This is a genomic window from Nocardia cyriacigeorgica, from assembly GCF_010868145.1.
In the GTDB taxonomy this organism is placed as follows: Bacteria; Actinomycetota; Actinomycetes; order Mycobacteriales; family Mycobacteriaceae; genus Nocardia; species Nocardia cyriacigeorgica_D.
The window spans coordinates 113,801-208,080 of the sequence record NZ_JAAGUY010000009.1 but is presented as its reverse complement, the minus strand read 5'-3'; the positions used below and the strand labels follow the sequence as shown (position 1 = coordinate 208,080).

Annotated in this window: 76 protein-coding genes and 1 pseudogene (1 of these 77 cut by a window edge); 22 read left to right on the top strand and 55 right to left on the bottom strand. The window is 67.0% G+C overall.

Annotation, left to right across the window (positions count from 1 at the left end):
- The first annotated feature begins 222 nt into the window (after positions 1 to 222).
- A complete protein-coding gene (locus GV792_RS13995) occupies positions 223 to 876 on the top strand; it encodes a Uma2 family endonuclease (protein WP_163824515.1) in 654 nt (217 codons plus the stop codon).
- 8 nt (positions 877 to 884) lie between these two features.
- Here GV792_RS13995 and proB read toward each other — a convergent pair whose 3' ends face one another.
- From proB to GV792_RS13950, 9 genes are all read right to left on the bottom strand, one after another.
- Positions 885 to 2,018, bottom strand: coding sequence for a glutamate 5-kinase (proB, locus tag GV792_RS13990; protein ID WP_309138462.1), 1,134 nt, complete (start codon positions 2,016 to 2,018; stop codon positions 885 to 887).
- A gap of 50 nt (positions 2,019 to 2,068) precedes the next feature.
- The gene (obgE, locus tag GV792_RS13985) at positions 2,069 to 3,529 is read right to left on the bottom strand and encodes a GTPase ObgE (RefSeq protein WP_163824514.1); all 1,461 of its coding nucleotides are present in this window, start codon (positions 3,527 to 3,529) and stop codon (positions 2,069 to 2,071) included.
- Between the two features lie 132 nt (positions 3,530 to 3,661).
- Positions 3,662 to 3,928: a 50S ribosomal protein L27 gene (gene rpmA / locus GV792_RS13980; protein ID WP_130919232.1), complete on the bottom strand. Its 267-nt coding sequence runs from the start codon at positions 3,926 to 3,928 to the stop codon at positions 3,662 to 3,664.
- A gap of 44 nt (positions 3,929 to 3,972) precedes the next feature.
- Positions 3,973 to 4,284: a 50S ribosomal protein L21 gene (gene rplU / locus GV792_RS13975; RefSeq protein WP_014349679.1), complete on the bottom strand. Its 312-nt coding sequence runs from the start codon at positions 4,282 to 4,284 to the stop codon at positions 3,973 to 3,975.
- Between the two features lie 298 nt (positions 4,285 to 4,582).
- Complete coding sequence (locus GV792_RS13970; protein ID WP_163824513.1) at positions 4,583 to 7,918, bottom strand: translation initiation factor IF-2 N-terminal domain-containing protein; 3,336 nt, start codon at positions 7,916 to 7,918, stop codon at positions 4,583 to 4,585.
- A gap of 390 nt (positions 7,919 to 8,308) precedes the next feature.
- The gene (gene ndk / locus GV792_RS13965) at positions 8,309 to 8,725 is read right to left on the bottom strand and encodes a nucleoside-diphosphate kinase (protein WP_163824512.1); all 417 of its coding nucleotides are present in this window, start codon (positions 8,723 to 8,725) and stop codon (positions 8,309 to 8,311) included.
- Between the two features lie 162 nt (positions 8,726 to 8,887).
- Positions 8,888 to 9,340 carry a DUF4233 domain-containing protein gene (locus GV792_RS13960; RefSeq protein ID WP_163824511.1) on the bottom strand — a complete coding sequence of 151 codons (453 nt, stop codon included), beginning with the start codon at positions 9,338 to 9,340 and terminating at the stop codon, positions 8,888 to 8,890.
- A 91-nt stretch (positions 9,341 to 9,431) separates the two neighbouring features.
- A complete protein-coding gene (folC, locus tag GV792_RS13955; RefSeq protein WP_440137365.1) occupies positions 9,432 to 10,928 on the bottom strand; it encodes a bifunctional tetrahydrofolate synthase/dihydrofolate synthase in 1,497 nt (498 codons plus the stop codon).
- Positions 10,925 to 13,603 (bottom strand): valine--tRNA ligase, encoded by a 2,679-nt coding sequence (locus GV792_RS13950; protein WP_163824510.1) that lies wholly within the window; start codon positions 13,601 to 13,603, stop codon positions 10,925 to 10,927. Before GV792_RS13950 ends, folC begins: the two co-directional genes overlap by 4 nt.
- Before the next feature lie 375 nt (positions 13,604 to 13,978).
- Here GV792_RS13950 and GV792_RS13945 point away from each other — a divergent pair, with 375 nt between their 5' ends.
- Positions 13,979 to 14,560 (top strand): AAA family ATPase, encoded by a 582-nt coding sequence (locus GV792_RS13945; RefSeq protein ID WP_163824509.1) that lies wholly within the window; start codon positions 13,979 to 13,981, stop codon positions 14,558 to 14,560.
- 6 nt (positions 14,561 to 14,566) lie between these two features.
- Here the strand turns inward: GV792_RS13945 and GV792_RS13940 are convergent, their stop codons facing one another.
- Both GV792_RS13940 and GV792_RS13935 read right to left on the bottom strand, forming a co-directional pair.
- Complete coding sequence (locus tag GV792_RS13940; protein WP_163824508.1) at positions 14,567 to 15,508, bottom strand: diacylglycerol kinase; 942 nt, start codon at positions 15,506 to 15,508, stop codon at positions 14,567 to 14,569.
- Positions 15,505 to 17,082 carry an FAD-binding oxidoreductase gene (locus tag GV792_RS13935; RefSeq protein WP_163824539.1) on the bottom strand — a complete coding sequence of 526 codons (1,578 nt, stop codon included), beginning with the start codon at positions 17,080 to 17,082 and terminating at the stop codon, positions 15,505 to 15,507. The genes GV792_RS13940 and GV792_RS13935 overlap by 4 nt, the downstream gene beginning before the upstream one ends.
- A gap of 179 nt (positions 17,083 to 17,261) precedes the next feature.
- Between GV792_RS13935 and GV792_RS13930 the strand changes: the two genes are divergently transcribed.
- Both GV792_RS13930 and GV792_RS13925 read left to right on the top strand, forming a co-directional pair.
- Entirely contained in the window at positions 17,262 to 17,912 is a 651-nt protein-coding gene (locus tag GV792_RS13930) for a TetR/AcrR family transcriptional regulator (protein WP_163824538.1), read from the top strand.
- A 118-nt stretch (positions 17,913 to 18,030) separates the two neighbouring features.
- Positions 18,031 to 19,587 carry a glycerol-3-phosphate dehydrogenase/oxidase gene (locus GV792_RS13925; protein WP_163824507.1) on the top strand — a complete coding sequence of 519 codons (1,557 nt, stop codon included), beginning with the start codon at positions 18,031 to 18,033 and terminating at the stop codon, positions 19,585 to 19,587.
- 53 nt (positions 19,588 to 19,640) lie between these two features.
- Here GV792_RS13925 and GV792_RS13920 read toward each other — a convergent pair whose 3' ends face one another.
- Positions 19,641 to 20,162 carry a GNAT family N-acetyltransferase gene (locus tag GV792_RS13920; RefSeq protein WP_175582931.1) on the bottom strand — a complete coding sequence of 174 codons (522 nt, stop codon included), beginning with the start codon at positions 20,160 to 20,162 and terminating at the stop codon, positions 19,641 to 19,643.
- A gap of 239 nt (positions 20,163 to 20,401) precedes the next feature.
- Between GV792_RS13920 and GV792_RS13915 the strand changes: the two genes are divergently transcribed.
- The 5 genes from GV792_RS13915 (at position 20,402) to GV792_RS13895 (ending at position 25,885) form a co-directional block, all read left to right on the top strand.
- Entirely contained in the window at positions 20,402 to 21,586 is a 1,185-nt protein-coding gene (locus tag GV792_RS13915) for an FHA domain-containing protein (protein ID WP_163824506.1), read from the top strand.
- Between the two features lie 100 nt (positions 21,587 to 21,686).
- A complete protein-coding gene (locus tag GV792_RS13910) occupies positions 21,687 to 23,981 on the top strand; it encodes an FdhF/YdeP family oxidoreductase (protein WP_163824505.1) in 2,295 nt (764 codons plus the stop codon).
- Positions 23,978 to 24,817: a formate dehydrogenase accessory sulfurtransferase FdhD gene (gene fdhD, locus GV792_RS13905; RefSeq protein WP_163824504.1), complete on the top strand. Its 840-nt coding sequence runs from the start codon at positions 23,978 to 23,980 to the stop codon at positions 24,815 to 24,817. Before GV792_RS13910 ends, fdhD begins: the two co-directional genes overlap by 4 nt.
- Positions 24,818 to 24,926: 109 nt before the next feature.
- The gene (locus GV792_RS13900) at positions 24,927 to 25,397 is read left to right on the top strand and encodes a nuclear transport factor 2 family protein (RefSeq protein ID WP_218581198.1); all 471 of its coding nucleotides are present in this window, start codon (positions 24,927 to 24,929) and stop codon (positions 25,395 to 25,397) included.
- Entirely contained in the window at positions 25,394 to 25,885 is a 492-nt protein-coding gene (locus tag GV792_RS13895) for a DUF3237 domain-containing protein (RefSeq protein WP_163824503.1), read from the top strand. The genes GV792_RS13900 and GV792_RS13895 overlap by 4 nt, the downstream gene beginning before the upstream one ends.
- Positions 25,886 to 25,900: 15 nt before the next feature.
- Here the strand turns inward: GV792_RS13895 and GV792_RS13890 are convergent, their stop codons facing one another.
- Both GV792_RS13890 and mihF read right to left on the bottom strand, forming a co-directional pair.
- Entirely contained in the window at positions 25,901 to 26,566 is a 666-nt protein-coding gene (locus GV792_RS13890; protein ID WP_163824502.1) for a TetR/AcrR family transcriptional regulator, read from the bottom strand.
- 89 nt (positions 26,567 to 26,655) lie between these two features.
- Entirely contained in the window at positions 26,656 to 26,970 is a 315-nt protein-coding gene (mihF, locus tag GV792_RS13885) for an integration host factor, actinobacterial type (RefSeq protein WP_163824501.1), read from the bottom strand.
- A gap of 191 nt (positions 26,971 to 27,161) precedes the next feature.
- Between mihF and GV792_RS13880 the strand changes: the two genes are divergently transcribed.
- Genes GV792_RS13880 through GV792_RS13870 form a run of 3 tightly spaced genes read left to right on the top strand, consistent with a single transcriptional unit; the run spans position 27,162 to position 28,397 of the window.
- A complete protein-coding gene (locus GV792_RS13880; RefSeq protein ID WP_163824500.1) occupies positions 27,162 to 27,773 on the top strand; it encodes a dihydrofolate reductase family protein in 612 nt (203 codons plus the stop codon).
- On the top strand, positions 27,766 to 27,975 hold the full coding sequence (locus GV792_RS13875; RefSeq protein ID WP_163824499.1) for a hypothetical protein: 210 nt from the start codon (positions 27,766 to 27,768) through the stop codon (positions 27,973 to 27,975). The genes GV792_RS13880 and GV792_RS13875 overlap by 8 nt, the downstream gene beginning before the upstream one ends.
- Before the next feature lie 44 nt (positions 27,976 to 28,019).
- A complete protein-coding gene (locus GV792_RS13870; protein WP_163824498.1) occupies positions 28,020 to 28,397 on the top strand; it encodes a nuclear transport factor 2 family protein in 378 nt (125 codons plus the stop codon).
- 108 nt (positions 28,398 to 28,505) lie between these two features.
- On the opposite strand, the gene GV792_RS13865 is transcribed toward GV792_RS13870, so the two are convergent.
- The 6 genes from GV792_RS13865 to GV792_RS13840 form a co-directional block, all read right to left on the bottom strand.
- A complete protein-coding gene (locus GV792_RS13865; RefSeq protein WP_163824497.1) occupies positions 28,506 to 28,916 on the bottom strand; it encodes an Ig-like domain repeat protein in 411 nt (136 codons plus the stop codon).
- A gap of 140 nt (positions 28,917 to 29,056) precedes the next feature.
- On the bottom strand, positions 29,057 to 30,337 hold the full coding sequence (clpX, locus tag GV792_RS13860) for an ATP-dependent Clp protease ATP-binding subunit ClpX (protein ID WP_163824496.1): 1,281 nt from the start codon (positions 30,335 to 30,337) through the stop codon (positions 29,057 to 29,059).
- 514 nt (positions 30,338 to 30,851) lie between these two features.
- A complete protein-coding gene (locus GV792_RS13855; RefSeq protein ID WP_163824495.1) occupies positions 30,852 to 31,520 on the bottom strand; it encodes an ATP-dependent Clp protease proteolytic subunit in 669 nt (222 codons plus the stop codon).
- A gap of 32 nt (positions 31,521 to 31,552) precedes the next feature.
- On the bottom strand, positions 31,553 to 32,140 hold the full coding sequence (locus GV792_RS13850; RefSeq protein WP_163824494.1) for an ATP-dependent Clp protease proteolytic subunit: 588 nt from the start codon (positions 32,138 to 32,140) through the stop codon (positions 31,553 to 31,555).
- Between the two features lie 183 nt (positions 32,141 to 32,323).
- Positions 32,324 to 33,715 carry a trigger factor gene (gene tig / locus GV792_RS13845; protein ID WP_163824493.1) on the bottom strand — a complete coding sequence of 464 codons (1,392 nt, stop codon included), beginning with the start codon at positions 33,713 to 33,715 and terminating at the stop codon, positions 32,324 to 32,326.
- Positions 33,716 to 33,966: 251 nt separating this feature from the next.
- Positions 33,967 to 34,551, bottom strand: a complete 585-nt coding sequence (locus GV792_RS13840; protein ID WP_163824492.1) for an FKBP-type peptidyl-prolyl cis-trans isomerase — start codon at positions 34,549 to 34,551, stop codon at positions 33,967 to 33,969.
- 195 nt (positions 34,552 to 34,746) lie between these two features.
- On the opposite strand from GV792_RS13840, the gene GV792_RS13835 reads away from it, so the two are divergent.
- The 3 genes and pseudogenes from GV792_RS13835 to GV792_RS13825 all read left to right on the top strand — a co-directional run bounded on the left by GV792_RS13835 (position 34,747) and on the right by GV792_RS13825 (position 39,467).
- Positions 34,747 to 37,224, top strand: a complete 2,478-nt coding sequence (locus GV792_RS13835) for a phosphoketolase family protein (RefSeq protein ID WP_163824491.1) — start codon at positions 34,747 to 34,749, stop codon at positions 37,222 to 37,224.
- A 106-nt stretch (positions 37,225 to 37,330) separates the two neighbouring features.
- A pseudogene (locus GV792_RS13830) lies at positions 37,331 to 38,092 on the top strand (metallophosphoesterase); the annotation flags it as partial.
- 127 nt (positions 38,093 to 38,219) lie between these two features.
- Positions 38,220 to 39,467, top strand: a complete 1,248-nt coding sequence (locus tag GV792_RS13825; RefSeq protein WP_163824490.1) for a serine hydrolase domain-containing protein — start codon at positions 38,220 to 38,222, stop codon at positions 39,465 to 39,467.
- Here the strand turns inward: GV792_RS13825 and GV792_RS13820 are convergent.
- Complete coding sequence (locus GV792_RS13820; RefSeq protein WP_163824489.1) at positions 39,464 to 39,745, bottom strand: hypothetical protein; 282 nt, start codon at positions 39,743 to 39,745, stop codon at positions 39,464 to 39,466. The genes GV792_RS13825 and GV792_RS13820 overlap by 4 nt on opposite strands.
- Before the next feature lie 264 nt (positions 39,746 to 40,009).
- On the opposite strand from GV792_RS13820, the gene GV792_RS13815 reads away from it, so the two are divergent.
- Positions 40,010 to 40,390: a hypothetical protein gene (locus GV792_RS13815; protein WP_163824488.1), complete on the top strand. Its 381-nt coding sequence runs from the start codon at positions 40,010 to 40,012 to the stop codon at positions 40,388 to 40,390.
- A 30-nt stretch (positions 40,391 to 40,420) separates the two neighbouring features.
- Here the strand turns inward: GV792_RS13815 and GV792_RS13810 are convergent, their stop codons facing one another.
- The 5 genes from GV792_RS13810 to GV792_RS13790 form a co-directional block, all read right to left on the bottom strand.
- Positions 40,421 to 42,877: an ATP-binding protein gene (locus tag GV792_RS13810; RefSeq protein ID WP_163824487.1), complete on the bottom strand. Its 2,457-nt coding sequence runs from the start codon at positions 42,875 to 42,877 to the stop codon at positions 40,421 to 40,423.
- Positions 42,878 to 42,966: 89 nt separating this feature from the next.
- Positions 42,967 to 43,542, bottom strand: coding sequence for a dihydrofolate reductase family protein (locus tag GV792_RS13805; RefSeq protein WP_256668177.1), 576 nt, complete (start codon positions 43,540 to 43,542; stop codon positions 42,967 to 42,969).
- A gap of 158 nt (positions 43,543 to 43,700) precedes the next feature.
- The gene (locus tag GV792_RS29060; RefSeq protein ID WP_175582932.1) at positions 43,701 to 44,477 is read right to left on the bottom strand and encodes a hypothetical protein; all 777 of its coding nucleotides are present in this window, start codon (positions 44,475 to 44,477) and stop codon (positions 43,701 to 43,703) included.
- A 137-nt stretch (positions 44,478 to 44,614) separates the two neighbouring features.
- On the bottom strand, positions 44,615 to 45,352 hold the full coding sequence (locus GV792_RS13795; RefSeq protein ID WP_163824486.1) for a MerR family transcriptional regulator: 738 nt from the start codon (positions 45,350 to 45,352) through the stop codon (positions 44,615 to 44,617).
- 72 nt (positions 45,353 to 45,424) lie between these two features.
- A complete protein-coding gene (locus tag GV792_RS13790) occupies positions 45,425 to 45,721 on the bottom strand; it encodes a WhiB family transcriptional regulator (protein WP_163824485.1) in 297 nt (98 codons plus the stop codon).
- Positions 45,722 to 45,873: 152 nt separating this feature from the next.
- On the opposite strand from GV792_RS13790, the gene GV792_RS13785 reads away from it, so the two are divergent.
- Positions 45,874 to 46,254, top strand: coding sequence for a DUF1707 SHOCT-like domain-containing protein (locus tag GV792_RS13785; protein WP_163824484.1), 381 nt, complete (start codon positions 45,874 to 45,876; stop codon positions 46,252 to 46,254).
- A 5-nt stretch (positions 46,255 to 46,259) separates the two neighbouring features.
- Here the strand turns inward: GV792_RS13785 and GV792_RS13780 are convergent, their stop codons facing one another.
- Positions 46,260 to 48,500: a serine/threonine-protein kinase gene (locus GV792_RS13780; protein WP_256668178.1), complete on the bottom strand. Its 2,241-nt coding sequence runs from the start codon at positions 48,498 to 48,500 to the stop codon at positions 46,260 to 46,262.
- A gap of 295 nt (positions 48,501 to 48,795) precedes the next feature.
- Positions 48,796 to 50,361 (bottom strand): amino acid permease, encoded by a 1,566-nt coding sequence (locus GV792_RS13775; RefSeq protein WP_256668179.1) that lies wholly within the window; start codon positions 50,359 to 50,361, stop codon positions 48,796 to 48,798.
- Positions 50,362 to 50,574: 213 nt separating this feature from the next.
- On the opposite strand from GV792_RS13775, the gene GV792_RS13770 reads away from it, so the two are divergent.
- Positions 50,575 to 51,678, top strand: coding sequence for an SPFH domain-containing protein (locus GV792_RS13770; protein ID WP_163824482.1), 1,104 nt, complete (start codon positions 50,575 to 50,577; stop codon positions 51,676 to 51,678).
- Between the two features lie 70 nt (positions 51,679 to 51,748).
- On the opposite strand, the gene GV792_RS13765 is transcribed toward GV792_RS13770, so the two are convergent.
- The 8 genes from GV792_RS13765 to GV792_RS13730 form a co-directional block, all read right to left on the bottom strand.
- A complete protein-coding gene (locus GV792_RS13765) occupies positions 51,749 to 56,656 on the bottom strand; it encodes an NAD-glutamate dehydrogenase (protein WP_163824533.1) in 4,908 nt (1,635 codons plus the stop codon).
- A gap of 143 nt (positions 56,657 to 56,799) precedes the next feature.
- Positions 56,800 to 57,543, bottom strand: coding sequence for a hypothetical protein (locus GV792_RS13760; protein ID WP_163824481.1), 744 nt, complete (start codon positions 57,541 to 57,543; stop codon positions 56,800 to 56,802).
- 10 nt (positions 57,544 to 57,553) lie between these two features.
- Positions 57,554 to 58,621, bottom strand: a complete 1,068-nt coding sequence (locus tag GV792_RS13755) for a discoidin domain-containing protein (protein ID WP_163824480.1) — start codon at positions 58,619 to 58,621, stop codon at positions 57,554 to 57,556.
- Positions 58,622 to 58,699: 78 nt separating this feature from the next.
- The gene (locus GV792_RS30230; RefSeq protein ID WP_309138464.1) at positions 58,700 to 59,035 is read right to left on the bottom strand and encodes a helix-turn-helix domain-containing protein; all 336 of its coding nucleotides are present in this window, start codon (positions 59,033 to 59,035) and stop codon (positions 58,700 to 58,702) included.
- 27 nt (positions 59,036 to 59,062) lie between these two features.
- Positions 59,063 to 60,766: a type VII secretion protein EccE gene (gene eccE, locus GV792_RS13745; RefSeq protein ID WP_163824479.1), complete on the bottom strand. Its 1,704-nt coding sequence runs from the start codon at positions 60,764 to 60,766 to the stop codon at positions 59,063 to 59,065.
- On the bottom strand, positions 60,763 to 62,124 hold the full coding sequence (gene mycP, locus GV792_RS13740; protein ID WP_163824478.1) for a type VII secretion-associated serine protease mycosin: 1,362 nt from the start codon (positions 62,122 to 62,124) through the stop codon (positions 60,763 to 60,765). Before mycP ends, eccE begins: the two co-directional genes overlap by 4 nt.
- Complete coding sequence (gene eccD / locus GV792_RS13735; RefSeq protein ID WP_163824477.1) at positions 62,124 to 63,662, bottom strand: type VII secretion integral membrane protein EccD; 1,539 nt, start codon at positions 63,660 to 63,662, stop codon at positions 62,124 to 62,126. Before eccD ends, mycP begins: the two co-directional genes overlap by 1 nt.
- A complete protein-coding gene (locus GV792_RS13730; RefSeq protein ID WP_256668180.1) occupies positions 63,659 to 64,714 on the bottom strand; it encodes a MinD/ParA family ATP-binding protein in 1,056 nt (351 codons plus the stop codon). Before GV792_RS13730 ends, eccD begins: the two co-directional genes overlap by 4 nt.
- A 40-nt stretch (positions 64,715 to 64,754) precedes the next feature.
- On the opposite strand from GV792_RS13730, the gene GV792_RS13725 reads away from it, so the two are divergent.
- Positions 64,755 to 65,108: a hypothetical protein gene (locus GV792_RS13725; RefSeq protein WP_163824475.1), complete on the top strand. Its 354-nt coding sequence runs from the start codon at positions 64,755 to 64,757 to the stop codon at positions 65,106 to 65,108.
- A 102-nt stretch (positions 65,109 to 65,210) separates the two neighbouring features.
- Here GV792_RS13725 and GV792_RS13720 read toward each other — a convergent pair whose 3' ends face one another.
- The 9 genes from GV792_RS13720 to GV792_RS13680 form a co-directional block, all read right to left on the bottom strand.
- Positions 65,211 to 66,089 (bottom strand): ESX secretion-associated protein EspG, encoded by an 879-nt coding sequence (locus tag GV792_RS13720; RefSeq protein ID WP_163824474.1) that lies wholly within the window; start codon positions 66,087 to 66,089, stop codon positions 65,211 to 65,213.
- Between the two features lie 17 nt (positions 66,090 to 66,106).
- Positions 66,107 to 66,409 carry a hypothetical protein gene (locus tag GV792_RS13715; RefSeq protein WP_163824473.1) on the bottom strand — a complete coding sequence of 101 codons (303 nt, stop codon included), beginning with the start codon at positions 66,407 to 66,409 and terminating at the stop codon, positions 66,107 to 66,109.
- Between the two features lie 40 nt (positions 66,410 to 66,449).
- A complete protein-coding gene (locus GV792_RS13710; RefSeq protein ID WP_163824472.1) occupies positions 66,450 to 66,761 on the bottom strand; it encodes a hypothetical protein in 312 nt (103 codons plus the stop codon).
- A 28-nt stretch (positions 66,762 to 66,789) separates the two neighbouring features.
- Positions 66,790 to 68,118 (bottom strand): PPE family protein, encoded by a 1,329-nt coding sequence (locus tag GV792_RS13705; protein ID WP_163824471.1) that lies wholly within the window; start codon positions 68,116 to 68,118, stop codon positions 66,790 to 66,792.
- A 30-nt stretch (positions 68,119 to 68,148) separates the two neighbouring features.
- Entirely contained in the window at positions 68,149 to 68,472 is a 324-nt protein-coding gene (locus tag GV792_RS13700) for a PE domain-containing protein (RefSeq protein ID WP_163824470.1), read from the bottom strand.
- 94 nt (positions 68,473 to 68,566) lie between these two features.
- Complete coding sequence (gene eccCa / locus GV792_RS13695) at positions 68,567 to 72,580, bottom strand: type VII secretion protein EccCa (protein WP_163824469.1); 4,014 nt, start codon at positions 72,578 to 72,580, stop codon at positions 68,567 to 68,569.
- Positions 72,577 to 74,133: a type VII secretion protein EccB gene (gene eccB, locus GV792_RS13690; protein ID WP_163824468.1), complete on the bottom strand. Its 1,557-nt coding sequence runs from the start codon at positions 74,131 to 74,133 to the stop codon at positions 72,577 to 72,579. The genes eccCa and eccB overlap by 4 nt, the downstream gene beginning before the upstream one ends.
- Before the next feature lie 4 nt (positions 74,134 to 74,137).
- Entirely contained in the window at positions 74,138 to 75,892 is a 1,755-nt protein-coding gene (gene eccA / locus GV792_RS13685; RefSeq protein WP_163824467.1) for a type VII secretion AAA-ATPase EccA, read from the bottom strand.
- Between the two features lie 103 nt (positions 75,893 to 75,995).
- Positions 75,996 to 77,186: a C40 family peptidase gene (locus tag GV792_RS13680; RefSeq protein ID WP_256673815.1), complete on the bottom strand. Its 1,191-nt coding sequence runs from the start codon at positions 77,184 to 77,186 to the stop codon at positions 75,996 to 75,998.
- A gap of 189 nt (positions 77,187 to 77,375) precedes the next feature.
- Here GV792_RS13680 and GV792_RS13675 point away from each other — a divergent pair, with 189 nt between their 5' ends.
- Positions 77,376 to 78,401: a hypothetical protein gene (locus GV792_RS13675; RefSeq protein WP_163824362.1), complete on the top strand. Its 1,026-nt coding sequence runs from the start codon at positions 77,376 to 77,378 to the stop codon at positions 78,399 to 78,401.
- A 91-nt stretch (positions 78,402 to 78,492) separates the two neighbouring features.
- Here GV792_RS13675 and GV792_RS13670 read toward each other — a convergent pair whose 3' ends face one another.
- The 10 genes from GV792_RS13670 to GV792_RS13625 all read right to left on the bottom strand — a co-directional run bounded on the left by GV792_RS13670 (position 78,493) and on the right by GV792_RS13625 (position 92,065).
- Entirely contained in the window at positions 78,493 to 81,141 is a 2,649-nt protein-coding gene (locus GV792_RS13670; protein WP_163824466.1) for a hypothetical protein, read from the bottom strand.
- Positions 81,142 to 81,279: 138 nt separating this feature from the next.
- Positions 81,280 to 83,304, bottom strand: coding sequence for a type VII secretion target (locus tag GV792_RS13665; protein WP_163824465.1), 2,025 nt, complete (start codon positions 83,302 to 83,304; stop codon positions 81,280 to 81,282).
- 75 nt (positions 83,305 to 83,379) lie between these two features.
- Entirely contained in the window at positions 83,380 to 86,019 is a 2,640-nt protein-coding gene (locus tag GV792_RS13660; protein ID WP_163824464.1) for a hypothetical protein, read from the bottom strand.
- Positions 86,020 to 86,080: 61 nt separating this feature from the next.
- Positions 86,081 to 86,389: a hypothetical protein gene (locus GV792_RS13655; RefSeq protein WP_163824463.1), complete on the bottom strand. Its 309-nt coding sequence runs from the start codon at positions 86,387 to 86,389 to the stop codon at positions 86,081 to 86,083.
- Between the two features lie 30 nt (positions 86,390 to 86,419).
- Positions 86,420 to 86,800: a hypothetical protein gene (locus tag GV792_RS13650; protein ID WP_163824462.1), complete on the bottom strand. Its 381-nt coding sequence runs from the start codon at positions 86,798 to 86,800 to the stop codon at positions 86,420 to 86,422.
- The gene (locus tag GV792_RS13645; protein WP_163824461.1) at positions 86,797 to 87,543 is read right to left on the bottom strand and encodes a hypothetical protein; all 747 of its coding nucleotides are present in this window, start codon (positions 87,541 to 87,543) and stop codon (positions 86,797 to 86,799) included. The genes GV792_RS13650 and GV792_RS13645 overlap by 4 nt, the downstream gene beginning before the upstream one ends.
- Positions 87,540 to 87,884: a hypothetical protein gene (locus GV792_RS13640; protein ID WP_163824460.1), complete on the bottom strand. Its 345-nt coding sequence runs from the start codon at positions 87,882 to 87,884 to the stop codon at positions 87,540 to 87,542. The genes GV792_RS13645 and GV792_RS13640 overlap by 4 nt, the downstream gene beginning before the upstream one ends.
- A complete protein-coding gene (locus tag GV792_RS13635) occupies positions 87,881 to 89,404 on the bottom strand; it encodes a PPE domain-containing protein (RefSeq protein ID WP_163824459.1) in 1,524 nt (507 codons plus the stop codon). Before GV792_RS13635 ends, GV792_RS13640 begins: the two co-directional genes overlap by 4 nt.
- A gap of 19 nt (positions 89,405 to 89,423) precedes the next feature.
- On the bottom strand, positions 89,424 to 91,223 hold the full coding sequence (locus GV792_RS13630) for a hypothetical protein (RefSeq protein WP_163824458.1): 1,800 nt from the start codon (positions 91,221 to 91,223) through the stop codon (positions 89,424 to 89,426).
- Between the two features lie 29 nt (positions 91,224 to 91,252).
- Complete coding sequence (locus GV792_RS13625) at positions 91,253 to 92,065, bottom strand: hypothetical protein (RefSeq protein ID WP_163824457.1); 813 nt, start codon at positions 92,063 to 92,065, stop codon at positions 91,253 to 91,255.
- A gap of 701 nt (positions 92,066 to 92,766) precedes the next feature.
- Between GV792_RS13625 and GV792_RS30100 the strand changes: the two genes are divergently transcribed.
- Together GV792_RS30100 and GV792_RS13615 are read left to right on the top strand one after the other, a co-directional pair.
- On the top strand, positions 92,767 to 94,002 hold the full coding sequence (locus GV792_RS30100) for a DUF4226 domain-containing protein (protein ID WP_163824456.1): 1,236 nt from the start codon (positions 92,767 to 92,769) through the stop codon (positions 94,000 to 94,002).
- Between the two features lie 263 nt (positions 94,003 to 94,265).
- Positions 94,266 to 94,280 carry the 5' portion of a transglycosylase SLT domain-containing protein gene (locus tag GV792_RS13615; protein WP_163824455.1) on the top strand. The gene runs 957 nt beyond the window's last position, so only the first 15 of its 972 coding nucleotides appear in the window; the start codon lies at positions 94,266 to 94,268; the stop codon falls past the right edge of the window.

Below are 94,280 nucleotides of genomic sequence, written 5' to 3'. Positions count from 1 at the left end.
CCGCCCAGGCAACCCGAAGCACCTCCCCCACCCCCGATCCCGGGACCCGAGAACCCGCCTGTCCCGCTACCGGACCCCGCAGGTCAGCCCGGCATCACCGGACCCATCCCCGAGGGCACGCCACCTGCCACCGACCAGCCCGGCGTCATCCCACCGCAGGGCTGATCTGCGACCCGCCGGAATCAGTTCGATCGCGGTAGCCGAGCGGCCTACCATGGCGGCATGACCGTTCCGCGTGTCGAGCGCCCTGAGCTCCCCGAGTTCATGACCTGGGATGAACTGGAACGGCTACCCGAGGAGATCGCCAAACAGATCGAGCTCTGGAATGGTCGGGTCGTTTGGTTGCGCCGGGGCCCGGCCGAGCACCAGACTTTCACGGTTCGTGTGCGGAACGCTATCGAGCAGTGTGCCCGAAAGACCATGTCGAACGACCCGGAGACGTGCTGGCGAGTGACGGTGGAAACCAACGTCTTCCTCGGCAACAGCGGAAAATCAGACTTCCTCACCCCCGATTTCCTGGTTCACCGCTGCCTCGGTTCGCCCTACCAGGACCTTCGCGCGTCTGACACGCTGATCGTGGGTGAAGTTCTATCGCCTTCGAACACGCAGTCCGATATGGAATCCAAGAAAGCACGCTACGCGAGCGCTGGAATCCCCTGGTATTGGGAGGTATCACTGGCTCGCGAGGACAGCGCGATCGCGACTGTCAGGGCGTACGCGTTGGAGACCGAGCACGGACGGCTCCCGCAGGGGGTGCGGCCGCTGCGTCCGGCCAATTATCTCGTCGCTGGAGAGTGGACCCGCGACGATGCCAACGGCATCGAGATCGACTTCCCTTTCCCGATCACCATCCCGTGGTCGGAACTCGAGTACTGAGCCCGCTCCTACACCTTCACCAGGTCGTCGGCGTGAATCACCGGACGCTGCATTGTGTCGGGAAGCTCAGTTGTGGAGCGGCCGAGCATGGTGGACAGTTCGGCTGCGTCGTATTCGACGACACCACGCGCGACCAGGCGGTGGTCAGGGGCGATGAGATCGACGACGTCACCGCCGTGGAAGCGGCCGCGCACGCCGGTGATGCCTGCCGCGAGCAGGGAGTGGCGGCGATGGGCCACGGCGGCGACGGCTCCGTCGTCGATGTGGATGGCGCCGCGGCTGTCGGCGGCGTGGCGGACCCAGAACTTGCGCGCGGACAGACGCACCGGGCGAGCCGCGAACGCGGTGCCGACGGTGCCACTGCTCAAGGCGGTCGCGGCGTCGGAGGCCGCGGCCAGCAGCACCGGCACACCCGCGTCAGCGGCAAGGCGGGCCGCCGACAGCTTCGAGGCCATGCCACCGGTCCCGAGCGCGCCGCCGCTGCCTGCGATCACCCCGTCGAGGTCCGCGCTGGAACGCACCTCGGGAATGAATGTGGCACCACCTTTGCGTGGGTCGCCGTCGTAGAGGCCCTCGACATCCGACAGCAGCACCAGAGCGTCGGCGCCCACCAGATGCGCGACCAGTGCGGCCAGCCGGTCGTTATCGCCGAAACGGATCTCTTCGGTTGCGACAGTGTCGTTTTCGTTCACCACCGCCACCGCGCCGAGCGAGCGGAGCCGGTCCAGGGTGCGCTGGGCATTGCGATGGTGTTCGCGGCGGGCGAAGTCGTCGGCGCTGAGCAGGACTTGACCGACAGTGCGGCCATACCGTGTGAACGACGTCCCCCAGGCGTGGGCCAGCGCCAGCTGACCGACGCTGGCCGCCGCCTGTTTGGTGGCCAGATCACGCGGACGGCGACTCAGGCCCAGCGGCGCCATCCCGGCGCCGATTGCGCCCGAGGACACCACAACGACATCGGATCCGGCCCGCATCCGCGCCTCGATGGCGTCGGCGAGCCGATCCAGCCGTGCGATATCCAGACCGGCCTTCATGCTGGTGAGGGCCGAGGACCCGATCTTCACCACGACGCTGCGCGCACCGGCGATGGCCTGGCGCGCCTCACTGAGTCCGGCGCCGAACTGCACTTCCGTTTCCGTCACGGCTGATCTCCACCACTGTTGTCTCGCGCCGGCACGCCGCTAGAGCGTGCCTACGCTTCGTCCTCGTCGTCACGCACCAAACCGCGACGCACCCTGGAGGCATGTTTGCGCTCGGCCGCACTGATCCGGTCGGTCTGCTCGAGCCGGATATCGGTGCCGCGGCCGGTGGGCACCATATCGACGCCCGCCGAGATCTGCGGCTCCCACTCGAAGGTGACATCGCCGATCGTGACGGGCGCGCCGGGTTCGGCGCCGAGGCGCACCAGTTCGTCCTCGACGCCGAGACGCGCGAGCCGGTCGGCCAGGTAACCGACGGCCTCGTCGTTGTCGAACTGGGTCTGCCGGACCCAGCGCTCGGGCCGGGTACCGCGCACGATGAAACCGCCGGGCTCCTCCGGATCGGCGATCACACTGAAGCCGGTCTCGTCCACCGCGATCGGGCGGATCACCGGGCGCTTCGGGGCAGCCTTCGGATGCTCCTCCCGGTACTTCAGCACCAAGTCGGCGAGGGCGAACGTCAGCGGCCGCAGCCCGGCCCGGCTCACCGCCGAGATCTCGAAGACGGGCCAGCCCCGCGCGGTGAACTCCTCGGTGACCATCTCGGCCAGTTCGGCGGCGTCGGGCACGTCGGTCTTGTTCAGGATCACCACCCGCGGGCGGTCGGCCAGGTCACCGAGCCCCGCATCGGCGCTCAGCGCAGGTTTGTAGGCGGCGAGTTCCGCCTCGAGGGCGTCGACGTCGGAGACGGGATCGCGGCCCGGCTCCAGCGTCGCGCAGTCCACAACGTGCGCGAGGACAGCACACCGCTCCAGGTGACGCAGGAAGTCGAGGCCGAGACCACGGCCCTGGCTCGCACCAGGGATCAACCCGGGCACATCGGCCACAGTGAAGGTGGTGTCGCCGCTGGCGACCACACCGAGGTTGGGCACGAGAGTGGTGAACGGGTAGTCGGCGATCTTGGGTTTGGCCGCCGAGAGCACAGACACCAGCGAGGACTTACCGGCCGACGGGAATCCGACCAGCCCCACATCGGCCACGGACTTGAGCTCGAGCACGATATCGCGCTCTTCGCCCTCCTCACCGAGCAGCGCGAACCCGGGCGCCTTCCGTGCCTTGGAGGCCAGTGCGGCATTTCCGAGCCCGCCGCGACCACCACGGGCCGCGATGTACCGGTTGCCCACACCGACCAGGTCCATGAGCACTTCGCCGTCCGAGCCCAACACCACGGTGCCGTCGGGAACCTTCAACAGCAGTTCGGTGCCCTGTTTGCCATCGCGGTTGCCGCCTTCGCCCGGTTTGCCGTTGCTCGCCTTGGCATGCGGATGGAAGTGGAAGTCCAGCAGGGTGTGCACATTGGAGTCGACCTCGAGGATCACGTCTCCGCCGTTGCCGCCATTACCGCCGTCGGGACCGCCGAGCGGCTTGAACTTCTCCCGGTGCACCGACGCGCAGCCGTGGCCGCCCTTGCCAGCACGCACATGAAGTACGACACGGTCGATGAATTTGGACATACGCCGAATCATCCTCCTTCGGTCTGGTCAGGACGGCGAGCATCGCCGCTGGCGACTGTGATGGAAACAACGAAAAGCGGGCCAGGGGTATGTCACCCTGACCCGCTCGTCTGTGTTGGAGTCGTCAGCCGGTCAGGCTTCGACGGGCTCCGGAACCACGATGTTGACGGTCTTGCGTCCACGCTTGGTGCCGAACTCGACCGCGCCCGCCTCGAGGGCGAACAGGGTGTCGTCACCGCCACGGCCGACGTTCACGCCGGGGTGGAAGTGCGTGCCGCGCTGACGCACCAGGATCTCGCCGGCCTTCACGGACTGACCGCCGAACCGCTTGACGCCGAGGCGCTTGCTGTTGGAATCGCGACCGTTCCGGGAGCTGGATGCACCCTTCTTATGTGCCATTGCTGTACTCCTCCAGGTGGGGGCTCGGTGAACCCCCGGGCCGATTACTTGATGCCGGTGACCTTCAGGACCGTCAGCGGCTGACGGTGACCCTGGCGCTTGTGGTAGCCGGTCTTGTTCTTGAACTTGTGGATGCGGATCTTCGGGCCCTTGGTCTGCTCGACGACCTCGGCGGACACCGACACCTTGGCCAGCTTGTCCGCATCGGCGGTCAGCTCGGCGCCGTTGACCACGAGCACCGGCGACAGATCCACAGCGGTGCCCGGCGCACCCTCGATCTTCTCGACCTTCACCAGGTCACCGACCGCGACCTTGTACTGCTTTCCGCCGGTCTTGACGATCGCGTACGTTGCCATCGGTCGGCTGCCCTTCTTCCTCTAGTGTGCGGCGCTTGCTAGCGCGGCTGGAGCAGTACCCGGCTGGAGAACTCCACCGGGCAACCACTACACATCTGGTCTGGTAGTCACCGCCGCCTCAGCACTGGCGATTGCTCAGGGTCTGCTAGAAACAGTTCCCGATACAGCTTCGCGGGCACAGCGTGATAAAACGCTGTCGCCGGGCAGCGACTGTCCAAGATTACAGGACGGATAGGTGCGCGACCAAACCGGCCGCGGAACGACAGTGGCCCCCGCCACAAGGGCGGGGACCACCTGGTCATTCGTTCGTCGCGTCGGCCGGTGGCGGTCCGGCGGGACGGCCCGAGCTACGCCTGCGTGGCCTGCGCGCAGGCGCCTGGACCGGTAGCGGCTCGGCAAAGTCGGCGACCGGGGCCGCGGGCTCGTCCGAACTGCTCATGACGAACACCGCACCGGTGCTGTCCGCGGCAGGGGCGGCGGCCGAGCGGGCCACCCGCCGACGCCTGGTGGCGCGGGCCGGGGTGCCGTTCTCCGACGCGGCAGCGACCGTCTCCGCGGGTTCGGATTCGGCCTGCGTTTCTTCCACAGACTCCGCCACGGGCTCGGCGGCTGTGGTCGCAGCCGGCTCAACGGTGGTCTCCACTACCGGTTCGGCCTCGGGTGCCGCTTCCGGTTCGGCTATCGGAGCCGACTCGGCCGCTGCTGCCGGTTCGGCCGGTTCCGCCGTAGCCGATTCCTCCGTGGCCGGCTCAGCGGTGGTCACCGCCGACTCCGCCGCGAGGGCCGCAGCCGAACGAGCCACCCGCCGACGCCTGGTCGACCGGGTACGGGTGCCGGTGCCGTTCTGGGTGGCAGCGGCAGCCGGTTCGGCAGCGGCCTGCTCTCCGGCCGCCTCCTTCGCAACGGCTTCGGCCGCTGCGGGTTCGGCCACCGTCTCCGACGGCTGCGCCTCCGCTTCGGCCTCCGACACCACGATGTCCTCGGCATGATGGGCGGCCATGGCCAGCGCGACCGGATGCGCGCGCTTGGCCGCAGCCTCCTCCTCGCTCACCTCTGGCACCGCGGGCTGCTGCGGCTGCGGGGTGGTGGCCGCGCCGGACTTCTCGCGACCGCGACGCCTGCGGGAACCGGACTCACGCCCGCGACCGCCACCGTCCTCGGCCGTGGTCGGCTCCACCGGGTAGCTGTGCACCAGGATGCCGCGACCGTGGCAGTGCTCGCAGGTGGTGGAGAACGCCTCGACCAGGCCGGTGCCCAGCTTCTTGCGGGTCATCTGCACCAGGCCGAGCGAGGTCACTTCCGAGACCTGATGACGAGTGCGGTCGCGGCCGAGCGCCTCGGTGAGCCGGCGCAACACCAGATCACGGTTGGATTCGAGCACCATGTCGATGAAGTCGACGACGATCATGCCGCCGATATCGCGCAACCGCATCTGCCGCACGATCTCCTCGGCGGCTTCCAGGTTGTTGCGGGTGACCGTCTCTTCGAGGTTGCTGTTGCCGGAGCCGGTGAACTTGCCGGTGTTGACGTCGACGACCGTCATCGCCTCGGTGCGGTCGATGACGAGCGTGCCGCCCGAGGGCAGCCACACCTTTCGGTCAAGGGCCTTGGCCAGCTGCTCGTCGATGCGGTAGGTCTCGAAGACATCCACACCGTTGTTCTCGTGCTGGGCGACCCGCGCCAGCAGATCCGGCGCGACGGTGCGGATGTAGGTCTCCACCGTGCTCCAGGACCGCTCCCCCTCGATGACGAGCTTGGAGAAGTCCTCGTTGAACAGGTCGCGAATCACCTTGACCAGCAGGTCCGGCTCTTCGTAGAGCGTCTTCGGGGCGCCGGAATCCTGTTCGGCGGCCTTTTCGATCGTCCGCCAGGTGGCCTGCAGCCGCTCCACGTCGCGAGCCAGTTCGGCCTCGCTGACGCCTTCGGAGGCGGTCCGGATGATCACACCCGCGTCGGCGGGCACGATCTCGCGCAGGATCTCCTTGAGCCGCTTGCGCTCGGTATCGGGCAGCTTGCGGCTGATACCGGTCGAGGTGCCCCCGGGCACGTAGACGAGGAAACGTCCGGCCAGGCTGATCTGAGTGGTCAAGCGGGCGCCCTTGTGCCCGACCGGATCCTTGCTGACCTGGACCAGCACCTGATCGCCCGGCTTGAGCGCCTGCTCGATCTTGCGTTCCTTGCCGCCGAGGCCTGCGGCCTCCCAGTTCACTTCGCCTGCGTAGAGCACACCGTTGCGGCCGCGGCCGATGTCGACGAATGCCGCCTCCATACTCGGCAGCACGTTCTGCACCTTGCCGAGGTAGACGTTGCCGACCATCGACGCCTGACCGGTGCTGGTGACGAAGTGTTCGACCAGGATGCTGTCCTCGAGGACCGCGACCTGGGTGGCGGTGGGGTGACCGGGGAATTCCTTCTCCCGCACCACCATGACCCGGTCGACCGCCTCGCGGCGGGCCAGGAACTCCGATTCGGTCAGGATCGGCGGACGCCGCCTGCCCGCCTCGCGTCCGTCGCGACGACGCTGACGCTTGGCCTCGAGCCGGGTCGACCCGGTAATGCCCTGCACCTCGTCGACGGTGGCGCGGCCCCGGCTCTTGTTGCGGGGTTCACGCTCGTGCACGACGGTGTTGGGCGGGTCGTCGTCGGCCGTTTCGTTCTCGCCACCGGACTCACCGGCGACCTTGCGCCGCCTGCGCCTGCGCCGCCTGCGGCTGGAACCCTCCGGCGAGCCGTCGTCGCCTTCCTCGGCGGATTCGGCAGTCTCGGCGTGCTCATCCTCGGCGGGGGTTTCGGCGCGCTCGCCGTCCTCGGTGCCGGACTCCTTGCCGCGCGTCTCGTCCTTGTCGCGGACGCCGCGTTCGGGCTCGGCGTCCTGCTCGTCGTCGCTGTCGGCGTGCTGCTCACCGCGTCCACGCCCACGACCACGACGGCCACGGCGCCTGCGCCGGGGCTGATCGTCGGACTCGGCCTGCTCGGCGGTGTCCTGCTCATCGGAGACCTCTTCGTCGGTCTCCTCCGCATGCGCTGTGTCTTCGATGCGGACCGTATCGCGTTCGGTGCGGCGTTTCTTCCGCAGCTCGTCGGCGGCGGCGGCATCCGGTGACAGGAACAGCGGTGCCGCGACGACCGCGGATTCGAAGACAACCGGCTCCACAGCCGGCGGCGCCTCCGGAATGGGGCTGGCGAACAGTCCGCCGGGTGGGCTGAACGACGGCGCGGTGGAGAACAGATCGGCGACCGGCGCTGTCTCCTCGGCGGCGACCACCTGGACTGTCTCCACCGTGGGAGCGGGCTCGGCCGGCTCCGGTGTGGACGGCTCGGTCGCGGTGCTCGCCTGCTGCTCGGCCGGGGCCTCGGCGGCGGTTTGCTGGGTGGTGTCCGCGACGGGCTGCGGTTCGGGCGCGACGCCGGCAGGCTCGGTCTCGGGGGCGGCGAGCGCGTCCCTGACCGACTCGGCGACCGCGCGATCCACGTTCGACTGGGGGCTGCGCGCGTCGGAGCCGAGCTCACCCAGCTTTGCCAGGATGCGCTTGCTCGTTACTCCCAGACGTTTGGCCAGCGCATGAACTCGGATTCGCTCCGGCAATTGATCGGCATCCTGTGATGTTGTGTCCAGCGGCTCTTGATCGGCCACGAAGTCTCCTCGGGCCCCCGGGCGCGTTCCTCCCGGCAGGGAGTGACGCGGCCGACGCGGGGGCGCTGTCGGTACACCTCGTGCGGTTGGCACGAGGTCGATGGTCTCGCCCCGCGTGCCCGGTTATCTCCATGTTGATCGTCGTTCGGGCTAACTGGACACGCGGCGCCTGGCTGTATGGCTGAACTCCGTGGTGTGAGCGTTCATCCAGCGTGCCGACGCGAACGAGTTACCGCGCCGCGGCAGCGATGATCGGCATCGAACCTCGGGGTGTCATCCGGCTACTACCGTTATTCGGTTGCAACCAGTTGCCAGTATCCCACACCGTGCGCCGAGGGTTCGCCATCGGCGCAACAGCGTGACGTCTGAAGCGACGGAAATGGAGTCGGATCAGGCCGGGAACTCCGGGAACCAGAGTGCGATCTCCCGCTTGGCCGACTCCGGCGAGTCGGATCCGTGCACCAGGTTCTCCTGGGTTTCCAGCGCGAGATCGCCCCGGATGCTGCCGGTGGCGGCCTTCTCCACCGGATCGGTGCCGCCGGCGATCTGCCGGAACGCGGCGATGGCGCGGGGACCCTCGAGGATGGCCGCGACGACCGGGCCCGAGGTGATGAACTCGATCAGCGAGCCGTAGAACGGCTTGCCCGCGTGTTCGGCGTAGTGCTCGCCCGCCAGCTCGTCGGACACCTGCTTCAGCTCGAGCGCGGCGATCTTCAGGCCCTTGCGCTCGATCCGGTTCAGCACCTCGCCGACGAGGCCACGGGCCACACCGTCCGGCTTGATGAGGATCAACGTCTGCTCAGTCACGGCGACAGCGTAACGGGGACCTCCCTCAGGTTCCCAACCAGCGGTCGGACCAGATAGGCCCAGGACCGGTCGGTCCGGTCGGCTCGACGACTCCGCACTGCGATAGCAGCGCCGACTCGGGGTCCCCCGGCTCGCTGTAGATGAGCAGCCGGTGCTCCGGAGTCAGCTCGGCGGGCGGGTGCGCTGGCTTGGCAGGACTCCGAGGTCCATGCGGCGTTGTACGTCGTTGCGCAGGATGAGGATGAAGGCCCAGACGATGGCGAACAGGATGCCGATGACACCGATGGAGATGTGGATCAACGCGCCCGCGATCACCAGGGCCTGCAGGCCGAGGTTGAACGGGAGCGCCCAGGGTTTGCGCTGCAGGCCCGCACCGAGAACCATCACCACGGCCAGCGCCACCAGATAGGTGCCCGACAGCCAGCTCACACCGCCGCCGACATCGGCGACCACCGGCAGCGCGAGCAGCACGACGATGGCCTCGAGGACGAGCGTGCCCGCCATGACGCCACGCAGACCCTTCCACGGGTCAGGTGGGGCCGGTGCCGTCTCCGCACCGGCCTGTTCGGCCGTGGCCGCCGGATCGTCGTCCGGGCGCGGGTCGGATTCGCTCATCGTCTGCCTCCTCGGCACGATCTGCCGGTCACGCGGTGTCGACTTCGGCGTCCTCGACCGCTCGCCGTTGTGACGCTCAGGCGCTGACCGATCACGCCGGTTCCTTACCGAACAGGGCACGCGCAGCACCCGCGGTCACCACCGAGCCGGTCACCACGACACCGGCGCCGGACACCATCTCCCCACTGTCGCCGACGTCCTCCGCGATCGCGATCGCGGTTTCCAGGGCATCGGGCAGGGTGAATGCGGGCACGACACGTTCGTCGCCGAAGCGCTGCACCGCAAGGTCGGTGAGGGTGTCGACATCGAGCGCACGCGGTGAGCCGTTGGTGGTGACCACGATCTCGTCGAACACCGGTTCCAGTGCCTCGAGTATGCCGGCGGCGTCCTTGTCACCGAGTACCGCGACCACGCCGACCAGCTTGCGGAAGTCGAACTCACCGGTCAACGTCGCCGCCAGGGCTTTCGCGCCCGCCGGGTTGTGGGCGGCATCGATGAAGATGGTCGGCGCATTGCGCATCCGTTCCAGCCTGCCGGGGCTGGTGACGCTCGCGAATCCCGCGCGCACCGCCTCGACGTCGAGCTGACGTTGCGCGCCAGCGCCGAAGAACGCCTCCACCGCGGCCAGCGCCAGCACCGCATTGCGGGCCTGATGTTCGCCGTGCAGCGGCAGGAAGATCTCGTCGTACACCCCGCCGAGACCCTGTAGTTCCAACTGCTGGCCGCCGACGGCGATCTTGCGCGCAAGGACCCGGAACTCCGCACCCTCACGCGCCACCGCCGCGTCCACCTCGACGGCGCGGCGCAACAACACGTCCATCGCCTCGGGGTCTTGTTCGGCGATGACGGCGACGTTGTCGCGCGGGATCAGGCTCTCGGGCGCGCGTTTGATGATCCCGGCCTTCTCCTTCGCGATGGAGGTGAGGTCGGGTCCGAGGTAGTCGGTGTGGTCGAGCCCGATCGGGGTGATCACCGCGACCTGCCCGTCGATGACATTGGTCGCGTCCCAGGTACCGCCCATACCGGTCTCGACCACGGCGACGTCGACCGGCGCCTCCGCGAAAGCGGCGTAGGCCATGCCGGTGAGCACCTCGAACTTGCTCATCGCCGGCCCGCCCGCCGCGGCCGACTGCGCGTCGATCATCTCGATATAGGGCGCGAGCTCCCGGTACACCTCGACGTAGCGACCCGGCGTAATGGGCGCGTTGTCGATGCTGATCCGCTCGGTCGCCAGCTGCAGATGCGGGCTGGTGATGCGGCCGGTGCGCCGATGCAATGCGGTGAACAGCGCGTCGATCATGCGGGTCACCGAGGTCTTGCCGTTGGTACCCGCGATGTGGATCGCCGGGTAGCTCTGCTGCGGTGACCCGAGCAGATCCATCAGGGTGGAGATGCGGGTGAGCGACGGCTCGATCTTGGTTTCCGGCCAGCGCCGGTCGAGCTCGGCCTCGACCAGCGCCATCTCCGCCAGATCCACCGGCGACGGACCGGAGCCGAGTGGGGCGCCGGTGCCGTGCTGGGGCTCCGGTTCGGCATTGCCCGCCTCGTGCGCGAAGTCCGGGCCGTCGGTATCGCCGGGGCCGGTCACTTGCCGCTCAGCTCGGCGAGCCGGGCGCCGATGCGCTCTACCTCGGCGGCGGCGACATCGCGGCGGGTCCTGATCTTCTCGACGACCGGCTCGGGCGCCTTGGCCAGGAAGGCCTCGTTACCGAGCTTGGCGGTGGTCGCGGCGAGTTCCTTCTCGGCGGCGGCCACATCCTTTTCCAGTCGCCGCCGTTCGGCGTCCAGGTCGACCGCGCCCGAGGTATCGAGTTCCACGGTGACGGTCGCGCTGCTGAGCCGGACCTCGACCGAGGCGGTGGCGGCGAAACCCTCACCCGGCGCGGTGAGCCGGGCCAGATCGGCGATGGAGCGTTCGAGCTCGGCAAGACCGGCGGCAGGCAGGCCGATCACCTTGGCGGCGACTTTCTGCTTATCGGCCAGGCCCTGATCGCTACGGAACCGGCGGATCTCGGTGATCAACCGCTGGGTATCGGAGATGCGTTGTGCCGCACCCTGATCCGTGGCATGCCCGAAGGCCCGCGGCCAGTCGGCGACCACGATCGACTCCGCGCCGGTCAGTGCCCGCCACAGCGATTCGGTGACGAACGGGATCACCGGATGCAGCAACCGCAGCACCGAGTCCAGCACCGACCCGAGCACCGTGCGGGTGGATTCGGCACGCGCATCGTCGGCCGCGAACTGGACCTTGGTCAGTTCGAGGTACCAGTCACACAGTTCATCCCACGCGAAGTGGTAGAGCGCCTCACATGCCTTACCGAATTCGTAGGCGTCGAAGGCCGCGTCGACCTCGGCGCGCACCACGTCGAGGCGGTCGATGATCCACAGGTCGGCGTCAGTGAGGGTGGCACGGTCGGGCAGCTCACCGGGGCGGGCACCGTTCATCAACGCGAACTTGGTCGCGTTGAACAGCTTGGTCACGAAGCTGCGCGAGGCCAGCGCATGCGGTTCACCGACCGACAGGTCGCCGCCCGGCTGGGCGCCGCGGGCCAGGGTGAATCGCAGCGCGTCGGCGCCGTAGGCATTGATCCACTCCAGCGGGTCGATGCCGTTGCCGCGCGACTTGGACATCTTCTTGCCGTACTGGTCACGGATCAGGCCGTGCAGGAAGACATCCTTGAACGGCACCTGCCTGGCACCGTCCTTACCCGCGGTGATGACGTGGTCCTCGGCGACATACGTACCGAACATCATCATCCGGGCCACCCAGAAGAACAGGATGTCGTAGCCGGTGACCAGAACGCTTGTCGGATAGAACTTCTCGAGTTCGGCGCTGTTGTCCGGCCAGCCCATGGTCGAGAACGGCCACAGCCCGGAGGAGAACCAGGTGTCGAGCACATCCGGGTCCTGCACCCAGCCCTCGGGTGCGGTCTCGTCCGGTCCGACGCAGATGATCTCACCTTCGGGTCCGTACCAGATCGGGATGCGGTGGCCCCACCACAGCTGCCGGGAGATGCACCAGTCGTGCATATCGTCGACCCAATCGAACCAGCGCGGTTCCTGGCTGGCGGGGTGGATGACGGTGTCGCCGCCACGCACCGCGTCACCGGCGGCCTTGGCCAGCGATTCCACCTTGACCCACCACTGCATCGACAGCCGCGGCTCGATCGGCTCACCGCTGCGCTCGGAGTGGCCGACGCTGTGCTGGTAAGGGCGCTTCTCGGCGACGACACGGCCTTCGTCGGCGAGGCGTTCACGGACCTTGACTCTGGCCTCGAACCGGTCCATACCGTCGAATTCGGTTCCGGTTCCGGTGATCCGGCCGCGCTCGTCCATGATTGTAGGCATCGGCAGGTTGTGCCGCAGCCCCATCTCGAAGTCGTTGGGGTCGTGCGCTGGGGTGATCTTGACCGCGCCGGAGCCGAACTCGGGGTCGACGTAGTCGTCGGCGATCACCGGGATCTGGCGGCCGGTGATCGGATGCTCGAGGGTGTTGCCGATCAGCGCCTGGTAGCGCGGGTCCTCGGGGTGGACCGCGACGGCGGTGTCACCGAGCATCGTCTCCACACGGGTGGTGGCGACGATCACATGCGGTTCGTCATCACGCAGCGAGCCGTAGCGCAGCGACACCAGCTCACCGTCGACGTCTTCGTACTTGACCTCGATATCGGAGATGGCGGTGCGCAGTTCAGGCGACCAGTTGACCAGGCGTTCGGCGCGGTAGATGAGCCCGGCGTCGAACAGCCGCTTGAACATGGTCTGGACGGCGCGCGAAAGGCCTTCGTCCATGGTGAAGCGGTCGCGGCTCCAATCGACGCTGTCGCCGAGCGCGCGCATCTGCCATTGAATGGCGCCACCGGATTCGCGTTTCCAGTCCCAGACCTTCTGGATGAACAGTTCGCGGCCGAAGTCTTCTTTCGTCTTGCCGTCGACGGCGAGCTGCTTTTCCACCACGGTCTGGGTGGCGATGCCCGCGTGGTCCATACCCGGCAGCCACAGCACTTCGTAGCCCTGCATGCGCTTGCGGCGCGCGAGCAGGTCCATCAGCGTGTGGTCGAGGGCGTGGCCCATATGCAGGTTGCCGGTGACGTTGGGCGGCGGCAGCACGATCGAGTACCCGGGCTTGCTGCTGGCGGGGTCGGCCGTGAAGTAACCGGCCGCTACCCAGCGCTCGTACATCTCGGCCTCTACCTCGCCGGGGTTCCAGCTCTTGGGTAGGGCATCGGCACGATTACGCGTGTGGTTTGGGGCTGCGCTGGTCACCCCGCGATTCTAGTGGTCGGCGCGGACCGTCTCGCGCAGGGGCGATGACGCCGGGGCGCGGCAGGATCGCGAGCCCACGGGCCCGACCCCAGAAAAAACAGCGGCGGAGTCTTCGGTGGATGAGGGACACCGAAGACTCCGCCTACACCTGACAGACTACCGCCGATCGCAGGTGCGATCGCGGATCCATAGGCAATTCTCAGCTTCGGTTTTCACCCGTATTGGTCACACCCAGTTGCCGAATCGGACATTACTGACAACTCTGGAAGAGTGAACCCCCGGCTCGAATCGTCCGCTCTGCTTCCCAGCGAATCCCGTGTGCCCGCATCGGTTTCCGTCCTGCTACCTCATACGGTCCATGATCTACGCGGACACATGATCGACGAACTGCGGTATCCGCCGACGGCAGTGCTGGTGTTCGCCGGTGTCCCCGGCGCGGGCAAGAGCACGGCGCTACGGGCGTTGTTCGGGTCGACGGCCGAGGCCGAGTGGCCGCCGTCCGGCCCTGCGGGTTCGGTGGTGCTCGACTCGCAGCATTCGCGCAATTCCTGGCGGCACCGGCTCGGCAGACTGCCGTATCCGCTGTGGCGGCCGGTCGTGCACGTCGCGCATTACGCCCGCATCCGGAACGCTTTGCGCGACAATGCCGGACCCGTCGTGGTGCACGACTGCGCCACCTTCGGCTGGGCACGACGGATGTTGGCCCGCTGGGCCGCGGCGCGCGGGCGGGAGCTACACCTGATCCTCATCGACGTGCCCGCGACCATCGCCCGCGCCGGCCAGTACACGCGCGGACGGAAGGTCAACGGTTTCTTCTTCCGGCTGCATTGTGTGCGCTGGCAGCAACTGCTTCGGGAGGTTGACGCGGGGCCGATCACCGACCCAGCGCCCGCCTCGATCGTCATTGCCGACCGCGACACGGTGGGCGGGATGAGCCGGGTCAGCTTCGCCGCCTGAGGCGACCTACTCGGGGACCAGGATCGACAGCGCGCCGGGGACGGCGCGCAGGGTGATCGGCAGGGTGCCCACCGGCTCACCGTCCGCCGTGGCCGGTGCGCCCGGAGCCGTCAGGGTGACCCGCTGGGCCCGGTAGTGCAAGACGGCCGGATGGTCGATGCGCTTACCTGAGGCCAGCGCTGGCAACAGACGCAGCATCTGCAACCGGGAGACCGCGCGGACCACGGTGAGGTCGAGCAATCCGTCGTCGACCACGGCATCCGGGCAGACCAGCATGCCGCCGCCGTAGGTGCGGGTATTGCCGATCGCGACCAGCATCGCATCGGTCTCGACCACGGTGTCCGGTTGCGCAGACCCGTCCGACAGCTCGATCCGATACGGGGTCGCGGCCCGGCCCGCGAGCTCGACCAGTGCGGCCGCCGTATAGCGCAATGGACCCTTTGGCCAACTCATACTGTTGGCGCGCAGGGTGACTCGTGCGTCGAAGCCGGTGCCGGTGACGGTGGCGAACCACATCGGCGCGGCATCCTCGCGATCGATCAGACCGAGGTCGATGATGCGTGCCATACCGCCGAGCACCACATCGGCGGCGGCCACCGGGTCGTCGTTCGGGATGCCGAATTCGCGGGCGAGATCGTTGCCGGTTCCGCCGGGGATCAGCCCGATCGGGGTATCGGTTCCGGCCAGGGCGTCCAGCATCACCGACACCAGGCCGTCACCGCCAGCGCAGACCACAGCGTCAGGATGCGGGCCCGGCCCGGAGATCTCCGCGCGCACCAGCCGCACCGATTCGGCCGCCGACGGCGCCCGGATCTCGGTGACCTCGATGCCACATTCACTCAGCCGGGCAATGGCGGCACCAGCGACGTCGTGCCCCTTCCCCATCCCCGACAGTGCATTGGTCACCACCGTGACCCTGCGTATCTCGCGCCGCGACTGCGATGTCATGGGACCAGCTTGCCCGGATTGAGGATGCCGGCGGGGTCGATCTCGCGTTTCACCGCACGCAGGACCCGCACGCCCAGCTCGCCGATCTCGTCGGGAATCCACTGGCGGTGATCCGCGCCCACGGCATGATGATGGGTAATGGTGCCGCCGGCAGCGATGATGGCATCGCCGGCGGCCTGTTTCGCGGCCTGCCATTGGGCCAGCGGATCGCCGAGCTGCTTGGCGATGACGGTGAAATACAGCGAGGCGCCCGTCGGGTAGGTGTGCGAGATATGGCACATGACCAGCGCGGGAGCACCCTGCCCCGTGAGTGTTTCGGTGAGTGCCGCTGTGACCTTCGCCTTGAGATTGGTCAGGTTCGACCAGGTGGTGGCGGTTTCCAAGGTCTCGCACAGCACACCGACGTCCAGGAGCGAGTCGCGCAGGTACGGCGCGGAGAACCGGCCGCTCTCCCACTCGCGCGCAGGCAGCTCGCCGAGCACCGTTCCTCCCCCCGCGGACAGCAGCGCGCCTGCTTCCAGGCCGCGGGCCGCGACATGCATTTCGGTGCCCTCGAAGGTGGTGATGGCCAGGCAGCCGCTGACCGCCTGCCCTCCGACGTCGCCGGCACGGGCGAGGTTGATGCCGGTCTCCATCTCATCGGACAACCGCAGCACCGTCGGCGCCGCACCCGCCTGCACGACCGCGCGCAGCGCGGACGCTCCGGTTTCGAAGTCCGGGAACGACCACGCCTGGTAGGCGATGGTTTCCGGCACCGGATGCACGCGCACGGTCACCTCGGTGATGACGCCGAGCGCACCCTCGGAGCCGACGAACAATTCGCGCAGATCGGGCCCGGCCGCCGAGGCGGGCGCGCGACCGAGTTCCAGGGTGCCGCTCGGCGTCGCGATCGCGAGCCGCTGCACCATATCGTCGAAGCGGCCGTAGCCCGCCGAGGCCTGGCCGGACGAGCGGGTGGCCGCGAAACCGCCGATGCTGGCGAACTCGAAGCTCTGCGGGAAGTGGCCGAGCGACAGGCCGTGGGCGTTGAGCAATTCCTCGGCGCGCGGGCCGGTGACGCCGGCGCCGAGCGTCGCGGTGCCACTCACCGGATCGACGTCGGAGAGGTGGTTCAGCCTGCGCAGGTCGAGGGTGATCACCGCGTCGAAGTCGCCGCGAACCGGGTCGAGTCCGCCCACCACACTGGTGCCGCCGCCGAACGGGACCACGGCGATACCGGCATCGGCGCAGTAGGACAGGACAGCGACGACCTCATCGTGATCACCAGGGAACACCACGGCATCGGGTGCATCCTGCGGACCGTCGGCCCGGCGACGTAGCAGGTCGGGGGTGCTCTTGCCGCCCGCGTGCAGCAGCCGGTCACGATGGTTGGTCGACACGTTGTCGACACCGACCACGGCGGCAAGCCCATCGCGCGCGGCAGGCGTCAAGGCCGAATCGCGCAGCGGCACGTCGCCCTCATCGCGGCGCACCACCGGTTCGCCGGACACCCCGAATACCTGCTTCAGCAGGCCACGGATCTGCGCCGATAACGGCTTGTGTCCGGAGGGAGCGCCCCAGGCGTCCCACACCATACTCGTCGGGAGCGCCGTGTCGTCCGGGTTCGCCACGGGATCCGGTTCGGCGCCGGTAGCCTGCTGAGAATCGACCATGCGTTACAGTTTGACATAGACTGTCAAGCAGTAACCATAAACGCGCACAATCGCATGCCACAGGACACCCGGTGGCACGCCTGGAATCCGGTGGTGAACCCATGACCGTCTCCGACGAGCCCGACGCCGAACCTTCGGCCATCGACCTCGCGATCCTCGACGCCGCCCGCGCCTGTGTGGCGGAGTTCGGGGTGCGGCGCACCACGCTCACCGAGGTCGCGCGCCGTGCGGGGGTGAGCAGGCCCACCGTCTATCGACGCTGGCCCGACACCGGCTCGCTGGTGGCCGAACTGCTGGTCCGCGAGTTGGGCGACATCCTCACCACCGCCATGCCCACCGACGGTGTGGTGCGACGTCGCCTGGTCGACGGGATCGTCGCGGGAGCGGCCGCGGTGCGGGCGAACCCCTTGTTCCGCAAGATCTTCCGCGCCGACACCGATCTGATGCTCACCTACGTCTTCGGCAGGCTCGGCCGTAACCAGCGTCATCTGATCGAGCTGTTCGCCACCGCGATCCGCGAGGGCAGGACCGACGGTTCGGTCCGCGACGGCGATCCCGAGCAGATGGCCACCATGCTGCTGCTCATCGCGCAATCGGTGGTGCAATCGGCCGAGACGGTGTCCGGGCTGCTCGACGGCGCCGCCCTCGATGCCGAACTCGCGCGCGCCATCGACGGCTACCTGACTCCGCGGCCAGGCACCTCCAACGCAGCACCGCCGGACCACTCGCGCCGGGATGACACACGCGGATGAACCAGCCATCGGTGCGGCGTCGATGTGCCGCACCGAGGTGGTCACGAACTCCGCGAGCTGCGGTCGACCGCGCACCCCACCAATGAACCACCATGTCCGACCGACAACAAGGACCGTGATGACACAGAATTCGGTACGCACCGGCGATTCCGCGCTCAACGCGCAGCGACGAGAGCGCGAATTGGCAGCACTCGGCGACGCGGCAGACATCGACGTCTTGGTGATCGGTGGCGGCGTGACAGGGACGGGCGTCGCGCTCGACGCCGCGGCCCGCGGCCTGCGCACGGTGCTGGTGGAGCGGCACGATCTGGCCTTCGGCACCAGCCGATGGAGTTCCAAACTGGTGCACGGCGGGCTGCGGTACCTGGCAGGTGGGCATGTCGGCATCGCGCATGAGAGCGCAGTGGAGCGCGGCATCCTGATCCGCACCACCGCACCCCATCTGGTGCGACCGCTGCCACAGCTGGTACCGCTACTGCCCGAGCTCGGCATGGCGCAGAGTTCGCTGGTCCGAGCGGGATTCCTGGCCGGTGACCTGTTGCGGCGCGGCGCGGGGACACCCGCGAGCCTGCTGCCGCGTTCGCGGCGGGTGGCCGCGGCGGAGGCACTGCGGCTGGCACCGACGGTGCGCCGGGACGGTTTGCGCGGCGGGTTGACGGCCTGGGACGGGCAATTGGTCGACGACGCCCGGCTGGTCGTAGCGCTCGCACGCACCGCCGCCGCGGCCGGTGCGTCCGTGCTGACGCGGGTCGAGGTCACCGCGGCCACCGGTGAATCCGCCACGCTGCGCGACACCCGGACCGGCGAGACGTTGACCGTGCGCGCCCGCGCCGTGGTCAACGCGACCGGCGTGTGGGCCGACCAGGTCGACCCGAGTATCGAACTGCGACCGAGCCGCGGCACCCATCTGGTGTTCGACGCCGCGGCCTTCGGCGGGCTCAGCGCCTCGCTGACGGTGCCGGTACCCGGCAGCACCAGCCGTTTCGTCTTCGCCTTCCCCGCCGCACACGGGCGGGTGTACCTCGGCCTGACCGACGAGGACGCCCCCGGTCCGGTCCCCGACGAACCGAAGCCCACCGATTCCGAGATCGTTTTCCTGCTCGACACCATCAACGCCGCACTGCGGGAACCGCTCACCCGCGCCGATATTCGCGGTGGCTATGCCGGTCTGCGCCCGCTGCTGAAAACCGGCACCGACAGCACCGCCGACATCTCCCGCGAGCACGCGGTCCTGCACTCCCCCAACGGCCTCATCACCATTGTCGGCGGCAAGCTCACCACCTACCGCAAGATGGCCGAAGACACCGTCGACGCCGCCGTCACCCACGCCGGACTCACGGCAGGCCGCTGCCGCACCACACGCCTACCCCTGGTCGGCGCGGTGTCCGGCGCCGCCCGCGACAAGATCGCCGCCCCGCCGGTGCTGATCGAACGCTTCGGTTCGGAAGCGACCGCGGTGCTCGCCCACACCGAAGCCGACCCGGCCCAGCTCGAGCCGGTTGCCCCCGGAATCGACGTCACCCGCGCCGAATTCGCCTGGTCCATCACCCACGAGGGGGCGATGGACGTGTCCGACCTGCTGGACCGACGCACCCGCATCGGCCTGGTCGCCGGCGACCGAGAGGCCGCCCTGCCCGCAGCCGCGGAAGCGTTGGCGGTGGGTCGAGCCGACTGAGCGATCTCGACGGCAGGGCAGCTCGTTCGGGTCGATCCGCTCAGTAGCAGCGGTCAGTGCTCGACCCAGGCGGCTAACTCGGCACGCATGCCCGCGCGGGGCCAGCGATCGAGGCCGTGGCGGGCTTCCGCGGCGCGAATCGCGCGCAGCCCTGGGGTTTCCTCGTCGGCGGACAGGTAACGGAAGCCCATGCTCTCGTAGTACGGGCCGTTCCAGCCGACCTCGGTGAAGGTGGTCAGGGTCATCGCGGGCAGGCCTTGTTCTCCGGCCCAGCGTGCCGCGTGATCGATCAGGCGCCTGCCGATCCGCCGGCCCGCGCGCGCTGGGTGCACCGAGACCTGCTCGATGTGGGCGCTGCCGTCGACGACGGCGACGATCAAGTAGGCGACCGGTGTTCCCGCGGGGTCGGCCCACACCCAGGCGCGGCCGGCGTCGACGAACCCGCGCAGGGTGTCGATGCTCGGCGGTTCGTCCTCGGCGACCGCGGTCATGCCGATGGCGGCGAACGGGGCACCCGCCGCCCGTTCGATGTCTTGGAGCAGTGGCAGGTCGGCCAGGACGGCGGCGCGGATCACCCAACCCACGGTAGTAGGCCTCTGATCTCGCGACCTTCATGAATCGCGGGACTCGATGCGTTTGCCAGATTCTCGGGCGATCGCGGCCTGCGACCCGGCCTTCTCCCCCTCACCTGCACCGATGCCGTCGGGCCGCTCCCGAACGGCAAACATCCCCGCATCGGCCGCGTTCATCCCCCGGTCCACCCCGCGCGCGGCCTCTATGCTGGACCCGGTGGTGCGCCAGGAAGGAGGCGCGAGTGCGCGGCAGATCATCCACAGTCGGCGTCGCGCCGGGCGATGGCCTGGTGGCGCGATTCGACGACGTCATCGTCTATATCGGCGGCGAAACCGCCTCCACCGAGCGGATTCTCGGCGCGGTGGAGGCTGTGGCGGCAACCGAACATCCGGGTGCGGCCATTGCCAAGCGGCTGGCCGCGGTGGTATTCGGCGCGGGTTCGGAACCGCCGCCGTTCGGTGTGCTCGCCCCCACCGATGACGGCACCCTCGTGCTGTTGCGCGGCTCGGTAGCCGCCATGATCGACGGTGCGGAGGGAGCTAGACGACTGACCGGTTCGCGCGCCTTCACCTGGGTGGACGAGATCGTGCGCGAACCTTTCCGCACCATCTCCATCGGGCCCGATGCCGGCGGTTCGGTCACCGAGCATCCGCGCACCGACCTGCGGGCAGGCGTTGTTCCCGGCGGCGGATTCGTGTTGCGTGCCGGAGTCCGACGCAGTGGACGTAAGCCCGCAGTACGTACCGCCACACCCGCGACACGAGGTGCCCCGGTGGCCACCGCGCCCGCCGGGTTCGCCGCCGCCGACGCCGAACCCGACCAGCATCCGTCTACGAGCGCGGCCCCACCCGTGAAGAACACACCGTCGGCGGCCGCGCGACATCGCGCCGGCCCGAGGCCCGAGGGCACCCAGGCGGTGTCCCTGGCCTGGTCACAGGCCCCATCCGCACTCCGATCCGATCCACCGGAGCCGGTGGCCCTGCACAAGCCGGGCACACAGGACACGGTCCGCCGCCGCCCACGCCTCGCGGTCGGCGCGACGCCGAACGCACAGACCCCCGGCGTGCTGGTCGCCGAGGACGGCGCCACCTATCCGCTCGACCGCCCCTACGTCATCGGCCGCGGTCCGTCCGCCGACGAATCGGTCCGCCGTGCCACGGCCTCCCCGATCGTCCTGCAGCGCGATCGCCATATCTCGCGGGTGCATGCCTTCGTCTCACTGGACCGCGGCAAAGTCTTCGTCCGCGACGCCGGCACCGCCTCCGGTACCTTCCTGGCCACCCCCGACTCCCCGCAGTGGACTCGCGTCGGCCAGACACCCACCGAACTCCCACCGGGCGGCCGCATCCGGATCAGCGAACGCGTGTTGACTTACAACGGCGGTGGTGCCGATTCCGCCTCCGAAGGCGTCGACACCACCAAGTAGCTCGCAGACTGTCCTGCTCATCGGGCTGCCCGCTCGGTCGCGACGCACACGCCTGCCGGTCTCCGCTCGCGCGAAGGCAGGCAGGGGCACAATGGGCCCCATGCACCGCACAGGGCCGACCGAGGACATCGATGAGTCCGCACTGTCGGTGACCCCGCCGAAGCAGCAAGCGGCAGGCGTCACCGCGGTGGCGGTCGCGCTGAAGCGGGCCGTCGAGGACATGGGTGTGGTGCGCACGGCCCGCACATTGGCGCGACTCAATCAGGTCGACGGCTTCGACTGCCCCGGCTGCGCCTGGCCCGAACCCACCGGACACCGCAGGCCCGCCGAGTTCTGCGAGAACGGCGCCAAGGCGGTCGGCGAGGAAGCGACGACGCGCACCGTCACGCCGGAGTTCTTCGCCACACACTCGGTCATCGAGCTGGCGGACAAGTCCGGGTATTGGCTGGGCAGGCAGGGCAGACTGACCCACCCGATGGTGCTGCGCCCCGGCGATGACCACTACCGTCCCATCGCCTGGGACGACGCCTACCAGCTGATCGCCGACCGGCTGCGTGCCCTCGACCGCCCCGACGAAGCGGTGTTCTACACCTCCGGCCGCACCGCCAACGAAACGGCGTTCCTCTACCAGCTACTGGTCCGCAGCTTCGGCACCAACAACCTGCCCGACTGCAGCAATATGTGCCACGAATCCTCGGGCACGGCGCTGACCGGCTCGATCGGCATCGGCAAGGGTTCGGTGACCATCGACGATTTCGCCGCGGCCGATCTGATCATCGTCGCCGGCCAGAACCCTGGCACCAACCATCCACGGATGCTCAGCGCCCTCGCCGACGCCAAGGCGGCGGGCGCCCGCATCATCGCGGTCAACCCGCTGCCCGAAACCGGCCTGATCGGATTCCGCGACCCGCAGACGGTGCGCGGACTCACCACGGGTGTGCCGATCGCCGACGATTTCCTGCAGATTCGCCTCGGCGGCGATATGGCGCTGTTCCAGGGTCTGGGCAGACTGCTGTTCGAGGCCGAGGATCGCGCACCGGGCACAGTGGTCGACCGGATGTTTGTCGACGAGCACACTGCGGGCTTCGCCGAGTACGAAAAGCAGCTCCGCGCTGTCGATCTCGATATCGTCGAACAGGCGACCGGACTGACCCGTGAGCAACTCGACCGCACCGCGCGGCTGTTCGCCGAATCCGAACGGATCATCGTCTGCTGGGCCATGGGCTTGACCCAGCAGACCCACGGCGTCGCCACCATCGAGGAAGCCACCAATCTACTGCTGATGCGCGGCATGATCGGTAAACCGGGGGCCGGGGTGTGCCCGGTGCGCGGGCACTCCAATGTGCAGGGCGATCGCACCATGGGCATCTGGGAGAAGATGCCGGAATCATTTCTGGCCGCGCTGGATCGAGAGTTCGGCATCACCAGCCCGCGTGCCAACGGCTTCGACACCGTGAACGCGATTCGTGCCATGCGCGACGGCAAGGCGCGGGTGTTCTTCGGTATGGGCGGTAATTTCGTGGCCGCCACACCCGACACGGAGGTGACCGAGGCCGCGCTGCGCGCCTGCGATCTCACCGTGCAGGTCTCCACGAAACTCAACCGCAGCCACGTCGTGCACGGCGGCACCGCCCTGATCCTGCCCACCCTCGGCCGCACCGACCTCGATCTGCAGAACGGTGTGAAACAGCAGGTGTCGGTCGAGGATTCGATGTCGATGGTGCATCTGTCCACCGGTCGGCTGCACCCGGTGAGCGAGCAGCTGCGCAGCGAGGTCGCCATCGTCTGCGAACTCGCGCAGCGCCTGTTCGGCCCGGATCATCCGGTGCCATGGGCCGAATACCACCGCGACTACGACCTCATCCGCGATGCCATCGCGCGCGTCGTGCCCGGCTGTGCCGACTACAACCGAAAGGTCCGGCAGCGCAACGGTTTCGTGCTCCCGCACCCGCCTCGCGACGCGCGCGAATTCCGCACCGCCACCGGGCGGGCCAACTTCGGGGTCAACGAGTTGACCTGGCTGCCGGTGCCGCCGGGCAGGCTGATCCTGCAGACACTGCGCAGCCACGACCAGTACAACACCACGATCTATGGGCTGGAGGACCGCTATCGCGGCGTGCACGGTGGCCGCAAGGTTGTGCTGGTCAATCCCGAGGATATTGCCGAACTCGGTTTCGTCGACGGAGAGCTCGTCGATCTGGTGTCGGAGTGGAGCGACGGTGTGGCGCGCCGGGTCGAAGGTTTCCGGATCGTCGGCTACTCGACCCCACGCGGCAATGCCGCCGCTTACTATCCGGAGACCAATCCGCTGATCCCGCTCGACCATGTCGCGGCCAGATCGAACACGCCCGTGGCGAAGGCGGTCACCATCCGACTCGAACGGGCCCGCTCATGAGTCGCGTGACCGCCCGCCGCCGAATGCAGCGCGTGTCTCCCGCCGGCCTGGTCCAGCGCCCCGACACGTTGGCCGTGGAGGAGCCGCTGGAGATTCGCGTGGACGGCGAGCCGCTCACGATCACCATGCGTACACCTGGCAGCGATATCGATCTGGTGCACGGATTCTTGTTCGCCGAGGGGGTGATCGGCGCCGCCGAGGACATCGTCGCCGCGCGCTACTGCGCAGGTACCGACGATGAAGGCCGCAACACCTACAACGTTCTCGATGTCACCCTGCGCGCTCCGGCCCCGGTGCACACGAGGAATTTCCTGACCACCAGCGCCTGCGGGCTCTGTGGCAAGTCCGCGCTGGAGGAGGTCCGCACCCGGACTCGGTTCCCCCTGCCGGCACCCGAGGTGCTGGTCGACGTCGACACGTTGGCCGGCCTGCCGGACACGCTACGCGCCCGGCAGTCGGTCTTCGACGCCACCGGAGGACTCCACGCGGCGGGCCTGTTCGCCCCGGATGGCGCCGCACTCGCGGTCCGGGAGGACATCGGCAGACACAATGCCGTGGACAAGGTGGTCGGCTGGGCGGTCCGCGAGGCTCGGATCCCGGCCGGTGAGGTGGTTCTGGTCGTGAGCGGCCGCGCATCGTTCGAACTGGTCCAGAAGGCCGTCATGGCGGGCATCCCCCTGCTGGCCGCGGTCTCGGCCCCCAGCTCGCTGGCCGTCGATCTCGCCGCCGAATCCGGCCTCACCCTCGCGGGCTTCGTCCGCGGCGAGACCATGAACATCTACACCCACCCCGACCGGATCAACACCGCTCCCACGGCGAACTCCCGGTCCGCCTGAGGACGGATCTCCCGTCATCTCGACGCTGGCAGACTACTCTTGATTTATACATACGACCGGACGTATTTTTGTATTGCCGCCGCGCCAGGCACCCTCCGGAGGTACACGCATGCACAGCACAAGAATGTTCGAGCTGGCCCAACAGCTCGCAGACGCCAAGAGCAATCAGGACCTCACGACCGCGATGCGGCTACTCCACCCCGACGTGGTGCTCGAGGCTCCGGCATTCGGCACCATCACACGCGGAACCACAGCCAACGAAGCGGCACTTCGCGGTTTCTTCCGGTCCTTCCCCGACTACGAGGTGCGCCTGCACGGGCACGCGGAGGGCATCGACACCGAAACCGGGACCGAGACGCTGATCTGCTGGGGTGCCGCGCGAATGACGTTGACGGGCACATGGTTCGGGGACATCCCGAACGGCGCGCGGGCCGAGGTCCCGGTATTCATCCAGTTCACCTTCGCCGACGACCTGATCGCTGGCGAACGCTTCTTCTTCGACCTGTCCACACTCTGCTCACAGTCGGGCGTGTCCACCGACACCGCCCGCCGCAGGCTGTTCGAGGAGCCGAACCGATGACCGCCGACCCGCGCATCCGCCAACTGCCGGCACTCACCACCATCCCGCTTTTCGACATCGTCGTCGATCTGAACGACCCACTACGCATCGGCGGATCAGCTGGTCACGCCGTATTCTTCGGCGCAGCGGGCGGGTCGTTCACCGGTCAACGACTCGCGGGCGAGGTGCTACCGGGCGGCGGCGACTGGGCGAGATTCCGTAGCGACGGTTCTATGACCCTCGATGTTCGGCTCACCTTGCGCACCGACGACGGCGCGTTGATCTCCATGAGTTACGGCGGCCGCTGGATCATCCCCGCGGACCTCGCGAACGCAATCGCCGATCCGAGCGCACGCCACCTCGTTGACCCATCGCAGTACTACTTCCGGACAAACCCGCTGTTCGAGACCGGGGCACGGCGGTATTCGTGGCTCAACGACCTCGTGTGTGTGGGTTCCGGATATCCGGTCGAGGGCGGAATCGCCTACCAGGTGGCGCAACTCGTCTGATACCGACGGCGACTGCTACCCGCGGTGCGTGTCGCCGGAGCTGTGGAGAACGCCGTCGACGACCCGATTCACCAGATCGATCACACTCGAATCCCCCAGCCGCAGCGAAATATTGGCAGCATCGAGCACCGCGACGATCTGAAACGCACCCAAGTCGGCATCCGTGGTGGCGACCTCACCGGCGGCAACGGCCGCGGCGATTTCGTCAGCAAGAAGCGTTCGCCACCACCGACGCTGGCGGACCAGCAGGTCGCGGATGGCTCCGGGACGGCTGTCGTACTCGGGAAGGTTTGCGGTCCAGAAACACCCGCCGGGCAGTAATGGCGCACTGGCGTAGGCGACCCACTGCACAACCAGTGCGCGGACCCGATCCACGCCGGTCCGCGCGTGCTCGGCCGGACGAACGACCGCCTCGGCGAACAGCTCGCCCGCCGCTTCGACGGTGGCCAGTTGCAACTGCTCCTTGGTCCGGAACAGCGTCTGAATGCCGGCTTTGCTGATGCCGAGGTCATCAGCGAGCTTGCCGAAGCTGACCCCGTCGAGTCCGTCGATGGAGGCGATCTCGACCGCGCGCCGGGTGATCAGTGCTCTGGAGCGTACGCCTCGAGCTAGCCGACCATCCGCAGGCGAGGGTCGAGCGGTCGCCCCGAGAGCACCCGCGGACGGTCGATCGATCACCATACGGTCGATCGTATGCCAGGCATGGAACTCGCGCCGACCTGAGCGTCCGTCGCGGAAAACTCGTCGCACGGACGCTCAGCGCCGGATTCTCAGTCGGCGAGGGCCTCGAGCAGGGCGGCGCGCTGGCGAGCGCCGAGACCGCCGATACGACGATCCTCGGGGATCTCCGCCTGGTCGAGCAGCTTCGCCGCCTTGACCGGGCCGACGCCGGGAAGGGCCTTGATGACGGCCGCGACCTTTGTCTTCTTGACCAGGTCGTCGGAGTCGGCCTTCTTCAGCAGATCCGCTACCGAGACCTTGCCCGACTTCACTTTGCCGATCAGTTCGGAGCGCGCCTTGCGGACCGCAGCCGCTTTGGCCAACGCTTCAGTGCGCTGTTCCGCGGTCATGGTAGGCAGTGCCATGTCTCCTCCGCTTTCACTCGTCACTCGAACATCTGGTTGACCGGACCGATTCAACATCACCGTACCGACAAGGTACGCCCGACACACCGGGGAAGAACATGGTGGATAACGCGATGATTTTCCGCGCCGCGGCCCGTCGGAACCCATAACGAGCCCGAACCGACCGGGCGAGGCAGGAAAGGACCGGACCGATGGAGCTGTCACTGACCCAGTTCGTCACTCTCGACGGCGTCTACCAGGCCCCCGGCGGACCCGAGGAAGATCCGGCCGGCGGCTTCACCCAGGGCGGATGGCTGGCACCCTTCATCGACGACGAATTCGGGGCCTACATCGATGCCGTATTCGACCGGGCCGACGCATTCCTGCTCGGCAGGCGCACCTACGACATCTTCGCCGGATACTGGCCCAAGATCACCGATAGCGACGACGTGGTGCCGGTGAAGCTGAATGCGCTGCCCAAATTCGTCGTCAGCACTCACCTCGATCGGGCGGAATGGTCGAACACCGAGATTCTGCGCGGCGACCTGATCACGGAGGTGAGCGCTCTCAAAGATCGCCCAGGGCGTGAGGTACAGCTGCACGGCAGCGGCAGTCTCGGACAGAGCCTGCTGGCCGCCAGGTTGGTGGACACCGTGTATCTGGTCACCGCCCCCATCGTGCTCGGCCACGGCAAGCGCCTGTTCACCGATGGCTTGCGCCCCACCGGATTCCGGCTCACCGAGTCCCGCGCGAGTTCGACCGGCCTGATCATGTCGACCTACCGCATGGAGGGAGTACCGGAGTACGGATTGGTCGGTGAGTGACCCACGTAACAACGACGCCGCAGGAAGCGACACATCAGCAGAAGCACCCGCATGGATCAAGGTTCAACGGCGAACCAGGGAGATCAACGACGATCTCCGGCACCGGGCGCGGACCGGAACACCACCGGCCGTCACCGAATCCCACCGGATGCGACAACTACAGGGTCGGTCCGTTCCCGCCGCGGCGGTGCACCTGGACTGATATCGTGCCGAACTAGAACACGTTCCAATTCGGCAGGAGTTCCCATGGCACGGCAGATCCGCGATGTGGTCGAGCAGTACGTCAAGCTGGTCGGCAGTGGTCCCACCGACGACATCGTCGCGCTCTACGCACCCGACGCGATCGTCGAGGACCCGATCGGCACCCCGCCGAAGCAGGGCCACGACGCGATTCGCGAGTTCTACAGCATCCTGGCAAACCTGGAGCGCGAAACGTCGATCCACGCCGATTCGATCCGCATCGTCGGCAATCACGCGGCATTCATGTTCACTCTCGTCACGATCGCGGGTGGTCAGCGCATGACGCTGCACCCGATCGACGTAATGGAGTTCGACGACGAGGGTCGGATCACCCACATGCGCGCGTACTGGGGCCAGGACGATCTGAGCATGGAACCCGCCTGATCCGCGGCGCCGACCAGGCGCTCAGGCACCGCCACGGCGCCACGGCGTACCCGACCACCGAGGCAGTGATCGCCGCGCGGCATTGTGCCCTGATCGATGCAGGGGTTGTCAGATGACGAGGCAGGAGTATCCGATGTGCATGCCTACGCCCACGTCGACCTGGACCCAGGGCGCGAGATCCGCACCTGTCGTCGGTTGAACCGCCTGCAGAGTGTGGCGGCCTCGGGTGGTCGGGGTCCAGGTGACCAGTGCGACCCCGTCGGTCGGCGCGACGGTGGCGAACGGTAGGCCGTTGTCGTAGAAGGTCACCGGCGTCACTCCCTCGGTCAGCCGCGCCCGCACCGTGTACTGGCAGGTGGTGCCGTAATTGGTGATCGGCCCGAACGAGAAGTCCGGCATCACACTGACCTGAGTGACAGTGGCCGCCGCCGTAGGCGCGGTGACCACCACGACCGATGCCGCCGCCGCGGCGAGCGCGGCCGATGCGGCCAGATTGCGGGCTCGGAAACGCTTCGACATCGGCCGCTCCTCGTTGTGCGCCGCCTGCAGGTGCACCGACCCTACAACGATCGACACCTCGTAGAGGCCGTCATCGCCAACTCCGCCCCGAAACGATAAACGGCCCGTCCACAGCGTGGACGGGCCGTTTCACTATGAACTCAGGCCGACTTCTCGCGGCGCTCGGCGCGTTCGCGCTTGCGCGGGACGATGGTCGGAAGCACGTTGTCGTTGACGGTGTCGGCATCGACGACAACCTTGGCGACATCGTCGCGGCTCGGGATGTCGAACATCACCTGCTGCAGGACTTCCTCCAGGATGGCGCGCAGGCCGCGGGCACCGGTGCCGCGCAGGATGGCCTGGTCGGCGACGGCTTCGAGCGCGTCACGGGTGAACTCGAGGTCGACGCCGTCCATCTCGAAGAGCCGGATGTACTGCTTGACCAACGCGTTCTTCGGCTCGGAAAGGATCTTGACCAACGAATCCTTGTCCAGGTTCGTCACCGACGCCACGACGGGGAGCCGGCCGATGAACTCCGGGATCAGACCGAACTTGATCAGATCCTCGGGCATCACCTCGGCAAAGTGGTCGGTGGTGTCGATCTCGGCCTTGGACCGGACCTCGGCGCCGAAGCCGATACCGCGGTGACCGGTGCGGTCGGAGATGATCTTCTCCAGCCCGGCGAACGCGCCTGCCACGATGAACAGCACGTTGGTGGTGTCGATCTGGATGAATTCCTGGTGCGGATGCTTACGCCCGCCCTGCGGCGGCACGCTGGCCTGGGTGCCCTCCAGGATCTTCAGCAGCGCCTGCTGCACACCCTCGCCGGAGACGTCACGGGTGATCGACGGGTTCTCGCTCTTACGGGCGATCTTGTCGACCTCATCGATGTAGATGATGCCCGTCTCGGCGCGCTTGACGTCGTAATCGGCGGCCTGGATCAGCTTCAGCAGAATGTTCTCGACGTCCTCGCCGACGTAACCCGCCTCCGTGAGCGCGGTGGCATCGGCAATGGCGAACGGGACATTGAGCATCTTGGCCAGGGTCTGCGCCAGATAGGTCTTACCGCAGCCGGTGGGGCCGAGCATCAGGATGTTCGACTTGGCCAGCTCGACGCTCTCGCCGCGGCTGTCGCGGCCCTTGTCGCCTGCCTGGATGCGCTTGTAATGGTTGTAAACGGCGACGGCGAGCGTGCGCTTGGCCGTGTCCTGCCCGATCACGTAGTTCTCCAGGAAATCCCGGATCTCGGCGGGCTTGGGCAACTCATCGAGTTTGACCTCGCTGGACTCGGCCAGCTCCTCTTCGATGATCTCGTTGCACAGGTCGATGCACTCGTCGCAGATGTACACCCCGGGTCCCGCAATGAGCTTCTTGACCTGCTTCTGACTCTTTCCGCAGAACGAGCACTTCAGCAGATCGCCGCCATCACCGATGCGCGCCATCTCGTGGGTCCTACTTCCTTGTTCGCGTGCAACCGTCCATCCAGTTGCCAGCTTTCCGCCACCAGTGGGAGGTGTCGTTGAATCCGTCGACCGTATCCGGGTGGTGGTGCACTGCTGTCAACCGGGAGCAAAGGTCCCTAGGACGACCGTACCCGGTGTGCGCGATACAGGTCGACAACTCGCGCATGTTTCTCGCCGGGGTTGTGCGGGTTCTCACCATGATTCACCTGATCCGCCCGGTAGCTGGACTGTCCGCGCCACGCGCAACAGCTCAGCAACCGCGCGTGTCGCCGACACCCGACGCCGAACGACCCAGCCGTACCGCGGCCCGGCTGGACCGCGGTCTTGACATGTGCCGGTCACACCTCAATTTTCGAGCGAAGCGAGACCGGGCACAAAGTTCGCGGCCCGTCTCGCGTCTCCGCTGCCGCTGCGCAAGCCGAAGGCAAGCAGCGGTAGCGGAGACGCGAGACACAAAGGGGCCGCGAACACGCGGTGCCGCAGGCGCCGCCAATTACTTCTGTGCGCTGAGCTTGCGGTAGTCGAACACCGTATCGATGATCCCGTATTCCCTGGCCTCCTCGGCCGTCAGGATCTTGTCGCGGTCGGTGTCCTTGCGGATGGTGTCGGCGTCCTTGCCGGTGTGCCGGGCCAGCGTGGTCTCCATCAGACGACGCATGCGCTCGATCTCGGCGGCCTGGATCTCCAGATCCGACACCTGCCCCTGGATGCCACCCTCCAGCGACGGCTGGTGGATGAGCACGCGTGCGTTGGGCAGGCAGGCGCGCTTACCGGGGGTACCGGCGGCCAGCAGCACGGCCGCGGCAGAGGCGGCCTGGCCGAGGCAGACGGTGGCCACATCGGCACGCACGTACTGCATGGTGTCGTAGATGGCCATCAGCGAGGTGAACGAGCCACCCGGCGAGTTGATGTACATGGTGATGTCGCGATCGGGATCGAGCGACTCGAGCACCAGCAGCTGGGCCATGATGTCGTTCGCCGAGGCGTCGTCGACCTGCACGCCGAGGAAGATGATGCGCTCCTCGAACAGCTTGTTGTACGGGTTGGACTCCTTGACGCCGAAGCTCGAGTGCTCGATGAACGACGGCAGGATGTAGCGGGCCTGCGGGCTCGCCGGCGCGATACCGGACAGGCCTGCGCGGGGGTCGATCAGGTTGGCCATCTTCGTCTCCAAAGTCTTGTAAGGGTGTCCGCTCAGTGGCCTGCGCCGTTGGCCTGATTCGCGTGGGTGATCACGTGATCGATGAAGCCGTAGTCCTTGGCTTCGGTCGCGGTGAACCAGCGGTCACGGTCGGCGTCGGCGGTCACCTGCTCGATGGAGTTACCGGTGTGCAGCGCCTGCAGCTCGTTCAGTTCCCGCTTGGTGTGCGCGAACTGCTCGGCCATGATCGCGATATCGGCGGCCGAACCACCGATACCGGCCGAGGGCTGGTGCATCATGATGCGCGCGTGCGGCAGCGCGAAACGCTTGCCCTTGGTCCCCGCGGTGAGCAGGAACTGGCCCATCGATGCGGCGAGACCCATGCCGTAGGTCGCGATATCGCATTCGGCGAACTGCATCGTGTCGTAGATGGCCATACCGGCGGTCACCGAGCCACCCGGCGAGTTGATGTAGAGCGCGATGTCCTTGGTCGGATCTTCGGCCGTCAGAAGCAGGATCTGCGCGCAGAGCTTGTTCGCGATGTCGTCGTCGACCTGGGTGCCGAGGAAGATGATGCGCTCACGCAGCAGGCGCTCGTACACCGAATCACTGAGGTTGAGACCAGCAGTCGCGGATGTCATGACCCCTGCCTGGTTGATTGTCACGGATACCTGCCTTCTCTCGCCGGCTCGTTGCTGACACAAACATTAACGAAGCAGGGCGGCACCGAACTCCCGGTACCGCCCTTCTTCGCTCACAGCGCAATCACAAACCCCTGAAGGGCCCCATCACGCTGGTCTCTCAATGGTTCTTCGCCGCTCGGCTTACTTCTCGTCGTCGGCCGAAGCCTCGACGGTCTCGGCGGTGGCCTCAGCGGTCTCCTCGGCCGAATCCTCCGGCCCACCGAACATTTCGGTGGTGTCGACGGCGTTGCCGTCGGAGTCGGTGACGGTGGCCTGGCCGACCACACCGGCCAGCGCCTTGCCGCGGCGCACGTCGGCGAACACCGCACCGAGCTGGCCCGCCTGCTGCACCTGCTGGATGAACTGCTCGGGCGACATGCCGTAGCGCTGGGCCTGGAACAGGATGCGCTCGGTGAGCTCTTCCTGGCCGACCTGAGTGCCCTCGGCCTCGGCGATGGCGTCCAGCAGCAGCTGGGTCTTCACCGACTTCTCGGCGGCCTCCTTGGTGTCCTTGTCGAACTCCTCGCGGCTGGACCCCTGGGCTTCGAGCGCCTCGGCGAACTTGGCCTCGTCGTGGTCGAAGCCGTGCACGGCGTCGTGCTCGACGGCGTCGATCTCGGCCTTGACCACCGCCTCGGGCAGCGGCACCTCGACCTGCTCGAGCAGCTGCTCGAGCACCTTGTCGCGGATATCGCCGGCCTGCTCGACCTTCCTGACCCGCTCCACGCGGCCGCGCAGATCGGTCTTCAGCTCGTCGAGGGTGTCGAATTCGCTGGCCAGCTGGGCGAACTCGTCGTCGGCCTCCGGCAGCTCGCGCTCCTTGACCGAAGCGACGGTGACGGTGATGACGGCGTCCTTGCCCGCGTGCTCGCCCGCGACCAGGGTGGAGGTGAACTCCTTGGACTCACCGGCCGACAGGCCGACCACGGCCTCGTCAAGGCCTTCGATGAGCTGGCCGGAGCCGACCTCATGGGACAGCCCGGTGGTCGAGGCCTCGGGGACGTCCTCGCCGTCGACGGTGGCCGACAGGTCGATGGAGATGAAGTCGCCCTCCTGCACGGCGCGCTCGACGCCGGTGAGGGTGCCGAAGCGCTGACGCAGCGACTGCAGCTGCTCCTCGATGTCGTCGTCGCCGATGGTGATCGCGTCGACGGTCACCGCGATGGTGCTGTAGTCGGGCAGGGTGATCTCCGGGCGAACGTCGACCTCGGCGGTGAAGGCCAGCTCTTCGCCGTCTTCGATCTTGGTGATCTCGATCTCGGGCTGACCGATGACCTTCACCTCGGAGGTGGTCACGGCCTCGCTGTAGCGGGCCGGCAGCACGTCGTTGACGACCTGCTCCAGGATCGCGCCGCGGCCGAGGCGGGCCTCGAGCAGCTTGGCCGGTGCCTTGCCCGGGCGGAAGCCGGGGATACGGACCTGCTTGGCCAGGGCCTTGTAGGCCTTGTCGAAGTCCGGCTTCAGCTCCTCGAAGGGCACCTCGACATTGATCCGGACCCGGGTCGGGCTCAGCTGCTCGACGGTGCTCTTCACGGACATGCTCCTTGTTCGTAGTTCATTGGTCGTTGACGTCGGTGGTCCCCCCGATCGCATCCCCGCAAGGTTAGTCGACCGGTGCCCACGTCCTGCAATCGGTCGTTGGGTATCGGCCCAGCGCGCCGGATACATCGTCACGAGATACGGAGAAACAGCAGATCACCGGGCAACGCACGACCCACGGCGACCTCGAGGAGCCCGTTCGCGGCCCGGCCAAGGGGCCGCGAACACGCCGCGCCAGCGGCAGATCAATCCGGCACGTCGACCGCATCGGTGACGAAGACAAGGGTCTCGTTCGGCTTGATGCCGTTACCGCCCGCACCGTAGCCGAGGTCCGGCGGGATGATCAGCAGCCGCCGAGTACCCTCCTGCACACCTTCCAGGCCCTGGTCCCAGCCCGGGATGACCATGCCCGCACCGAGCGTCAGATCGAACGGCTGGCCGCGGTCGAAGGAGCTGTCCAGCTTCTGCTTGTCCGACCACGTCACCAGGGTGTAGTTCATCTCCAGTTCCTGGCCTGCCTGCGCGCCGGGGCCGGAGCCGACGACCAGGTCCTTGACGATCAGTTCGGTCGGTGCGTCGCAATCGTCCGGAATGGTGATGGTGGGGGCCTCACCGAAACCGCCGGTCACGCCGATGTCGTCGGCGGTGCATGCGCGGCCGGTGGACGGTTTGGCGGTGTTCCCACCGGTAGCGGCCGCGGCGCTGGTGGTGGCCGCGCTGGTGGTGGCCGCGGCGTCGGTGCCGGAGCTGTCGTCCGAGCCGCAGGCGCCCAGCGCGAACGCGGCGGCGGCGATGGTGGCGATACCGATGATCCTGGCGGAGGTAGGCATGCCGCGCACCCTAATCGACGTCATCGTCCGTAGCTGCCGCAGGCCACAGACGAAGGCAGACGAGCCTCCGACTCCGCCGCGCACCCGCAGTGAGGCCGAACTGTGCCCGAAGTACTGGGCCGGGACGGGATACCGCCGGTAACCTGACGGGGAATCTCCATCCGGTGCGTGGCACGAACGTGAGGAGAGTCGCCAATGGCACAGCCGGCCGGTTCCGACGGTAATCCAGCTGCCGAGGACACCTCGGCCGACAATGTCGGTGGCGGCGGCGGGATCTCGGTAGCACCACGCCCCTATCGGCTCACCGATGCTCCGGGCCCGCTCGACACCGAAGAACTCGAGGCCGTGGACGCCTGGTGGCGGGCCGCGAACTACCTGTCGGTGGGCCAGATCTATCTGATGGCCAATCCGCTGCTGCGCCAACCACTGCGCGCCGAACACATCAAACCGAGGCTGCTCGGCCATTTCGGCACGGTACCTGGCCTGAATCTCGTGTGGGTACATGCCAATCGGGCGATCCTGGCCCGCGATCTGAACGCCGTCTTCATCGCCGGTCCCGGCCATGGCGGTCCAGGACCGAATGCCTGCGCCTGGCTCGAGGGCACCTACTCGGAGCTCTATAGCCATGTCCCGCGCGACCTGGACGGTATGCGTGCACTTTTCGCGCAGTTCTCCTTCCCCGGTGGCGTGCCGAGCCACTGCGCGCCGGAAACACCAGGCTCGCTGCACGAGGGCGGTGAGCTGGGCTATTCGCTGCTGCACGCGTTCGGCGCGGCCTTGGACAATCCGGATCTCACGGTGTTCTGCGTGGTCGGTGACGGCGAGGCCGAGACCGGGCCGCTGGCAGGCAGCTGGCATGCGAACAAGTTCCTCAACCCGGGCCGCGACGGCGCGGTACTGCCGATTCTCGCGCTCAACGAATACAAGATCGCCAACCCGACCATCCTGGCGCGGATACCCGAACCCGAGCTGATCTCGTTGCTGCGCGGTTACAGATATGAGCCGCTGGTGGTGTCCGGCCGGGATCCGGCACAGGTACATCAGGACATGGCCGAAGCGATGGACACCGCGCTGGAGCGGATCGCTCAGATCCAACGTGCGGCGCGGGGCGGTGGCGACGGCACGCGTCCGCATTGGCCGATGATCGTGCTGCGTACTCCCAAGGGCTGGACCTGTCCCCCTCTGGTGGACGGTGATCAGGTGGAGGGCACCTTCCGTGCCCATCAGGTGCCGTTGCCCGCGGCACGCACCGACGACGGCCATCGGGCGGTGCTCGAACGGTGGATGCAGTCCTATCGGCCCGCAGAACTTTTCGACGAATCCGGGGCGCCGGTATCCGAGCTGATGGGGCTGGTGCCGTCCGGTGACAAGCGAATGAGCGCGAACCCGGTGAGCAACGGCGGCGCCCTCGTGCGCGATCTGCGGCTGCCGGACTGGCGGGATTTCGGCGTCGAGGTGCCTGCACCCGGCGCCACACACCACGAGGCCACCCGCGTACTCGGCGGCTGGCTGCGTGAAGTGACCGCGCGCAACGTGCACAACTTCCTCACCTTCGCGCCGGATGAGCTGGCCAGCAATCGATTACAGGACATACTCGAGGTCACAGGGCGCAACTGGCAGGTCGAGATCGACGAATTCGATGTCGATCTCGACCGCAGCGGCCGGGTGATCGAGGTGCTGTCCGAGCACATGTGCCAGGGCCTGCTCGAGGGGTATCTACTCACCGGCAGGCACGGGGTGTTCACCTGTTACGAGGCGTTCGTGCACATCGTGGACGCCATGTTCAACCAGCACGCCAAATGGCTGGACGCGAGTGCCGCGGTGCCGTGGCGGCAGCCGATTCCGAGCCTGAACTATCTGCTCTCCTCCCATGTGTGGCGCCAGGACCACAACGGATTCACCCATCAGGACCCCGGATTCCTCGATGTGGTGCTGAACAAGAAGCCCGAGATCGTGCGGGTGTATCTGCCACCGGATGCCAACACGCTGCTGTCCACCTTCGACCACTGCCTTCGTTCCCGCCATTACGTGAACGTGGTGGTGGCCGGTAAACAGCCGCAGGCCGATTGGCTGTCGGTCGATGCCGCCGCGCTGCACTGTGCGCGGGGCATCGGTATCTGGGACTGGGCGGGCAACAACGACGAACTCGGCGCCGAGCCCGACGTGGTGCTGGCCTGTGCGGGCGACGTGCCGACCCTCGAAACGCTGGCCGCCGCGGCCATCCTGCGTGACCGCCTTCCCGAGCTGCGGATTCGGGTGATCAATGTGGTGGATCTGATGCGACTGCTGCCGAGTACCGACCATCCGCACGGACTCCCCGATTCCGAATTCGACACCCTGTTCACCCGCGGTCGCCCGGTGATCTTCGCCTTCCACGGCTACCCGTGGCTGATCCACCGCCTGACCTACCGGCGTACCAACCACGATGGGCTGCATGTGCGCGGATACCAGGAGCGCGGCACCACCACCACACCGTTCGACATGGTGATGCTCAACGATATGGATCGCTACCACCTGGTGACCGACGTGATCGACCGCGTACCAGCCCTTCGCGACAAGGCCGGCGGGCTACGTCAGCAGATGCAGGACGCGCGTCTGCGAGCACGGGCGTGGACCAGAGAGCACGGCGAGGACATTCCTGCCGTCGCGGATTGGACCTGGCCGGGACAGTAATCGCTTGCCACCGGCGTGGCGGCTCCGCGACGATCACTGGATGTTGTCGAACGACCGGCGCACCGCCGGCCTGCCCGCCGCCGAGACCGGGGACTACGACGCACCGCACGATCGGCGCGAGCTCACCGGCCCGTTCGATGTCATCGGCGACGTGCACGGCTGCCGGGCAGAGCTGGAGACGCTGCTCGGCACTCTCGGCTACCGGCTGCACCGCGACGGATCCGGGCGCCCCGTCGGCGCGGACCACCCGGGCGGACGCACCGCCGTCTTTCTGGGCGATCTGGTCGATCGAGGGCCGGATACTCCTGGGGTGCTGCGGCTGGTGATGGGCATGGTCGAGGCCGGAACCGCGTTGTGCGTGACCGGAAACCACGAGAACAAGCTGGTGCGCGCACTCGACGGCAAGAACGTCCGGCTCGCCCACGGAATCGCCGAATCGCTGCGGCAGTTACGGGAGGAGAGCGCGGGATTCCGCAGGGCCGCGCGCGAGTTCTGCCGGGAATTGGTGAGTCACTATGTACTCGACGGCGGAAAGCTGGTCGTGGCCCATGCCGGACTGAAGGAAGAGCTGCACGGCCGCGATTCCGGCCGGGTTCGGGCCTTCGCCATGTACGGCGAAACCAGCGGCGCCACCGACGAATACGGGCTTCCGGTGCGTTATCCATGGGCGCACGACTATCGCGGGAGGGCAGCGGTCCTGTACGGCCATACCCCGGTGGCCGACTTGGTCTGGGTGAACAACACCCTGTGCCTTGACACCGGTGCGGTGTTCGGCGGCAGTTTGTCGGCCCTGCGGTATCCGGAGCGGACAACCGTGTCGGTGCCCGCCGAGCGAGTCTGGTGCGAGCCGGCGCGGCCGCTGCCACCGGTGGCCATTCCCTGACGATCATTGCCCGAAGTAATGAAACGGGTTACATTCGGAGGCAGCGGGTCGCTTGCAACTGCTAGCAGTGAGCAAGCGGCCGGGCGGATACACAGACAAAGGAGTCTGAACCATGCCAGCTGCCGGCACCGATGGTGCGCGGGCCGAGGACGCTGTCCCGCCCGCCGCCCGCATGCTCATCGATGACCGCTTCACGCCGGTGGCCATGAAATTCTTCGCGATGTTTCGTCGCCGCAGCCATGGCGGCGCCTCGCTGGCGGTGTATCTGGACGGCAACCCGGTGCTCGACATCTGGGACGGATGGGCCGACGCCGAACGACGCTGGCACGGCGACACCATGGCGCTGGCCTATTCGACCGGCAAGGGCGTCGCCGCCACAGTGGCGCACCGCCTGATCGAGCGCAGCATCCTCGCCCTGGACGAGCCGGTCACCGCCTATTGGCCCGAGTTCGCCGCCAACGGTAAGGAGCGCATCACCGTCCGCGAGGTACTCAACCATCGAGCAGGCCTGCAGCGCACCCGCGGACTTCTCGATGACCCGGCGGACATGCTCGACCACGATGCCCTCGCCGCCGCACTCGGCGCCGCGGCGCCCGACCCCCTTCGCCTGCGCGCCTCCGGCTATCACGGACTGACTTTCGGCACGCTGGTCGCCGAGATCGCCCAGCGCGCGACCGGTCGGCCGTTCCCCGAGTTGGTACGCACCGAACTGACCGAGCCGCTGGGACAGGACGATCTCTGGTTCGGCGTCCCCGAACACCATCGGCACCGGATCGCGCCGCTGTCACCGCGGTTGCATGTGGCGCGGGTGCCGCTGGATCGACTGACCGGGCTGACCGGTTCGGTCCGGCCACTGACCGCCCTGCGCGGGGTCGTGTACGACGGCTGGGCGGAGATGAGTCAGAGCGAGCGACCGTACACCGCGATGATGCCGGGCTGGAACGGCGTCTTCACCGCCAGAGCCCTGGCCGCGATGTACGGCGCGATCGCCAACGACGGGCGGTTGGGACATCGGCGATTGCTGAAGCCGGAAACCACCCGCATGATCGCCAGGATGCCGGCCAACAGCCGCTTCGATTATGTTCTCGGCGCACCGCCCCACCACGCGCTCGGCTATCACCGCGGCATCGTGGGAGCCACCCTGACCAGGCATGCGCTCGGCCATTACGGCATCGGCGGCTCGGGCGCCATGGCGATGCCCGGCCTCGGACTATCGATTGCGTTCGTGACCAATCGTCTCGGCAATCACGCCATGGCGCTGGGCGACGCGCGACTGCCGATGCTTGCCGCCGCAGCGGTCCGCGCCGCCCGCTCGGCGCGGCGTGAGGCCCCGTCGGAACTCGCTGCCGCCGCGAGTTAGACAGCCGCACTGCATCCGGCCCGCACCGACATCGGACCGCCTTGGCGCGGGTTCTCGCCGCGACCTTCCATCGCGCCCACCCACGGACCGGATCGGCGTGAGCCCTCCAGCTTTCGCCACCCTCCTGCCTGATTGTTGACACTGATCTGCTCGAACATGGCGTGCCGCGCAGGCGCGTTCATCGTTTCCCGCGCGTAGACCGCGATAGCGCGGGGGGTCTTGTTGTCGCGCCCGGCAACGATGCCCTCGGGGTCGGCGGCGTGCCCGAGATCGCACACCTCCCGGCGGAGATGCCACCCCTCGCGAAGCGCGTCCGTGCAGTCATCCGCCCCGCGGTGTCGACCAGGGACGACATCCCGCCCACTCTCGCAGCCGCCGGTCGGCGCCGAGCCACGCTTCCCAGTTACGGGAATAGCGGCACGGCAATCATCGTCACATCGACTATCGTACCGCTATATAACGACACATTAAATGGGTCAGGCAGCGCCGGGGCCCACCTGCCGACCCGATGCGGGGCACTGGCACAACGAACGGAGCAGTCCATGAGCACCTCCTACCGCGGCACGGTCCGCAAGATCCTGGCCACCACAGCTCTCGCCGGCGCCCTGGCTCTCGCCCCCGCCGCCGTGGCTCCGCAGATCGCCGCCGCGCTGCCCGGCGGCGCCGACGCCACAGTGTCGGCGAGCCGCGGGGACAGCCACGGCAGTAGCGACAGCGGGACCGACAGCGACAGCGACAGTTACGGCGGCGGATACGGATACGGCGATGGCCGGGGTTACGGCCAGAGCCGTGGCTACGGTCAGGGTCGCGGGTACGGCGATAGCAACAGCAACTCCGGCATGCGCAACTCCTCCAGCGCCGTCGATTCCGATAACAAGCCCGGCTACAGCAGCCGCTGCCACGGCGAGTGTGGCCCGGACTAATCCGCGCCGGGACCGCCCCCGACGATAGAATCAGCGCCCGCGCGTCCGCCGCGGGCGCTGCGGTCGTTGTTCGGACTCCCGTTGGACTCGTTCGGCGAGCTCAGGGGGAACATGTCGCGCTATGTCGTTGCGCGAGGAGATCATCAACTTCTGCCGGATGCCTGCTACCTGCGCGTCTACGGTGCGGATCGAGCTGTGCCGCCGGCTCGCGATCGCGCTGTTCGGCCACCCGGCTGCCGCGAGGATCGCGACGTCGCACTCGGCCTGCGACAGGGCGAGCCACAGTTGCGAACGCCGCGCCGATTCCGCCCGTAGACCGTCCTCGGGCCATGGGCCCTCACCGAACGCGGCGGCCGACACCTCCATCGCCAGCCGCAGTTCGGCGGCGACCAGTGGCATTGCGGCGACCGCCACGCCCATCGTGCGGTCGAACTCATCGAAACTTCCCACCAAACGGGCGATCTCGGTAGCCATCGATACCGCCGAGCGCCGATCGCTCTCGGCGCACAGCAATTGCGTCTTCGCCACAATGCGCGCGGCGACAGCCCAGATAGCCGTCCAGCTGTCGCTATCGGCTCCCTGGTCGGCGGGCACCGCGTCGATCGTCTCCAGCGCTTCGCGGGGATGGCCATGTTTGGCCAGCGCGATCGACCGCGTGATCTGCGCCCAAGCCTTCGACAGGTTCGACCCGGACGTCGTCGCCCGCTCCAGATACCGCGCGGAGCTGTCCAGTGCCGCGGCCCGGGAATCGAGCGTCGCGCGGCACAGGGCAAGAAACATATCGCTGCCCTCGGCTCCCGCGTGATCACCTGCGTCCGCGTACTTGCGGCGGGCCCGGTCCAGCACACCGATGGCCCGCGGATCACGGCGAACCAGCATCAGCTCGAGCCCCCAGGTCCATTCGACGGGAGCGGGCAGGCCGATATCGGTCTCGGCGGTTTCGCGCCACGGCGCATCGGCGTCCGTACCGGTTCGGCATAGCGTCACGCATTCGTCGAGCAGCCGAGCCGCGTACTCGTTTCGGCCCTGCCATATGGCGTTCCACGCGAGCATCGCGGACGCTCGCACCCGATGCCGAGTCGCTTCCGGCGGTGAGCCGCGAGCGGCTTCCAGCGCCCGCTCGGTCAGCCTGGTGACCGCCCACCCGCCGCATCGGATGGACGGGATCCAGGTCGCGAGTAGAACCGCGGCCGTCTCCAGCGCGACCACGGCGGTGTCGGGATCATCCAGGCCGGTATCTATGCCGAGAAGGATGTTGTCCCATGCGGACCGGACCCACTGCACCCAATCGCGCTCACGGGGTCCGAACCAATCATCTGCCCCGATCACCACTCGGTCCCGGTAGTAGCACCGATGCCTGTCGGCCATACGCGCCGCTTCGGCGGGGTCCCTGCGCTGCAGGCGATCCCGTGCGAAAACCCGCACACTCTCCACCACGTACCACCGCACCGACGCGACGCTGAGGTGGGTGGACAGCAGCGATCGCTCTGCGAGCCGCTCGAGCAGAAACTCGATTGTGGTCGGCGGCAGCATGTCGTCCGCGCACACCGCGACGACGTCGGCGAGCTCGATACCGTTGCGCACCGATTCCGCGCCGTCGGTCTCATACCCGGCCGCAAAGACCGACAGCCGCTCCAACAGCAACTGCTCGGCGGCACCGCACAGGTCGTACGACCACGCGATGACGTCGTAGACGCCCCGATGACGTTGCTCGTTGCCCGCACGCACACCATGCGACCAGCGCATCCGTTTGTCGTCGATATCTCCGGTCAGTTCCCGCAACACCATGGCAGCGGGCTGGTGGCGCAACCTCGCCGCGGCCAGCCGGACGAACAGCGGGCTGTGATCAATATGGCGACAGATCTGTTCCGCGATCTCGATCTGCGCGGGATCGTCGGGAATCGGCCGCCCGGTGCGTTCTGCACGCCTGCGGAACAGGTCGAGTGACTGCCTCGGCGACAACGGCGGCACTGTCAGGATGTATTCGTCGATCCAGCCGATCGGCTCGCGGCTGGTGGCGAGAATGGTCAACCCCGGCACGGCGGTGAGCAGCTTGGTGATCACCCGGCCGACACTGTCGAGTACATGTTCACAGTTGTCCAGCACAAGGATTCGCCGATCCCCGGCAGTCGAGTCGTCGGTGAAGGTGTTCATCAGCAGATCCCACTCCGACGGTTCGGTCCCGTCGGTCCGCACCACCGACCGCACCACGTCCTCGTCCACAAGGGCACCGTCGCGTTCGACCTCGGCCAGCTGGGCCCAATACACCGGTTGTGGCCGATCGTGCTGGGCGCGCCGCAAGGCTTCGGCCGCCAGCCGAGTTTTGCCGATACCGCCGGGCCCCACCAGCGTGACCAACCGTGCGCCGTCGGCGAACAGGGCATCCAGACGTTCCAGCTCCGCCGTGCGGCCGACGAACTCACTCACTCCGAGGTACTCGTGCGCGGATTCGGAGAGCACTCCGCCGGGCACCGGGAACATGACCATTTGTCATGAACTTAGCCGATGAATTGCTCGACGACGGACAACATCGTCGAAGGGCCCTCGCCCGCCGGCGCCGCGCACCGCCGGCGAGCTCAGCTCGCGACGCGCGCCGCGTGCTGATAGCGCATTCCGACGACGGCACTGTCGAAGGTCATGACATCGACGAGCTGCAGGCCCGCGGCTTCCGGCCCGCTGTGGAACAACCGCGCTCCGCCGCCGAGCAGCACCGGGTGGACGAAGAGCCGGTACTCGTCGACCAGATCGTGGCGGATGAATGTGGACGCGGTCTCGGCGCCGCCGAACAGCACCATGTCGCAGCCAGGCCGGTCCCGCAGCGCCGCGACCCGCTCGACCATGTCCTCGCCGATCACATCGGTATTCCACTGCGCGGTCCGCAGCGTGCGGGAGAAGACGATCTTCGGTTTCTGCTTCCAGCAGCGCGCGAAATCGAGGTAGAACGGCGAGATCCCCCGGGCCGTATCCGTCGGCCAGAACGATGCCATGATCTCGTACGTTTTGCGGCCGTAGAGGAACAGGTCGGCCCCGCGCAGATCGTCCAGCGACGACTCGCACAGCTCCTCGTCCACGACAGGCCAGTGGACCTCGTCATCCGGCCCTTCGGCGAAGCCGTCGAGCGATATCTGCATCCATAACGTCACGCTTCCCATTCCAGGCAACCCTCACTGTCCCTACCCGTGCGACAGTGTGAATTGTGGGCCCGGATCGCGGCAACGCGCATCGGTAGTTCCGCGCAGATCTACCTAGGTAGAACCGGCCCGACGGCCGACGGCGACCGGCACGGTCGGTGATCGGGCTCTACCTGGAACTACAGTTGGCCCGCGCTTCCACTGGGCAGTGGCAGGCCGAACGGCAGCCCACCATGGTGTCCCGGAGTGTGCGGAGCCGGTGAAGGCGTGCCATCGTCACAGTGCGCGCCTTGCTGCCACGGGGCACAGGGCGGATCGGCATTCTCCCGGGGCTCCGGTGTGGGCGACTGCGGGAAGAACGGGCTGAACGGATAGCCCGGATCGGGGAAAGGCCAGCGGTCGGCGTGCCAACCGAGGCCGGAATCATGGTGTTGGCCAGGGTCCGTCGGCGCCGGTTGGCCGGTGCCGGGATGGCCGGCATCGGATGGTGCGGGCACATGCGGCGTCTCGCCGGTGCCCGGCAGGGTTACGGTGCCGGAGTCGTTACCACCCAGATCGGGTAGTCCGTCGGTCGGGAGGCCGACATCGGGTGCCCCACCGCCGAACCCACTGTCACCGGCGGTGCCGCCGTCACCGATCCCGCCGCCGATGCCACCATCCCCGAAGCCCCCACCGATGCCACCGTCACCGAAGCCGCCACCAGCTCCCCCGTCGCCGAAGCCGCCGAGGCCTCCGTCACCGAAGCCGGTGTCACTCACACCGACCGCGCCGCCACCGCCGACCCCGGCTACCGAATCACCGGCGCCCGCACCGTCCGCGAGTACGTACCCGGTCGCGTGTGCGGGAGCAGCTGCGGCGAGGCTCGCGACCGCCGCCGGACCGAGTGCGAGAGCCGCTGTGATCGCTGCGCCCGCCAGCCATGTGGGTGCCCGACGGGTTCCTGTGAACGCACGCATCGCCATCACTCCGTTCCTCACAGATCCACCGGGATCGGACAGGGTCGAACACCCTATCGTTAGCGCTGATTAATGTACCGCTAACTAGCGGCACATTAATCGCGGGAAAACCACCACGTATGGGAACTCGGAGAGGTTCAGGATTCGGCGGATAGCTCGCCGAGCTCGGTGTCCTCGTCGAAATACCGCGCAACGAAACGGTTCACCAGCTCTCCCGTCATATGCCCTGGCACGACTCTCGCCACCTCGAGGCTCTCGGCGAGTGCTGTTCGATCCGCCGCGGTCCGCGCGGATCGCTGATAGGACTGCCAGGCAGTGCGGTGGAACAGCTCCACGAATCGCCGGGCGATGCGGTCGGCGTCGGTGCGGGCCTTCTCCAGCTCGGCCAGCATGTCGTCGGCGGGGATACCGGCCGCTTCCATCTGATCGAGGATATGGATCAGTCTGCGATCGGCCGGGCGATAGGTGGTCGCGTCGACGGGTTCGTAGAGGCCGGCCGCCACCACGCGCGTCAATCCATTGGGGACGGTGCCGTAGTGCTGCGCCAGTTCGGTGGCCGGGATGGTTTCCTCGCCCGGGACGCCCTCAACGGTGTCGTCGACGACGTCATCGGAGACACCGAGCACGTCGCCGAGGTCGTCACCGCGATCCCACGCCTCCAGCAATTCCCTGATGCCGTTGAGTTTGATGCCCCGGTCGAGCAGGCGGCTGATGGTGCGGACCCGGTTCAAATGCTCGGCGCCGTAGAAGCCCGTGCGTCCCTTGACCTGCGGTGGCGGCAGCACCCCGCGCTCGTGATAGACCCGCAGGCTACGCACCGTTGTGCCGGCCTCGCGAGCAAGCTCGTCGATCGTGTACTCCACACGCCCAGCCATATATCAAGGAAACCACATCCGACGGTGGTCGAGCGGGCGTGCGCGGTCGCGGCGAGTCCGTGACCTGGACGATCAGGCGCCCTGAGGGCGCCAGGAGGTGCGGCGCGCGGCGGCGCGGCGCTCGTCCTCCGACATACCACCCCAGATGCCATAGGGCTCGCTTACCGACAGTGCGTAGTTGCGGCACTGAGCCAAAACCGGACAGCTGTCACAGATCTGCTTGGCGCGTCGCACCCGCGCGGCGCGGGCCCGCCCGCGCTCGCCATCCGGATGGAAGAACACCGCCGATTCCACCCCGCGACAGGACCCGCGCAATTGCCAGTCCCAGGCATACGCGGCCGGGATGGTGCGCTCGATCACGGTGGTCATACCTGGACTCCTCATGCTGCGAGTTCGTGCCGCTGCCAGCCTAAATTCTCCCCATATGTGGGAACCGTCACGTAATTCGCGGTCCGCCACCCTTCCCGCCCATGGCAATTCGCGACACAGACCATGGGGTAGAACGCGCCTATTCTTCGGTCATGACCGATACGCCGGGGCCTCGGATCAGTGTCGCCGAGCGCGAACGCGCCCTGCGCGAACTGTCGCATCATCTCGGGACGGGACGCATCGACCTGGACGAGTTCGAGACCCGCAGCGCCGCCGTGGCCGCGGCGAATCAGCCGGCCGAACTGGCCGAACTGTTCACCGACCTCCCCGGCGTCGTCCCGGACGCCGCTCCCCTGACCTCACCCGGTAACCCGGTACCGGCGATCGCGGCGGCGGGTGTCGTCGTGCTCGCGGTGGTGCTGGCGCTGGTGTCGGGTAGCTGGTGGATGCTGCTGGTGGTGCCTATCATCGCGGGCGCGGCGGCGCTGGTGGCCGTTAAACGGCTTTCAGGCGCACGTCGGACCGACACCTGAGCTTGTCACCAGCGGCTGCGCGGCCGCACGTGATTGGCGAGGTCGACCAGCCGGTACCGATGCAACCGATCGGGTGCGGTGCGCGCGAGGGCACGCAGGCAGGTCTCGAGCCCGCGACTCAGCCCCGGCTCGGTGAACGGAAATCCCAAGATCGTCGCGCACGTGCCGGAGTCGGCGCGGCCCGCACGCAACCATTCCAGCGCCGCACCCACCACGATGACCTGCAATTGCAGCGTGCGCGGCTCCTCCGGCAGTGATTCCAGCCGTTCCGCGGCCTCGCGCAGGTCCTCAGCGATGATGTCGGTGATCGGCCGCGATACCAGCAGCAGGCATCCGGTCATCCGAGCGATGATGTGGTGCCGCGATGCTGCGGGCACCTGATCGAGTACGCCGACGGCCTCGAGCAGCTCACCATCGGCCGCGAGCCTGCGGGCCAGCCCGAATGCCGCACTCACCACACCGTGATTGGTGCGCCACACCATCCGGTGATATTCCATGGCAGCGCTGTGCCAGCGGTCGGTATCGTCGGGCAGCTCGAGGTGCTGCAGCACCAGCTCGGCAGTGGCGGCCAATGCGAGCGCGGGCGCGATCTCGCCGGGCAGCACGGTGTGTACCTCGTCGAAACAGCCGTAGGCACGTTCGTAGCATCCGTCGAGAAGATCGGCGATGCCCGAATACCACTGGATGCGCCAGTCCGTGCCGAAACGTAGGCGCAGTTTGTCCAGTTGCGCACGGGCCGGGGCGATCTCCCCCAGATCCAGGTGGGCGCGTACCGCCGTCAACGGGCCTTCCAGATCGAAGGATTCCGGCGCCTTGATGGTCCCGGAACCGATCCGGCCGGTGGTGCGCTCCAACACGTCGAGGATATGGCGCGGATCACCGTGCAACAGGGTGGCCAGCAGTTCGGCGCTCGGGTCTTCACTGTCGATCAGCGGAATCGGCAAGGCCGCGACGACGCTGACCGCGTCGACCGAGAGCATGCGGTGCATACCGTCGACCATGCCGTCGGTCTGGCCGATGAGTGTTTCGATTCCGAAATCGCCACGCATGGAGCCGAACTCCGTCGACGCCTGCGGATGTTCCAGGCCGGTGTCGGCAGCGAGCACCATACGCAGCACGCCCGCGAGCTGGCAGTACATGGAGTAGGCGGACGGGAATCGGCGCAGCGGGTCCGGGTCGGTCGCGCGCAGGAGCAACCGGTGCAGGAACGGGTAACGACGCAGCATCGGCTGGTGTGCAGGCGACGGAGCGCCGGGTAGATAGTGGCCTTCGGAGTCAGTGGGCAGATCGAACAGCAGGGCGGCCAAGGTGCGGCCGACCGCGTAGATATCGGATTCGACTGTCGGCCCGGTCTGCAGGATCTCCGGCGCCTGATAGCCGGGCGTGCCGTAGATACTGCCGTAGGACTCCATGGCGGCGACCGCACCGAGGTCGATCAGCTTGACCTCGTCGTCGCCGACCATGATGTTGTCGGGTTTGAGATCGTTGTAGGCCAGGCCGATAGAATGCAGATAGTCCAGTGCGGGGAGCACTTCCATCAGGTAAGCGATGGCCTCGGCGACGGGTATGCGGGCTGGTGCACCGAGGTCGAGCATCGACTTGAGCGAATGCCCTCCGACGTACTCCATCACGATGTAGCCGTCGGCCACCTCGCGCGCCGACTTGTGCTTGACGAAGTTGTAGATCTTCACCACGCCCGGATAGGCCACCTCCGACAGAAACTGTCGTTCGGCGAGCGCGACGACATGCGCCTCGAAATCGAGCGGGTTCTGCAGCCCCTTGAGCACCACCCAGCGATCACTGACATTGCGGTCGATCGCCAGGTAGATCCAGCCGAGACCACCATGTGCGAGACAACCCTGCACCTCGTATTGGTCGGCAACCAGCTCACCGGCTCGCAGCGCGGGCCGGAAATTGAACGGCGACCGACATCGACGACATTCACCGGCGACCGCGCCGGGGCCGTCGGCGGTGGCGCGACCGATCGAATCCTGGCAGTTCCAGCAGAACCGTTTGTGCTCAGGGACTTCAGGGTTCTCCAAGACTGCCGAGAGCGGATCGGACTCGGTGACTCGGGGAACGACGACGAGGCCCGCGCCGAGGCGACGCACACTCGGCCGTGAGGGGGTGGTGCGGCCCGAACCCGTCCCCAGCTCGTCGAGCTCTGCCAGATCGAAGTCGTCGAGTCCGGCCGGGGTCGTCGCGGACGGACCGTCCTTGGCCGCGCCAGGTTCGTCCGCGATCAACGATGGAGGTGAAACACGCTGGGATAGTTCGGCTTTGGACACGCGCCGGGTGGACCAGTGTGGCGCGAGGCGGTGGGGCACCTCCATACCGCGCATCCGGCGATCAGCCCAGGCGGGCAGGCGCTGCTGGTCGGACGTGCTGGGCTGTTCCGGCATGTGAACCCCTAGAACCCCTAGAACCCGTTGAACCGAGCTCTCATTCTGCTGCGCCGCGAGACTGCGACGCGTCGCCCCCTATTCCCGAAATTGGGAATACCGCTGCCCCGGACTATGCGTCCGGGGCAGCGGGAGGTGTTCATTCGTCTTCGGGCTTCTCCAGAATGACCACCGCTTCGCGAGAATCCTTGCGCGGCCGCTCGGCAAGCACCGGGAACTGCCCGGTATGACCGCCACGGATCTGGGCGAGCTGCGCCACCCGTTTGCGGGCCATGAACCAACCGCCGACAAGGGCGGGGATCATGATGGCACCCATGGCGATCACCGCGCCACGCTGCACCTCGTCATCACTGAAGGCCATCAGCGCAACGACGCCGACCAGGAACATCAAGGTCGCGACGCTGGTGTAAGGCGCACCGATCAGCCGGAACGACGGCCGCTCGACCTTGCCCTGTTGCGACCAGCGCCACAACTGCAACTGGCACAGGACGATCGCGGCCCAGGCGAAGATGGTGCCGAGCGCCGATACGTTGATCACGATCTCGAATGCCTTCTCCGGCACCATCGCATTCAGGCCGACACCGAACAGCGCGATCGCGCCGGTGGCCAGGATGCCGACGTACGGCACACCGGACTTCGACATCCGTGCAGCCACGATCGGTGCGCTGCCGTTCATCGACATCGAGCGCAGGATGCGGCCGGTGGAGTACAGCCCGGCATTGAGGCTGGAGAACGCAGCGGTGAGGACGACCAGGTTCATCACCGAACCGGCCCCCTCGATACCCAGCTTGGAGAAGAAGGTGACGAACGGGCTCTCACCGGACTTGAACGCGGTGTAGGGCAGCAGCAGGGCGAGCAGCACCAGCGAACCGACGTAGAACAGCGCGATCCGGGCGATGACGGAGTTGATGGCACGCGGCATCACCTTCTCCGGGTTCTCCGTCTCGCCTGCCGCCGTGCCGACCAGTTCCACCGCGGCGTAGGCGAAGACGACACCCGTGGTGACCAGAACCAGCGACAGCATGCCGGTGGGGAACAGACCGCCGTTGTCGGCGATCACGCTCGGGCCCGTGGTCTGACCCTTGATATCGAACCGGCCCGCGAGGAACACCGTGCCGACGATCAGGAAGGTGACCAGCGCGACCACCTTGATCAGAGCCGCCCAAAACTCCAGTTCACCGAACCACTTGACCGACACCATGTTGATGGCGACAACCAAGATCAGCGCGATCAGCGCGATCGTCCATTGTGGTATAGCTTCGAACGCTCCCCAGTAATGGACATAGGTGGCGATGGCGGTGATGTCTACGATCCCGGTCATGCACCAGTGGAAGAAGTACATCCACCCCACTGCGAAGGCGAGCTTCTCACCGTAGAACTCGCGGGCATACGAAACGAACGATCCCGAGGACGGGCGATGCAGAACGAGTTCACCCAGGGCTCGCAGGATGAAGAACACGAACACGCCACAGATGGCGTAGACGATGAACAGGCCGGGCCCGGCGCTGGCGAGCCGGCTGCCCGCGCCGAGGAACAGTCCGGTGCCGATGGCGCCACCGATGGCGATCATCTGCAACTGACGCGGGCGAAGGGACTTGTGATACCCCGCGTCCTCGGCGTGCAGCGCGTCGACCGACGTCGCCGGCGCGCCCTCCTCGGGCAATGCGGCCTGCGCCGGCGCCGAGTTAGGTCGAACAGTGGTCATGGTGATGGCCTTTCCTGTGGCGGCGATCATATCTACGGGTAATGTACCGCTAGACAGCGGCACGTTCAATAGGTATCTACCCCTTGTAACGTGCTGGAAACCAAGAACTTTCGGAATTGCCCGCAAACGACCACGTTCGCCCAGGTCATAGCCGATTGATCGTACCGATACTGATCGGTACGCTATTTGTTGTCACTCGCGGATGGAGCGGATATGGCGTGGTTCGATCGGGAATTCATCGCGGTCCCGGAGACCGCAACGGGCCAACTCGTCTACAAGTGGCCCGACGTCAACATCCGCCGCTACAGCCGCGCCATCGTCAATGCCGATCAAACCGCGCTGTTCGTCAAATCCGGCCATGTCGTCGCCACAATGGGGCCCGGCCGCCATCGTGTCGACGCCGATGAGCTGCCCGTGCTCGGTGCGCTCGTCGACACGTTGTCCGGCGGGAACTTCTATCGCGCGGAACTGTATTTCGTCTCCACACGCGAGTTCGCGGGGATCAAGTTCGGTGGCCGGCTGGCCGATATCGTCGATCCGGTCAGCGAGCAGGTGGTGACGCTGCGAGTATTCGGCGAATTCGCGCTTACCGTACGAGATCCGGGGCAGTTGATCACCGGTCTCGCGGGCACCGCCGACCTCACCGACCCTGCTGCCCTGAACTCCTGGTGCGCGGAGCTCCTGCTGAAATCGATGAAGGTCGCGGTGACGCAGGGCATTTCCCGCGGCGAGTGGCCAGTGCTCGGCCTATCGGGCCATTTGCCGCCGATCGAGACCGCGGTGCTGCGACAGACCAACATCACACTCTACGAATACGGCCTACGCATCGTCAGAATGGGCAACTTCGACATCACCCTTGCGCCCGAGGATGCCGACCGGTTGAAGCGGCTCGCCAAGGATGTCACCTATATCCGGCTGGCCGGAGACTTTCGCCAGTACGCCGCCGGTGAGCTGGCATTGGGTGCGAGCCAGGGGTTCGCGCACGGCGGCACGGGTTCCGATACCGGATTTCTCGGCGCGGCGCTCGGCCTGAACGCGATCAACCAGCACACGAGCGCGCCGCCGCAACCCATGCAACCCGCTCCCCCGCCACCTGTACCTGTTCCTTCGCAGCCCACACCGGCCGCTTTGCCCGCCGCAGCCACCGACAACCAGACCTGCCCTGCTTGTACCGCGCAGAATCCGTCGGCGGCCCGCTTCTGCATGCAGTGCGGGCAACAGCTGGCCCGACGACCGCGGCACTGTTCGAGTTGCGGAGCCGAACTCGTCGCCGCGGCCAAATTCTGTGGTGACTGCGGAGCACCCGCGGGCCCCTGACCAGCTCCCGCACAGGCCGATGGGCCGGCGGCATACTCGCCACCGGCCCATCGCATCGACGACTGCGGTATCAGCCCATGGTGCTCGCGACCACGCTGGATTCCCCACCGGCACTGACCATTCCGCGCACCTGCCGTGCGGCGACCGAGAGGGTCGCCAGATCGTAGGTGCCGGAGTCGAAGATCTCACCGAGCGCGGCCGCGGCCCTGGCCAACCGGGATCGGTTCGTCGATTCCCAGTACTCGATCTTCTCCGCGACAGTGTCGTCGGGTTCGGTCGCGGTCGACACGTCGAGGGTGAGCAGCCGCAGCGATTCGTACAGGTCGTCGCGGACTGCCAGCCGTGCCAGCGTCGGCCACCGGTCACCGTGCTCGAGTTTGCCGACCGCGGTGAGCAGCCGTTCGATGTCGAGGTGCTCGTTCAATGCGAAGTAGAGCACCGCGACCTCGTCGGCGTCGCGTTCGGCGATATCGGCGATATCCAGCACATCCAGCAGCGGGAACAAGTGGATCAGCCGGAATACCTCGGCGGCCAGATCATGCGGAGCACCGAGGGCAACGGGACCCCGTGACCGTGCGGTGAGGTCCTCGGTGAGATAGCCGGGCATCCAGTCCGACACCCGGCCGGCCAGCGCCGTCACGCCGTCACGGTAGCGGGCGATATCGGCGCCGATGGCGATGGGCTGCGGCCGATTCAGCAACAGCCACCGTGACGCCCGTTCGAGAGTCCGGCCGGTCTCCAGTTCCAGAGCGTCACGCGCCGCGGACGGAATGGGGGCGGTTCGGATTCGCTGCCAGATCTCACGCAACCCGAAGATCTCGACCGCAGCGGTGAACGCACGCACCGCATCGTCGGTGGTTGCGCCGACCTCTTCGGCCAGGCGGAACGCGTAGGTGATGCCGCCGTAGTCGACCAGATCGTTCACGACCATGGTGGCCACAATCTCGCGACGCAGCGGATGCCTGCGAATGGCCGCTTCGAAGCGGGTGCGCAGCGGGGTCGGGAAGTAGGCGGGCAGCACCGACGCGAACGAAGCGCTGTCGGGCAGTTCGCCCGCCAGCAGATCGGCCTTCAGCGACAGCTTGACATGCGCAACGACATTCGCCAGCTCGGGTGAGGTGAGTCCGGTGCCGTCGGCGGCCCTGCGCGCCAGTTCCGCATCGCTTGGCAGCGCTTCGAGCCGCCGGTCCACTCCACGCCGGGTTTCGAGTTCGGTGAGCAACCGGCGGTGCACGGCCGATCGGGCCGGGGCGTCGGCCCGGCACAGACCCATCCGGTAGTTCTGCGAGATGTTGTCGCGCAGCACGAGTTCGGCGACCTCGTCGGTCATCGCCGCCAGCAACTCGTTGCGTTCATTCGCATCGAGGTCGCCGCTGGACACGACCGCATCCAGCAACACCTTGATATTGACCTCATGGTCGGAGCAGTCGACACCCGCGGAGTTGTCGAGGGCGTCGGTGTTCATCCGGCCGCCGGTGCGGCAGAACTCGATCCGCCCGAGTGCGGTGGCGCCGAGGTTGCCGCCCTCGCCGATCACCTTGGTCCGCAGCTGGTTCGCGTTCACCCGCACGGCGTCGTTGGATTTGTCCCCGGCGTCGGCGTTGGATTCGGTGCTCGCCTTGATGTAGGTACCGATACCGCCGTTCCACAGCAGGTCGACCGGCGCTTGCAGGATGGCGCGAATCATCTCCGGCGGTGACAGGGTGGTGATTGCCGGGTCCAGCCCGAGGGCGGCGCCGATTTCCGGCGAGACCGGGACAGCCTTGGCAGAGCGGTCGTAGACACCACCGCCAGCGCTGATCAGCGACATGTCGTAATCGGCCCAGGACGAGCGCGGCAGGTCGAACATCCGCCTCCGCTCAACGTACGAAGACGCCGCATCCGGACTCGGATCCAAGAAGATATGCCGGTGGTCGAACGCCGCCACCAGACGAATGTGCTCGGACAACAACATGCCGTTACCGAACACATCACCACTCATATCACCCACACCGACAACCGTGAAATCCTCGGCCTGGGTGTCGATCCCCATCTCCTGGAAGTGCCGCTTCACACTCTCCCAAGCACCCCTTGCCGTAATCCCCATCGCCTTGTGGTCGTAACCGACCGAACCACCCGACGCGAACGCGTCACCGAGCCAGAAGCCATAGCTCTTGGCCACCTCGTTGGCGATATCGGAGAAGGTCGCGGTGCCCTTGTCGGCTGCCACCACCAGATAGGTGTCATCGGGGTCGCGGCGCACTACCCGCGCGGGCGGCAGCACCGCGCCGTTGGTGTGATCGACATTGTCGGTGACGTCCAGCAGGCCGGAGATGAACGTGCGATAGCAGGCGACACCTTCGGCCATCATGGCCTGACGATCCACGCCGGGATCGCCGGTGACCGCCGGGGGCTGCTTCACGACGAAGCCACCCTTGGCGCCCACCGGAACGATCACCGCGTTCTTGACCGCCTGCGCCTTCACCAGACCGAGAATCTCGGTCCGGAAATCCTCCAACCGATCCGACCAGCGCAAACCACCACGCGCCACCGCACCGAACCGCAGATGCACACCCTCCACCCGCGGCGAATACACGAAGATCTCGAAACGTGGCCGCGGCTTCGGCAGATCGGCGATCGCCTGCGGATCGAATTTGAACGACAGGTAGCTCGGCGCGTTGCCGTCCTGATCGCGACGGAAGTAGTTGGTGCGCAACGTGGCGGTGATCAGCTCGAGCACGGCGCGCAAGATCCGGTCGGTATCCAAGCTGACGACCGCATCGATCTCCTCGCGCAATCGCTGGGAGATCGCGGAGATCCGGCTCTCGGATTCAGGGCCCGCCGAATCCGGATCGAAGTAGGCGTCGAACAGTTCGATGAACGCCGCCGCCAGGGCCGGATGGGCCAGCAGCACCCTGGTGATATTGCCGAAGGTGTAGGCGAATCCGGCCTGCTGCAGGTACTTCGCATAGGCCCGAAGCACCGCGATCTGCCGCCAATGCACGCCGGCGCGCAACACCAGCTCGTTGAGGCCGTCGACCTCGGCGTCACCGAACCACATGGCCGCCACCGCTGCCGGGAAACGCTGCCGGATACCGGAAGCCTGCTCGGCCGCGTGGCTCAGCAGATCCGCCTCCATCTCGGTGTCGAGCGAATCACGCAGCACCGAAGCGGGCACGCGCAGGGCGAAGTCGTAGATCCAGCGCAGCGTGCCGTCCTCGCGTGCGATCCGGTACGGGCGCTCGTCGACCACCTCGACACCGAGGCTGTGCAGCACCGGCAACACCCGGCTCAGAGACACACCCGCGCCCGCGACATACAGGGTGAACCGCCACTCCCCCGAGGGCGCGTCGTCGAGGCGGTACAGCGTCGTATCGATCTCACCGTCGCCGAGCTGCTCCAGCCTGCGCAGATCCGCCAGCGCCCGATCGGCACCGAACTCCTGCTGGTAACTCGCCGGGAAGGCGGTGGCGTAGTCGGTCGCCACCGCCCGGGTGATGCCGGGAACGCCCGCGGCCGCCGCGACCACCCGGTCCGACCAGGGACGAGTCGTGGCGAACAGGATGTCCTGCACACGTTCCCGGTTGGCCTCGGACAGATCCGCCTCCACGCCCGGCGCGCGGTGCACCGTGAAGTACACGACCGCAAGTTCCGATTCGGTGACTCTGGCCGAATAGCTGATCTGGTCACCCGCGAACTCCGCGACCAGGATGTCCTGCATCCGCAGCCTGACCTCGGTGGAGTACCGATCACGCGGCATGTAGACCAGGCAGTAGACCGCACCGCTGCGCGCATCCTGGCGAAGGAACAACCGGATCTGGCGCCGCAGGCCGAGATTCATGACCGCCGAGACGGTTTCGAAGAGCCTGCGCGCGTCGGTGGAAAACAGCTCGACCCGTGGGAAGGTCTGCATCACCTCGAGCATCCCCTGGCCGGAGAACGAATTCAGGTCGAACCCGGCCCATTCGATGACCTGATGCACTCGACGCGAAATGACCGGAATGTCGAGGATGTTCTCGTGCAGCGCGGTCACCGTGAAAGTCCCGACGAACACATGCTCGCCCTTGACCGCCGCGACGGTATCCCCGGAGGCACCCGCCCCACCCGGATCGGTCGTGGCGTACTCGGCGACACTGATGAAGTACAGATTGCGCGAACCCGGGATCAACGAGTCCACCGAGCCATTGGCCAGTCGCAGCACCGGGCGTCTCGCGCCGAGCACCGGCACCGGGATCTCCGCGCCGGAGCTGTCGCGGAGTACACCGAGCCCCGTTCCCGGCACCGGCCACATACCGAACTCGGCGTCCGGGGTCGGGCTGGTGCGACGCATCCGGTAGTCGCTGTAGCCGAGCACGGTGAAATGGCCGTCGGCCAACCAGCGCAGCAGGCGCGCGCATTCGGCGATCTCCGCGTCATCGGACCATTGCGCGGTGCGGTCGAGCCGGTTGGCCACTGTGGTCATCGACCCGACCATGGCGGGAGTGTCGTCGGTGACCGACCGCAGATCGCTGAGCACCTGTGGCAGCGCCTGTTCGATCCGGTCGAGCGTCTCGTCGGTCACGGCCGGATCGAGCTGCACATGGATCCACGACTCCGGGTAGCTGTGCGCGTCGGCGGGGTCGCGGCGGACACCGTCACCGTCGCGCGCGGCAATCGCGCGCAGGTCGCCTGTCTCGTCACGGGTGACGTCGAAGACCGGGTGCACGACCTCGGCGACGGTGGCGCCGAGGCGATGCAGCGCCGAGGTGACCGATTCGACCAGCAGCGGCATATCGTCGTTGACGATCTGCAGGGCGAGGCCGAGTCCGCAGTCGTCGTCTGCACGATAGACCCTGGTCGAGACGGTCCCCGGCGCGCGGTGCGCGGCCAGCTGCAGATGATGGCGCAGAATGTGGCTCGCGCGATCGGTAATGGTCAGGGTCGTCGAATCGGGCCGGATCCAGCGGAAGTAGGCAGGCTCCAGCTCGGTCGGATCACCCCTGAACTGTGTCGCATCCATCGCGTTCTGTGTGGTAGTCACCGTTGACCTGCGCCTTCCGCAATCATCCAGTCGGGTACAGAGGAAAATACGTTGTTTAACGTACCGCTATATAACGGTACATTAGTTAGAGGTTTATAGCTCGTGGTTTGCGAAATGCGCGGTCACGGAAGCAAACCCGAGCGCGACAAGAAGGTCCGCGCACTCGCCGCGCCGGCGAAGGTACCGCTGTCGAGCAGCAATCCGGTACTCGGATTGGCGTACTGCACAGCGGCCGACGGACTGACCGCAGCGAACACCGAGCCATCGGTCACCACCGTCGCGCCTGCCGCCCGCCACTGGCCGACGGTCTCGTTCAATGTTGTCCGCGGCACCAACCGAGCGTGGAAGATCAGATCCCGCTTCGCTGTGATCGCGCCGTTCAGCAACGGGTCGCCCGCACCGATGACACAACGCTCGACGACCGCCCCCGAACCAGCCATCGGCTGACAGGACGCCGCGGTACGCAGTGGAGCGGGCAGCGCCGTCGTCACCGAACCCAGCGGGACTCCCGTAGGTGGCGATATCGAGAACGAGCACGACTTGACGAGGAAGAAGCCGACCACGGCCATCACCGCGAGCACGGCGGCGACGGCCTGCCACTGCCAGCGCGGATGTGGTTCGTGGACCGCACGTTCGACCGCCGCGGCCTCCTTACCCACCACGGCGGCGTCGTCACGGACCACCTCGCCGAATTTGCGCAGCGCCGTGCCGAGCATGGCCCCGGAAGTGGCCTCATGCGCGACCGTCGGTGCGGGTTCCGGCTTCGCCGGCGCAGCGGTCGCCGTCAATGGGGCACCGCAGTTCGGGCACGTGGCCTCCCCACCGGTGGCGCGGTACGAGCAGTACTGACAGATCAGCGAGGACACGATGGCACACTCACCGCCCGGTGATCACGACGGAGGAGATGGCGGTGGTGTTGACAGAACTGGAGCCGTTGGATTCGAGCACGGTCAGCACGATCTCCGACGCCTGCAGCGGAGGGTCGATCCTGGTCTCCACCAGAGTGCGCTGATCGAGGGTCTCCTGGGTGTAGACGGTGGCGGCCTCGTCGTCGAATTGGTAGGACACCCGGCTGACCGTGCGATATTTCGCCCACTGATCGACGCCGTCGGTCCCCACATGGTCCCAGCCCGGAACGATCGCGATCGATTCGATCTCGTAGGTCTTGCCCAGATCGATCCGCATGATCTGACCGTCGACCCGATAGGAGCGCGCGCACGACCAGGCCTTGCCCGGTTCGCCGGAGAAGGCGTCCATCGCATCGGTTCCGCCCGGTGGACACTGCGACACCGCCGAGCGCACCTCGATGACGCCGCCCGGGGCGGGACCGGTGGGCGCGGGCTCGGGCGCGGTGGTGGCGGGCTGAGTGAGGACCTGCGGCTGGCTCGGCTGTTCTTCCCCGCCGCTGACCACCAGCATCAACACCAGCAAGACCGCGAGCCCGGCGGCCACAGCGAGAGCCACCTTGGGCTTGCGCAGCTGCGTCACGAGGTCACGGGCGAACTGATCCGCTCCGCCACGGCGGCCCGCCGTCGCGGAGGGGCGTTCGGCGGCAGCAGGAGCCTCAGAGCGTGACGAATTCTCGCTATCGGCCGATTCGCGCAATCGCGACGCTGGCACGCCGGCATATTCCGACCCCAGCCCCGAGTGCGAGCCGGTGTCCGATGACTGGCCGTTCAGTAGCGCGTTGATTCGATCGCTCGCGCTGGAGTCACCTCCGCGTCGACGCGGCCCGGACCGGTCGGCAGCGGCTTCTGCCGCCGACGCGGCAACCGCCGCCATGACAGCGGGGTCGGGTGTGTTACCGGTTGCCGCGGCGGCAGATGCCGGACGATCCGCGACCATTCCGCCGCCGGATGACCCGAGCGCGGGATCGGCCAGCAGGGCATCCAGCACCGCGCCGCGGTTTCGAAGGAAGACATCTCCCGGATCCTCGGCGGGCATGCTCGGATGGTATCCGGGTCCGAGGTCCCCGCGAGCCGGTGCTATTCCCGGCACCGAGAACAGCTGACGACGGCCGGGCTACTTGTCCGCGGTGACGAAATACTCAGGCGGAACGTCGAATACGCGTGCCAGCGCGATGATCAGATCGAGCCTCGGTATGGCCTGTCCATGGATGAGCCGGTACAGCCCCGACTGGGACACCGGTACATCCGGATAGGCCAGCTCGAGGTGCTGCGCGAGCGAGTACAACGTCAGCGACCGCGTGGATCCGTCGTCGGTGGAGACCACCGACTCGGCGATCAGTTCCGACAATTTGCTGGAGAATATCGCCGCCGCGGACTGCCTCGGAGTGAGTTCGTCCGCGTCGTTCGACTGAGGGGAGGATTCGACATCCGACCGGGAGTCCGCTGCCACGATCTGCGACCCTACCTTCTCCGCGGATCAACCGACACGACGACCACCTGGTGGGGCGAGCAACGCCACCTCGGAGCCTGCCGGTGGCGCCGCCTGAGGCGGCACGTCCGTGGCATCGAGGTAGCGAGTTTCGCCCCGCGGCTCGATCAGATCGACCCGCACTCGACGCATCGGAATGCTGACGTCCACCGCGGTGGCACTCACCTGGTCGATCGCCAGATCCGCTGCCCGTCTGCGCGGCACACCGGGATCGGAGATGGTGACCGTGGTCTGGGCCGCGGACGCATGTGCGGGCACCTGATCGAATACCGCGATGGTGGCGGTAGACGTCGGGCCGGAGCCGTTGTCGTCCTCGGCCAGTCGAAGCGTCGATGGATCGCCGACGGCCGAGATGAGCTGGCGCCACCGCTGCGGTCTGGCCGTGTGAATCTCCACCTCGGCGCCGACCACCGTCGCGCGCAGCAGGATCTGCTGGGCCACCGGCAGCTGCGCCCGAACGTCGATCGACCGCCTGCGCGGGTTGTAGCGCGCGGGGTCGAACAACGGCAGGGCGAGGGTGTGCCGTGGCTGGCCGCTGACCGCGCCGAGGATCTGCCCGTTGGGTCCGATGGCGATCGGAAGGTCCCACAGCTGGTCGATCGTCGCGACATCGCTGCCGGTTTCCTCGGCGGGCAATGCGTCCATCGGCAGCTCCGTCGGCAGCGAGGCCAGTAGCGCGCTCGCCTGGCGGCCGGAGATCAGCCGCAGATAGTCCGGGAGGTCCTTCCGGTCGACGGGTGGACCGATGAAACGGACCAGTGCGCGGGGACCGCTGTCAGCGGTGAGGCCGACCACGAGCGTTGTCCGTCCGCTGTTCCAGGACCAACAGTCGTCGAGCCCGGCGCCGTCGAGCCGGGTCCAGTCGATCTGGAAGCTGGTGACGCAGCGCCCGGGCGCCGAGGATTCCATCGTGCTCCACGTTTCGCGCAGATCCGAGAGTTCGACGCCCGCGTGCAGCAGCCGAGTGGCATCGCGCAGGGCCACGGCGGGGAGCGCATGTGCTTGAATCCCGCGTTCACGCAGGCGCCCCGCGATCCGCAGCGCGGCCGCGGCCAGCGCTTTCGGCGCCACCACCGCGCACGGCCCGCGCCGCGCCAGCACATCGAGGTTGCGTTGCTGATCCAGCCGCACCACCAACCAGGTCAGCCGGTCACCCACCACCGCGTGCGTTCCGATCAGCTGGTCGTAGAGCATGCTGTAGCTGCCGGTTGGCCGCACCCGCTGTCCGGTGGTGACGATGTCGATGTCGACGGCGACGCCGTAATGGTCGAGCATCGAGACCAACGCGTCGACCGGGACGGTGTCTTCGGTGTAGATGGTCTTGTCCGCGATCACTGTCGGCAGGTCCAGATCGGGTGCGAGCTGGATCATCGCGATCAACGTTGTCTCAGAGGCCCGGATGCCGCAGATGCCGCTGGGGGTCTGCACGTCCTGCAATTGCGCCACCGTGACGAGTTCGGCCGCCCGCCGTGCGCGGCCGAACCGGTACTCCACCCAGTCCAGCAACCACCGCACCGAGGTGCGGCCGTTGACGCGGACGGTGACAGTCACCAACAGGACGGTGACCACGCTCGCTCCGACCCACCACGGCGTCCGCGCAGAGAGCGCAACCAGGCCGGGGCTGCCGCCGATGGCGAGCACCGCGAACGGAACGCGTTCGGCGCCGCCGACGCGAACACTGGGAAATCTCAACGCCGCCTCCGGGTCGCGTTGCCTGCGTATGTGGCTGCGGCTCCGAGGAGCACAGCGACCACAACGACGATCGTCGCTGTCACCGCCGGACGTGCATCGTCGGCGCGGGGCGGATCAGGCATCCGCAACGGCCCTGCCTGGAACAGACCGGCAGGTGGTTGCGGCGGGGTGCGGTAGGACAGCGCCGCCACCGGATCGATCATTCCGGCACCGACGGCATTATCGATCCCGCGTGCCGGTTCGTGGGCAGCTGCTTGTAACCGAGCGATGATCTCCGCGGGAGTCTCGTTCGGGAATCGTGAACGCAACAGCGCCGCGACGCCGCTGACGTAAGCGGCCGCGAACGACGCACCGGCCACCGGCACCAGTTTCCCTGGATCTCCGACACCGTTGATCAGGCCGGTCCCACCCGGACCGACCGACTCGATGCCGGTGCCCGGCGCGGACACTGATATCCACGGGCCGGTCAACGAATCCGGCATCGGTGTCCCGGTCGCGGTACTGAAGCCGACGGTCAGCACCGTCGGGCTGTACCAGCCCGGCGTCGAGATGGTCTGCACGCCGGACCAATTCCGTTCGTCGGCGGGATTGCCCGGATCCATACCCGGGTTCTGCTGGCAGCCGTTGCCGCCTGCGTTCCCCGCGCCTGCCACGATCAACGAGCCGCGAACCTGGGTGGCGTATCCGACGGCCGCCGCGAGTACCGCGTGGTCGACCGGTGCGTCGACGGGAACGCAGATCGGCAGTGACACGGTGATCACACCCGCGCCCAGATTCGCGGCTCGCACGATGGCGCGCGCCAGTGCGCGGACCTCGATGGCCAGTTGCTGCTGCCCCGGACCGGCGTTACTTGGCAACTCGGGGCGGAACGCACCCGAACGGTAGCGAATGGAGAGGATCTTGGCTTCCGGCGCCACACCGACGAAGGCGTCGGCGGGATCAGCCGCAGCGCCGATGATGCCCGCGATCAGGGTGCCGTGCGCGTCACAATCGGACAGGCCGTCGCCACCGGCGGTCACGTAGTCGCCACCGCCGACCACCGTTGGCAGCCGCGGGTTCGGTTGTACCCCGGTATCGATCACGGCCACGGTCACCCCGGTGCCGCGGCTCAACGCGCGTGCGGCCGACAGGTCCAATGCCAGATCCGGTGGCGGCACCTGGGACAGATCACTGTCGGGTAGCACACCGGTCGCCAGGCAGGCCTTGTCCTGTTTGGTCGGGAATTCGGGCCCGGGCGGTTCGTCCGGTGGCGGCGGCCCGACGACCGCCTCCGGCGGTTGCACGGCTGCGGCGGGGCCTGCCGCGATCGCGAGCATGAGCCCGGCCAGCCCCGCAACGGCGAGGCGTCCAAGTCCCATCAGATCCCCCGCATAGCGGTGTAGATACCCATGATCCAGAAGGCGATGATCGGCACGACCAGGATGTGGGCGTACTCGATGAGGTCGATGACGCGTCGCGTCGGAGGCGACAGCCGCTTGCCCGGCAATCGCACCGCGGCAACACATCCGGCCATCGCGGCCACCGCGATCACCGCGACAACGACCAGCCGCGCAGGCGCGGTCTGATACGCGCCGACCAGTACCCAGCCGACACCGATCACGGTGACCGCCGCCGCCGACACCAGCGCGATCGCCTGGACCAGATCGGGATACCACCGTGACCGCATCACCAGCAACACCGCCACCGCGCCGGCCATGATGATCTCGCGGATCCCGCCCGGGCTGACCGCAGCGGTGATCACCGAGCCGACCGCGAGCACGGTCGAGATCGCGGCGATGAGCCCACGCAGGCTGGTGACCGCGAGCCGTGCCCTGCTTTCGATCCCTCGGTCCGCCTGGTCGGCGCGCTCGGAGTCCTCGGCCTGGTCCTGTTCACCGTCGCCACCGGATTCGGCGTCGAAGATCCCGGTCAGCGTCGACGGCGCGACCTCGTTACCCGGGTCGGGCAGGTCCGGTGGCCGGATCCGCGCGATCACCACGGCCAGCCGCGGCGCCAACGTCAGCAGGATGAGGCCGACGAACACCGCCCCACTCGACACCTGACGCATGTGCAGATCGGAGTAAGTCATCGGCAAGGCGGCCGCGGTGAGCGATATGCCGAGCACGGTCACCGCCATCAAGGTGGCGATACCGAGCCCGGTCAGCCGGATCATGGCGGCCGCGGCGACGGCTGCCACCACCGCCCCTGCGGCGACATTGGCCGCGGAGAACGGGCCGGGCTCACCATAGGCAGGCGGGACCAGCATTGCGGCACCGGCGAACAGCAGGGGCAGCGCGGCCAGCGACAAGCCGAGACAGATCCGTGCCGCGCCTTCGCCGCCGCGCGAGCGCACCGCGGCACCCAAACAGATCATGCCGAGCAACAGCGCAGGCAGTGCGCACCACCACACAGACCCGGTCCGGGTCCACGACCACGACAGCAGCGCCGCGACCGCTGTGGCCCCAGCGCCGAGCACGGCCAGCCCGACCACCGCGGCGGCGCGCGCGTCGAACTCCGCGAACTCGCGCTCGTTGATCAAGGCCAACGCGTCGGTGATGTCCTCGACGACCGGGGTGAACACCTCGGCCGATTCGACCACCGACAACATCAGCACCGCGCCGTCGACGACATCGTGGTCGGCCAGGGTGCGCCAGCGCGGCATCGCCGGCTCGCCCGGGCGCCCAAGGCTCCACTGCCCGGTCGACGGGGTGAAGTCGACCGTGTCGTCGTCGATGGCCGCGGCCAGGACGACCAGCAGATCGTCGATGAAGGTCTCGATGGTGAACTTCGTCGGGACCACCACGTCGACCTGATAGCTGGCGATCAGTACCGCGATCCGGGCCCGCGCGACTTCAGCGGGCGGTTGCGCCGCATTGGCTTGAGCCGAGTTCGACGGTGGCGCAACAACAGTGGTCATCGCCACCCTCCGTGATGGCCGGGATCCCCGGCGAGATGAGTCGGGAAGTCATCGGCCAGCGCGGCCGCCAGTTCCTCGAAAGCGAGCTTGGTCTCCTTGGCGACGAGACGCAGATCGATCTCGCCGCCTTCGGCCAGGTGCGGGTCGTAGGGCAGCGTGCAGGTGGGCCGCTGCGCCGTGGCGAAGAGGTTCTCGATTGCCTCGACGTCGACGGTCGGTTTGAGCGGCTGATGGTGCACGATGGCCACGATCGACTTGGCGATCAGCCGATCCAGGCCGTGGGTGCTGAGCCAGTTGAGGGTGGCGACCGCTCCGGTCACGCCACCGACCGTGGCCGGGGTCACCACGACGACGGCGTCACTGGTCTGCAGCACCGTCCTGGTGGCGGAGTCCAGAACTCCGGTGCCGCAGTCGACCATGAGCAGGTTGTAGTGGCGGCGCAGGATCTCCACACCGGTGCCGTACTCGTGGCCGGACAACGCCTCGTTGGCTTCGGTCGTCCACGGGGAGGCGAGTACCGCGAGGTTCGACGAGTTGATCGATGTATAGGACTGCACCGCGGAGAACGCCGACAGATTGGGGTCGCGGGCGAGCTCGCGCAGCGTGAGACCATACGGATGGCGCACGGTGCGGGTGGAGAGGTCACCGAAATCCGGGTTGGCGTCGATAGCGACAACCCGATCGGGCCGCAATGACGCGAAGGTCGAACCGAGTGTCGCCGTGGTCGTCGTACGGCCGACGCCGCCCTTCACACTCAGCATGGCGATCTGATAGGTGCTGTTGAGCTGGCGGCGGATCCGACCGCGCCGATCCTCGGTGCGCTGTTCGGCGGGTGAGAGACCGAGGTTGAACCCCACTTTGTTCAACGCGCCGCGCATGCCGCTGTTGGAACGCAGCTGGGCTTGCCTGGCCGCCGAGATGTTGGACAGCAGCTCGATCGAGGTCAACGCGACCGGAAGCACTTCCACCCGGGACTGGTCGCCTACTTCGATGCGGTCGGGCACCCATTTCGCCTGTTGGCCGCTTGCCGGATCACCGTGTGCGCCGTCCATCGGGAGGGGCTGCGCCGGAACGTGGCCCGGTTGCGCGGGCATGGCCTGCGGTGGCAGCTGTCCCGAGTACGCAGGCACAGCCGCGGAGGGCGCAGCAGGGCTCGGCGGCACATCGCTCGATGGCATCGACAGGGAACTGGTCGACGCGGATGTCGTCACCGAGGGCGCCGGGCCGGTGTCGCTACCGACCGGTTGGGGGCCGGAAGCGTTCGGCGGCGCGGCCGCAGCGCTCGGTTGGGGTGCCGAAGCGTTTGATTGTGGTGCCGAGGCACTCGATTGCGGTGGTGAAGTCTGCGGCGTCGTCGCCGGCGGTTGCGGCGCAGCGCCGCTGGAGGTACCCGCGCCGGACTCGGCAGCCGGGGTCACCGGCCTGTCCAGCTGCTGGGAGAAGTAGGCGTCATAGCCGCCACGAGCCCTTGCCGACTCTGCCGAATGACCGTTGGTGGTCGGTGCGCGGTTCATTTGTACGTCCTCTCGAAAACCTCACTTGGGACGGTCAATTGGCGCGGGAGGTATCGAACCAACTGCGACCGGGCAACAATTCGACGAGCGCCGCGACCGCAGCGTGCACCGCCGCGTCATCGCCGGGCAGATAAGTGCACCACAACTGACCGTCCATCGCGACGCTCGGCGTCACGACGATCCGGCCCGACGGTGTATCGAGCACATTGGCACTCACTTTGGGCTCCGCCGTGCCACCGTCGTGATACTCGAACATCACGATCTCGGTCCGGCGAACCACCTCGTCGAGCACCCGGCTGAGCACTCCGGCGGTCTGCCGGTGCGCGCCCAGTTCGAGCAGCACCTGGCGGCGTTCCGTCTGATCGGCGGGCACATCGTTGAGCTGCTCGACAGTGGCCGTGAGCGGTTCGAATTGCACCGCTGGCCGGGGACCGATAGCCGCCGACACCGCGGCAGCGAGGGTCTCCAGACCGTCGCCCTCATGAAACACCGACTGGATGGTCACATGATCATCGTTACGCGCCGCCAGCACATGAGCGTTGCCCTGGCGCACCAGCGACATCCGAAGCATCGCTTGCGATTCGCCGCCGAAACCGGTGTCGACCACCCGGACAGCCAGTTCGGTATCCGGCCGGTACAGACACTGCAGCCACCGCGCCACCACGGGCAATACGCGGCCGTCCTCGACGATGCCCGCCTCGGCGAGCTGGTCGAGGACGACCGCGTGAACACGTGCGTGGTCGTCTTCGTCGTAGATGTTGGGCAGCAGGGCCAGCACCAGCGGATAGGCTTCGATGCCGACCAGTGATTGCAGCACCAACGCCGCGTCGACGTTCAGATCGACGACGATCGGATCGAGATCGTCGTCCTCATCCGTCCCGGCGACCAGCGACTCCTGCGAGAAGTTGACCACGATTGTGCGGGGCTCCGTCAGAGGCCAAGAATGGCATCGTACTTGGCGGCTTCGAGCTTGTCGCGGGCGTGCGTTGTTCCACCGACACCGGTCACGTTGGCGATTGTCGTGTTCAACTGCGCGAGCGCCTGATCATATTCGTCCACCCTCCGGGTGAACTCCCTCTGGAAAACACCATTCGAGCTACCGGCCTCACCTTGGAATGCCGAGGTCACCAGGTTGACCAGCGCCGTCCGCTCGCCGGCATCGATGTCCATCTGACCCAGCAAAGCCCTCGTCGCTTTCGCGAGTTCGTCGGAGAGCATGTAATCGTTGCGCATTTGTAATTCTTCCTTTCAGAAATCGACCCAACCGGTCGGCTCAGAAGTTGTAGTCGCCCTTCGCGATCTGACCCGCGCCCTCCTGGGCTACGTTGTCCATCGCCGCGCCGTTCGCCTTCATGACGTCGGCAGCCTGCTGCAGAAAGTCGCGCAACTGTTGCCCTTTGGCAATCGCGTTGCCGAAGCTCGTCTGAATCGCGGTGCCGGTAGCCGAATTATTGACAGCTCCGCGGAACTGCTCCTTGACGTTGTCGAGCGCCGAGATATGACCGGACATGGTGTTGACATGTCCATGGAACTTGTCACCGAACGCCTGCACATCCTCCGGTGCACCGGTGTACGAGATAGCCATTCTTCATTCCTTCCAGGTATGCCTGTACTCAGCCTCGGACTGGTTCGCCGAGGACTTCCTTGTGCTGCGAAGTGGTGTCCTCGTCGTGGTATTCGATGACACCGATGGCCGGGGGTTTCTCCAGTTCGGGCACCTCCTGGGTTTCGCCTGGGGTGTAGACCGCGGCAGGCTTGCGCAACTCTTCGCGGTCGCGTCGTCTGCGGCGGGCGTTCGGTGCGATCGCGCCGCGCGGCGGCATCTTTCGCGCGGGAGGCGCACCGCCCGCAGGAGGGAGCGACGCCCCGAAAGTCGCACCGGGGGCGCGCAGCGTCCAGTTGGCCGGCATCCGGAATCCCGTGGCCACGCCGGGCATACCGCCGATACCACCGCGCGCCAGGTTGAGAGCGACCGAACTGCCCACACCACCGGTCAACCCATCAAGGGTTCTCGATCCAGGCGTCGTTCCGAAATACGACGAATCCACCGATGAAGGATCGATGGGTCCGTCGGGACCGTCGATCGGCATATCCCCCAGCGTTTCCGGACCTGCCATCGAATCGCTTGGTGGAAGTTGACCCTCGCCGGGCAGACTTTCTCCTGGTCCGCCGTTGCCGGTCGGCGGAGCCGGATCGGAAGTGCCAGGCGGACCGGAGCCGGGATCAGTTGGCCCCGTGCTGCCAGGGTCGGACGGACCCCCGCTGCCGGGATCACCCGGACGTGGGCTCGACGGTCCCGGACCATCCGGTCCCTGACCGCCGCCGGTGTCACCCGGACCGCGACCGACATCGTTTGACGTCGAACCGCCACCGCCTGGCAACAGGTTCAGCGGACCACCGCCGCCTCCGGCCCCTGGGGCCACGATATGCGGCGCCGGTTCCGCGGGCGGCAATACGACATTCGCCTCCGAAGCCGCGGCATAGGTAGCCATCGAGTGCACTGCCAACGCCGCCATCGCGGCGTATTCAGCCTCGTTGATCGCCATCGCGGCCATGCCGACCGCCGTTCCGGACGACGCTGCCAACGCAACCGCCCGCGTCCGATTCGCGGCGATCTCGGCATAGTGCGGCATCTCCGCACGAGCTGCCTCATACAAGCGAGCCTGGTTCAGGCAGCGTTCAGAGATCATGTCCGCGTGTTGAGCCGTCCGCCGAAGCCAGTCCGTGTGTCGCCGATAGGCGGCGAGTGCCTTGTTCGCCGTATCGCCTTCCCAGTTGTACGCCAGGCCAGCGGTATGACCGTCCGAGCTCGATGCTGCGATGCGCAAGGTTTCGGCGAGCGCGCGATAGGAAGTCGCCGCACCGATCATGGGAATCGATCCGGGGCCCGTGTGCAGATTGAACGACAGCCAGAACAACGGATCGGCAGCGAAGATTGGCACAAAGCCTCCTCTTCCCAGTGGCTTCCGTGTTTACAGGAAAGCCGGGCTGAGGCTGGAGACTCTGCCACCCGAGGCGATGTCGTTGGCAGTGTATTCGACCGCGACCGGCTTCAGCACCTCGCCACCATTGCGTCGCTTGAAGGCACCGTCGCCGATGATGCCGAGGAAGTCCATACCGGCGGCGTTCAAGACCGCGGCCGCGGGTCCGCTGACCACCACGTCCAGGGCTGCGGGCATTGCTTGCGTACCCGGTGCGGCGTGCACGAGAGCGGCCTCGAATGCGGCCTGATCAAAACCCATGCCGGCACTGGTCGACAGCAGGTGTTCGGACGAGACATTAAGAGGGAGCGTCATCTCATTACTCCAATCAGCGTCACGAACCGGGCTCGGCGCGAGCCGGTTCTGAAAAGAACGGTAAGTCATACCCAACAGTGGGAAGTCTCACACATCACAACCGTGGTGGTATCCACGCCGACTGGACCAGATCGCGCCGAGAAAGCATCGGCTCCATCAGGATTCCGCGGCCGGGCGGCTGCTTGGTCGGGCGGACATCGCCCAACAGCACGCCATCCTGGCGAGTGCCGTCCATGATCAAACCGGAGGAGTTCAGATTCTTGATCTGTCCGATGACATTGTCGTACAGGGCCGTATCCGCCTGAGCGATATTGCGCGCCATGATCGCGTGCAGGCCGGTGTCGCGGCCGTCGACGAGGATCTCCTTCATCGGCTCGAGCGGGTTGAGCCCGCCGCGCTGTACCACCATGTGGTAGTCGTCGACAAAGACGAACACCTCGGGCCCCGACCACCAGGACCGCTCCGCGAGCTGGCGTGTGGTCACCGAATCCGGTGGACGCCTGCCACGCATCTTCGAGATCAGCGGTGGCAGCCCTTCGATGACATCACGCTCATTCGTCAGATGTGCGATCAGCATGTCCTCGGGTACCGCACCGAGATGCCTGCGGCGATAGTCGATGAGCAGGATACGGGCCTGCGAGGCATCGAACTGCCGGGTAATCGATTCCAGTAGCGCCCCCAGCACCGACGACTTACCCGATCCGGACGAACCGAGCACCAGGAAGTGGGTCGAGACGCCGAAATCGATGGCAGCGGCGCTGAGATCGGATTCGCGCACACCGAACGGAATCACCAGGCGCTCGGCGAGATTCGTCGGCGCAGGTCGAGCCGGGATCTCTTCGAAGGAAAGCTGCGCGGGCAGCAGTTTGACCTCTGGCGCCCTTCGCCCTTGATAGCGGCGGCCGACCTCGCTGATCGCTGCGGCAAGCCCGTCGGCAGCCGAGTCCGCGTCGGCCACACCATCGATGCGCGGCAGTGCGGTGAACATGTGCAGTGCCTCGGTGGAAATGCAGCGACCGGGCCGATCGGCTGGAATAGCGGCGACGACATTGCGGTGGGTGTTGAACGTGGTGTCGGTCAGGTCGCCGAGTCGCATCTCGATCCGGGTCTGGATCATGTCCTTGACCGACGGCCGGATCGCGATCCAGCGGGAGCTGGAGACGACGAGGTGGATGCCGAAGTTCAGGCCTTGCAGGGCGATCTGCTCCATCGTCGAGCCGTACTCGTCGAAATAGGGCCCGTTGGTGGCGAAGCCGATGTCCCAGCCGTCGATCACCAGGAAGACATCGCCGTATGGGTCCCGATCCACCCACGGTGGGCGGCCACCGTAATCATTACGCATTGCGCGGAACTTGCGGATGGTGTCGATACCGAACTCGGCGAACAGGTTCTGCCTGGCCTCGAGCAGGTTGGTGATCAGCGCGATCGTGCGCCGGATCCGATCCTCGTCGCGAGCACCCGCGACGGACCCGACATGCGGCAGGCCCCGCAATGCCGCCAACGCGCCACCGGAGAAGTCCAGGCAGTAGAACTGGACCTGCTCCGGGGTGTGGGTCAGCGCGGCGGACAGAATGAAAGTCTGCAACGCGGTCGACTTACCGGACTGTGGGCCACCGACGACCGCCATATGACCGCCGGCACCGGAGAGATCGGCCGACCACACGTCCTGCCGCTGCTGGCGTGGCCGGTCGATCAATGCGACCGGTACGCGCAGCGAGCCAGGTTCCACGCCGTCGGCAAAGCGGTCGAGGGTGGGCGGAGTGTTCAACGGTGGCAGCCACATTTTGTGCGCCGGTCTGCCATGCCCGGCCAGCTGCTGCAGCACCGATTCCATCACGGTGATCTGGTCAGCGTCGGCGTTGTCCGGCTGGGCCGCCGTCGGCGCCTGCTCGACGACGGCGGGCCGTGCCTCGGATATCGGGCCGGTGGTGAACCGTTGCGGCGGCCGGTAGCCACCGCCCGGCCGCCGTGCCCGGCTGCTCGCGCTCGCGTTCGAGACCGCCGCCCGGGGCGTATACGTGTCACCGACATAGGTCGCCTGAAACCGCTGGAGATCCCCGGAACCGACCCGCAGATAGCCCGAACCCGGCTTCTTCGGAAGGTGATAGGCGTCGGCGGTGCCGATGGCGTCGCGGGAGTCGCTGGTCTGGTTGGTGCGCAATGCCACCCGATAGGACAGGTGTGCCTCGAGCTCACCCATCCGGTTTGCGGGCACCTTCTGCGACGACAACAGCAGGTGGATGCGTAGTGATCGGCCCAGACGCCCGATCGCGACGAACAGTTTCGAGAAGTCCGGGTAGTGCTCGAGCAGTTCGGCGAACTCGTCCAGGATGATGAACAGCGTCGGAAGTGGCGCCAGATCCGCGCCCTGTTCCCTGGCCCGTTCGTAGTCGGCGACATTGGCGAAGTTGCCCGCGTCGCGCAGAATCCGCTGACGGCGCACCATCTCGCCGTTGATCACGTCCTCCATACGGGTGACCAGGTCGGACTCTTCCTCCATGTTGGTGACGACGGCGGTCACATGTGAGAGCCGATCGAAACCGAGGAAGGTCGCGCCACCCTTGAAGTCCACCAACAGCAGGTTCAGCGTGTCCGGTGAATGGGTCGCCACGGCCGAAAGCACCAGCGTGCGCAGGAATTCCGACTTGCCCGAGCCGGTGGCGCCGATGCACATGCCGTGCGGGCCCATACCCTCCTCGGCCGATTCCTTGATGTCCAGGAAGACAAGCGCTCCGGCAGGATCATGCCCGAACGGGATATTGAGCCGCGCCCGGTCGCTGTCGCGCCGCATCGGCCATTGCTGGTCGACCCGGATCGCGCCGGGGTCGGCGAGCCCGACCATCTCCTCCCAGGAGGTGCCACCGCCGGCTTGTTCGGCGGCCACCGCCTCCACCACCGTGGACAGCCGGAATGGCGCCACCCGACGGGCCAGCGCGGTCATCGCCGGCAACGACATGGTGTCCGCGACACCAACGCGCCGGGCACCCCGCGGGGTCAGCTCATTGAGCGAGCGGTCGGCCTCGACGGTGAATTTCAGAGCGCGTGGCAGTGAATGCTCGGAGGATCCGAGCCGCAACCAGGTGCAGCCATCGATGCCGGAAATATCACGCTCGTTGGCTTGCCCACCGACATCGACGATCAGCAGATGATGTTTGCGGTCGAGGGCAGGCTCGCTGTTGGCGGAGAACGGTCCGCGATTGAGCCCGGCCAGCACCTTGGCCCGCAACTCGCCGACGCTGCGGTACACCATGCGGGTCGCACCGATGGCATCGGTATCGCTGGGATGCTGCGTATGCGGCAACCACTTCAGCCACGCCCACTCGGGCGCATCGGGATCGGTCAGCGCCGCGGCGACCGCCACCTGGTCCGGGCCGTGCAACACCACGGCCTCCGCCACCATCGCGCGGATCAAACCGGCCACGGCAACCGCGTCGCCGTCGAAGCCGATCTGCGGCGCGGACAGCATATTGATCGCGACCGGCATCCCGCCGACCGTCGAGTACGCCTTCGCGAACCGGGTCAGCTCGACCACACCCACCGGATCCAGATCCGAGGTGGGCGCCGCCTCCGGCACGATGACCCGGACCTGATTGGCGATCCGACCACGTCCGATCCGCACACGTAGGAACTGCGGGCTCGCGACCTGCACCTCCCACATCCGTCTACCGCCGACCAAGCGGGCGATCTCGGCGGGGCCGGGATGGGTGTAGCGCAGGTAGGTGTGCAGATCCCGCTCGGCGTCGTGCACGGTCTTACGGTTGTCGGTGATGCTGCGCAGATAGTCCTTGCGTTCCTCGTTGAGGCTCGCCGCCGAGTTTCCGCCCCCGCCACCACTGAACTGTCCGCCCATCATGCCGAGCATCGACACCATCATCATCATGGGGAAGAACAGCATCATTGGTGACATGGTCATGCCGCTGCGGAAGAGCATCACCATCATGCCGACCATCGCCGCCACCATGATGACGGGAAGGATGACCTTGAACTTGGAGGGCGGAACCGGTTTGGGGAGTTCGGTCGGTGGCTGCAATCGCAGTTCGGTCACCGCGGGGGCTTTGGGGCCGCGGACCATCCGGGCCGGACGGACGAATCGGCGAGTTGCGGTCACGACGGCGCGCCGAAACCTACGCCGGTCTTGTCGGCCGGGATTCCGTCATGCACGATGCGGGCGTCGGCCTGCGACAGGGTCGGACCGACCGCGAACAACGACACAATGCTCCATGGGGCTGGTACGGGACTACGTAATGCCAGTGCGGCCAATACCTGTCTAGCGTCGGGGCTGCCTGCCTCACCGACATCGATGCCGTAGCGCACGCCGCTGTCGGAAATCCAGAACAGCGATTCGCGCAACGGTGAAGTGCGGTCGGACCCGGTGATCTGAACGAAGCGGCCGGTCGTGCGGGGAAGGTAGGCGGAGTCGGCGGTACTGCCCTGCGACGTCTGCGCCGTCACCAGTGAGACGGTGCGTCGCTGTTCCTCTGTGGTCAACGGCAGCCGGTCCCCCGCAAGCAGTTCGGTGGACGCGGCCGTGTCGCCGTCGGCCTTCGACCAGTGGTAGCAGGTGACGCCGAACCGTTCCGGCTCCACGATCTGCACAGGACCCGCCGGGTAGGTCGCGGTCCCCGGCCACGCACCCGGCCGGAGATTGGCCGCGATGACATCAGGCCCGACAGTCCGCCGTGAGATGGCGCCCTGGGAGTCGGCATTGCGAATCATCGCCGCCAACACCTCGCTCACCCGCACGACACCGGACTGCGACACCACGTAGGTCGCGCCTTCCTCCTCGGCAGCAGACGCCGTCAGCACCGATCCCACCGGCACGGTCAGGCCGGTGGACAGGGTGGCCATGTCGCCGGCACCGGGGATCTGCGGCACTCGAAGTGGCGGAACTTCGGGGATGGCATCGATGAGCCCCTTGGACGCGGCGACCACCGTTGCGGTCGGATCGATGCCCAAGGCGAGCACCACCGCCGAATCGGCCAGGTCGATGGCCGCACGCACATAGCCCTGCTCCGGATCGGAGTAGATCAACCAGGTAGTGGACTCGTCACGCAGCAACCTCGCCTCGGCTCCGGTCAACGAACGAGTGCTCTGCCCATCGACTTCGAGCGGCCCGCCGATGGCGGTGGTCCGCGGCGCGGACAAGGTAACGGTCGGAAGCCCGGTCTTCGGGTTGACCGGCGAGGCGGCACCGGTGTGCGTGGTGTCGCACACCGTCCACGACGAATCCTTCTCGCCGGAGTCGATGATATTGCCGGGAGCTCCGGGAATGCCGACCCACGGGCCGCGCGGGAATTTCGACAACTCACCGTTGGATACCCGCACCGGCGTTTCGGCAGACCCGATGACCAACCGTGCCGAGGTCAGATTCAGCGCCGGATGCAACCGATCACCGATCCGCACATACAGCGCACCGGTGTCCTTGTCCGCGACGATCTTCGAATCACCCACCGACTTCGCCGGTTTGAAGAACGCCATGACGGCAGCGCCGACGACACCGATACATGCCAGTGCGACGCCGATGGTCAGCGCGGTGGAGCGTCCACGTTGCGGATCATCGATCATCGAAGCGTCCCGGCGGACCAGAGCATGCTCGATCCGGTGCAGCAGAAAACGCCAGCCCGATATCTGGTGTTTGGTCACCACCCGGAAGCGTGCCATCAGATCACCTGGTCGGCGCCAGACCCGCCAGCGCGGCGGTGACGTCGAACGCGTCGACGGTCATCAGTTCCTCGTCGGTCATCGTCGAGATATCCATATTGTCGCGAGTGAACCGGTAATCACGTTCGGCTTCCGCGGCTTCCACGACGTTGCGGATGAAACGGCCGTTGCCCGCGAGGTCGATGAGTTTCCTGCCGTTGCGGGTTTCTTCGGTCAGCCGCACGCAACGATCCCGCAGCACCTCCATCGCCTGTTCGGACAGGATCGAGTCCTTCTTCTTCGCGATGTGTTCGGCGATCTGCGTCAGCTCGTCGGCACCATAGCTGGAGAAGCGGATGCGTTTGGTGAAGCGGGAGGCCAAACCATCATTGGAGGCCAGGAAGCGATCGATCTCTTCCTCGTATCCAGCGATCACCACAACGAGCTTGTCGCGGTCGTTCTCCATGCGCGCCAGCAACGTGTCGACGGCCTCCTTACCGAAAGCGTCACCGCCGGACAGGCCTTCCTGGATCAGGGTGTAGGCCTCGTCGATGAACAGCACTCCGCCCAGTGCCGAATCGATGAGCGCATTGGTCTTCGGTGCGGTATGACCGAGGTGGGTGCCGACCATATCGTTGCGCGACACCTCGATCACCTCGGCGTTCTGCACGACACCCAGACCGGCGAAGATCTTGGCGATCACGCGCGCGATGGTGGTTTTGCCGGTTCCGGGCGGGCCGGAGAAGATCAGGTGCTGTGACTTGGACTCGACGGCGAGACCACGTTTGGCCCGCACCTGGTCCATCAGCACACCTGATTTGAGACGGTCCACCTGCTCCTTGACCGAATCCATGCCGATCTGTGCGTCCAGCATGTCCGAGGCCTCGGTCAGCAGGGTTTCCCGCTCGGCCTTGGCCGCGGTCGCCGCGGCCGCCACCGGATCGTCACCGGAGCGCGGATCCCACGGGTCGCTACGCGAGGCGATCAGCGCGGGTGTGGTGATGGGTAGCCGGTAGGACTTGTCCCGGACCGCCAGCTGCCATTCCTCGCGCTCGGACCACAGACCCGAACCCTGCAAGCCACCGAGTACCTTGTCCGCGGCCTCGGTATCGCCGTTATGACGCATGAGCATGCCGAGCAGGAAATGCGCGTCCGCCCAGATGTAGGACAGATTGCCCCCGGCACTGTCCTCGACGATCCGCTGTGCGCGCGGCATGGCCTCGCCGAGTCGGCCGAGGTGCGCGAGCGCCTTGGCCGTCATCAGTTCGGCTGCGATATCGAGCAATCCGTCCTCGAGAGCGGGCTGCGCGGTGCGCGCCGCGACCACCTCGGTCCATTGCTCGGTCCGGTAGAGCAGCGACATGCGAACGAACCCGGCCACTTCATCGCCGGGCACCTCGTCGAGGATCGCCGCCGCCTCACGCCACTCGCCACCGTCGGCGTAGAAACACGCCTGTGCTATGGCGATCTGGCCGCGGTCGGCCATCGCCACCCGCAGCCCGTACATGCCGACCTCGACCTGGCACCACAGCGCGCGGTCGGCGAGGCCGGCCCGCTGCTGATCCCGATACAGGTTGTGCGCGGAGCGATACGCCCCGTAGATCACCTCGGAGGTGACCTCACCGGCCATGGCCCGGCCGAGCCAGGCATCGCACATGTCCGGATCGAGATCGGTCGCCGTGGTGAAGGCAGCGGCCGCGTGTTGTTCGTTGCGCACCCCCCCGGCGACCAGTCCCAAACTCTGTACACCCGTGTAGAACGCGTCCTCGGCCGCTGACACTCGGACTTCCCTTCCGCCGACATCGCCTTCCTTGGAGGTTAGCGATCGGAAGCCTCGACCAAGCCCACCGCAATCCCCAAACTTGGGAATACTGACGGATCGATCACATCACTCGCACTACCACCACATCGCTGTCCATCTGCGAGAAAGTGACCGTCTGCCCGAACGTGGGTGCTTCGATCACCATGCCGTGACCGGCCGCGAGCTGAACATGTTCCGGCCCTCTGCCACTGAACGAGGACATGGGGAATATCAGGTCGCCGGGTCGCACGTCGGAGGGATGCACGCGAACGCCGCTATTGATCTGGTCATAGGTCGTTCGCGGCAACTGAACCTCACCATTGGTGGCTTGGGCCACCGCGTACTGCGTCAATCCGGAACAGTCGAAGCCGCCGCCCGTCGGACCGCCCGAACCTCCTCCGCCCCAGACATAGGGCGCACCCAACCAGTTGCTCGCCGCGCTCACGGCCCGTCCGCCCGCAGTGCCATCCGATGGCACGGGTTTGCCGATAGGGCGAAGGCCGTTTCGCCCGCCTCGCTGCGCCCGGCCCCCGCCGCGGCTGGCCCGTAGCGCTCGGCCGCCGCCGCGCCCGCGCCTGCCGACCATCCGCCGCACGCGCCGCTGGGGCACCTGAGGTGGCACGATCTGTGCGGCCTGCCGTCGTGCCGAATCGAGATCGTTGTTGACCTGCTTGGTGGCGTTGGAGATCGCGGTGTTCGCGGAGTCGAGCAGCGCAGGTCCGGCGAAGCGCGCGTCGCCGATGCTACTGAGCGCCCGTGCACGCGCCTGGAATTCGGCGATCTGGGTGTCGAGCGACTTGCGGCCTGCCACCGTGCCGTCGCCGGTAGACGCGGTGGCTTTACCGACGAAACCATCTTTGCCGGCCTGCGCTTCGACCGCCGAGGTATGTCGGCCGCGCGCCTCGGCCAGCCGCGCCATCATCTGGCCGCCTCGCCCTTCGTTGTCGGCGGCAACTGCCTGCGCGGCGGCCGCGGCCGCACTGGCCGTCGGCTGACCTGCGCCATACAGGCCCATCATGGACCGCAGGACACCATCGACGTCCGTTGTCAGTGCCGGCGCCATCCGACCGATCCACTCTCGCGCATCATCGACCGCCTCTCTGATCCACCCGTCATTGTCCCGACCGCCCGGCACACCATCTTCCCAACCCTGGGACGCGGTAGGCGTTGACATCCTTCCCAGCATCGGGAAGGCAAGACAATGGGTGACGGATAAATGGGAGGCGGTGTCGATAGGATGGCGACAGGTTTGGCGGACACCGAAGTCGAACAAGAGCGAGAGGCAACAGCCGCGAGCCCAGTGAGGGCGGCTGTAGTAGACGCAGGCGCTCAGGATACCGCGCAGGCGCAAGCTGAACCCACGAACATTGATGCCACGCGCGTACAGGCGATACCTGCGGAAGCCGCCGCCATCACCCGAGATGGATCACAGAGTCCGACCGCTCGCCCCACCGATCCCACGATGGAAAAGCCCGCCGAGGCTGCCGCAAGCAGAGGCGATGTCAAAGACCCTGGCGCGGTCGTCCCGATTTCGGCGAAGAACCCGGGCACGCGCCCGACCGACGGCGGTAGCGGCGACTGGATGCGGCTCGACCCCCCGCCGGGGGCCTCATCGAAGACGAAGCTTCTGATCAAAAAGGCCGAGAAGACCATCCGGGTCGCTGTCGATCTCTTGGGGCGCGAGCAGACAGTGATGCCGCCACCCGAAGTCGCCGCCCTGTTGAAGAATGTCAAGGCCGAGGGCATCGGCAACGGCGAACTCACCGAAATCTATACCAAGGTCATCGGCAAGACGCAGCAAACAAAGGACTCGCTGCTCGCCATGGATGACAAGGTCAAGCAGACCTCGAAGCTCATGGCCGACGACAAGTCCAAGAACCTGGCCGCGATCAAAACCATCGTCATGCAGCTCAAATCGGACATGGCGCCATATTCGCTCGTCTCCGGAAAACTCACGGCCTCGCAAGATCTCACTCTGCTGAGATTGGTCGGCGACGCCTTACTGAAAATTTGCAAGAAGATCGTCGAGGCGGCAGACCACAACTGGGACATCGCCCACGGTGGTGGCAATGGCGGTGGTGGCGGAGGCGGCATCCCCGGCGGTGGTCAGCAGGGTGGTGGCGGCGGACAAGCCGGCGGCGGTGGTGACGGCGGCCTCGGTGGGCTGCTGTCGATGCTGCCGATGCTCGGCATGATCCCGATCTCGCTGATCCCCATGCTGCCCATGCTCACCGAATTGTTCAATGGTGAGGGCGATAAGCAAGCCGAAGACAAGAAGGCCGAAGGCGGGGGGCCACCTCCACCGCCACCGGGCGAAGGGAAGCCAGCCGAGGGGCAGAACGCCGCGCCCGGCGATCCGAACAACCCGACCGAAGGTGCCAAGCCGACCGAGGGCGCTGCGGCGGGCAACGACCCGAACAAACCCACTGGAGAACCGGCCAAGCCGGAGGACCAGAAGCCGAAGGAAACTCCCCAGGCCACCGCCTGAAATCTCCGTTGATATGCCGAAACGGTCGGGATGCGGTTCCGCATCCCGGCCGTTTCGTGTGAGGCTCGAATCAGGTGTAGACCTTCTCGAATCAGGTGTAGACCTGTGGGCGAATCGGTTTCGGCGCTGCCGGCCCTCCGGTCCCCGGCGAGGCGTCCACGGTGGGCGGACCTGAGGCCATCAGGTCGCCATTGGCCTTGTCGATTCCGCTGGGATGGAAGAAGCCCTGGAACTTGCCGAACGGGCCGTGCCCATCATCCGGTGGGTTGTGTGGATCCAACTGCACGAGTTGCCCGTTGAGCATGACATTCAGACCCGCATCGTTGATCACGACCAGAGCCGTGCGATTCTCCCACTGGATCACGTCACCGGTGCGCAAGCGGTTGTTGGGGTCGGTGCTGTTCGGGTCGACCGCAACCCACGGACTGCTAGGGGTCTGCTGCGCGGTCGTCCCGGCATACGCCGCGCGCGCGTCGCTACCGTTGTCGTTGTAGGTCTCCTTGTTCAGCGCTTGGGCGACAACCGAGGAGACCTTCTGCGTCGAGCCATCCGGCAGGGGGGCGTCGGTCATACCGCCAGGTGTGATGACGGGCGGCGGCGCACCAGGCCCGTACGAGGCAGTAGCGACCCCGGGTGCGGCATCGCCGGGTGGAGCGCCACCGGCCGATGCCTGCGCGACCGATCCACTTTCCTCTGCCCGACGGTCCTCATCGTCGCGCCGGCGCTGTTCGTCCTCACGCCTGCGCTCTTCCTCGTAACGCTCTTGCTGCTGGGCCTCGGCCCGCTGCGCCATCATCATCTGCGCCGCTTGCCCGATGACCTGCGGCAATGTACCGATCATCATCATCAACGGCAATCCGAGATTCATCCCGCCACCGCCGCCCTGCTGCTGGCCAGGTTGTTGCGGCTGCTGGCCGACACCGCCTGGCTGCTGGCCGCCCGGGTTCTGCTGCCCACCTGATGACCCGCCACCCGGTGAACCCGTACCACCGCCGCCGGACCCGTCGCCTGTTCCGCCGCCACCGCCGCCGCCGTCGGCTCCACCGCCGGAAGCGATGTTCTGCACATCCTTGGCGAGGTCGCTGAAGAACTTCGCCAATTCCGGATTGGTGGCACCGGGGCCAGTCGAGCCTCCAGGAGTGTTGGAGCCGAGGGGCAGGTCCTTGTAGGTATTGCTCCAGTCCTGGTTGGGACCCGGACCCGTCGGGGTCGGGCCGGGGCCCGGCCCTTGACCGTTGGGTCCCGGACCAGTCGGGCCCGGACCACCAGGTCCTTGCGGCGTCGGCGAACCGCCGCCTGGCTCCTTCTTGCCGCCCTTCGGATCACCTTTGCCCGGGTCCGGGTCGGGCTTGCCGCTATTGACGTCGTCCTTGACGCGATCGATCCGCTTGGAGATATCCATGGACGCGCCGTGGACCGCATCCAGGAGCTTTTGCTCCAGCTCTTTGCTCAGCTTGAAAGAGGTGACATTGCCGTCCTTGTCGAACTCACGCTGCACGCGACCCGCTTTGTATTCCTCCAGAGTTTCATGGATGGAACTGGCACCCATCGGAGCTTGCATTATGTTGGAGAGCCGGTCGTGCCGGTTTATGATGTACTTCCTTGCGTCTTCCACATCCTGCGCAATATTGCTAGTTTTTAACTTGACCTCGTCGATCTTCTTTTCCATTGCGCGGTTGAGTGCATTAATCTTCTCGCGGAGCCCCTGGTAACGATCCACCATCTCCGAGGAGAATTTACCAGCGGGAAGGCCAGCATTCTTCAAAGCCACCGCCGGATCCGGGGCGCCAGAAGGCTTGCCCGAGCCGAGCGTATCCACCTGGAGCTGCATTATTCGGCGCATCGCTTCGACAGTGTCATAGAATACAGCTTGGCCGCCGGGCGGAACCGGGAAGTCGATGGGTATGAAATGCTTCTTCTGATCGCCCAGATTGTAGGCGACGCCGAGTATGGTCTTCTTATCTTTTGCTAACGCGACAATGGTGCCATCGTCGTTGATCCGATAATACTTGACCTTGTCGGCGGTCTCCTTATCGAAGTTGAACGCCTGAGACCAGACGGCGTCGCCTGTGTCCCCTTTGGCCATATTATGGCCACCGATAACATCGATCGAGTCGTTGTCGAACCGCGCTCCGGTCATATCGCCCGGACGGATGGTGCCCGATTGGAGCACCTTCTGACCGAGCTCGTTGTCCGCGAAGACCAGGTTCCCATTCTTATCGAACCGCAGCGAATACCGCCCGTTATCCGATATCAGTTCCTGACCGGGCTCGAGCGTGCTACCGACCCCGATGGTATTCGACTTGTCGCCCATCCCGGTGGCGTCGTCGAGCTTGATATCCGACTTGGCGGGAGCGTCGAACTTCGGATCGACTGCACCACTGATCGGCGCTGTACCATCGAGCTTCTTCTCGTCTTTTTTGGGGGCGCTTTCCTGCTCGCCCTCATCATCGGGCTTCCCGCCCGATACTCCGCCGCCATCGCCCTCGTTCGAGGATTTTACAGCTGCAGGGTAATTTCCGTTAGGATTTTGGACATATGTCTCCCCTGCGCCCCCTGACGATTCCGACTTCTCGGGTGACGGTTTCGGTTCCTCTTTTTTATCCGGCTCGTTTTGTTCGAGCGATGCGATGTACTCTTCCTGACTCAGCCGTTTTTCCGGCGGAATAAGTCCGCTACTCTCGAAAGCTTGTTTCTGCCGGTATTCATCCAGCGGGTACGTCTTCGGTTCCTCGGCCATCAGCGCACCCGATCCCACGCATCCGAAGCGCCGACGCGCCCGCTACCCATCGACTCGGCTACGGAAATCTTCACTCCTGTCGAGCACAGCCGGACGGTCCAGGTGGACCAGCGCTCGCGATCAGAACTCGAAGGATGCTCAAGCACCATCCTGGTCACTCCTCGAAAGCGGCGGCGCGACGGGGGGCGGCCCGGCCACAGCCCCGGGAGGCGGCCCGGACACACCTCCCGGCGGCCCAGCGGAAACGCCGGGCGCCGATACAGTTCCGGTCGAGGTGGCCGGACGGGCGACGCGCCCGGTATCGGCGGTCGACACCGTCGACGGAGCCTCCATGAACAGCGGGTGCTCGACGATCTGCTCATGCGCATAGACGGCGTCGCGCAAGCCCTGACGGGTCGGCTCGCCCTCCAGCAGCAGCACCAGCTCATTGCAGCGACGCTCGAACACCATGTCTCGCAAGGACGAGTCCGCGTCGTCGACCCGGAGATCGCCGAGTCCGACCCGGCCGGGGTCGACGCGACGCGAGAGCATGGAGGCCGCGAGCAGGTCGTCGGCGTCGCGCAGGTCGTCCCACCACGGTGCGGGAACCTGTTGTCCCGCCTGTACCACGGCCAGGATCCGTTCCCGGACGCCGCGCACTTCCATTGCTTCGACCGGCGGCGGTCCGGACCGCCCCAGCTTCATGTGCGCGTCGATGGCCAGTTCGACGCAACGGCCGGGGACCTGGTTGTCCTGAACCGCGGCAACGTGTTCGAGGGCGTTGAGCGAGCCGAACAGGCCGAGGCGGTCGGCGGTGTCCGGAGTGAATTCGCGCAGATCCAGGTCATAGGACGGACCGACGAGCCCTTGGCTCGGCACATCACCGAGCTGTGCGCGCAGGCCCGGGTCGATGGGCCCGGAGGAGACCAGTGCGGACAGTTTCGCGTTGGCCTTCTGGCCCCAGGCCATTCCGAATTCGACCAGTACGCGGGCCGGGTCGGAGACGCCTTCCCACGGTGAGCCTGCGTTTCCGTCGGTGCCGAGCAATTCGTCCCACACCCACGGCGAGGACACCTCGCGTGGCAGGAACATTCCGGCCGGCATCCAGCCGCGCCCTTCGTTGGTGGTGATGAACACCCCGGCTCCTGCCGGGCCCCGCATCACCGACACTGCCCAGGACAGGCCGATCACGGAGGAGTCGGCTGCCGCGAGCACCGCCTGCAGCAGGGTGCGGGCGATCACCAGATCCTCGTCGACCTGATCGCCGACCACGTGGGCTGGTTCGGCGGCCTTGTCCTTGGCGTTGGCGACCGCGGCGGCGAACGGTGTCGGCATCGGCACGCCCATGGGCGCCGCTTCGGAGCGGCCGCCGGTTTGTGACGGTGGCGCGGTCGCACTGCGGTCGTCCATCCCGCCCGCGAGAGGCCCGACGCCTGCGCCCGGCATCGCGGTGACCGGCGGGACTCCCCCGGTAGGCGAACCAGCCGACGCGCCGGCGGGCGCACCGGTGGGCGTGTTGGTGGAGCCGGCCGATGTGTCGGTCGCTGCGGCCGCCGGAATATGCGGTGCGGCACCGGTGGTCGGCGTTTGCGCGCCGGCGCCGGTGTCGGCTCCGGCGGGTGCACCGGTAGTGGGCCCACCCGGGGTCGGTGTCTGGCCTTCCGCGATCGGCTGATCGGGGGCCGTACCGCCGGGGAGCGTCTGCTCCGGCTGCGGCGTGGTGGCCGTGCCGTCCGGATCGGGCCGCACGTCGTCCGGTGCCGGACCGTCGGGACCACGGCCGCCGGACGGTCCATCCGGCGCCGTTCCTCCGGTGGAAGGCGGAGGCGACGATGGCGCGGGCTGCGTACCACCTCCGGTCGGATTCTCGACCTCGTCACCGCCGCGACGCACTGCCGCAGCACCCTCTTGGTCGTTGTATTCGTAGTTGTCCGCGGACGCGCGCAGGTTCTTCGCGGTCGTTTCGTGATCAAGGGCGAGAGCTTCGCCCGCGTCCTGCCTGGCCTGGTAGTAGTCGCGCAGCGCATGATAGACCGGATCAGCGATGGACCCGTAGGTACGAGGGAAGTCTGCGAGCCAGTCCGTGGGCTGTTCGGCCCACTTCCGAGTGTCCCGAGCGACCTGCTCGTGCTGGTCCGCGAGTTGGCGCAACACCGCGGGGTCGAGATCCAGCTTTTCCGGCACGCTCGATCACTCCTTCCACACCACCGACCGTTTCATTGTTCCGGCTTCCCGTCATTGGGAACCTGCCGACAGCCTTCAGGAAACCCTTGGCGCGCTTACCGTCGGCCGACGAGCGGGCCGTGCGCTACCCGCGGCCGGTTCGGCCAGCGCCGAATGCCCCGCGATCTGCGCGTGCGCGTACATCGCATCACGCAGCCGCTGCCGCGTCGGCTCGCCGTTGAGCAGCAACACCAGTTCATCGCATCGCCGTTCGAACACCATGGCACGCAAAGCCGAGGCATCCGCTCCGGGTTGGTCGGATCGCAGCTCCCCCAGGGCGACTCGCGTCGCGTCGAACCGGCGCGACACCATCGAGACCGCCAGCAGGTCGTCCAGATCGCGCAGCTCGTCCCAGGATTGGTCCGGTATGTCGCGTCCCTGGCGAATCGCAGGCAGGATCCGTTCGCGCAGAGCGGGCACACCGAGTGCGTCGCTGCTGTTCATGCCGGCTCGCGCAAGGCGCTGATGGGCGTCGATCGCCAGATCGACGCAGCGAGCGTGAATCTCGTCGTCGGGCGTCTCCGCCACCCGAGCCAGCATGCGGGGCGACCCGGTCAACTCCAACCGATCGATCAGGCGAGGGCCAGGCGCGCTTAGGTTCATCGCAGGCGAGGCGTCCACCGAGCCTGCGGTGGCGACCTCGCCCAACTGGGCACCGAGCATCGTATCGATCGGCATCGACGAGGCCAGCGCGGTCAACCGCGCACCCGATTTCCGGCCCCAGGCGAGCGCGAACTCCGCCAGCACCCGGGCCGGATCGGAGATTCCCTCCCATCCGGAACCTTCGGACACCGACCACACCCACGGCGTCGAGAGTTCCCGCGGCACGAACACTCCGGCGGGCAGCCATCCTCGGCCCTCGTTGGAGGTCAGGAACGCGCTGACACCTCCCGAATGCCGCATGACCGCGACCGCCGATTCGGGTCCGGTCACATGGGTGGCGGCCGCGAGTACGCCGGCAAGCAGGGTTCGGGCGAGCACGAGATCTCCGTCGACCTTCTCACCGAGCACGAATGACGGTCCCGCTGCCGCGGCCATGGCCGCACCGACGACGTGGCGGACGATGTCCTCGGGTTGTTGTTCTGGATCTGCGGGAACGGCCTCCGGCTGTGGAATCGTCCGGTTCGCGGGCTGGGCTGTACCCGGTACCGCGGCGGTACCGCTGCCGGGTGCTGACGTGCCCGCCGGTGGTTGCGCACCCACCACGGGCGCTTTCGCCGGTGCGACCGGTGGTGCGGGTGCCGCCGTCGATGGTGACGACGTCGCTGCCGCGGGGCCGACGCTCGGCCCACTCGACTTCACCGGGACCGACGGTGGCGGCGATCCTGGCGCGGTGGCCGATACCGGCGCCGGCGCGCCCATCGGCATCATCGGCGGAGGCATTCCTGCCGTCGAATCGGCCTGCACGGACGACTCCGGGCCCGAGTTCTCCGCACCGGACGCATCTTTCGACGCAGTCGTGCGCGCTGCCGCGTCGATTGCCGTGTCCGTATTCCCCGGCTCGGTGACTCCGGACTCGTCGGTGTCCGAGCGGCCGGACTCCGCACCGGTCCGTTGCGGGTCCGGACCGCCCCCGCGGTACGGACCCGCTCCCGTCATACGTTCGGAGTCGGTGCCATTCGAACGGTCAGGGCCGGTGCTGTCGCCCGAGCCGATATCGGAGCCGGCTGCGCCCCTGGTGGAGTCAGGTGCGGCGCTCCCCCAGGGTGTTGGCACCGGACCGGCCCCCCCGCGCGTGGGCGGCACAGCGCCGGCGCTCGCGTCCGGGGTGTGCGGGCCGGTGTCGCGGGTCTGCGGCGGACTGTCTGCGGGTTGCGACGCCGCCGGCTCCTGATCACCCGGAACGACCGAATCAGAGTCGGCTGGATCGCCAACGAGGTCGGCCGGCGGCTGAGCCTCGGAGGGCGGTGCGGCCGGATCCAGCATCTCGTCTGGCGCCACGATCGGCTCGAAACGATCGTCCGGCGACTCCGGTGTGGGTCGCGGTGCCGGAGCATCCGCGCCGGGTCGCCCATCCGGGCTGCGGGGTTGCGTGCCTTCGGGGCCGCGGCGGTCCCCGGCATCGGTTGGTGGCGGCGCCGACGGGCCCACCGGTGGCTCAGGTCGCGAACGAGACCCCCCCGACTCCCACGGCCCCGGCTCCCCGAGCACCTGCGAGATCACCGCCAGTGACGGCAGTCCGGCCGGGCTGATCGCACGGAGCGCCGCGGCCACCACATCGCGGACCTCCGCACGCGCACCGCCGAGCACGTTCGCAACCGTGTCGGCCGTCTGCTCGGGCGTCGGCGCCTCTTCGGCGCCGGCTTCTTCTGCGCGACGGTGCACAGCCGCGATCCGCGCCGTGGCGTCGTCCACGATGTCGAGGATCCGGTTACGGGTGCGGTAGACGAGCGCACCGGCGTCACGGAAGACCTCCGATGCCGCGATCAGCGCATCGGCAAAGGCTTGCGGCGTGCCCTGCTGGGCCAGCATCTCGTCCTTGATCGGCTGCAAACGCGCACTGGAACGCACCGCTTGATCGAAGGCGAGACGCGCCCGAGCGGCATCGCCTGTGTTCAGCGCGGCGGCCGCCGTGCGGGCTTGGTTCTCGAGCGCATGCCATGCTCCCGGCGAGATCTCCGGCCAGTCGTCACCGACGATCGCATCCCAGTACGGGCTCGTGCGCTCCGGCTCCATTCCGCTCCACTCTCCGCACCCCGCCGGGCACCGTCACCGGTCCGCATTCGGTCGCGACAGCTCAGATCGCCTGGTGCCCACGTATGTATGCGGCGCCGAGGATGTCGGCGACATCGTGGGCATTCGCGCCATCCACCGTGTCCTGAAACGCTGCGTTGGCGCGAGTCAGGCACTTCTTGACCGCGGTGTCGAATGTCGTGGTGATCCAGTCGAGTTCGCCGAAGAGCGCATGATCCAGTGACGACGCGGGCCGGCATGGCACGACCAGATCGCGCACAGTCACCGCCACCTGCCCTGCGCTGGTCGCGATGGCGCGGACGTACTCGCCCGCGGGGGCGATGACTTCGGGGGTGTCGTCTCTGTCCAGCATGTCGGTTCCTGTCCTCGAGTGGGCGTGCGGTTACGTGGTGCGGCCCAGCTCGGCACTTTCCGTGGCGCGATAGGAAGCCTCGGTCGGCAGATCGAACGCGTCGACCGTGTAGGGGCTTGCCCCGTTGTATTCCATCTCGGCACGCAGACCGACCCTGGACTTGAGGTGCGCCAAACGTGCGACCCGCAGCACCTCCGCAGACAACCAGGCATCCCCGTTCTCACGCGCCTCGTCGGTGAGGTGCAATCCGACGATTTCACCGTCGCGATTGCAGGCGACGCCGACGCTGTGGTCGAGGTTGACGACCTCGTAGGTCATGTTCTGCCAATCCGGAGCGACAGGTGCCTCGTCGGGATCGTAAGCGTCGAAGTCGTCGACCTCGTGTAGGTCGGTGGGGTTGGGGTGCGTCATCGGCTGATCTCCGGGGGTCGTTCGGCGGTGCCTACGGCGACCACCGAGGCGGGCGATGCGGGACTCGAGTCGGGCGCGGCGGCAACTTCCGCCTCCAAGCTCGCGGCCAGTGCCGCCCAGGTCGTCTCGTCGATCGTCATGACCAGGTTCAACGACCAGAACCGGGCGCCGAGGTACATCTCCCCGGAACCATCGCGAGCCACCTCGAGACGGTCTGCGGACTCGTCGGCGGTATCGAGGGTGACCCTGGTGACGGGCGGGCGCTTGTCATCGATATGGATGATCGGCGCGCCACCGCCGGGGAAGAATCCACGACGGCACCGCGGACTGTCGCCGATGGCGACCGCGGCGCAGTTGGTGGTCACCGTGACCTCGGGATCGAGCAGCAACTGCATCACCCAGGAACGAGCGGCACCGACCGGGTCGTCAGCGCTGATCGCGACCGCGAGGTAGGCCGAAAGGTCGATGACCAGAATCGCCTGGGCAGTGGTGATCCCGACGACCACCAGCCGGTGCGCAGGCTCGGCCGGCGGGGGCAGCTCGTCGGCGGACATGGTCAGAACTTGTGAGCCGGCCCCCGTGCTCGCGACCGGGTGCGCGGTGACGGTTCCGGTGGACACCTCGACGGTGAACGCGCCGAAGGGCCCTGCGGCGTGCCCGGCGATACCCGCCAGTCGGCTGAGGCCTTCCTCATGCAGCCAGCGCACCGCTTCGCCCGCGCTGACCGCATCGGTCTGCGTCACGACGGCGACCCCGGCGTTGCCGCCACCGCTTCCGCCTCCTCGGAATCCAGCGGACCGTCCATGACCAGACGGTACTGGCGCCCGGCATCGGCACTGCTGTCGCGAATAGCGGCCATGATTTCATGCACGAGCTCGGCGCTCTCGAACCGGTCGACGGTCCCCGGTGCCAGGTAGAGCCCGGTCAGTCGGCCCATCGCGTCCACCTCGGGAATCACCGCGCCGCTCGGCGAGGGCCGCCGCGCCCGGATCGAGTCGATCTTCTCCCGCATATCGGCGATGCGGTGCCGCAGGTCGCGCGCCATATCGAGGGCGGCCTGCACGTCGGGATGGATATCACTCATGCCGAACCTCCGGACTGGGACGAATGCTGGTTGCCCGCACCTGAATTCGGTGTTGGCGGGGTGACGCTCGGCGCGACCGTCGGGCGCTCGCCGATCACCATCTCGGTGTGCGGGGTGTCGTCGACGTACATCAGGCGGTCGGGATGCCAGGCGACGACACGGTTGCGGTCATCGCCCCCGGCTCCGCCGCCCGCGCCGGCACCCGGGGCCATCGGCATCATCGGCATCATCGGCATCCCGGCGCCACGCCCCGCCGCGGCGCCCGACGCGGACGCCGACGCCGGCAGGGCTTCGATCACCGGCGCGCGCGGCAACCCCTGTGTCGTACTCGCCGGCGCTGCCGCGGCGGTCAGCGGTGCCGGCGGGGCGACCATCGCCGAATCGGCGAAGCCGCCACCCATGGCGCCTGCGCCGCCACCTCCCCCGAAACCTCCTCCGAAGCCGCCAGGCGAAGCGAAACCTCCGTAGTCATCGTACAACTCGTCGCCGAGGGCATAGTCGTCGAGGTATTCTCCGGCCGACTGATCCAGCGGCAGATTGCCCATGGACGACATCGCGTTCGTCAGCGCGGACATCATGTTCGCCATCATGCTGGGGTCCATCTCACTACCGGAACCCTCGCCGCCCGGACCCTGTCCACCCGTTTGGCCACCCTGGCCTTGAACGGCTTCACCACCAGCCGTCTCACCGGGCACCTGGGTGCTCATTTCAGCCTCGTATCCCCCGATCGCTGTGGCCGACTGCAAATTCTGGTTTTCGAATCTTTCCAGCGCCGACAGTTTCCACGCCTCGTTCTTCGAGCGCATGGCTGCGATCAGGTCTTTGCGGGCGGCCTTGATTTCCTCCGGCGGCGGATGTTTCGCCTTCGCGCGGCGGAACGCGTCGCCGTAAGAGTCAACAGAATCGGCGAGCATCGTCATCCCGGTCGCCAGACGATCGAGCCAGCCCTGGTATCGGGTGAGATTCTTGGCTGCCTTCTCCCCCACCGGCGTCCACTGCTTCATCGCCGTCGACGCGTCGGACACCACCTGATTCGCAATGGGGAACACTTCGCGGGTGAACCCTCTGAGGGCGTTGGCGAATTCGTGCGCGGGGCCGGGCCCCGGGCCCTGACGCAGTCTCTCCGCGAACTCCAAGGAGTCGACCCCACCGGCCGGCAGTGTGGTGGGGACGGGAGGCACCCGGTGCGGCAGCACTTGTGGCTCACCCACTGGATCGGCCACCAGATCAGCACCCGATCCGTTGATCGCACGCGCACCTTCGTCATCGGCGAGGCTGTAGTTCGCGGCGGACGTGCCGATTTTATGCGCCTCGCGCGCAACCGCGTTGAGTACATCGATTGTCCCGTTGACCAGGGTTGCAGCCTGGTTGTTGAGCTGCGGGACGACCCCGGCGGAAATGGGGTCTGCCCCCGCGGGAGTCACCCAGCCGGGGGGCAACCCGCGAGCGGTCTCACCCGCTGCCGTCGAGAGCGCCGAGGCAGCGGCCACGAGCGCGCCGAGATCGACATTCAACTCCATCGATATCTCCTCTCCCCCATCAGGCCACCACGGTCGGCTGCTGATCGACGGGCACAGGCGCACCGCCGCCGGCACCGGCATCGGCCGGCGGAACCGCGTCGATCGCGTTCGGATGGAAGAAGCCGTTGAACGCGCCGTATGGACCGTCGTCCTTCATCATGTCGTCGGTCACCTGTTGAAGTTCGCCGTTGGCGATAATTTCCAGGGGGCCATCCTTGCCACCTGCGAGAGCACCGTCACCAGTGGACACGGGAGCGGCGTCCGCACCGCCCTCACCCTTGGGCCAGACGACAACGATGGCGGTCGTGTCCTTCCAACTGACGACATCACCGGCGACCAACTTGTCCGGATCGGTGCGCAGACCGATCTTCTTGTCGTCGTTCCACTTCGCCGGCGTGTCCTTATAGGCGGCCTTGGCGTCCGTGCCCTTCTTGTTGGCGACCGCCGCACCCATTCCCGTGTGCGCCACCGGCGACACCATCAACGTGGGACGACCAGGGAAGTCGAAGGGCACCTTTCCGTCCGCGTTCGGCACGGGTCCCGGCACCTGCCCGCCCGGCGGCGGAGTACCTGCGCCAGGCGCCGCGGACACATTCGGATTCGCGTTCACGTGTTGCGCATTCGCGCCGGGGTTCGCCCCATTCGGCTGCGCGACCGCCTGCTGCACGGCCGACCGTGGCGGCACGACATCGCGCGGCTTGTCCCGGTGGGGATCCATCTCGTCACGCCGCCGCGCGAGATCCCGATCCAACTCGTTGCGCCGCGCCATCTGGTCGTTGTACATCCCGGGCATGCCCATGCCTGGCATCCCCATCCCCGGCATACCCATGCCCGGCATCCCCATCCCGGGCATACCCATGCCCGGCATACCACCGAGCCCGGACGATGGCGAGGAAATCGGCGTAGTCGTCCGCGGGGGCGTGCTGATAGGCGGAGTGGTCGTCGGGGGCTTGATATCGGAAATAGGCGGCTTGATCCCCGACGCAGGGGGTTTCGTGTCGCCAGGTGTGGTGGTCCCCGGCGGGGTGATCGTGCCAGGACGATTGATGTCGGGTGTTGTGCCCGGCTGTTTCGGGCCGTTGTCGTTCACCCAGGGTGGCGGGTTCTGGATGGTGCCCGGTCCGTTAACGCCCGGCCCGGTGGTGCCCGGGCCGTAGGGTCCAGTGTTGCCGGGGCCGTAGGGTCCGGTGTTGCCGGGGCCAGTTTGGCCCGGGCCCCCGTATTTCGCGAGTGCGTCTTTAAGTGCCTTCGCCTGAGCCTCGCTCTGCTTTTTGAGAGCCTCTTGGGTTTCCTTCTGGAGTTTTTCGACCAGTTCTCTGGACGTATTGCCCAGTTCCTGGGACTTTTCTTGGACGGCGGCACGAACCGCATCGACGGCTTCAAGGGAGAGCCCGACGTGTTCGATGAAGGTTGGCCCGTCCGTAGCCTGCATGACTTGAGTATTGACTCTAACGATGACATCCCGAATGTGACTTCGACCAAATTTGGTCACGTTCTCTTTGGCCTCGTCGGCGACATCTTTCTGCTTTTGCGCATACTCATTGAGGGCATCTGCCCTGAGACGAAAAGATTCTGCAGCCCCCATATATGCGGCAAAATTCGATTCAGAACTGGCGGGCGAAGGAACAGTCGGCAGGAGAGATATCTCCTCCATGCCAGCCGGCTCACCCTCGCCCATGATCCGATTGGCTATGTCGAGGAAGTCGACAAAGGAAGCAGCTTCTTCGCCGCTCGCGGCACCCCCGGCGGCGACCTCGTCGCCCGTTGCGACATAGTCGTCGACCGAGGGCGTTTCGTCGCCTGAAGATTCTTCCGCCACTGAACCGAACCCTAACTACCCGTAGTGAATCAAGCCGGTGTGGTCGACCCTGTCGTTTTAGGCCCCGCGTACCACGCTTTCAATGCGTCAGGTATTGTTTTCGGCATCAGCAGAAATCCTGATTCCTGCCAAGAATCCGCGGTAGTGTTCGGTGTAGCTTTGAAGCCGGGCATATTGTTCACTGATGACTTCACGTGACCCCCAACGTATTCAAAGGCCACCTCGCCCTTCGCGCCAGGAACTCGCGGATCGCTCCCCCCTTTCGGAGCCATGCCGGTGAGAGCCTTGTTGGTATAGTACCCGGCTACAGCGCCCGTACCAGTTAACGCCATGTTCCCTGCGCCCGCTCGGCGCAAACCATCTTTGGAGACCTTCCACCGCAGTCCATTAACACCCGGGTTGAATGTGTTACGCCAAGAATCCTTGCGGTTTTTGGCCAGATGCAATCTCTCCGCTCTCCGAGCAGCGGCGTTCCCTCCGCGCCGAGTTGCACCCCACGTCCCTCCCCGCAGCAGCGGAGTCGAGGCAGCGGCGGGGAGCTTGTAGGCCTCTTTGGCGGTCTTTCCCGCCTGTGCCGCAGCTTTGCCCTCAGCACCCCCCAGAAACCCGAATTTCCTTCCACCTCCGGCAAAGCTCTTGGCACCGATGCTGGACAGCGCGGCGGCACCAAGCGTCGACCAGCCCGGTTTCCCGTTCTGAACGATATCCGCGACAGCTCCGCCCAGGCTGGCCCCGACCCTGGCGCCGATCGGCCCTCCCACCCAAGCACCTACCGCTCCGCCGACAAGCGGCAGGGCAACCCCGGCCGTAGCGACGGCCGCCTTCTTGATCCACCCCAGCATCAGATGCCTCCACAATCAGCCGGCAGCCATAACACGTTCGTACCCAGGTCGTCGAACTGGGGCATGGGCGCGTCAGACCGAACCGAGGCGATCAGGAACCTCAGCTCCACACCCGCGCGATCATTCATGTGCCATATACCCTTCCGAACCCACTCATTGTCAAAGATCCCCAACACTGGGAACCCCCACGGTAGTCGCACAGGCGAGGATGGTTCGAAGAACACGCCACCGTGCGCGGCGATGAGCCTGGTCGCGGCTCACCCAGCCACCGACGGACATGGGAGGACTGCCGGAATGGACCTCCACCGATGGAGACTTGGCGCCGAGTACCGGAAACCATACTCAGATAGCCACTTTCACACCGGTGGTTCACTATGACCAGCGCAGAAGTATGGCCTACAGCCGAGGTCCTGTCCGCAGACGGCGAACACACCACCGGTAAAGACTCCGAGACACCGAGCCCCTGGTCGACGCGATCCGACCGGCCTCGTACCGGGGCAAACGCACGACCGGCGGCGGTAGGCGGCGGTGGACCGTCCGCGAATACGTCTACATCGTCCGAAGGTTCGAGCGCTGGACGAGGGACGTCGGTTGCAGCCACGCCACGGGAGAGTCCATCACCGTCAACTTCGCTGCCTACGGGACCAGGGACGATCCCGACTGCGACCACTGTAGCGGCACCCTTCTCTTCGGATCCACCGGTGACCGACTCGACCCGTACGCCGGGGCCCACCGCGACACGGCAGGCGGCGATCGAGCGCGAGGCCTCATCACCGGATGATACGGATGCGCTGGCGCAACTCGAGCCTGCCTTGTCCACAAGCGCGCAGATACTGCCGTTGCTTGCGTCGGCGTTGTCCGGACTGGCCAATGGCACCGGCGATGCCGGACCGAAATCCGGCGCACAGACATCGGCACCGGGCACCGCAGCACCGGCCGGTACACCCGATGAGGGATCCCGCGATACCTCCGCTGGACCCGGCTCAAAGGCAGCCGGCGCCAGCGACGCCGAAGCCGCTGCCGACGGTGTCGCGGGCGGCCTTTCGCCCGCAGCTCAACGCGCCATCAAGGCGCTGCGCCTATTGGCAGCCGCCTACGGCGACGGCAATCCGACCGACCCCGAGGTTATCGAGCTGCGAAAGATGCTTGGCCTCACCCCCGGCAGCGGCGGCGCCGTCACCGGTAGCCGCGCGCAACAACTGTTCCAGCAGACTGCTGCCACCGCGTTCAACAACCTCGACAATCAACTCGCTCAGTATGTGTCGGGTCTGGCGGGCACTCATAAAGTCGATCAGAAGAAGCTCACCGAACTCATTCGCCAGGTCAATGTCGCGCTCGCCGCGCTGGGGCCGCACGCCTACACTCGCGAGGGTCAGGCGAAGGTGCACCAGATCCTCACCGCCGCATTGCAGAAGGCCCACACGATCGTCTCGGCCGGCCAGTCCGCGACCAAAGACATGGCGACGCAGGTCCAACGCCTCACCAGCCAGTACCTCTGGAACATCAACGGACAGCAACCGCCGTCGAGCGGCTACGGCCAGGGATACGCGACAACCGGATCCGGATACAGCCCCTCCAGCGTCGGCCAGGGCGGCTCCGTCGGACAATGGATTCAGCAGGCTATGGGGATTCTCGGTCTGTCCGGCGCCAACAACGCCAACGCGATCGCGATAATGGCGCAGCACGAATCGACCAACAACCCGAGGGCTATCAACCTGTGGGATGACAATGCCAAGAGGGGAACTCCGTCGAAGGGATTGCTGCAGACCATCGACCCGACGTTCCAGCAATACAAAGTGCCCGGCTACGACGACATCTGGAATCCCGTCCACAACATCATGGCTGGGGTGCGTTACGCGATCTCCCGGTACGGTTCGCTGGACAATGTTCCCGGCGTGAAGGCAGTACGCGCCGGTAGAGCCCACGTAGGCTACTGACCGTGGCAGTGCCCACCGTCGATACCGGCCCCGCCGAACCGACACCGGGTCGGAGAGAACGACGCCCTCGCTCCGGCAAGAAGGGCGGCGCGCCGCCTCGGGTGCCCACCCTGGCACCTGGCTCCCCACCGCCGGGCTCCGGTCCGGCCACCGTCAAATCCGGATCACCGTCCGGCGGCACATCCACCCCGGCATCACCCTCTTCCGCACCAGGTTTCGTCCCTCCGGTAGGTGAACCTCGGCCCGGTGCCGGCCTCGCACCGATGGGTGGCCCCGAT

Bases quoted from the DNA above. Each gene is read 5' to 3' on its own strand.
- GV792_RS13710 (WP_163824472.1), bottom strand. From the start codon at position 66,761: ATGGCTATCTCGTACACCGGTGCACCGGAGGATGTGCAGGCGTTCGGT.
- GV792_RS13725 (WP_163824475.1), top strand. From the start codon at position 64,755: ATGGCCTGCGGTGGCAGCTGTCCCGAGTACGCAGGCACAGCCGCGGAG.
- rpmA (WP_130919232.1), bottom strand. From the start codon at position 3,928: ATGGCACATAAGAAGGGTGCATCCAGCTCCCGGAACGGTCGCGATTCC.
- eccD (WP_163824477.1), bottom strand. From the start codon at position 63,662: ATGACCACTGTTGTTGCGCCACCGTCGAACTCGGCTCAAGCCAATGCG.
- eccB (WP_163824468.1), bottom strand. From the start codon at position 74,133: ATGGCACGCTTCCGGGTGGTGACCAAACACCAGATATCGGGCTGGCGT.
- GV792_RS13940 (WP_163824508.1), bottom strand. From the start codon at position 15,508: ATGACATCGCAGTCGCGGCGCGAGATACGCAGGGTCACGGTGGTGACC.
- GV792_RS13910 (WP_163824505.1), top strand. From the start codon at position 21,687: ATGCACCGCACAGGGCCGACCGAGGACATCGATGAGTCCGCACTGTCG.
- GV792_RS13850 (WP_163824494.1), bottom strand. From the start codon at position 32,140: ATGACATCCGCGACTGCTGGTCTCAACCTCAGTGATTCGGTGTACGAG.
- GV792_RS13670 (WP_163824466.1), bottom strand. From the start codon at position 81,141: ATGGCCGAGGAACCGAAGACGTACCCGCTGGATGAATACCGGCAGAAA.
- GV792_RS13755 (WP_163824480.1), bottom strand. From the start codon at position 58,621: ATGCCCGCCGAGGATCCGGGAGATGTCTTCCTTCGAAACCGCGGCGCG.
- fdhD (WP_163824504.1), top strand. From the start codon at position 23,978: ATGAGTCGCGTGACCGCCCGCCGCCGAATGCAGCGCGTGTCTCCCGCC.
- GV792_RS13770 (WP_163824482.1), top strand. From the start codon at position 50,575: ATGGCGTGGTTCGATCGGGAATTCATCGCGGTCCCGGAGACCGCAACG.
- GV792_RS13675 (WP_163824362.1), top strand. From the start codon at position 77,376: ATGGAAAAGCCCGCCGAGGCTGCCGCAAGCAGAGGCGATGTCAAAGAC.
- GV792_RS13880 (WP_163824500.1), top strand. From the start codon at position 27,162: ATGGAGCTGTCACTGACCCAGTTCGTCACTCTCGACGGCGTCTACCAG.
- mihF (WP_163824501.1), bottom strand. From the start codon at position 26,970: ATGGCACTGCCTACCATGACCGCGGAACAGCGCACTGAAGCGTTGGCC.
- GV792_RS13890 (WP_163824502.1), bottom strand. From the start codon at position 26,566: ATGGTGATCGATCGACCGTCCGCGGGTGCTCTCGGGGCGACCGCTCGA.
- GV792_RS13870 (WP_163824498.1), top strand. From the start codon at position 28,020: ATGGCACGGCAGATCCGCGATGTGGTCGAGCAGTACGTCAAGCTGGTC.
- GV792_RS13640 (WP_163824460.1), bottom strand. From the start codon at position 87,884: ATGAGTGATATCCATCCCGACGTGCAGGCCGCCCTCGATATGGCGCGC.
- GV792_RS13855 (WP_163824495.1), bottom strand. From the start codon at position 31,520: ATGGCCAACCTGATCGACCCCCGCGCAGGCCTGTCCGGTATCGCGCCG.
- rplU (WP_014349679.1), bottom strand. From the start codon at position 4,284: ATGGCAACGTACGCGATCGTCAAGACCGGCGGAAAGCAGTACAAGGTC.
- obgE (WP_163824514.1), bottom strand. From the start codon at position 3,529: ATGTCCAAATTCATCGACCGTGTCGTACTTCATGTGCGTGCTGGCAAG.
- GV792_RS13635 (WP_163824459.1), bottom strand. From the start codon at position 89,404: ATGGAGTTGAATGTCGATCTCGGCGCGCTCGTGGCCGCTGCCTCGGCG.
- GV792_RS13995 (WP_163824515.1), top strand. From the start codon at position 223: ATGACCGTTCCGCGTGTCGAGCGCCCTGAGCTCCCCGAGTTCATGACC.
- mycP (WP_163824478.1), bottom strand. From the start codon at position 62,124: ATGGGACTTGGACGCCTCGCCGTTGCGGGGCTGGCCGGGCTCATGCTC.
- GV792_RS13865 (WP_163824497.1), bottom strand. From the start codon at position 28,916: ATGTCGAAGCGTTTCCGAGCCCGCAATCTGGCCGCATCGGCCGCGCTC.
- GV792_RS13900 (WP_218581198.1), top strand. From the start codon at position 24,927: ATGCACAGCACAAGAATGTTCGAGCTGGCCCAACAGCTCGCAGACGCC.
- GV792_RS13805 (WP_256668177.1), bottom strand. From the start codon at position 43,542: ATGGGAAGCGTGACGTTATGGATGCAGATATCGCTCGACGGCTTCGCC.
- GV792_RS13715 (WP_163824473.1), bottom strand. From the start codon at position 66,409: ATGCGCAACGATTACATGCTCTCCGACGAACTCGCGAAAGCGACGAGG.
- GV792_RS13785 (WP_163824484.1), top strand. From the start codon at position 45,874: ATGACCGATACGCCGGGGCCTCGGATCAGTGTCGCCGAGCGCGAACGC.
- GV792_RS13650 (WP_163824462.1), bottom strand. From the start codon at position 86,800: ATGACGCACCCCAACCCCACCGACCTACACGAGGTCGACGACTTCGAC.
- GV792_RS13790 (WP_163824485.1), bottom strand. From the start codon at position 45,721: ATGACCACCGTGATCGAGCGCACCATCCCGGCCGCGTATGCCTGGGAC.
- GV792_RS13895 (WP_163824503.1), top strand. From the start codon at position 25,394: ATGACCGCCGACCCGCGCATCCGCCAACTGCCGGCACTCACCACCATC.
- GV792_RS29060 (WP_175582932.1), bottom strand. From the start codon at position 44,477: ATGCGTGCGTTCACAGGAACCCGTCGGGCACCCACATGGCTGGCGGGC.
- GV792_RS13660 (WP_163824464.1), bottom strand. From the start codon at position 86,019: ATGGAGCCGGAGCGCACGAGCCCGTACTGGGATGCGATCGTCGGTGAC.
- GV792_RS13655 (WP_163824463.1), bottom strand. From the start codon at position 86,389: ATGCTGGACAGAGACGACACCCCCGAAGTCATCGCCCCCGCGGGCGAG.
- GV792_RS13765 (WP_163824533.1), bottom strand. From the start codon at position 56,656: ATGGATGCGACACAGTTCAGGGGTGATCCGACCGAGCTGGAGCCTGCC.
- GV792_RS13730 (WP_256668180.1), bottom strand. From the start codon at position 64,714: ATGGACGGCGCACACGGTGATCCGGCAAGCGGCCAACAGGCGAAATGG.
- GV792_RS13815 (WP_163824488.1), top strand. From the start codon at position 40,010: ATGAGCACCTCCTACCGCGGCACGGTCCGCAAGATCCTGGCCACCACA.
- GV792_RS13795 (WP_163824486.1), bottom strand. From the start codon at position 45,352: ATGGCTGGGCGTGTGGAGTACACGATCGACGAGCTTGCTCGCGAGGCC.
- GV792_RS13945 (WP_163824509.1), top strand. From the start codon at position 13,979: ATGATCGACGAACTGCGGTATCCGCCGACGGCAGTGCTGGTGTTCGCC.
- GV792_RS13840 (WP_163824492.1), bottom strand. From the start codon at position 34,551: ATGCCTACCTCCGCCAGGATCATCGGTATCGCCACCATCGCCGCCGCC.
- GV792_RS13625 (WP_163824457.1), bottom strand. From the start codon at position 92,065: ATGCTGGGGTGGATCAAGAAGGCGGCCGTCGCTACGGCCGGGGTTGCC.
- GV792_RS13935 (WP_163824539.1), bottom strand. From the start codon at position 17,082: ATGGTGTGGGACGCCTGGGGCGCTCCCTCCGGACACAAGCCGTTATCG.
- GV792_RS13930 (WP_163824538.1), top strand. From the start codon at position 17,262: ATGACCGTCTCCGACGAGCCCGACGCCGAACCTTCGGCCATCGACCTC.
- GV792_RS13700 (WP_163824470.1), bottom strand. From the start codon at position 68,472: ATGACGCTCCCTCTTAATGTCTCGTCCGAACACCTGCTGTCGACCAGT.
- GV792_RS13925 (WP_163824507.1), top strand. From the start codon at position 18,031: ATGACACAGAATTCGGTACGCACCGGCGATTCCGCGCTCAACGCGCAG.
- GV792_RS13775 (WP_256668179.1), bottom strand. From the start codon at position 50,361: ATGACCACTGTTCGACCTAACTCGGCGCCGGCGCAGGCCGCATTGCCC.
- GV792_RS13825 (WP_163824490.1), top strand. From the start codon at position 38,220: ATGCCAGCTGCCGGCACCGATGGTGCGCGGGCCGAGGACGCTGTCCCG.
- GV792_RS13960 (WP_163824511.1), bottom strand. From the start codon at position 9,340: ATGAGCGAATCCGACCCGCGCCCGGACGACGATCCGGCGGCCACGGCC.
- GV792_RS13835 (WP_163824491.1), top strand. From the start codon at position 34,747: ATGGCACAGCCGGCCGGTTCCGACGGTAATCCAGCTGCCGAGGACACC.
- clpX (WP_163824496.1), bottom strand. From the start codon at position 30,337: ATGGCGCGCATCGGTGATGGCGGCGATCTGCTGAAGTGCTCGTTCTGC.
- GV792_RS13810 (WP_163824487.1), bottom strand. From the start codon at position 42,877: ATGGTCATGTTCCCGGTGCCCGGCGGAGTGCTCTCCGAATCCGCGCAC.